Source organism: Laceyella putida, assembly GCF_042665195.1.
GTDB lineage: Bacteria > Bacillota > Bacilli > Thermoactinomycetales > Thermoactinomycetaceae > Laceyella > Laceyella putida.
The window spans coordinates 1-84,813 of record NZ_JBHTBW010000058.1 but is presented as its reverse complement, the minus strand read 5'-3'; the positions used below and the strand labels follow the sequence as shown (position 1 = coordinate 84,813).

104 protein-coding genes, 1 tRNA gene, 1 pseudogene and 2 other annotated features are annotated in these 84,813 nt (G+C 48.7%); of the genes and pseudogenes, 95 read left to right on the top strand and 11 right to left on the bottom strand.

What is annotated here, in order from left to right; all coding sequences use genetic code 11:
* Positions 1 to 189: 189 nt before the first annotated feature.
* The 5 genes from ACFQNG_RS16725 to ACFQNG_RS16705 all read left to right on the top strand — a co-directional run bounded on the left by ACFQNG_RS16725 (position 190) and on the right by ACFQNG_RS16705 (position 4,505).
* Entirely contained in the window at positions 190 to 2,337 is a 2,148-nt protein-coding gene (locus tag ACFQNG_RS16725; protein ID WP_379866780.1) for a hypothetical protein, read from the top strand.
* An 18-nt stretch (positions 2,338 to 2,355) separates the two neighbouring features.
* Positions 2,356 to 2,850 carry a hypothetical protein gene (locus ACFQNG_RS16720; RefSeq protein WP_379866778.1) on the top strand — a complete coding sequence of 165 codons (495 nt, stop codon included), beginning with the start codon at positions 2,356 to 2,358 and terminating at the stop codon, positions 2,848 to 2,850.
* Between the two features lie 162 nt (positions 2,851 to 3,012).
* Positions 3,013 to 3,492 carry a hypothetical protein gene (locus ACFQNG_RS16715; RefSeq protein ID WP_379866776.1) on the top strand — a complete coding sequence of 160 codons (480 nt, stop codon included), beginning with the start codon at positions 3,013 to 3,015 and terminating at the stop codon, positions 3,490 to 3,492.
* Positions 3,467 to 4,060 (top strand): hypothetical protein, encoded by a 594-nt coding sequence (locus ACFQNG_RS16710; RefSeq protein ID WP_379866774.1) that lies wholly within the window; start codon positions 3,467 to 3,469, stop codon positions 4,058 to 4,060. Before ACFQNG_RS16715 ends, ACFQNG_RS16710 begins: the two co-directional genes overlap by 26 nt.
* Before the next feature lie 43 nt (positions 4,061 to 4,103).
* On the top strand, positions 4,104 to 4,505 hold the full coding sequence (locus ACFQNG_RS16705; RefSeq protein WP_379866772.1) for a hypothetical protein: 402 nt from the start codon (positions 4,104 to 4,106) through the stop codon (positions 4,503 to 4,505).
* A 445-nt stretch (positions 4,506 to 4,950) separates the two neighbouring features.
* On the opposite strand, the gene ACFQNG_RS16700 is transcribed toward ACFQNG_RS16705, so the two are convergent.
* Entirely contained in the window at positions 4,951 to 5,166 is a 216-nt protein-coding gene (locus tag ACFQNG_RS16700) for a helix-turn-helix domain-containing protein (RefSeq protein ID WP_379866769.1), read from the bottom strand.
* Positions 5,167 to 5,654: 488 nt separating this feature from the next.
* Between ACFQNG_RS16700 and ACFQNG_RS16695 the strand changes: the two genes are divergently transcribed.
* The gene (locus ACFQNG_RS16695; RefSeq protein WP_379866767.1) at positions 5,655 to 6,491 is read left to right on the top strand and encodes a hypothetical protein; all 837 of its coding nucleotides are present in this window, start codon (positions 5,655 to 5,657) and stop codon (positions 6,489 to 6,491) included.
* Positions 6,492 to 6,531: 40 nt separating this feature from the next.
* Here ACFQNG_RS16695 and ACFQNG_RS16690 read toward each other — a convergent pair.
* Together ACFQNG_RS16690 and ACFQNG_RS16685 are read right to left on the bottom strand one after the other, a co-directional pair.
* Positions 6,532 to 7,424 (bottom strand): annotated as a pseudogene (locus tag ACFQNG_RS16690) (MFS transporter).
* Entirely contained in the window at positions 7,318 to 7,794 is a 477-nt protein-coding gene (locus ACFQNG_RS16685) for an MFS transporter (protein WP_379866765.1), read from the bottom strand. The pseudogene ACFQNG_RS16690 and the gene ACFQNG_RS16685 overlap by 107 nt, the downstream one beginning before the upstream one ends.
* Before the next feature lie 270 nt (positions 7,795 to 8,064).
* Here ACFQNG_RS16685 and ACFQNG_RS16680 point away from each other — a divergent pair, with 270 nt between their 5' ends.
* The 9 genes from ACFQNG_RS16680 (at position 8,065) to ACFQNG_RS16640 (ending at position 15,489) form a co-directional block, all read left to right on the top strand.
* On the top strand, positions 8,065 to 8,823 hold the full coding sequence (locus ACFQNG_RS16680) for a protein kinase family protein (protein WP_379866763.1): 759 nt from the start codon (positions 8,065 to 8,067) through the stop codon (positions 8,821 to 8,823).
* Positions 8,816 to 10,804, top strand: coding sequence for a tetratricopeptide repeat protein (locus ACFQNG_RS16675; protein ID WP_379866762.1), 1,989 nt, complete (start codon positions 8,816 to 8,818; stop codon positions 10,802 to 10,804). The genes ACFQNG_RS16680 and ACFQNG_RS16675 overlap by 8 nt, the downstream gene beginning before the upstream one ends.
* A complete protein-coding gene (locus ACFQNG_RS16670; RefSeq protein ID WP_379866760.1) occupies positions 10,776 to 10,994 on the top strand; it encodes a hypothetical protein in 219 nt (72 codons plus the stop codon). Before ACFQNG_RS16675 ends, ACFQNG_RS16670 begins: the two co-directional genes overlap by 29 nt.
* 211 nt (positions 10,995 to 11,205) lie before the next feature.
* Positions 11,206 to 11,281: transfer RNA gene (locus tag ACFQNG_RS16665), tRNA-Ala, on the top strand.
* A gap of 245 nt (positions 11,282 to 11,526) precedes the next feature.
* Entirely contained in the window at positions 11,527 to 12,147 is a 621-nt protein-coding gene (locus ACFQNG_RS16660) for an HlyD family secretion protein (RefSeq protein WP_379866757.1), read from the top strand.
* A 2-nt stretch (positions 12,148 to 12,149) separates the two neighbouring features.
* Positions 12,150 to 12,389, top strand: a complete 240-nt coding sequence (locus ACFQNG_RS16655) for a permuted SH3 domain-containing protein (protein ID WP_379866755.1) — start codon at positions 12,150 to 12,152, stop codon at positions 12,387 to 12,389.
* On the top strand, positions 12,386 to 13,081 hold the full coding sequence (locus ACFQNG_RS16650) for an ABC transporter ATP-binding protein (RefSeq protein ID WP_379866754.1): 696 nt from the start codon (positions 12,386 to 12,388) through the stop codon (positions 13,079 to 13,081). The genes ACFQNG_RS16655 and ACFQNG_RS16650 overlap by 4 nt, the downstream gene beginning before the upstream one ends.
* A complete protein-coding gene (locus ACFQNG_RS16645) occupies positions 13,078 to 14,277 on the top strand; it encodes an ABC transporter permease (RefSeq protein ID WP_379866753.1) in 1,200 nt (399 codons plus the stop codon). Before ACFQNG_RS16650 ends, ACFQNG_RS16645 begins: the two co-directional genes overlap by 4 nt.
* A 105-nt stretch (positions 14,278 to 14,382) precedes the next feature.
* A complete protein-coding gene (locus ACFQNG_RS16640) occupies positions 14,383 to 15,489 on the top strand; it encodes a site-2 protease family protein (protein WP_379866752.1) in 1,107 nt (368 codons plus the stop codon).
* 135 nt (positions 15,490 to 15,624) lie between these two features.
* On the opposite strand, the gene ACFQNG_RS16635 is transcribed toward ACFQNG_RS16640, so the two are convergent.
* The 5 genes from ACFQNG_RS16635 to ACFQNG_RS16615 form a co-directional block, all read right to left on the bottom strand.
* A complete protein-coding gene (locus tag ACFQNG_RS16635; protein ID WP_379866750.1) occupies positions 15,625 to 16,374 on the bottom strand; it encodes a FixH family protein in 750 nt (249 codons plus the stop codon).
* 69 nt (positions 16,375 to 16,443) lie between these two features.
* Positions 16,444 to 17,130 (bottom strand): response regulator, encoded by a 687-nt coding sequence (locus ACFQNG_RS16630; RefSeq protein WP_379866748.1) that lies wholly within the window; start codon positions 17,128 to 17,130, stop codon positions 16,444 to 16,446.
* Positions 17,131 to 17,952: a sensor histidine kinase gene (locus ACFQNG_RS16625; RefSeq protein WP_379866746.1), complete on the bottom strand. Its 822-nt coding sequence runs from the start codon at positions 17,950 to 17,952 to the stop codon at positions 17,131 to 17,133.
* Positions 17,953 to 18,082: 130 nt separating this feature from the next.
* Positions 18,083 to 18,886, bottom strand: a complete 804-nt coding sequence (locus ACFQNG_RS16620; protein WP_379866744.1) for an ABC transporter permease — start codon at positions 18,884 to 18,886, stop codon at positions 18,083 to 18,085.
* Positions 18,873 to 19,754, bottom strand: a complete 882-nt coding sequence (locus ACFQNG_RS16615) for an ABC transporter ATP-binding protein (protein WP_379866742.1) — start codon at positions 19,752 to 19,754, stop codon at positions 18,873 to 18,875. Before ACFQNG_RS16615 ends, ACFQNG_RS16620 begins: the two co-directional genes overlap by 14 nt.
* Positions 19,755 to 19,806: 52 nt before the next feature.
* Here ACFQNG_RS16615 and ACFQNG_RS16610 point away from each other — a divergent pair, with 52 nt between their 5' ends.
* From ACFQNG_RS16610 to pssA, 10 genes are all read left to right on the top strand, one after another.
* On the top strand, positions 19,807 to 19,956 hold the full coding sequence (locus ACFQNG_RS16610; protein WP_379866741.1) for a hypothetical protein: 150 nt from the start codon (positions 19,807 to 19,809) through the stop codon (positions 19,954 to 19,956).
* 483 nt (positions 19,957 to 20,439) lie between these two features.
* Positions 20,440 to 21,108 (top strand): HAD family hydrolase, encoded by a 669-nt coding sequence (locus ACFQNG_RS16605; protein WP_379866739.1) that lies wholly within the window; start codon positions 20,440 to 20,442, stop codon positions 21,106 to 21,108.
* A gap of 179 nt (positions 21,109 to 21,287) precedes the next feature.
* Positions 21,288 to 21,977: an MgtC/SapB family protein gene (locus tag ACFQNG_RS16600; protein WP_379866737.1), complete on the top strand. Its 690-nt coding sequence runs from the start codon at positions 21,288 to 21,290 to the stop codon at positions 21,975 to 21,977.
* A 206-nt stretch (positions 21,978 to 22,183) separates the two neighbouring features.
* On the top strand, positions 22,184 to 22,654 hold the full coding sequence (locus ACFQNG_RS16595; protein ID WP_379866736.1) for a CtsR family transcriptional regulator: 471 nt from the start codon (positions 22,184 to 22,186) through the stop codon (positions 22,652 to 22,654).
* 6 nt (positions 22,655 to 22,660) lie between these two features.
* Positions 22,661 to 23,170, top strand: coding sequence for a UvrB/UvrC motif-containing protein (locus ACFQNG_RS16590; RefSeq protein WP_379866735.1), 510 nt, complete (start codon positions 22,661 to 22,663; stop codon positions 23,168 to 23,170).
* An 11-nt stretch (positions 23,171 to 23,181) separates the two neighbouring features.
* Positions 23,182 to 24,267, top strand: a complete 1,086-nt coding sequence (locus ACFQNG_RS16585; protein WP_379866734.1) for a protein arginine kinase — start codon at positions 23,182 to 23,184, stop codon at positions 24,265 to 24,267.
* Positions 24,268 to 24,422: 155 nt separating this feature from the next.
* A complete protein-coding gene (locus ACFQNG_RS16580) occupies positions 24,423 to 26,870 on the top strand; it encodes an ATP-dependent Clp protease ATP-binding subunit (RefSeq protein ID WP_379866732.1) in 2,448 nt (815 codons plus the stop codon).
* Between the two features lie 312 nt (positions 26,871 to 27,182).
* Positions 27,183 to 28,556, top strand: coding sequence for a DNA repair protein RadA (gene radA, locus ACFQNG_RS16575; RefSeq protein WP_379866730.1), 1,374 nt, complete (start codon positions 27,183 to 27,185; stop codon positions 28,554 to 28,556).
* 3 nt (positions 28,557 to 28,559) lie between these two features.
* The gene (gene disA / locus ACFQNG_RS16570; RefSeq protein ID WP_379866729.1) at positions 28,560 to 29,633 is read left to right on the top strand and encodes a DNA integrity scanning diadenylate cyclase DisA; all 1,074 of its coding nucleotides are present in this window, start codon (positions 28,560 to 28,562) and stop codon (positions 29,631 to 29,633) included.
* A 96-nt stretch (positions 29,634 to 29,729) separates the two neighbouring features.
* On the top strand, positions 29,730 to 30,437 hold the full coding sequence (gene pssA / locus ACFQNG_RS16565) for a CDP-diacylglycerol--serine O-phosphatidyltransferase (protein WP_379866728.1): 708 nt from the start codon (positions 29,730 to 29,732) through the stop codon (positions 30,435 to 30,437).
* Positions 30,438 to 30,569: 132 nt separating this feature from the next.
* Here the strand turns inward: pssA and ACFQNG_RS16560 are convergent, their stop codons facing one another.
* Complete coding sequence (locus ACFQNG_RS16560) at positions 30,570 to 30,965, bottom strand: nucleoside triphosphate pyrophosphohydrolase family protein (protein ID WP_379866727.1); 396 nt, start codon at positions 30,963 to 30,965, stop codon at positions 30,570 to 30,572.
* Between the two features lie 227 nt (positions 30,966 to 31,192).
* On the opposite strand from ACFQNG_RS16560, the gene ACFQNG_RS16555 reads away from it, so the two are divergent.
* The 67 genes from ACFQNG_RS16555 (at position 31,193) to ACFQNG_RS16225 (ending at position 81,134) form a co-directional block, all read left to right on the top strand.
* Entirely contained in the window at positions 31,193 to 31,687 is a 495-nt protein-coding gene (locus ACFQNG_RS16555; RefSeq protein WP_379866726.1) for a CarD family transcriptional regulator, read from the top strand.
* A gap of 125 nt (positions 31,688 to 31,812) precedes the next feature.
* A complete protein-coding gene (locus ACFQNG_RS16550; RefSeq protein ID WP_379866725.1) occupies positions 31,813 to 32,907 on the top strand; it encodes a PIN/TRAM domain-containing protein in 1,095 nt (364 codons plus the stop codon).
* Positions 32,908 to 33,111: 204 nt separating this feature from the next.
* A complete protein-coding gene (gene ispD, locus ACFQNG_RS16545; RefSeq protein ID WP_379866724.1) occupies positions 33,112 to 33,801 on the top strand; it encodes a 2-C-methyl-D-erythritol 4-phosphate cytidylyltransferase in 690 nt (229 codons plus the stop codon).
* A complete protein-coding gene (gene ispF / locus ACFQNG_RS16540) occupies positions 33,798 to 34,277 on the top strand; it encodes a 2-C-methyl-D-erythritol 2,4-cyclodiphosphate synthase (RefSeq protein WP_379866723.1) in 480 nt (159 codons plus the stop codon). Before ispD ends, ispF begins: the two co-directional genes overlap by 4 nt.
* A 34-nt stretch (positions 34,278 to 34,311) precedes the next feature.
* On the top strand, positions 34,312 to 35,772 hold the full coding sequence (gene gltX, locus ACFQNG_RS16535; protein ID WP_379866722.1) for a glutamate--tRNA ligase: 1,461 nt from the start codon (positions 34,312 to 34,314) through the stop codon (positions 35,770 to 35,772).
* Positions 35,773 to 35,799: 27 nt separating this feature from the next.
* Positions 35,800 to 36,029, top strand: a binding site (T-box leader).
* A 54-nt stretch (positions 36,030 to 36,083) separates the two neighbouring features.
* Entirely contained in the window at positions 36,084 to 36,833 is a 750-nt protein-coding gene (gene cysE, locus ACFQNG_RS16530) for a serine O-acetyltransferase (RefSeq protein WP_379866789.1), read from the top strand.
* Positions 36,796 to 38,199, top strand: coding sequence for a cysteine--tRNA ligase (gene cysS, locus ACFQNG_RS16525; protein WP_379866721.1), 1,404 nt, complete (start codon positions 36,796 to 36,798; stop codon positions 38,197 to 38,199). Before cysE ends, cysS begins: the two co-directional genes overlap by 38 nt.
* On the top strand, positions 38,196 to 38,627 hold the full coding sequence (locus ACFQNG_RS16520; protein WP_379866720.1) for a Mini-ribonuclease 3: 432 nt from the start codon (positions 38,196 to 38,198) through the stop codon (positions 38,625 to 38,627). Before cysS ends, ACFQNG_RS16520 begins: the two co-directional genes overlap by 4 nt.
* On the top strand, positions 38,624 to 39,364 hold the full coding sequence (gene rlmB, locus ACFQNG_RS16515) for a 23S rRNA (guanosine(2251)-2'-O)-methyltransferase RlmB (protein WP_379866719.1): 741 nt from the start codon (positions 38,624 to 38,626) through the stop codon (positions 39,362 to 39,364). Before ACFQNG_RS16520 ends, rlmB begins: the two co-directional genes overlap by 4 nt.
* The gene (locus ACFQNG_RS16510; protein WP_379866718.1) at positions 39,357 to 39,878 is read left to right on the top strand and encodes an NYN domain-containing protein; all 522 of its coding nucleotides are present in this window, start codon (positions 39,357 to 39,359) and stop codon (positions 39,876 to 39,878) included. Before rlmB ends, ACFQNG_RS16510 begins: the two co-directional genes overlap by 8 nt.
* A gap of 83 nt (positions 39,879 to 39,961) precedes the next feature.
* Positions 39,962 to 40,627, top strand: coding sequence for an RNA polymerase sporulation sigma factor SigH (gene sigH / locus ACFQNG_RS16505; RefSeq protein WP_379866716.1), 666 nt, complete (start codon positions 39,962 to 39,964; stop codon positions 40,625 to 40,627).
* Positions 40,628 to 40,955: 328 nt separating this feature from the next.
* Entirely contained in the window at positions 40,956 to 41,105 is a 150-nt protein-coding gene (gene rpmG, locus ACFQNG_RS16500; protein WP_379866715.1) for a 50S ribosomal protein L33, read from the top strand.
* Between the two features lie 41 nt (positions 41,106 to 41,146).
* The gene (secE, locus tag ACFQNG_RS16495; RefSeq protein WP_379866714.1) at positions 41,147 to 41,374 is read left to right on the top strand and encodes a preprotein translocase subunit SecE; all 228 of its coding nucleotides are present in this window, start codon (positions 41,147 to 41,149) and stop codon (positions 41,372 to 41,374) included.
* Positions 41,375 to 41,420: 46 nt separating this feature from the next.
* Positions 41,421 to 41,954 (top strand): transcription termination/antitermination protein NusG, encoded by a 534-nt coding sequence (nusG, locus tag ACFQNG_RS16490; RefSeq protein ID WP_379866788.1) that lies wholly within the window; start codon positions 41,421 to 41,423, stop codon positions 41,952 to 41,954.
* Positions 41,955 to 42,117: 163 nt separating this feature from the next.
* A complete protein-coding gene (gene rplK / locus ACFQNG_RS16485; RefSeq protein ID WP_379866713.1) occupies positions 42,118 to 42,543 on the top strand; it encodes a 50S ribosomal protein L11 in 426 nt (141 codons plus the stop codon).
* An 83-nt stretch (positions 42,544 to 42,626) separates the two neighbouring features.
* Positions 42,627 to 43,325, top strand: a complete 699-nt coding sequence (rplA, locus tag ACFQNG_RS16480) for a 50S ribosomal protein L1 (RefSeq protein WP_379866711.1) — start codon at positions 42,627 to 42,629, stop codon at positions 43,323 to 43,325.
* Positions 43,326 to 43,375: 50 nt separating this feature from the next.
* Positions 43,376 to 43,508, top strand: a sequence feature (ribosomal protein L10 leader region).
* Between the two features lie 28 nt (positions 43,509 to 43,536).
* Positions 43,537 to 44,049, top strand: a complete 513-nt coding sequence (gene rplJ / locus ACFQNG_RS16475; protein ID WP_379866709.1) for a 50S ribosomal protein L10 — start codon at positions 43,537 to 43,539, stop codon at positions 44,047 to 44,049.
* A gap of 241 nt (positions 44,050 to 44,290) precedes the next feature.
* The gene (gene rplL / locus ACFQNG_RS16470; protein ID WP_379866707.1) at positions 44,291 to 44,653 is read left to right on the top strand and encodes a 50S ribosomal protein L7/L12; all 363 of its coding nucleotides are present in this window, start codon (positions 44,291 to 44,293) and stop codon (positions 44,651 to 44,653) included.
* A 268-nt stretch (positions 44,654 to 44,921) separates the two neighbouring features.
* Positions 44,922 to 45,524 carry a class I SAM-dependent methyltransferase gene (locus ACFQNG_RS16465; RefSeq protein ID WP_379866706.1) on the top strand — a complete coding sequence of 201 codons (603 nt, stop codon included), beginning with the start codon at positions 44,922 to 44,924 and terminating at the stop codon, positions 45,522 to 45,524.
* Between the two features lie 249 nt (positions 45,525 to 45,773).
* Complete coding sequence (gene rpoB, locus ACFQNG_RS16460; protein ID WP_379866784.1) at positions 45,774 to 49,310, top strand: DNA-directed RNA polymerase subunit beta; 3,537 nt, start codon at positions 45,774 to 45,776, stop codon at positions 49,308 to 49,310.
* A 73-nt stretch (positions 49,311 to 49,383) separates the two neighbouring features.
* Positions 49,384 to 52,998 carry a DNA-directed RNA polymerase subunit beta' gene (gene rpoC, locus ACFQNG_RS16455; protein WP_379866705.1) on the top strand — a complete coding sequence of 1,205 codons (3,615 nt, stop codon included), beginning with the start codon at positions 49,384 to 49,386 and terminating at the stop codon, positions 52,996 to 52,998.
* Positions 52,999 to 53,079: 81 nt separating this feature from the next.
* Positions 53,080 to 53,328: a 50S ribosomal protein L7ae-like protein gene (locus ACFQNG_RS16450; RefSeq protein ID WP_379866704.1), complete on the top strand. Its 249-nt coding sequence runs from the start codon at positions 53,080 to 53,082 to the stop codon at positions 53,326 to 53,328.
* Between the two features lie 160 nt (positions 53,329 to 53,488).
* On the top strand, positions 53,489 to 53,902 hold the full coding sequence (gene rpsL, locus ACFQNG_RS16445) for a 30S ribosomal protein S12 (protein ID WP_379866702.1): 414 nt from the start codon (positions 53,489 to 53,491) through the stop codon (positions 53,900 to 53,902).
* A gap of 45 nt (positions 53,903 to 53,947) precedes the next feature.
* Complete coding sequence (gene rpsG, locus ACFQNG_RS16440) at positions 53,948 to 54,418, top strand: 30S ribosomal protein S7 (protein ID WP_379866700.1); 471 nt, start codon at positions 53,948 to 53,950, stop codon at positions 54,416 to 54,418.
* Positions 54,419 to 54,454: 36 nt separating this feature from the next.
* The gene (gene fusA / locus ACFQNG_RS16435) at positions 54,455 to 56,530 is read left to right on the top strand and encodes an elongation factor G (protein WP_379866698.1); all 2,076 of its coding nucleotides are present in this window, start codon (positions 54,455 to 54,457) and stop codon (positions 56,528 to 56,530) included.
* Between the two features lie 115 nt (positions 56,531 to 56,645).
* Positions 56,646 to 57,833: an elongation factor Tu gene (gene tuf, locus ACFQNG_RS16430; RefSeq protein ID WP_379866697.1), complete on the top strand. Its 1,188-nt coding sequence runs from the start codon at positions 56,646 to 56,648 to the stop codon at positions 57,831 to 57,833.
* 372 nt (positions 57,834 to 58,205) lie between these two features.
* The gene (locus ACFQNG_RS16425; RefSeq protein WP_379866696.1) at positions 58,206 to 58,550 is read left to right on the top strand and encodes a PadR family transcriptional regulator; all 345 of its coding nucleotides are present in this window, start codon (positions 58,206 to 58,208) and stop codon (positions 58,548 to 58,550) included.
* 616 nt (positions 58,551 to 59,166) lie between these two features.
* Positions 59,167 to 59,475 carry a 30S ribosomal protein S10 gene (gene rpsJ / locus ACFQNG_RS16420; RefSeq protein ID WP_029072148.1) on the top strand — a complete coding sequence of 103 codons (309 nt, stop codon included), beginning with the start codon at positions 59,167 to 59,169 and terminating at the stop codon, positions 59,473 to 59,475.
* 33 nt (positions 59,476 to 59,508) lie between these two features.
* The gene (gene rplC, locus ACFQNG_RS16415) at positions 59,509 to 60,135 is read left to right on the top strand and encodes a 50S ribosomal protein L3 (RefSeq protein WP_379866693.1); all 627 of its coding nucleotides are present in this window, start codon (positions 59,509 to 59,511) and stop codon (positions 60,133 to 60,135) included.
* Between the two features lie 29 nt (positions 60,136 to 60,164).
* Entirely contained in the window at positions 60,165 to 60,791 is a 627-nt protein-coding gene (gene rplD, locus ACFQNG_RS16410; RefSeq protein WP_379866692.1) for a 50S ribosomal protein L4, read from the top strand.
* Positions 60,788 to 61,075, top strand: a complete 288-nt coding sequence (rplW, locus tag ACFQNG_RS16405; protein WP_379866690.1) for a 50S ribosomal protein L23 — start codon at positions 60,788 to 60,790, stop codon at positions 61,073 to 61,075. Before rplD ends, rplW begins: the two co-directional genes overlap by 4 nt.
* A 30-nt stretch (positions 61,076 to 61,105) precedes the next feature.
* On the top strand, positions 61,106 to 61,936 hold the full coding sequence (gene rplB / locus ACFQNG_RS16400) for a 50S ribosomal protein L2 (protein WP_379866687.1): 831 nt from the start codon (positions 61,106 to 61,108) through the stop codon (positions 61,934 to 61,936).
* Positions 61,937 to 61,978: 42 nt separating this feature from the next.
* Positions 61,979 to 62,260: a 30S ribosomal protein S19 gene (gene rpsS / locus ACFQNG_RS16395; protein ID WP_379866685.1), complete on the top strand. Its 282-nt coding sequence runs from the start codon at positions 61,979 to 61,981 to the stop codon at positions 62,258 to 62,260.
* A 30-nt stretch (positions 62,261 to 62,290) separates the two neighbouring features.
* A complete protein-coding gene (gene rplV / locus ACFQNG_RS16390) occupies positions 62,291 to 62,623 on the top strand; it encodes a 50S ribosomal protein L22 (RefSeq protein ID WP_379866684.1) in 333 nt (110 codons plus the stop codon).
* A 29-nt stretch (positions 62,624 to 62,652) separates the two neighbouring features.
* Positions 62,653 to 63,312 (top strand): 30S ribosomal protein S3, encoded by a 660-nt coding sequence (gene rpsC, locus ACFQNG_RS16385; RefSeq protein WP_379866682.1) that lies wholly within the window; start codon positions 62,653 to 62,655, stop codon positions 63,310 to 63,312.
* Between the two features lie 3 nt (positions 63,313 to 63,315).
* Positions 63,316 to 63,741, top strand: coding sequence for a 50S ribosomal protein L16 (gene rplP, locus ACFQNG_RS16380; RefSeq protein WP_379866681.1), 426 nt, complete (start codon positions 63,316 to 63,318; stop codon positions 63,739 to 63,741).
* Positions 63,738 to 63,950: a 50S ribosomal protein L29 gene (gene rpmC / locus ACFQNG_RS16375; protein WP_379866678.1), complete on the top strand. Its 213-nt coding sequence runs from the start codon at positions 63,738 to 63,740 to the stop codon at positions 63,948 to 63,950. Before rplP ends, rpmC begins: the two co-directional genes overlap by 4 nt.
* Positions 63,947 to 64,213, top strand: a complete 267-nt coding sequence (gene rpsQ / locus ACFQNG_RS16370) for a 30S ribosomal protein S17 (protein ID WP_379866676.1) — start codon at positions 63,947 to 63,949, stop codon at positions 64,211 to 64,213. The genes rpmC and rpsQ overlap by 4 nt, the downstream gene beginning before the upstream one ends.
* Before the next feature lie 40 nt (positions 64,214 to 64,253).
* The gene (rplN, locus tag ACFQNG_RS16365) at positions 64,254 to 64,622 is read left to right on the top strand and encodes a 50S ribosomal protein L14 (protein WP_379866674.1); all 369 of its coding nucleotides are present in this window, start codon (positions 64,254 to 64,256) and stop codon (positions 64,620 to 64,622) included.
* Between the two features lie 55 nt (positions 64,623 to 64,677).
* Entirely contained in the window at positions 64,678 to 65,031 is a 354-nt protein-coding gene (gene rplX, locus ACFQNG_RS16360; RefSeq protein ID WP_379866672.1) for a 50S ribosomal protein L24, read from the top strand.
* A gap of 25 nt (positions 65,032 to 65,056) precedes the next feature.
* Entirely contained in the window at positions 65,057 to 65,599 is a 543-nt protein-coding gene (gene rplE, locus ACFQNG_RS16355) for a 50S ribosomal protein L5 (RefSeq protein ID WP_379866670.1), read from the top strand.
* A 41-nt stretch (positions 65,600 to 65,640) separates the two neighbouring features.
* On the top strand, positions 65,641 to 65,826 hold the full coding sequence (locus ACFQNG_RS16350; RefSeq protein WP_379866668.1) for a type Z 30S ribosomal protein S14: 186 nt from the start codon (positions 65,641 to 65,643) through the stop codon (positions 65,824 to 65,826).
* Positions 65,827 to 65,850: 24 nt separating this feature from the next.
* Positions 65,851 to 66,249, top strand: coding sequence for a 30S ribosomal protein S8 (gene rpsH, locus ACFQNG_RS16345; RefSeq protein WP_379866666.1), 399 nt, complete (start codon positions 65,851 to 65,853; stop codon positions 66,247 to 66,249).
* Between the two features lie 28 nt (positions 66,250 to 66,277).
* Entirely contained in the window at positions 66,278 to 66,814 is a 537-nt protein-coding gene (gene rplF, locus ACFQNG_RS16340) for a 50S ribosomal protein L6 (RefSeq protein WP_379866665.1), read from the top strand.
* Between the two features lie 35 nt (positions 66,815 to 66,849).
* A complete protein-coding gene (gene rplR, locus ACFQNG_RS16335; RefSeq protein ID WP_379866664.1) occupies positions 66,850 to 67,218 on the top strand; it encodes a 50S ribosomal protein L18 in 369 nt (122 codons plus the stop codon).
* A gap of 47 nt (positions 67,219 to 67,265) precedes the next feature.
* Positions 67,266 to 67,733 (top strand): 30S ribosomal protein S5, encoded by a 468-nt coding sequence (rpsE, locus tag ACFQNG_RS16330; RefSeq protein ID WP_379866782.1) that lies wholly within the window; start codon positions 67,266 to 67,268, stop codon positions 67,731 to 67,733.
* Positions 67,734 to 67,740: 7 nt separating this feature from the next.
* Positions 67,741 to 67,935: a 50S ribosomal protein L30 gene (rpmD, locus tag ACFQNG_RS16325; RefSeq protein WP_379866662.1), complete on the top strand. Its 195-nt coding sequence runs from the start codon at positions 67,741 to 67,743 to the stop codon at positions 67,933 to 67,935.
* Positions 67,936 to 67,968: 33 nt separating this feature from the next.
* Positions 67,969 to 68,409, top strand: a complete 441-nt coding sequence (gene rplO / locus ACFQNG_RS16320) for a 50S ribosomal protein L15 (protein WP_379866660.1) — start codon at positions 67,969 to 67,971, stop codon at positions 68,407 to 68,409.
* Positions 68,409 to 69,707, top strand: coding sequence for a preprotein translocase subunit SecY (gene secY / locus ACFQNG_RS16315; protein ID WP_379866659.1), 1,299 nt, complete (start codon positions 68,409 to 68,411; stop codon positions 69,705 to 69,707). The genes rplO and secY overlap by 1 nt, the downstream gene beginning before the upstream one ends.
* Positions 69,708 to 69,823: 116 nt before the next feature.
* Entirely contained in the window at positions 69,824 to 70,477 is a 654-nt protein-coding gene (locus ACFQNG_RS16310; protein ID WP_379866658.1) for an adenylate kinase, read from the top strand.
* Complete coding sequence (map, locus tag ACFQNG_RS16305; protein ID WP_379866657.1) at positions 70,474 to 71,220, top strand: type I methionyl aminopeptidase; 747 nt, start codon at positions 70,474 to 70,476, stop codon at positions 71,218 to 71,220. The genes ACFQNG_RS16310 and map overlap by 4 nt, the downstream gene beginning before the upstream one ends.
* Positions 71,221 to 71,235: 15 nt before the next feature.
* Positions 71,236 to 71,541, top strand: coding sequence for an RNA-binding protein (locus tag ACFQNG_RS16300; RefSeq protein ID WP_379866655.1), 306 nt, complete (start codon positions 71,236 to 71,238; stop codon positions 71,539 to 71,541).
* A gap of 4 nt (positions 71,542 to 71,545) precedes the next feature.
* The gene (gene infA / locus ACFQNG_RS16295; protein WP_379866654.1) at positions 71,546 to 71,764 is read left to right on the top strand and encodes a translation initiation factor IF-1; all 219 of its coding nucleotides are present in this window, start codon (positions 71,546 to 71,548) and stop codon (positions 71,762 to 71,764) included.
* A 70-nt stretch (positions 71,765 to 71,834) separates the two neighbouring features.
* Positions 71,835 to 71,948, top strand: coding sequence for a 50S ribosomal protein L36 (gene rpmJ, locus ACFQNG_RS16290; RefSeq protein WP_022738894.1), 114 nt, complete (start codon positions 71,835 to 71,837; stop codon positions 71,946 to 71,948).
* A gap of 19 nt (positions 71,949 to 71,967) precedes the next feature.
* Positions 71,968 to 72,336 carry a 30S ribosomal protein S13 gene (gene rpsM, locus ACFQNG_RS16285; protein ID WP_379866653.1) on the top strand — a complete coding sequence of 123 codons (369 nt, stop codon included), beginning with the start codon at positions 71,968 to 71,970 and terminating at the stop codon, positions 72,334 to 72,336.
* 21 nt (positions 72,337 to 72,357) lie between these two features.
* The gene (gene rpsK, locus ACFQNG_RS16280) at positions 72,358 to 72,756 is read left to right on the top strand and encodes a 30S ribosomal protein S11 (RefSeq protein WP_379866651.1); all 399 of its coding nucleotides are present in this window, start codon (positions 72,358 to 72,360) and stop codon (positions 72,754 to 72,756) included.
* A 159-nt stretch (positions 72,757 to 72,915) separates the two neighbouring features.
* Positions 72,916 to 73,860: a DNA-directed RNA polymerase subunit alpha gene (locus ACFQNG_RS16275; RefSeq protein WP_379866649.1), complete on the top strand. Its 945-nt coding sequence runs from the start codon at positions 72,916 to 72,918 to the stop codon at positions 73,858 to 73,860.
* A 25-nt stretch (positions 73,861 to 73,885) separates the two neighbouring features.
* On the top strand, positions 73,886 to 74,278 hold the full coding sequence (gene rplQ / locus ACFQNG_RS16270; protein WP_379866647.1) for a 50S ribosomal protein L17: 393 nt from the start codon (positions 73,886 to 73,888) through the stop codon (positions 74,276 to 74,278).
* A gap of 88 nt (positions 74,279 to 74,366) precedes the next feature.
* A complete protein-coding gene (locus ACFQNG_RS16265; RefSeq protein WP_379866644.1) occupies positions 74,367 to 75,215 on the top strand; it encodes an energy-coupling factor transporter ATPase in 849 nt (282 codons plus the stop codon).
* Positions 75,191 to 76,054, top strand: a complete 864-nt coding sequence (locus ACFQNG_RS16260; protein WP_379866642.1) for an energy-coupling factor transporter ATPase — start codon at positions 75,191 to 75,193, stop codon at positions 76,052 to 76,054. Before ACFQNG_RS16265 ends, ACFQNG_RS16260 begins: the two co-directional genes overlap by 25 nt.
* Complete coding sequence (locus ACFQNG_RS16255; protein ID WP_379866641.1) at positions 76,051 to 76,845, top strand: energy-coupling factor transporter transmembrane component T family protein; 795 nt, start codon at positions 76,051 to 76,053, stop codon at positions 76,843 to 76,845. Before ACFQNG_RS16260 ends, ACFQNG_RS16255 begins: the two co-directional genes overlap by 4 nt.
* A gap of 16 nt (positions 76,846 to 76,861) precedes the next feature.
* On the top strand, positions 76,862 to 77,614 hold the full coding sequence (gene truA, locus ACFQNG_RS16250) for a tRNA pseudouridine(38-40) synthase TruA (protein WP_379866639.1): 753 nt from the start codon (positions 76,862 to 76,864) through the stop codon (positions 77,612 to 77,614).
* Between the two features lie 187 nt (positions 77,615 to 77,801).
* The gene (gene rplM, locus ACFQNG_RS16245; RefSeq protein WP_379866637.1) at positions 77,802 to 78,239 is read left to right on the top strand and encodes a 50S ribosomal protein L13; all 438 of its coding nucleotides are present in this window, start codon (positions 77,802 to 77,804) and stop codon (positions 78,237 to 78,239) included.
* An 18-nt stretch (positions 78,240 to 78,257) separates the two neighbouring features.
* Entirely contained in the window at positions 78,258 to 78,650 is a 393-nt protein-coding gene (gene rpsI, locus ACFQNG_RS16240) for a 30S ribosomal protein S9 (RefSeq protein WP_379866636.1), read from the top strand.
* Positions 78,651 to 78,755: 105 nt separating this feature from the next.
* The gene (locus ACFQNG_RS16235; protein ID WP_379866634.1) at positions 78,756 to 79,190 is read left to right on the top strand and encodes a hypothetical protein; all 435 of its coding nucleotides are present in this window, start codon (positions 78,756 to 78,758) and stop codon (positions 79,188 to 79,190) included.
* Between the two features lie 68 nt (positions 79,191 to 79,258).
* Positions 79,259 to 80,008 carry an N-acetylmuramoyl-L-alanine amidase CwlD gene (gene cwlD, locus ACFQNG_RS16230; protein WP_379866632.1) on the top strand — a complete coding sequence of 250 codons (750 nt, stop codon included), beginning with the start codon at positions 79,259 to 79,261 and terminating at the stop codon, positions 80,006 to 80,008.
* A gap of 49 nt (positions 80,009 to 80,057) precedes the next feature.
* Positions 80,058 to 81,134: a P-loop NTPase gene (locus ACFQNG_RS16225; RefSeq protein ID WP_379866631.1), complete on the top strand. Its 1,077-nt coding sequence runs from the start codon at positions 80,058 to 80,060 to the stop codon at positions 81,132 to 81,134.
* A 42-nt stretch (positions 81,135 to 81,176) separates the two neighbouring features.
* On the opposite strand, the gene gerD is transcribed toward ACFQNG_RS16225, so the two are convergent.
* Positions 81,177 to 81,809 (bottom strand): spore germination lipoprotein GerD, encoded by a 633-nt coding sequence (gene gerD, locus ACFQNG_RS16220; protein WP_379866629.1) that lies wholly within the window; start codon positions 81,807 to 81,809, stop codon positions 81,177 to 81,179.
* A gap of 147 nt (positions 81,810 to 81,956) precedes the next feature.
* Between gerD and ACFQNG_RS16215 the strand changes: the two genes are divergently transcribed.
* On the top strand, positions 81,957 to 82,562 hold the full coding sequence (locus ACFQNG_RS16215; RefSeq protein ID WP_379866628.1) for a KinB-signaling pathway activation protein: 606 nt from the start codon (positions 81,957 to 81,959) through the stop codon (positions 82,560 to 82,562).
* 79 nt (positions 82,563 to 82,641) lie between these two features.
* On the opposite strand, the gene pdaB is transcribed toward ACFQNG_RS16215, so the two are convergent.
* Positions 82,642 to 83,406, bottom strand: a complete 765-nt coding sequence (gene pdaB / locus ACFQNG_RS16210; protein WP_379866626.1) for a polysaccharide deacetylase family sporulation protein PdaB — start codon at positions 83,404 to 83,406, stop codon at positions 82,642 to 82,644.
* 92 nt (positions 83,407 to 83,498) lie between these two features.
* Here pdaB and ACFQNG_RS16205 point away from each other — a divergent pair, with 92 nt between their 5' ends.
* Together ACFQNG_RS16205 and ACFQNG_RS16200 are read left to right on the top strand one after the other, a co-directional pair.
* On the top strand, positions 83,499 to 84,113 hold the full coding sequence (locus tag ACFQNG_RS16205) for a stage II sporulation protein M (protein ID WP_379866624.1): 615 nt from the start codon (positions 83,499 to 83,501) through the stop codon (positions 84,111 to 84,113).
* A gap of 14 nt (positions 84,114 to 84,127) precedes the next feature.
* The gene (locus ACFQNG_RS16200; RefSeq protein WP_379866622.1) at positions 84,128 to 84,550 is read left to right on the top strand and encodes an OsmC family protein; all 423 of its coding nucleotides are present in this window, start codon (positions 84,128 to 84,130) and stop codon (positions 84,548 to 84,550) included.
* Positions 84,551 to 84,813 lie beyond the last annotated feature (263 nt).

Sequence of the window (84,813 nt, the reverse complement as noted above, 5' to 3'; positions counted from 1 at the left end):
ATCCCTTTTATATACAAAAACCCTGCGATCAACAAAGTTGATTCGCAGGGTTTGTCAACATTCTCAGCTCCTATTTTAAAGGAGCTTTTTTTGCATCTTTTAAGGGGAATGAAGGATTTCAAAGTGCTGTCACGTTCATACATTTCTCATCAAGTCGCCTTATATTAAAATAATAGTGAGGTGATTTGATTGAATAAAATGTTTTTTCGCTGCTTTTCAGCAATAGCGCTCATTTTCTTTCTGTTTTCCTTCATTTTACCAATAACGGTGTTGGCGGAGGGATATAACGCGCCCGATCCGTACAAACCACCGGATCCGTATAAAGCACCTGACATCTATAATGCCCCAGACCCATATAAGGCGCCGGACAATATATATAAAGCGCCTGATCCCTATCAAGCCCCAGACCTCGATTCGGCGGACCCCAACCATAAGGGCAAGGGACACACCGCACCGGATCAGGATAACCGTCCATGGTACAAGAAGCTTTTTGATAAGGGCAAAAGCCTGGTACATACTGTATCCGAAGGGCTGCACCAAGCATGGGAATGGACAAAAGAGAATAAAGAATACATCATTTCCGGGCTCGTTTTGGCGGCAGGCGTGGCTTGCTTGTTTATTCCCGGATTGCAAGGCGTCGGCGCCTCGATCTTGATTGGCTGGGCCACTTCGTTTGGCTTTAGTCTCGCGCTGAATGGCGGAAAGATCGATAAGCATACCTTCATGGAAGCCGCGATTGGCGGGCTGCTCGGTATCGTCAGTATGGGATTGGCCGGCGGGATCACCAAAGGATTGGCTTCGGCTTTTGGCCAAAAGGCCATCACCGCGCTTGCCGGTTCCCGCATTCTTGGACCGGTTCTGAATGGAGCGGGAAAATTGATCAGCAAGATGCCCGGACCGATTCAGAAAGTCTTCAGCAAGATGGGCTTTGTCACGGCGGTGGAAGGTGCCGGAACCAGCATGGTCGACGATCTGCTCCATGGCAAGAAGATCGATTGGAAGAAAGCCGCGCTGTCCGGTTTGGCCGGTGCCGCGGTGGTGGGTGGGGTCAATTTCGTCACCCCCTATGCCAAACCGCTGGTGGACAAAACCGTTTCCGCCTTTAAAGGCGCCACCAAACCGATCGTGGCGAAGATGAGTCCGGTGTTGAAAAATCTCGATGAATGCTTGGCGTATCAACAGGCGCCGGGACCTTTCGCATCGATTGCGATGTTGCAGAAAGATGGCTGTGATGTGTCGGGGATGTTTTCGGGCAAAAGCGATGATGCCAGTCAAGTGGCCGGCAGTGGCAAGGGGAATGCTTCAAAGCCTGTTGAAATAAGCAATGAGAAGATTAGACAGGTTTTTGCGGATCTACCGGAGGAACATGTTGATCAACTTAATCAACTTGTAAGATCGGCCGAAGCGGAAAAAGGGTTGCAGAGATTGATGGATATATCTGGAGATACAAGTGTTATAAATAAGATAAAGGAGTCTATAATAAAGGATTCGGCTTCAGCTAAGTATTTAGCGGATGATCTGGAGAAGTTAAGTAGTTTGGATAATCAAGCTATTGAGGAAATGCAAAATCGCATAGATATTGCAGCGAAAAAGATTAAAAGTGATTTAGATGGTTCTCTAGTTGATGATGCTTTAGATACGATGTATTCAAGCCCTGAAACTTATTTGTCTTTTGCAAGGGCTAGTTATTTTGAAAAAGTAGGACCCAAACCAAATCTGGTAACAGAACATCTGTTAAAACAGGGTTATACTGAAGCGGACCTTAAGAAGATAGCGAAATTGGTCCATACTCCTACATTGTCCTATTCTCCTGAAGAAATTGCTTTTATGGAGAAAGTGAGATTGAGTTTGCCAAAGCCCAAAGAAGGGTTTAAGGTTATTACAGAATATGATAAAGGAAAATATATAAAGGGAGAATATAAACAATTTAAAGGTTTTTGGGGAGATGCCAAATTTTATGGCGGTCAAGACCGCGAGACCTTTATTTACGATCATTTGCGATTAGATTATCCTGGAACATATCACCTTGCGAATGAGAGCAAACATACTTGGGCAATTAGATTTGAACCTCCTAAGGATTTGGCTAAGAAAGATGTGCCGTTTATGTTTGATGTGCCCAAAATCACCGATTTAAGGTGGTTTGACAATTTGCCATCCAATCCTTTTTCAGGAAGCGGATTTTTAACGGCAAGGGATGGCAGTTTGTTACCGGAATATAAGTTTGAGGATTGGCAGGACTTCAAAGTTGGAGAACAGATAGGATTTTTTGATGAAAAGGGCGTCTTTCAACCTAAGTATTCCTATGATGGTAAAGGGTGGGTTGAAATTAAGAAGTAAAAAGAGAGGAAGTAGAGAATGGCAGGTAAGATCAGTCCAGGAGATTACCGATCTGATGTAGAGGAATTTTTGGGCAGGGCTTCTTTACTAAAACAAGTTAAACCGGAGAAAAAGGTAGAAAATGGAATCAAGGTAACATATGGTTTTAACGATGGTCAAGGTGTATATGAAATTACGTATGATGAGCACAATCGGGTAATAGATGTTTTGTATCTAGAAGAAGAAGTGAAGAAATTTAGTTTTGAAAATCGAAAAAAGAGAGTAGCGAAATATGCTCCACCAGGTAAAGATAGAAAAAATGTAGAACGAATGTTTACTCGTTATGGCTACGATTTAATTATTAGCAGAAAGCTTGATGATGGTGAAATTTGTTTTTACGGTAATGAGTTACAAGGCGATATTAAAGGATATGTCATTTACGATAAAAATAACTGTGTTAAGAAATCGGATGCGTTGCCATTGACGAAAAAAGAGAATTTTGATGTAGATAAGTTTATTTCCACGCTTAAATAGAATTGAAAAATGTCTGTGTTGATATTGCAAAAAGATGTTGGTTCGATGAGCCATCATCTTTTCTTTTTTTAAGGTTAGAAGAGCTTCTGATAAGGAGAGGATGATTTTAGTAGTAAAATGGGTTGATCTACATTAGAGAAAGTAAATTATGGGAGAGAGTTCATGTTAAAATTCGTTAATACTGGAGATTGCAGGATTGATGTAGAAGAAATTCTAGGTAGAATTTATGGTCTGAAAAAAGTAAGAGAAAAGAAATCACATCAAGGTATTAAAGTAACTTATGGCTTAAGAGATGGTCATGGAATCTATCAATTTACCTATGATTCTAATGACCAATTGGTTCATATAGAGTATCTTGAAGATGAAGTAGTTAGAAATTCATTCAAAATCCGTGAAGAATATGTGAATGACTTTGCTTATTTAGGAAGTGATAGGAAAGAAGTAGAAAACAGTTTTGCAAAGTATGCTTATCGTTTAGTTAAGCAATCAAAAAAAGAGAATGGTGAAACTGTTGGTTTTTATGGCAATTTAAAAAGACAATCAGTAGGGATTGTAGTGATTTATGATAAAAATGACAAAGTAAAAGAAGCAATGGCCATACCAAGAGTGAGAATAGATGAGATTGATGTCAACCGATATTGATGAAAGATGTTTCTTTTTGAGAAGCACCCACAAAATAGTGGGTGTTTTTATTAAAGATGGCAAAGGAAATGAATACGGGAGACTTGAAATGTATATTCATTTAGGAGATCATCGACTAAATGTAGAAGAATATTTAGGGAGAATTTACAGTTTAAAACGAGTTAAACCGGACGAGAGAGTACCTGAAGGAACAAAGGTGATTTATGGTTTACGGGATGGGCATGGGATTTATGAAATGATTTATGATAAGCAGGATAGGTTGTTAAAAATTCATTTCCTGAAAGAAGAAGTAAAGAAAACTGGGTTCGAATTAAGGCAAAAACATGTGAATAGATTTGCAACTGTAGGAAGTTTAAAAGAAAATGTAGAAGAAGTATTTAAAAAATATGGTTTTGCTAATTTGAAGGAAATAATAAAAGCTGATGGTAGTGTGGTTTGTTTTTACGGTAATAAGTATAAACATGTCATTGGTATAGTTGTAAAATGTAATAAGGCCAAAAAAGTGACGGAGGCCACTGCTTTGCCAACTTATTTACACATAGATCAAATTAATTTTGGCCAGTACTAAGGTTTTGAGGTGTAGGGCGCTGTGTTGAAATAGATTACATGGTTTGCACCGTGTAAAGCCAGTGGTTGTTGTACCCAATGGAATAAAAGTGATTTATGGTAGAGCTGGCGGCAGAGGGATATATGAAGCGATTTATGATTCCAATAATCGGTTGTTGAGTTTTGCGTATCTGGAAAAGGAAGCTGAAAAGAATGCTCTGGAGATTAAAAAAGAATTAGCGGATCGATTTATCACTGTGGGCAGGCAGAAGAAAGAGGTGGAAAACTCTTTAAGAAGATATAAACTTTTGAAAGAAGAGCTTGTTCGCAAGGATGAACTTGTCTGCTATTATGGGTTTGAAAATGTGAAGTCGGTTGGATTTATCGTTATATACAATGAATGTGAGCAGGTGAAAAGGGTTCAAGTCATACCATGGACGAAACTAGAGGATTTGGAGCGTAAGTGATTTCCAATAATATCCACCTTTAAAGGGCTGTCAATAAATGAAAAGGCTTTGCAATCGGGTCGTGCAGAAGAAATCTGCGCGACCTTTTTATGTGAAGGGATTTATTACAAATAACCCATGTGAATAAAAGACTGTTTCCATTGCCAAAAACACAAAAACAGGCAACGGTTCTCGCTGCCTGACTCCACAACGCATATCAAACGGACCATCATGTCATGTCCGGGAATGACGGTGGGTAAAGCGAAATGATAAACGCCAATTTACAGATATCCAAAACCAAAAGCTTGCAAATCGTCCGCCTTCTTGAGACACGACGATCTTAAAGAAAATGAGGAGAAGCATATTGCTTGTGTGATCACGCTTTATGGTCAGCTTGGGTTGAACCATACGAGAAAGATGATGAAGAGAAGCCCTCCCTTGGAAAGAAAAAAGTCACGGGCTGGACCTAATCTTCATGCGGGTCATCTGGATGTCTGGAGGAGGGATATGTAGCTTTGACGGACATGCGTGAAAAAAAATCTTGTAGCTGGTCGTCGCTGATGCGAATCATGCGCACCCCCAACTTGGCATGAGCCAGTTTGCCCTCCTTGATCCACTGATAGACGGAGTTGATGTTGACACGGAGAATGTCAGCCACCTCTTCGGGCGTGTAGACCTTCACCGGTCAGCCCCCCTTTACTCATTGGTTTTTAGTTTAAATAAGTGCGTTTAGGTTGTCAATAGTCCATTTAAAACGGAATAAATTCAAAAAGAATGGGATAAAAGGTGCTAACACTTTCCAAGGGTGAGCTAATATTCATTATAGCTTTGTTCATACTTTATTCAAATAAAAATAATTTTCGATTATAGACTTTTTCTAATATTAATTAACCTGTCTTTCCGTTCCACGCGGATAGAAGGGGAAAAGGTTTGTCTATGGCGAAAAGGGATAGGGATCATTCCGTTTCAGTATAACGGGTGAGCGTGGGCTTTGGAAGGAGAGGGGGTTTCCCTCGAGTTGGACCAAGTTGTTTGGGATATGGCATCGTGTGTGGGGGATTCCCTCATGAAAAGGTAGCAAGCGGGCTTTAGACCACGCCCCGATGAGATAGATCAATGAGGATGACCAGAGCCTTGACTTCCAAAAGGGTAAGACAGGGGGTGGGATGGTTGCAGTTCATTCCCATGAAGAAAGGGAAGTTGGAGATTCCCGAAGCGGTGATGCGGGTGATCGACCGGCATCGCCAAGCAGAGGAAACGAGTGAAGTGTTGCCATGGCGCATTCAGTATCAAGGGTATTGTTATTATTACGTCTGTTATCAGCCTTTCCAATCGACGTTGGTGGTGCGGGATGATGGAATGGTGTTGTCGTTTAAAGAGGTGCGGGAAGTGATATACCAAGTGGTGCATTTGGTGGATGTCAGCCAGAACTTGTTTTTCGGAATGGGTCAGAAACACTTGAAACCGAAACTGATGGTGAAGTTATACCAGATGATTCAGGTGTTGCACCATCTGGCTGAACGGGGAATGGGGAGTGCGTTTTTGGAAGCGGTTCGCTCGGTTGAGGAAGCGTCCATGGTATTGATCCGATTGGAACAAGAGATGACCCAAGTGGTGTTGAATGGACGGAGAATGCTCTTAAAGTCCGTGCAAGAGCACATGGCTTCAGGAGACATGATAACCGAGCTAAGTAAGTTGCGCGATCAGTATGCCCTGTTGGTTCAAACCCAACAAGAGCTGTTCGCCAAAGATTTGCAAGCGTGGCATCGGTTGCATCGGCGGTTTTCCCGTCACGTTCCCTTGTACCGCCTCGATTTGTGGTTTGGCCTATGGCAATTATCCCTGTGTTATAGAGGAGTGCTGCGAGCGTTGAATCTGAATCATCGCCGGCATGCGGAAGAGTCCGGGGTATGTCAGGATACGATGCCGCAAACGGAGAAGGAACCGCTCTTGCTCACCTCGATTTATGTGAAGAACCGCAATCCGCGAAATTCGATTTCAAGTTAAGGGCAAAGAGAATGTGAGCTCTCCCGATGGGGAAGAGCTTTTATGTTTGGATCGCTTCTTGTTTTCCTTTGTCGATGTCCACGAACATCAACAGCAAGATGCCGATGAAGAAGAAGAGGGAAAGGGCGGCAATACCGGCACGACTCGTTCCGGCCCATTGGCCCACGAGTCCAAAGACGGCAGGGCCGAAGACAGAGGCGAACTTGCCGGAGAGTCCAAAGAAACCGAAGAACTCGGCGTTGTGGGCAGGTGGAACCATCAGGCTGAAAATCGAGCGGCTTAGGGCCTGGCTTCCTCCCTGCACGAAGCCAACCATAATGGCCAGCAGATAAAAATGAAGGCTAGTTGTCATAAAATAGCCCAAGGTGACGATGATGAGATAGATGATCAAGGTGAGGATGAGGGTGAGCTTGGTTCCGATTCGGTCTGCGATGTTGGCGAACAACAAGGTGCAGGGGATTCCGACAAATTGGGTAATGAGCAAGGCGGCGATGAGATCCCCTTGGGCGATGCCAATCTCGGTTCCATAGATGGTGGCCATCTTGATAATGGTATTGATGCCATCATTGAAAAACCAGAAGGCGAGCAGGAATTTGAGCAATTCGGGATTCCGGTGGATGCGCCGCAAGGTTTGGATGACCGTGGAGAAGCCTTGGCGCATGATCTGGGTGGTGGATCGGCTTCCTGATGTTTTCGGCGGTTCGGGTACATGTTTAAACAGAGGGGTGGCAAAGCCCCACACCAGATTCCCACAGTCAGGAAGGAAAGCTGGGTGGCCAAGAGTTTACTGATGCCGATCGTTTCATGAAACTGGATCATGACCAGATTAATGGTCAACAGGATGCCGCCGCCGATATATCCATAAGCATAACCGAGGGAAGAAACCTGATCTCTTTTCTCTTCTGGGGCGATCTCTGTCAGAAAAGCGTCCATAAAAGATGTTGGCACCAGAGAAAGCCAGCGTGCCCAGAAAGACGAGCAGGGAAGCCCAGAGCCAATCCCCTTCGCCAATCGTGACCATCAAGAGGGAAGAAGTGGTTCCCAAGAGAGTGAAAAACCGCAGAAAGCCTTTTTTCTTGTTGGTGACATCGGCAATGGCCCCGAGCAGGGGAGAGAGAAACACAATCATGATCAATGAGAGCGATTGGGTGTAACCCCAATAGGCGGTCGATGTGGTAGGATCGAGTCCTTTCCCCGCCACATCGGAGAAGAAAATGGGCATTACCGCTGCCATGATGGTCGTGGCAAAGGCGGAGTTGGCCCAATCATACATGGCCCAACTACGAATCACTTGTCGATTCATGAGAGGAATCCTCCAATTCATGGAAAGATGGTTCGCTTCAGTGAAGAGATGGCTCGTTGCAACTAAGTTTAGTAGGGGGCGAATAGTGGGTTCGAGTTAGATTTCCTTTAAAATTAAACACCCCTTTTCTTTTTCCTGCATATAAGTTCATTTAAAGATGTATGAACTAACTCCGATCTCTACTCTAATGAGGGGGGTTCGTGATAGAATGGAAGGTAGTAGGTTCGGATCTTAAAAAAGTAAAAATCAGATTTAAAGGGGAAGCGCTGTATGAGGCTGAAAGAACAAGGGGAGATGATCAACGGGACGTACCGTGTGCTCAAAACATTTCCATTTGTCATCGGCACCCTGTATTATACGGAAGTGAGCCTGGATTCGGGTATCGCATATACCCGTTTTATCCATGCGCTTGAGCTGGGGGCGATGCCACAGCAAGTGGAGCCGGAGGCGATTTCGGCGCGGGATGAGTCCGTTTTTTTTCCGGTGCGGGAAGTGTTTGTGGAAGACGGCGTCTTGTATCAAGTGTTTCGCCGCTTGGAAGGAATCCTCCTTGCTCATCATTTAATTCAGCATTCTCCTCTAAACTTGAAAGAAGCCGTCTGGATAGCGCGGGGAATCGTAAATCACCTGCTACGGTTATATGGAGAGAACCAATTGACGATCATCCATCCGCAAAATATTGTGTTGACTCCCGGCAAGGCGATCCGCTTCTTATATGGCGGGGCTTGGGGGACGATTCCCAAAGGGGTGGTTCCCCAAGTGGATCAGAAGACGAACCAACTTGTCGATTCATATACGCTGGGAGCATTGATTTATAGAATGTTAACGGGAAAAAACCCCATGGGCGTTGGCTTGACGATTCCGCCGATTTCCACCTATTGCGCGGAGTGCCCGCCCGAGTTGGATGAATGGGTTAGCCGCACATGTTCATTTGATCTCCATAAGCGACCGACGATTAGTGAAACAGCCGATTTTCTGGAATGGTTAATAGAACGAAGGGTGAAAGTTGGAGGAGAGCGTGATGAGTGAGTTTAAAAAGAAAGGCGACAAGATACAAGGTACATATGAGATTATCAATGTGTTTCCCTTTGTAGAAGGGGTTCTTTATTATACCACCATGAAGAAAGAAGGGCAGCTGGATTCCGGGCACACTCGCTTCATTCATGCGGTCGAGATGAAGAAAAAGCCGGCTGATTACGAACTGGATGAGTTGATGTCACGCAATCAGGAAATGTTCTTCCCGATTCAAGAAGTGTTTTTGGAAGATGGGAAGCTGTATCAGGTATTCAATAAGATGGAAGGGATTCTGTTAGGAATCTATCTGATGCGCACCGCTCCGCTCGCGATGGATGAAGTCGCCCGGATACTGAAAATGGTCACCAACCATTTGATGCAGTGTTACGATGAAGAGCAGTTTGCGCTGGTGGATCCGCAGAATATGATGATTACCTCGACGGGGGAAGTCCGCTTCTTGTTTGGCGGGCCCAAGCGACTGTTTGGGGTGACGCGCCGTGAAGCGGAAGATGTGAAGAAAGTGGCCCAATTGCTGTACCAGATGCTCACAGGAAAACGAGTCGATGACAAAGCCGACAAAGTGGAGCAAGTGAAAGCGACGCGGAAGGATATGTCGCTCGAGCTGGAAAGCCTGATTCAACGCGCGTTGTCATCAGATCCATTAAAACGGCCCCGCGTTCAGGATTTCTGGCGGTGGGCTGAGCAGTATGAAGAGAAAAAGCAGAAAAAGGCCAAACCGGCAACGGAAGCCCTGCCGGATAAAACGAGCACTCCTGAAACCAAGACCGCAGAAGCTTTGCCGACCTCAGTGAAAGGGAAGCAGCCGGTGAAAGGCCAAGCGGTCGGGGAACGCCCGCGGGCGCGTCGGCCGATTCTGGCGCTGATCGGTGTGGTCGCCGTGTTGGCCTTGGCTTTTATGGCGTTTTCATGGTTGAGTGGCGATTCGGCAGAAGATGTCTTGGCCGCCGGGGGCATTCTTGACCCGACGGTAGAGCAAGGAAGCGAGCAAGCTTTCGCCTATTATCAGCAATCCAACTTGGCGTATGACCGCAAACAGCTGGAACAGGCGATTGACTTGGGGCGGAAGGCGCTCAGTGCCGATTTGGGCAAAAAAGAATACTACATCAACCTGGCCAATATGTATGGCGTGGCGCAAGAATACGAAAAAGGGAAGCAAGTGCTGGAAGCGGCAATCATTGCATTTCCTGAAGAAGCGAGACTGTACGATGACTTGGGGGTCTTCGCTTACTACTTGAAAGATTATTCCCGCGCGATGGAAGCGGCGGACCGTGCCGTAAAGCTAAATCCCAGTGCAGGGTCTTATTATTATCATCAAGGAAAAATCTACGGGGCTTTAAAGCAGTATGACAAGGCGATCCAGTCCCTTCGCTACGCCACGATGGTCAGCAAAAAGACCTCCCGCTATTACCATGATTTAGCCGTATTTCTCAACACCAAAGGCGAGTTGGACGATGCGATTAACGAAGCCAAAAAAGCGGTGAAATACGCCGATCGCGATGAAGAGAAGTACTATCTCACCCTGGGGGTACTTTACCTGAAGAAATGGGAACAAATCTCCAAAAACAATTCCCTCAGTGAAGAGAAGAAAGAAGAGGAGATGGCGGATTACACCAAACGGGCGTATCGCGCGTTTGATGATGCGGTGGATAAAGAGAAACGATTCCCAGAGGGACAATACTACAAGGCGTTGGCACATTATTTGCATGGTAACTTCAAATCGGCGAACTATGCGGCGGAGAAAGCGGCGGAGTTGGAGCCGAACAATGCCACGTACCTATATCAGTTGGGACTGACGTACATCGCGTTGGGGGAAAAAGAGAAAGCCTTGGGTGCGCTTGAAAAAGCTTACCAGATTGACGCAAATAACGCCTTGGTGCAAGAAGCGATCAAAAAAGCCCAGATGATCAAGCCAAAACCGGCATCGCCTAAAAAGGAGGAGAAGAAGGATGAAGAAACCGATGCGAAAAAATCGTAAACGCTGGGTTGGCGGGCTATTTTTCACCATTTTTGGGGTGGGAGCGCTTCTCACCTTCGCCTCCGACAGCGAGGCGTTGCCTCCCATTGTGGTGCAGACGCCTTCATTGCAAATGGAACTGGAACAGATCGATTTCCCACCTGTTCAAGCGGGAACAGAAATAAAAGCGAAAGCGCAAGAGGAAGAATAGATCAGCTCAATGAGCTGGTCTTTTTTTATAAAGCGTTGTGTGGCCAAAGGGAAATCAGGCTCCCGCCCATACGGATGAAAAGCCACTTGCCGGATCGGAAAAAGTTCGTTACCGTCGGCGAATCGATTCGTCTTAACTTTCTTTCATTTCTGCCCTTGCTTGACTTCCGATATCCCAGATAGTAATATAATTCTTGTCTTTAATATCATATGGGGCTATAGCTCAGCTGGGAGAGCACCTGCCTTGCAAGCAGGGGGTCAGCGGTTCGAATCCGCTTAGCTCCACCAAAACCAAAGTTGCACCTCGGTTAGGGGGTGCAACTTTTTTGCGGTCTTTTACAGGATTAGGCAAACAACCTATAGAATTACAGTGAAAGTTCAAAACGACTCCGTTTATCGCAAAATTACCCCTTTTGCGAATATTGCATAATAATGTAGAATTGGATAATGAAACCAAAAGAGGATCGCCGGAGAAAATTCGCAGACCAGAAGAGGGTGTTCGTGACAATCATGATGAGAGAGGGAGGCGTCTTATGAAGAACAAGTGGATGAAAATCGGGGGCGCGGCATTGATGACTGTGGCAATCGTCGCGGCCGTGATCCAGCATGTGCGGGCAGATGAGTCGGTCAAGGTAAGTCGGTTGACATCCGTAAAGTTGAAAGAAACCTTTACCACATCGGGCAAGTTGGAGTCGGCAAAGAAGCAAGAGGTCTATGTGCAACCGGAACGCGGTGAGATAAAGCGAGTGTTGGTGGAAACGGGAGAGAAAGTGGCGAAAGGCGATCGGCTGGTTGAGTATGAAGGCGCGGCGGGAGGCAGCACTTTTGTGACAAGCAAGATGAACGGCACCGTCGTCAGAGCGGAAAACATCCTGGTTTCGGGTCAAGGGGGGAACGGACCGATTGTCGTCGTAGCGGACATGTCTCAGTTGAAAGTGGTGGCCAACATTTCCGAATTTGACATCATGAAAGTAAAAGTGGGGCAATCCGCCAGGGTGATGACCGAAGCCATGCCGGAAAAAGGATGGCAAGGCAAGGTGAAGGATGTGGGCATGCTGCCCAATGAGCATGGATTGGCTGAAGATGAGCAAGTCAATATCCGGTGGAGATTACGCTTGGTGGCAAACCTCCCTTTAAGATTGGAACCAAGTTAATTGTGGATATTGTTACGTCCAATGCCGAGGCGATGAGCCTTCCCGCCACTGCGGTCGTGGAACGGGAGGAGCAACAAGTGGTCTATGTGGTCCGTGAGGGGAAAGCGGTGGAAAAGGCTGTTCGGGTCGGCAAACGGAATGAACAGTGGGTGGAGATCTTGTCGGGTCTTCTGGCCAGCGATCAGGTCGTCGTCAATCCATCAAAGGGATTAGTGAACGGGATGGACGTGAATGTGCAATGATCGAGTTGCTGGGCATTCACAAAACATATATGCTGGGTAATCACGAGATGACCGTGCTGAACAACATTCATCTGGCGATCTGCCCCGGTGAATATGTGGCCATCATGGGACCCTCGGGATCGGGGAAGTCCACCTTGATGAATGTGATCGGATTGTTGGATCGACCAACGGAGGGGCGCTATTTGCTTGATGGAAATGATGTGTTTGCGGAGACGGATCGCCGATTGGCGCGAGTGAGGAACCGGACGATCGGTTTTGTGTTTCAACAATTTCAATTGTTGCCGCGGATGAATGCGCTACAAAATGTGGAGTTGCCGTTGACCTATGCGGGATTGCCAAAGGCGGTGAGGGAACATAGGGCCATGATGGCGCTGAAGAAAGTGGGATTGGCTGGACGAAGCGGGCATCGTCCAGCGGAATTGTCAGGGGGGCAACAGCAAAGGGTGGCGATCGCCCGGGCATTGGTGACCGATCCCAGAGTGTTGCTGGCGGATGAGCCGACAGGCGCCCTTGATTCGGTATCCAGCCAAGTGGTGTTGAACTTGTTTGATGAGCTACATAGCGAAGGACGGACGATCGTGATGATCACCCATGACGCGGAGGTGGCCGAGCGTGCCGAGCGGGTCATTCATATCCGTGATGGGCGGATCATTAAAGATGGGGTGCCGATCAAAGGAATGGTGTTGACATGAAGCTCACCGAATATATGCGCATGGCTATAAACTCGGTATTGGCCCATAAATTGCGTTCATTTCTAACGATGTTGGGGATTGTTATAGGAGTGGCCTCCGTCATCGTAATCGTGGGAATTGGCCAAGGCGGTAAAGACCAGCTGACCCAAACATTTGCCGGGAAGGAAAATGCCATTACCCTCACACCTAAAAAAGAGAAGAAAAAATTATCCCTCTTGCCTGCTGACAAACAGTCGGCATTCACCCGGAAAGACTTGGACGCATTGAAGCATATTCCAGAGGTGAAGCGGGTGATGGGTTTCAATTATATCGGCGGAACGATTCAGCATCGGGATAAAGAGATAGAAAGGGCTTTTATATACGGGATCGATACGAATGAGCATATCACGTCCAACGGCTCGGAATTGGCCGAGGGGAGAATGTTTCATAGTGGAGATTACAGCAGTACCAGCGGGGGAGTCATCATTTCCTCCGTCGTGGCACAAGAATTATTTCCCGGGCAACATCCGTTGGGCAAGATCGTATGGATTAAAGAACAACCGCTAAAAGTGGTAGGCGTGCTGGCAAAAAGCAAAGGGATCAAGGACCTTTTGCAAATTCCGGAAGTCTATTTACCAACGCTTACTTGGAGCAGTGTTTTTGGCAAGATGAAGTTGGACACCGTCACCATTCAAGTGAAAGACCCCGGCAAAATCGAGCAAGTCGGCCAACAAGCGGTGCAATTGCTACATCGAAACCATAATGAGCAAGATAAATATGAAGTGCAAAATTTAGAGCAAGTGACAGAGGGAATCAACCAGGTTGCCGATATTATGACAGTGGTGATCGGCAGCATTGGAGGGATTTCCTTATTGGTGGGCGGAATCGGGGTGATGAATATCATGCTCGTTTCCGTGACGGAACGGACGCGGGAAATTGGGATTCGCAAAGCCCTTGGGGCGACCAAACACCATATCTTGATCCAGTTCCTCGTTGAAGCGGTAACGATCTGTGTCCTGGGTGGGGGACTGGGAATAGCCATTGGCGTTGGCGTCGCATGGATGATTGATTACATGGGAATTTGGCCTGCAACCGTCTCCATGCCAGTCGCGTTCGGTGGGGTTGTTTTTTCCCTGATTTTCGGGGTCGCCTTTGGTTTGTTGCCTGCAAAGAAGGCGGCTCAACTTAACCCGATTGACTGCTTGCGTTACGAATGAACAAAAATGAAGGAGCGTTGGGGAATGACGCCCTTCATTTTTTGCATATTTTTACGAAAAGGGGGAAAAGGGTAATGATGAAAAGGATAAAGGAGGCAAGGGGTTGTGGATGAGGAGCAAAAGAAAAGCGGGAGAAACCGGCTGCTATCCTGGTTAGGCGGGTTGGGTGTGCTGATCCTCAGCTTGGGTGGGAAGCTAAAGGCGTTGTTACCGCTGTTGAAGTTTGGCAAATTTGGTGGCACATTGATCACCATGTTTATCTCGATTGGCGGCTATGCGTTGTTCTATCCACTAGAGTTTGCGGTCGGACTTGTCATTATGATTTTTATCCATGAAATGGGACATGTATGGGCTGCGCGCCTCAAAGGCATTCCGGTTTCGGCGCCATCGTTTATCCCATTTTTGGGCGCGCTCATCACGATGAAGCGCCAGCCCGCGGATGCGGAAACGGAAGCGTTCATCGCTTATGGAGGACCCCTGTTGGGCACGATCGGCGCGCTTTTGTGTTATGGTTTGGGCCTATGGCTGGATCAACCGGTTCTCTTGGCGATCGCCATGGTTGGTTTTATGCTTAATTTGTTTAATATGATCCCGGTGCATCCTTTGGATGGGGGAAGAATTGTTACGGCCGTGACGCGTTGGTTGTGGGTGGTGGGTCTCATTATCGGCGCGGTCCTGATCTTCTGGTTGCAAAGTTGGCTTTTAATCGTGATTTATCTGTTGTTTGTCATGGAACTATGGTTTACATACGGTCGTAAAAAACGGCAACCCAAGCCGCGGACGTTCCATGTGGAAGCCAAAATACCCGAACGGCGGTTTTATGAGGAAGGAATGTGGATTCCGGGAGAGGATCACCGCCGCTCATTGCCGTTTCGCCAATATTGTGCGTTGAAGGATCAAACCCATCTTGTCTCAGTCGAGTATCCCGGTTTAGGCACCATCGCCACATTTGAGTTGCAAGGGGAAGTCCACGAAATGAATTTGGTCAAGACCTTCCCTCCCGCCGAGGAGCATGGGGAAGTGCGCATGATTTTGGAAGGGCGATTCACCCCGGAACGGGTTGGAGCGATTGCCCAAGATGAGAAATATTACAGTGTGTCACCCAAGAAGCGGTGGGCTTATGGCGTGGCATATTTCGGATTGATCGCATTTCTCGGTTATATGGTTTATCTGATGGGCCAAACCCCGCTGGCGCAAATGGGTGGATCTTAATAAGAAAAAGAGGAATCCTATCAGGTTGGATAGATTCCTCTTTTTTAGTGGAATTAGCTCATAGGTTGGGTAACGAGAATGACTCTCGTTCACTTATTTTATCAAAAGTTTAGTCATCTGGGAAATGGATTGAAACTATTTTATCGTAATCGTTCTCTCTGTGTGGTCATGAACTTTGCCTTTTTCCACGTGCAACTTGATTTGGTATGTGCCTGGCTCAGGGAAAGACAGGCGGGTTTCATAGCGGCCGTCCTTGGTTTCTGCCGTATCGGAAAACGCGTGTTTGCTGTTGCCTTCTTTCCAATATTCAAACTGGACATCCGCATCGGCAAACGGCTTATTTTCTTTGGTGACATGGCCAATGATCGCTACTTGTGCTCCTGCTTTGGCTTCGTCGGGCGCTTCGATATGCAAGTGAAGCCCGCTGTCGTTGTGGTGGCCGTTGGAAGCGTGGCCATCGGAAGCATTCGGGTCGCCGACGACAAAGGTGGCATTGATCATCTGGTGGGTGGCCGGTGTGGTTACGTGCACAACCACCACATGCTGCCCATCTTCTTTAAATGCGCGGGCGGCTTGGTAGACGCCATCCTTTTCCTTTTTCGCCGGGATCATTTCATGTTTGTTGCCCTGCTTCCATACTTCAAATTCCACCTTGGCATCTCCAACAGGTAGCTTATTGGCGGTGATATTCGAAATAAGTTTAACAGACTCACCCTTGCTGGGATGGGTCGGATTCGTTTTAAAAGTAATGGTTAATTGGGTGGGTTGGGGATTTTGTCCGTGGTGCTGATGGTGCTGAGCTTGGTCTGTGTTGAGATTGCATGCTGTCAATAGCCCAAACACAGAGAGGAGACCCACTAAGAACATGGCTGTTTGTCGTTTCATTCCAACTTACTCCCTTCTGATCCTGTCGAAAGGCTCAACCCCTATTGTTATCCATTCTGCGCTGATTGACTATCCCTCTTTCGGGCTATCTTTCCCTGACCCGACCTGAAACTGTTGGGAGACCCAACCTTGTTCAACGGCGAAACGGGCCAGTTGCACACGGTTATGCAAGTGTAGCTTCTGCATGATATTTTTGAGATGGTTTTTGACGGTGTACTCCGAAATCATGCAGATGGCGGCGATTTCACGGTTGCTGAGCCCCTTTGCCACATGCGTGAGGATCTCTTGTTCACGCCCGGTTAGCTTGGTTGAGGTGGTCTTGTGGGGGGAAAGGGTGAATTCATGCAAAATCCGGCTGGCGATTTCTTTCGGCATCGGTGCCTCATCAGCTGCGATCGAGCGCAAATAGGTTAACCACATGGAGGGATTCAAGTTTTTCAACAGGTAGCCTTGCGCTCCCTTTTTCAGTGCCTCAAACAGATCGGACGCATCATCGGACACGGTGACCATCACAATTTTGATAGAAGGATATTGCTCTTTGATTAACCTTGTTGCTTCCAAGCCATTCAATCCCGGCATGTTGATATCCATCAAAACCATGTCGGGCATCAGTTTCTCCGCCAATTGAACCACTTCAAAGCCATCTTTGGCCTCCCCCACCAAATGGAATGAGGGATCTTGTTCGATAATCAGCCTCATGGCCTGACGGGCGTGTTCATGATCATCGCCGATGAGAATGCGACAAGGTTCTTGCATTTAGGTGTCCTCCCGTCGTTTGATTTGGAGTCGGGTGATGCCGTTTTCCCGCGTGAAGCTGAAGGAGGCCTTCATGTTGCGGGCCCGCTCCTGCATAATCTTCAGGCCGAAGCGATCATGGTGTTGAAAAGGATCGCCGGTAAACCCTTTGCCGTCATCGAGCACCGTCAGGGACCAGCCGGACTGAAGCGGTTCTAATCGCAGTGTGACATGCTCGGCGGAGGCATGTTTGCGAATGTTGGTTAAGGCTTCTTGTATGCAGGCGAACAACTCCACTTTTTCACGGGGATTTAAGCGTTCTTCCTTTAATGTGAGTTCGGCTTCCAACGGGATTCCCGTGTCGAGCCGGAATTGGTTCAACCAATGGCTCAGCCGCTCCTGCCAGACATGGGAAGCGGCGGTGGAAGAGTGCTTAAGATTGTAGATCGATTGGCGCACATCATCATGGATTTGGCGCAAATGTTTATGCACTTGGTTGAGTTCGCCATCATCGTATTTCTGCTTAAGGTGGTCCAATTGCACCGAGCACAAGAATAAGGTTTGCGCGATCCCGTCGTGCAATTCCCGGGCAATGCGTTCCCGTTCTTTTAAAACGGCTTTTTCCGCACGTTCTTTTTTTAGTTCTTCTTGCATTTTTTCATAGATGACAAACAAGCGAAGCAGTAACGTGATGGTAACGAGAAACACGATGACAGGCGTGAGGATATTGCCCGCATCCATGGAGAGATACGAAAGGAGAAACTCATGCCGCACATATTCCCACAGCCCCACCACGATCGTTGGGATGATCAGGATCAGCCATTTAATCTGTTGGTAACGCAACTTTATCACTCCGTCACAAAATCATGCTTCCTCCATATATCATGAAGCACACCGTTTAATCTGTAAACAAAAAGGAAAAGGCAGCCCGGTGGATGGGCTGCCGTGAGGAAGATCGGGGCGAAGGCGTGATTTACCCGTTCCGTTTGAGTTTACCCGTTTTCATCGCGTAATTCTCAGCCAAATGGAAAACAAACAAACCCAGGGGGATCAAAACAAGGCCGATGCCCAAGAGAGCGAACAAGCTGTGGCTTAGGTCGATGATCCCTGCCCCTTGGAGAATGGCCTTTCGTGCGGCATCAAGGGCATAAGTGGCTGGAGAGAGGGTAGACAAAGGTTGAAGCCATTCCGGCAAGACGCGAATATCATAGTAAACACCGGAGACGAGTAGAATCACACCTTGAATGATGTGGGTCGCTTGTGAACCGCGCTCAGGCGAGAGAAGGGGCAAGATGGCGGCAATCAGCCCCAGGCCGATGAATGCGGGACTGGCCACCAACAAGACGGTAAGCGCGCTGACGAGGTTGGCCTGATCCATCGATAAATCAAAGAAGAAAGCGACAGCAACCAAGACAACGATCGTGCGCACGGTACCATAGAGGATGGCAAAGAAACACATGCCAACCAGGTGGGTGATCCGTCGAATGGGTGCCATAAACGTATATTCAATGGTGCCTTCCCACCGCTCCCATGTAATGGAGTTGGAGACTTCCTCAAACTGAATCGACATGAACCCCCAGAAGAGGGCCCCGATGACCAAATAGAGGACGGTGGTTTCCCGTTCGGCGCCATTTACCGTTAGTCCGATTAAGCCGATGGTCAAGGTATTCACGATGTTGTAGAAGAGAAAGACCAGTTCCCAGGTGATATAACGCTTCACCAGGCTGAAACTTCGTTCGACAAAGGCATACATTGCATGAAACTCAATCCATTTCATCCGCTTGCACATCCTCCCATGATTTGCCTGTCAATTGAAAGAAGACTTCCTCCAGAGAATCGGCCCCAACTTGCCGTCTCAGCTCCGCGGCGGTATCGAGTGCCACGATTTTTCCGTTGTCGATAATGGCGATGCGGTCACACAATCGCTCCGCTTCATCCATGTCATGCGTCGTCAGGATGATGGTCGCGTCGTGGGATGACATCACTTCCTCCACATACTCTTGCACGTCGCGTTTAGACTTCGGGTCGAGACCGGTGGTCGGTTCATCCAGTAAGACGAGGGTAGGGGAAGTCATCAGGGCGCGGGCGATGGCCACTTTTTGTTGCATCCCGCGTGACAGATTTTCCAGGGATGTGAGTGCTTTGTCCGGTTTCATGCCCAACCGGTTGAGAATGGCGAGCGCTTTTTCTTGGCCTTCATGCGGAGACATCCCGTAAAGGCGGGCGGCGTAGCGCAAGTTTTCCAATGAGGACAGTTTTTTGAAGAAGGCGGCCTCCACAGACACCCGATTGATGAGGCGACGGACGGCTTGCTGTTCTTTGATGACATCATGGCCAAAGATGGTTAATGTCCCGCTATCAGGATAAAGCAAGGTGGAGAGCAAGCGGATCAGCGTCGATTTGCCTGAGCCATTGGGGCCGAGCAGACCAAACACTTCCCTCCGGTATACGTGGAAAGACACGTGGTCGACCGCTTTGATCTCCCTGTTTTTGCCGAGAAAGAAATTCTTCAGGGAGCGGCTTCCTTTGATCGGTTCATGGAAAATCTTGCAGACGTCTTCGCAACGAATGGCAATTTCCTGACGGTGTCGCGGTTGTTGTTCCCCGGCTTCCGCCCTGTGGGTTAATGTTGAGGTATCAGACAAGAGGTTCCCTCCTTTTTTAATTGGCCATCTTTCCAAAGTGCATGCTGCTTATGTGTTACAGCCAGTAACGTTGGATATCGTGAAGCAGTTCGGTGCGATCTATCTTGTCGCCGATAATGCTTTCGCGGAAGGAGCGAGGTCCCTCGATCATCCAGAAATCGGTGAGCAGTTGATTGCTTCGGTTGTGGGGGAATTCGTGTGAAACACGCTCGGTTTTACGCGCAAATAAACGAAATATTTACAAATCCTCCTTTATTTTCTGCCCCTGGCAAAAAACACCACAGGCCGTCAAACCTGTGGTGTGCAAGGAAAAATATAAACACCACAGGCGTAAACGACCTGCGGTGTGACTTTGCTAAGGCTAAATGTGGAAAGAAACACACCTTTGTTCATTGAGGTCGTCTGCGGGGGGAGTGGTATGCAATTGGATATAGGCAACAACGCCCAAAGGCATACCTGTGTTAGCAAGTAGAAGAAGCTTATTCATGGTGACGACCTCCTTTACAAAGGGTGTTTTAGTATTTTAAATTTTATATTTTAGTCACAGTTTTGTCAATTGTATTTGTGAAAAAATGTGGAAGTTTATTTCAATTGATCTTTTTCGTTTCTATATCTAATTGATTTCAGGTTTTTTCAACTTTAGCTATAAAATAAGAAGGAATCAATTTGGAAAGAAGGAGATCATATGAAAGCGATTATCTTTGATTTGGACGGAACGTTGTTTCAAACAGAAAAAGTGGGGGTGCCCGCTTTTCGGGAAACGTTTGCCCAATTACGACGGGACGGGTTATATCAAGGGGAGCTTCCCACGGATGAGAAGATCCGGTCGGTATTTGGGATGACGCATGAAGAGATTTGGGAAACGTTGCTGCCTCAGTCAAGTGATGAGGTTCGCCATCTTGCTGACAAACTTATGTTGGCGAAGGAATTGGAGTTGTTTGAGAAAGGCGTGGGCCAATGTTATCCAGGTGTGGAAGAGACATTAAACCAATTGGTTGCCCAAGGGTGGACCTTGTTTATCGCGAGTAACGGCGTTGGCCCTTATGTGCGCGGAGCTTTAAGTTCTAAAGGATTAATTTCTTTATTTAAGGGAATTTATACAGCAGGAGACTATGAAACGGAAACAAAAGTGGACCTAGTTCGAATTTGCAAAGAAACCCATGGAATTACACATGGATTTATGGTGGGTGACCGAAGCTCTGATGTTCGCGCCGGCAAAGAGAACGGCTTGACGGTCATCGGTTGCCGGTACGCGGATTTTCCCCAGTTTGGAAAGGAAGACGAGTTGCAAAGTGCCGACCATACCGTGTCAACATTTCCTGAACTCCTGACCATTGTCAACGGCAATCAATGAAGTCCAGGCTGACAAGCTCTTGCTTTCTGCCACAACCGATCACGGCAACGCGGTTTGCGAGCCGGCAATAAGGATGTAAATGATCGGACTCGGATAAATGTGGAACGATACTGACGATGGCATATGCCGACCGAAATCCGGCATTTGGACCATCACAGCGAAAGAGGGGAGGGCATGCCATGGATCAATTGTGGGCAATCCCATACTTGGATATCACCTGGCGCCTGTTTTTGGCTGCACTGTTAGGGGGCATTGTCGGATGGGAACGGGAGCGGCACAATCATCCGGCGGGGTTTCGAACCCATATCTTGGTTAGTTTGGGATCCGCGCTGATTATGCTGATTTCCATCTATGGGTTTACCGATTATATGGACGAAAGTCAAGTGCGATTTGACCCTGCGCGATTAAGCGCCCAAGTGGTAAGCGGGATCGGCTTTTTGGGTGCGGGGACCATTATGCGCCACCGCGCTTCCGTGACGGGGCTCACCACTGCGGCATCACTGTGGGTTGTCTCGGGAATCGGTTTGGCTGTGGGGGCGGGCTTCATGTTTGCGGCGATTTTGACCACCGTCTTCGCCTTGGTCAGTTTGGAGTTGCTGACACGAATGGAGAAGTTCCTCATTCGAAAAAGGGAATTCTGCTTGCTTCATATTCTGGTCACAGATGAGCCGGGCAAATTGGGACAACTCACGTCACTGATTGGCGAAAAAGGCGGAAGCGTGCGCAAGGTGAATATTGAGGAAGACGAGGAATCGTCAGACATGTTAGAGATCACCTTTACGGTTCGCTTGCCGCAAAAGTTGGCCCTGACCGAGTTAATTGATGAGATGCGCAAAGTCGAAGGCGTAAAGAGCGTGCGGACAGACTGATGGGGAACTGGTCGAAACGGAAGAGGTCTGAATCTCCGGGGCAGGCTCAGCGTCCTCCCACTTCTTTGAATATGGACGGAATCGCAGTAATGAATCGGTTGATTTTGGTTCAAAATAATAAGGAAGGGTCTTGGCAATGTGCAAAATTTTATCTATAATTTAATCGTAAGGTCAAAGTTAGTCAAAGTCAGCAGGAGGTTGTCCGAATGAGTAGTATTTCGGACATTATCGAACGTTATCTCAAGAAAATCTTAAATGAGAGCGAGACGGGAGTCATTGAAGTAAAGCGAAGTGAATTGGCCGATATTTTTCAATGCGTTCCGTCGCAAATCAATTATGTCATCAGTACCCGCTTTACGGTTGAAAAAGGTTATATCGTGGAAAGCAAGAGAGGCGGCGGCGGTTATATCCGCATCCAGAAGGTCCGTTTCAAAAACAGCCGTGAAGTGTTTGAAGAGATGCTTGAGCAGATCGGTGAAGCGGTCCCGCAACTGACGGCGGAACACGTGATCGTCCGCTTGGTTGAGGAGAAGCTGATGACCAAGCGTGAAGCGATTTTGATGCAACGCTTGATTTCGCGGGAAACATTGCAGCTGCCGATTCCGTTGCGCGATCAGATGCGGGCGCGGATGATGCGCATACTGATTACAACATTATTTACAAGCAAAGGAGAGTGACGGCCGATGCTCTGTCCTGAGTGCGGAAAACGGCCGGCCACACTTCATTACACTAAGATTGTGAATGGGGAAAAAACAGAATTCCATCTGTGCGAAGTGTGTGCCCAAGAAAAAGGCGATGTCATGTCTGGGTTTGAACATGGATTCTCTTTTCATCAACTGTTATCGGGGCTGCTCAATTTCAACTCCTCTCCCCAAGAAGCATATAAACCGCAAACGTTACGCTGTAATACCTGTGGTTTGACGTATAACCAATTCAGCAAAATCGGCCGGTTTGGCTGTGGCAACTGTTACAAAACCTTTCGCGAGCGCTTGGATCCTTTGCTGCGGAGGGTGCATGGGCACTCCTCCCACCGGGGGAAGATTCCGGAACGCGCTCAAGGGGAATTGAAGTTAAAAAGGGAATTGGAACAATTGAAAGCCGAGCTGGCATCCAAAATCCAAGCGGAAGAGTTTGAAGAAGCTGCCCGCCTGCGTGACCAAATCCGTTCATTACAAGAGAAATTGGAACAATAGGGGTGAATCGCATGTCGCTTGAACATTTTATGCAAAATGCGATCAGTGAATGGATGCGCGTCAAAGGTCCGCAGTCGGATATTGTTTTCTCTAGTCGTGTGCGCATTGCCCGCAACTTGGCGGGTCTTCCGTTTCCGATGTTGAGCACCCAATCGCAAGCGGAAGAAGTGGTGCGCAGAGTGGAGGAAGCGTGGAAGAAAGAGCGATTAGCTGTTTTAAAAGATGCGGAATTGATTCGTATGTCCGATCTCACTGATCTGGAAAAGCGGGTCTTGGTTGAGAAGCATTTGATCAGTCCGATGTTGGCTGAGGAATCCCGGAATGGCGCAGTGCTTTTAAGCCAGGATGAATCAGTCAGTATCATGATCAATGAAGAAGACCATGTTAGAATCCAGGTATTGTTTCCAGGCCTTCAATTGGAGAAAGCGTGGAAATTGGCAAGTCAGATTGATGATTGGTTAGAATCTCATCTCACTTATGCATTTGAAAGTGATTACGGATATTTGACCAGTTGCCCGACCAATGTTGGCACAGGGATACGGGCATCCGTCATGGTTCATTTGCCGGCGCTGGCGATGACACAACAGTTGAACCGCCTGATTCCCGCCATCACCCAAGTGGGATTGGCTGTAAGGGGAATTTACGGCGAAGGGAGTGAAGCACTGGGACAACTTTACCAAGTTTCCAACCAAGTCACCTTGGGGCAGTCGGAAGAGGAAATTTTGGATAACCTGCAAGGAGTTGTCCGCCAGATGATCGAACATGAGCAAATAGCAAGGCGGAGACTTCAGGAGATGTCCCTGACCCAATTGGAAGACCGAGTGCATCGATCCTATGGCACCTTGGCCCATGCGCGCATCATCGATTCCAATGAGGCGATGAAACGCTTGTCCGATGTCCGTTTAGGCATTGATATGGGATTGATTGTCGGGGTATCGGCCAATGTGATGAATGAGTTGATGGTGATGACGCAGCCCGGCTTTTTGCAACAATATGCCGGCAAACGGCTCAACGCTGAGCAACGGGACATCCGACGCGCAAGGCTTATTCGGGAACGGTTGGCAATGGAGCAAACGAATGACCAACAGACTGAATAAAATGCGACACTCCGCTAGCGAAGTACAGTCTGACTCAAGTTCACAAAAGACGTTCGCTAAGAACGGGAGTGGAAACTCCGCCAGCGGAGTACAGTCGTACTAAGCTCACAAAAGACGTTCGCTAAGAACGACTAGTAAAGGCGAGGTGGATTACTATGATGTTTGGGCGATTTACGGAGCGTGCGCAGAAAGTGTTGGCGCTCGCACAGGAAGAGGCAGTTCGTTTGGGACATAACAATATCGGTACCGAACATATTTTACTGGGCTTGGTGCGCGAGGGAGAAGGCATTGCCGCCAAAGCTTTGGTTGCCCTTGGATTGGGCCTGGAGAAAATCTCCAAAGAGGTTGAAAATCTCATCGGTCGTGGCCAAAATCAACCAAGCAACATCGCCTACACCCCTCGTGCCAAAAAAGTGATTGAACTCTCGATGGATGAAGCGCGCAAGCTGGGTCATACCTATGTGGGAACGGAGCATATTCTCCTCGGCTTGATTCGTGAAGGCGAAGGAGTGGCGGCTCGGGTTCTGAACAACTTGGGTGTGAGCCTGAATAAAGCTCGCCAGCAAGTGCTGCAACTGCTGGGTTCGAGCGAAGCTTTATCCAACCATCCCGGGGCCAATAACCATGTGAATACCCCGACTTTAGATAGCTTAGCCCGTGATTTGACTTCGGCGGCCCGGGATGGCAACCTTGATCCGGTGATCGGGCGCAGCAAAGAAATCGAGCGCGTGATTCAAGTCTTGTCCCGTCGGACCAAAAACAACCCTGTGCTGATCGGGGAGCCCGGGGTCGGGAAAACCGCTGTAGCTGAAGGCTTGGCTCAACGGATCATCGATGGTGAAATTCCGGAGACATTGCGCGGGAAACGCGTCATGACCTTAGATATGGGGACTGTGGTGGCAGGAACCAAATACCGCGGCGAATTTGAGGATCGGCTGAAAAAAATCATGGATGAGATTCGCCAAGCGGGTAATATCATTCTCTTTATCGATGAACTTCACACATTGATCGGCGCCGGTGGGGCGGAAGGGGCGATCGACGCATCCAACATCCTCAAACCTGCCCTGGCCCGCGGGGAATTGCAATGCATCGGGGCGACCACTTTGGATGAATACCGCAAATATATAGAGAAAGACGCGGCCCTTGAGCGCCGTTTCCAACCGATCTTGGTAGACGAACCAAGCATTGAAGAGGCGATCTTGATCCTGCAAGGGTTGCGTGACCGCTATGAAGCGCACCATCGCGTGAAAATTACGGATGAGGCGATTGAGCAAGCGGTAAAACTGTCCGACCGCTACATCACCGATCGTTACTTGCCGGACAAAGCGATTGACTTGATTGACGAAGCGGCATCCAAAGTGCGTCTAAAATCTTATATGGTGCCGCCTGAGTTGAAAAAACTGGAACAAAACCTGGAAGAAATCAAGAAAGAAAAAGATGCGGCCGTGCAAAGCCAAGAGTTTGAAAAGGCGGCTTCGCTGAGAGATACCGAACAGAAACTGCGGGAAGAGATTGAAGTGACCCGCAACCATTGGAAACAAGATCAAGGCAAGACTGATTCGGAAGTCAATGCTGAAGATATTGCCGATGTGGTGTCCAACTGGACCGGGATCCCCGTCAAAAAGTTGGCGCAAGAGGAATCGGAACGTCTCCTCAACATGGAAGAAATCTTGCATAATCGCGTCATCGGGCAAGAAGAAGCGGTGAAGTCAGTCTCCAGAGCCATCCGCCGCGCCCGGGCCGGTCTCAAAGATCCCAAACGCCCAATCGGTTCATTTATCTTCCTCGGTCCCACGGGTGTGGGGAAAACGGAGTTGGCGCGCGCTTTGGCGGAAGCGATGTTTGGTGACGAAGATGCGATGATCCGCATCGATATGTCCGAATACATGGAGAAACACTCCACCAGCCGCTTGGTGGGTTCCCCTCCGGGCTATGTGGGATATGAAGAAGGCGGTCAATTGACGGAAAAAGTCCGTCGCAAGCCTTATTCGGTTGTCCTCTTCGATGAGGTGGAAAAAGCGCATCCGGAAGTATTCAACATCCTCCTGCAAGTGCTGGAAGATGGGCGTCTCACCGATGGGAAAGGGCGGACGGTTGATTTCCGCAACACCATCATCATCATGACCTCCAATGCGGGGGCTTCCACCATCAAGAAGAGCGCACGCCTTGGCTTTACCGTGGGGGACACGGCCAAAGATGACTATGAGCAAATGAAGCAAAATGTGATGGAAGAGCTGAAAAAATCCTTCCGTCCCGAATTCCTGAACCGGATCGATGACGTAATCGTCTTCCACCCGCTCCGGGAAGAGCATCTGGAGCAAATCGTATCGCTCATGGCGGATGAACTGAGAAAACGCCTCAAAGAGCAGGACATCAACTTCCGGCTCACCGATGCGGCGAAGAAGCACTTGGCCAAAGAAGGGTTCGACCCGACTTATGGCGCCCGTCCGCTTCGCCGCGCGATCCAGAAGCATATCGAAGACCGGCTCTCCGAAGAGTTGTTGCGCGGCAACATTGCCCGTGGCGAGTCGGTGTTGATCGATTATAGGGACGATAAGCTTGTCGTTGAAAAGGAAGAAGTGACCAAAGGGGCGGCGCAATAAGCAAAACACCACTCATCTGTTGAAGTCAGGTGAGTGGTGTTTCTGTTTATACGCCTAAGTATTTCTTCTTGTCAATGTGGTTGGAAGAACGTCGGGGAAAAGTCGACTTGTGTTCCGTTCCTTGCTGTCAGCGATGATGGAAAAGAATATAAAAGATCATGAAAAATACAAACGCCGAGGTGGTTGTCTGAGGAAAATTGACTCTATTTTAAAATGACGGATGCTAAAAAACAAATTTGTAATATGATGTTTTTGTCAAGATATTTGTTATAATGGGGAGTAAATATAATAGAAGTAAGTAGGGGACGAGCTGTGGCGAAAAAGAAGACGAAGTTTGTGTGTCAGGATTGCGGATATGAATCGGCCAAATGGATGGGCCGTTGTCCTGGATGCGGAGCATGGAACTCCATGGTGGAGGAGATGGAAAGCAAAGGGGCGCATATTCCGGGCACAGGGATAAAAATCCGTGATAAACATGAAAAAGCGACTCCAATCACTCAAGTAGAGAAGCTGGATCAGCCACGTTCCGATACGGGAATCAAAGAATTGAATCGCGTTTTGGGTGGGGGCTTGGTGCCAGGTTCTTTTATTTTGGTTGGTGGAGACCCCGGAATCGGCAAGTCGACGCTCCTCCTGCAAGCGACGCATGAATTAGCCAAGCGCGGATTGTCCATCTTATATGTATCGGGAGAAGAATCGACAGAACAGATCCGTCTTCGCGCCGAACGTCTTGGGGCGCTGAGCGATCATTTGTTGGTGGCGTCCGAGACAAACTTAACAGCGATCGAACTACTTATGGAAGAAAACAAGCCCAAATTGATGGTGATCGATTCCATCCAAACCATGTTCCACCCGGAAGTGATGTCGGCGCCTGGAAGTGTCTCGCAAGTGCGGGAATGTACCGGCACGTTGATGCGTTGGGCCAAGGACCGGGGCATGGCGATCATTATCGTAGGGCACGTGACCAAAGCGGGGGCGATAGCGGGTCCGAGAATGTTGGAGCATATGGTGGATTGTGTATTGTATTTTGAAGGCGAACGCCATCATTCCTACCGGGTGCTCAGGGCGGTTAAGAACCGCTTTGGTTCGACGAATGAAATAGGGGTATTTGAAATGAAAGAAAACGGTCTGACCGAAGTGGAAAATCCTTCCGAAATGTTTTTGTCGGGCAGGCCTGTGGGTGCCCCCGGCACCGCGGTGGCAGCCAGCATGGAAGGAACCAGACCGGTTTTGATTGAGCTGCAAGCCCTTGTCGCTCCCACCAGTTTTGCCACTCCAAAACGAATGGCAACGGGAGTCGATCACAACCGCGTCACCATGATCATGGCCGTATTGGAGAAACGCCTTGGTTTCTTTATGCAAAATCAAGATGCCTATATCAACGTAGTTGGCGGTGTGCGGTTGGATGAACCGGCGGTCGATTTAGCCATGGCGATCAGCCTGGCCTCCAGCTTTCGTGATGTCTCCACTTCCGCGCATGATTTGTTCATTGGTGAAGTGGGATTGACGGGGGAAGTCAGGGGAGTGTCGCGCATTGAGCAACGAGTGGCGGAAGCGGCAAATATGGGTTTTCGGCGTGTGGTTATTCCGGAAAAGAATCGGCGTGGATGGACACCGCCGAAAGGGGTGGAGCTGATCGGGGTGGAAACGTTAGAAGAAGCATTGCGTGTGGCGTTGGGGGGGTAACGAGTGAAAGAAGAGCAAAGAGAAAAGGTATCCAGTGAGATATTGCGCTTAATCGCTCCGGGCACCACATTGCGAGAAGGATTGGACAATGTGTTGGGTGCCAAAACGGGCGCATTGATTGTGATCGGGTATGACGACAGCGTCCGTGAAATTGTGGATGGCGGATTTCATATTGATTGTCCATTTACTCCGGCGTATCTGTATGAGCTTGCCAAAATGGATGGGGCTATTATTCTCAGCAATGATGGCAAACGCATTTTATACGCCAACGCCCAATTGGTGCCCAGTTCCGATATTCCTTCAACCGAGACGGGAATCCGTCACCGGACGGCGCAAAGAACGGCGAAACAAACAGGGAAATTGGTTGTGTCCATTTCCCAGCGCAGGAATATTATTACATTGTATAAGGGGAGTTTTCGCTACGCATTGAAAGATATCGGCGTGATCTTGACGAAAGCGAATCAAGCGATTCAGACACTGGAAAAGTACAAGTCGGTTCTGGATCAAACAACAACCAATTTGACCGCGTTGGAATTTGAAGAATTGGTTACCCTAAGTGAAGTGGCACTTGTTTTGCAGAGGGTGGAAATGGTGTTGCGCATCAAGCGCGAGATTGAGACGTATATTCATGAGCTGGGGACGGAAGGGCGCCTCATAAGCATGCAATTGGAAGAACTCGTATCCGATGTGGAAGAAGAAGCGGAGCTTTTGATCAGGGATTATGGCCCGCATGCTGAAGTGAATCCACAGACGGTCTTTCATGAATTGAAAAAGCTGTCCGCCGATGAGTTATTGGAGCATACCCATTTGGTGAGAATGCTGGGGTATATGGGCAATGTCAATATCCAGGAAGAGTCTGTTTCACCAAGGGGATATCGCATCCTGAACAAAATTCCGCGACTGCCTTCCAACATCATTTACAAGTTGATCTCACGGTTTGAAAACTTGTCACGAATTATGATGGCGACGATTGACGAGCTGGATGAAGTGGAAGGAATCGGCGATGTCCGGGCACGCACGATTAAAGAAGGGTTAAAGCGGATTCAGGAGCAGGTGTTTATTGACAGACATATCTAAATAACCTAGAATGTAACCACTAAAGCAAATTGAACGAAAATAGGGAAGTGGGATGGGACCATAGCCACCCGTGTTCACTTGTTAGGAGGTTCCCTTATGTTTGCGAAAGCGTTGCCTAGTTGTTTTACCGTTGGCAACTTGTTTCTCGGTGTGATTTCGATCATCTTAGCCATTCAGCATTCATGGCAGTATGCAGCCATTATGGTGATTATCGGTATGTTGTTGGATGGATTGGACGGACGAGTTGCCCGGATGCTTAATACGCAGAGCGAGTTTGGTAAAGAATTGGACTCATTATCGGATGTTATTTCTTTTGGTGTGGCGCCTGCGATCATTATGTACGGGACGACCTTAAATGAAATGGGCCCGCTTGGCTGGTTGGTTACAGCGATTTTTCCGATTTGTGGCGCGCTCCGGCTGGCCCGTTTTAATGTCAATCCGGGTGAACCGGGATATTTCATCGGATTGCCGATTACGGCGGCTGGTGGGATTTTGGCGACGATGGCCTTATACAGTGACATGTTGCCAAATAATGTGGCACTGATGATTGCGATGCTTTTTCTATCTTATCTCATGATCAGTCAAGTGAAGTACCCGACATTTAAAAAGGTTGGAATACCGAAGTCCGCGTTTTGGTTGGCACCTTTGTTTTTGATTATGATTGCCGTGGCCGCTTTCCGTTTTCCGCATGAGTTACCTAAAGTGATGTTTATCCCATTGGCGTTATATGCGTTATACGGGGTGAAAAAGTCATTGGAGCTGAAGCGAAAGGAAAATGAGGAGCCGGCGGAAGAATATAAATGACACAACAAACAACCCTGTTGACCAAGCAGGGTTGTTTGTTTACCGCCAGACTGGAACGGAAAGGGATGATATGGAAAGCCCGTTGTTTGGAACAAGCGTTTCGCATGCTGGAATGTTGGATGGATGCGCGGGTTAACGGAGGTGGAAGACCCCGAGTGTGGACAGGTGATCCGATTCTTGTTTGAGCACATCGGGAATGGAGATTTGAAGGAGGTTGCATAGAGCGGCCACATAAAAGAGGTTTTTGCCCAGTTCGCTTTTAACAACATCAAGACAGTGATCACATAGTTTTCCGGACAAGTGGGTTTGCAGGCGATCTTGCCATTCCGATGCGGAGAGGTCATCGGGAAAAGCTTGGCGGCAAGCGTTCACTTCAATACAGCCACATTCTGTTACCGATTTCATCAAAGCGCGAACCACGCGCGCGTTGGATTCCTGCAATTTGGATGTGACATCTAAAAAACTGCGGTGCCTTAATAAAAGATCGGCTACCTGTTCTTGGAAAGAATGAAGATGGTCTTCACTCATCACTTTCACCTCATTCTGAAATTGGTGAAACTAAAATCACGGGCTATATCAGTTTTATTATATCGATCATTCTATAATCGTGTCAATTTTCGCGCTAGATAGCCAATAACTTTAGCTAAAAAGATCTATTGACGTATAATGTTCGCATATGCTAATATATAGTTTTTTATTTTATTGACTGAGCTGTAATTTTGTGATATCTTGGAAATAGATATTGCCCTCTGGAGGTGGGTATTTTGTTCAATATTGGCGATAAAGTGGTTTATCCGATGCATGGTGCGGGTATCATCGAGTCAATAGAAGAAAAGGAGATCCTGGGTGAACGGAAGAAGTACTATGTCATGCGGATGCCCATTGGGGATATGAAAGTGATGGTTCCCATGCATAATGTCCAAAGCATCGGACTACGAGAAGTGGTCGATGAAGATACGGTAAACGAAGTGCTGGATCGCATGAGAAGCCAAGAGATCAAAGACACATCCAATTGGAACCGTCGCTATCGAGCCAATTTGGACAAAATGAAAAGTGGTGATATCTATGAAGTGGCGGATGTTGTGCATTCACTTATGTTAAGGGATGCGGAAAAAGGGTTGTCCACAGGTGAACGCAAAATGTTGGATAACGCGAAGCAGATCTTGATTAGCGAGCTAGCGTTGGCACGGGATCTGAACGAAGATCAAGCATTTGAACTAATTGATGGAATTTTAGCGAAAGAGATCTAATTTTACTTTTTATTGTCGTGTTTACAAAAAGGTCATAAGAAATTGTGTTTGCCCAGGTTTTCATTTCCGCAGAATGTCTATAATGGATAGTAGGGGACCTTAGTTTTGGGAGGAGGTGAAGCCCCGTGTTAAAACGTTTTGTGCAACTCGCTTTGACTTTGATCGGAGCATCCGTAGGCTATTATTATGGGGAAAGATTTTTCGGGTTGCTTCAAAAATCTCCTCTGAATTTCGGTGAAGTTCCGGCCCCACATTATATTGGAGCTGTCCTTGGTGCAGTGGCGCTATTCATCTCTACGTTTTGGATTTCTGATAATGTGGTGAAGTGGATCCGCTGGAGCGAAGAGAGACTGATCAAGATCCCGGCGGTGGATGGGATCTTTGGATTGTTGGGATTGATATGCGGTTTGATTGTAGCTGTATTGATTCAAATGCCACTAACACAATTGCCGATTCCGGTAATCAATCGGATATTACCGTTTATCATCTCTGGGTTGTTCGGCTATCTCGGATTCAGAGTGGGATATAAAAAGCGTGATGAACTTATCTCTATTTTAACTTTGGGGCGTCAAAATAGGGAAGGACGCAACAAAAAGGAAGAGAAGCACTTTTTTGAACACAAAATCTTGGATACCAGCGTGATTATTGATGGACGGATCGCTGACATCTGTCGCACCGGGTTTTTGGAAGGGACGCTGGTCATCCCAAGCTTTGTCCTGGAAGAGCTGCAGCATATCGCCGACTCCTCTGATGTGCTGAAACGAAACCGCGGGCGCCGCGGGCTGGATATTCTCAACAAAATCCAGAAAGAATTAGATGTGAAAGTCTTGATCTACGAAGGGGACTTTGAAGAGGTGCAAGAGGTTGACAGCAAGTTGGTCAAATTGGCCAAAGTGCTTTCCGGTAAAGTGGTCACAAATGATTTCAACTTGAACAAAGTGTGTGAGCTGCAAGGGGTCAGCGTGCTCAACATCAATGACCTGGCCAATGCCGTGAAGCCGGTCGTCTTGCCTGGTGAGGAGATCAACGTTCAAGTGATCAAAGATGGCAAAGAGCATGGGCAGGGTGTGGCTTATCTCGATGATGGCACCATGATCGTGATCGAAGGTGGGCGTGAGTATATTGGTGAGCGCATTGATGTGTTGGTTACCAGTGTGTTGCAAACATCCGCCGGTCGCATGATCTTTGCCAAACCGAAACTATTGGAGCGTGCGTTATAAGTTTGGATGATGGCTATTTGATGCTTTCTCTCGTCGAAAGGCATGATAGCGAACTGAAGGCATCCAATGATGAAGAAGGGGACCACTCCGCGGTCACTTGGCGGATTGCCCCCTTTTCTTCGTGAAACAGGATTGCTAGCGGCCCGTGATTCGTTTATCCTAAACCGAAGACGGGCATTTGTGTGTCTGAAAGGAGATAGTCTCTTGAGTGTTGGTGTAGTGATTCCTGCAGCGGGCCAAGGCAAGCGGATGGGCACGAAGGAAAGCAAACAATTTTTGTCTTTTCAGGATCGGCCCATCCTTATCCATACGCTACATATTTTTGAGACCCACCCGGAAGTGGATGAGATCGTCATCGCCGTAAGAGAAGACGAGATCGGCCGTGTGCGTCAGATGGTAGCCGAAGCGGGGCTGAAGAAGGTGACCCATGTCGTCACGGGGGGACAGGAGCGCCAAGACAGCGTGTACTCCGGCCTGCAAGTTCTGTCGAGCGAGTGGGTATTGGTTCATGATGCGGTGCGTCCTTTCGTCAGCCATGAGGCGATCACCCGTTTGTTGACCGATGTGAAGATGCATGGAGCGGCCATTTTGGCGGTTCCGGTTAAGGATACAGTCAAAATGGTGGACGCCGCGGGGATCGTGGAGAGCACACCTGACCGAAAACGGTTATGGGCTGTACAAACACCGCAAGCTTTTCGCGCGGACATGCTGATGGAAGCGCATGAGCAGGGGCGAAAAATAGGCGCCATGGTGACGGATGATGCCATGTTGGTAGAGGAACTGGGGATCGATGTGCGGGTCGTTGAAGGGGAATATACCAATATTAAACTGACCACGCCCGATGACTTGGTATTGGCTGAAGCGATATATCAAATGAGGAGTAAGAGGTTATGATTCGCGTAGGACAAGGATTTGATGTGCATCAGTTGGGGGAAAACGTTCCGCTCATTATCGGCGGAGTGCAGATTCCGTATGAGAAAGGCTTGATCGGGCATTCCGACGCGGACGTGTTGTTGCATGCGATTACGGATGCGGTCTTAGGGGCGGTGGCGTTGGGGGATATCGGCAAACATTTTCCTGATACCGACCCCGCTTACAAAGGGGCGGACAGTGCCAAATTATTAGAGGCCGTTTGGCGTTTGGTGAAAGAAAAAGGATATGGTTTGGGAAATGTCGATGCGACCATTATTGCGCAAAAGCCGAAAATGGCTCCGCATATCCCGGCGATGCAGGAGCGGATTGCGTCTTTGCTGGAAGCTGATCCCGAGCGCGTCAACGTGAAAGCGACCACGACGGAACAGCTTGGTTTCACGGGGAGAGGCGAAGGGATTGCCGCCATGGCCGTGGTTTGTTTGGTCAAAAACGCATAAACCTGCATATCATGCTTAAGCAAAGGAGTAAGAGATGATGAAGATACGTACACGATACGCTCCAAGTCCAACGGGGCATTTGCATATCGGCGGTGCGCGGACGGCCTTGTTCAGTTATCTGCACGCCAAAAAACAGGGTGGCGATTTTATTGTCCGCATCGAGGATACGGATACGGAACGCAATGTGCCAGGAGCAGACATAAAGCAAATGAATATGCTGAAATGGCTCGGGATCGATTGGGATGAGTCGGTCGATGTGGGGGGGGCCTACGGACCTTACCGTTCAATGGAACGGACGGATATTTACAACCAATACATCGACCAATTGTTGGCTGAAGGGAAAGCGTACTTGAGCTATGCCACCCAAGAGGAAATCGATAAAGAGCGGGAAGAGCAACTGGCGCGTGGCCAAGCGCCCAAATATAGCGGATGGGACCGTGACTTGACCCCGGAACAACGTGCGCGGTTCGAAGCGGAAGGACGTGTGCCAAGCGTTCGATTCCGTGTGCCGGAAGGCCAAGTGATCGAAATCGACGATGCGATTCGCGGCAAAGTGAGGTTTGAAACGGATGGCATTGGTGATTTTGTCATTCGTCGTCCTGACGGTCGTCCCATGTATAACTTTGCAGTCGTCGTCGATGATGCCTTGATGAAAATCACCCATGTGATCCGTGGGGAGGAGCATCTCTCCAATACGCCGAAACAAGTCTTGATCTATCAGGCGCTCGGCTTCGAAACACCCCAATTTGCCCATATTCCGCTTATCTTGAATGCGGAAGGCAAAAAGATGAGCAAGCGGGATGAATCCATCATCCAATTTATTGATCAGTACAAAGAGCTGGGTTACTTGCCAGAGGCGATTGTCAACTTCATCTCTTTGCTTGGTTGGTCGCCTGAAGGGGAAGAGGAAATCTTCTCCAAAGAAGAACTGATCGATCGATTCTCACTGGAGCGGGTATCCAAAGCGCCGGCGATTTTCGATACGGGTAAATTGAAATGGATGAATGGGCAATATATTAAAAAGGCTCCACTGGAGCGAATCGTTGAATTGGCCCTTCCATACTTGGAGCAAGCCGGGCGCATTGCGCTTCCCCTCTCCGAACAGCAGCGAGCTTGGGTAACCCGGGTGGTGGCCCTTTACCAAGAGCAACTGGAGTATGTGGCTCAAATCGTGGAACTGACCGATCTGTTCTTCCAAGAAGAATATAAGGTAACGGATGAAGCGAAAGAAGTGCTTGCGGAAGCGCATGTGCCGCAAGTGTTGGAAGCTTTCCTGAATCAGTTGGCCTCTTTGGAAACATTGGAAGCGGATGAGTTGAAAGGCATTTTCAAGCAGGTGCAAAAAGAGACGGGCTATAAAGGCAAACAACTGTTTATGCCTGTGCGTGCCGCCGTCACCGGTGTCGTGCATGGTCCGGACTTGCGTGAATCGTTGGCGCTCATTGGACTGGAAAAAGTTAAAAGCCGTGTCCAACAACAGATTGACAACGCCTGATGTCGTCGGGGAAAATAAGGTTAAATGTCAAAGGTGATGAGTGGGAAAAGTAGGAAACGGACTGGATGCCAGAGAGGGGCTGGTTGGTGTGAAGCTCTATCCGGGCGATTTCTGAAATGCACCCACGAGCTGACCTCCGAAAGGGCGGTTCCGCCCCCATGTAGGAGTGTTCCGGTACCCGCCGTTATAGGGTGAAGGGGAATTCAGATTGGATTGAATTCAAGCAGAGTGGAACCGCGGGCACAACCGTCTCTGCAGCATTGTTGCTGCGGAGACGTTTTTATTTTTAGCACTTGGGAGGGGAACAGGTGATGTCGTTGTTTAGCCGTATAGCGGAAATGCGTAGAGTGTTGCAAGCGGATATCCAGGCGGTATTTGATCGTGACCCGGCAGCGAGAAGTACGTGGGAAGTGATAATCACATATTCAGGACTTCATGCCATTTGGGCGCATCGACTGGCACATTGGTTTTTCAAACGAAGGCTCTTTTTTTTCGCTCGTGTCATTTCTCAGGTTAGCCGGTTCTTTACGGGGATCGAAATCCATCCTGGCGCCAAGATAGGGCGTGGTGTTTTTATCGACCATGGGATGGGTGTTGTGATCGGAGAAACTTGTGAGATTGGTGATTATGTGACCATCTATCAGGGAGTGACCTTGGGCGGGACGGGAAAGGAAAAAGGAAAACGGCATCCAACGATCGAGGATCATGTGCTGATTGCTTCGGGTGCGAAAGTGTTGGGATCGATTCGGGTCGGCCGGTTTGCCAAAGTGGGTGCCGGTTCTGTGGTGTTGCGCGATGTTCCGCCCAATTCAACCGTGGTTGGAGTGCCCGGGCGAGTTGTGATACAAGATGGGATTCGGGTGCAAAATGATCTTGACCAGGTCAATCTGCCCGACCCGATCGCCGAGCTCTGCCGTTCCATGCAAGCGGAGATCCAGGCCCTGAAAGAAGAGGTAGCGAAGTTGAAACAAGGACAACGAGATGAATCATCTGCTCGTGACGAGCAAGGAGGAAATAAAGAAAATGACCATCCGGCTTTACAATACACTGACCAAGAGTAAAGAGGAATTAAAGACGGTTCATGAGGGCGAAGTGAGGATGTATGTTTGTGGCCCGACGGTATACAATTACATTCACATCGGGAATGCGCGCGTGTTTGTCTTCTTTGATGTGGTGCGCCGCTATTTGCGGCAGGTGGGTTATAAAGTGACTTATGTGCAAAACTTCACCGATGTGGATGACCGTCTTATCAACGCATCCAAAGAGACGGGACTGCCTGTGCCGGAGATCGCTGAACGGTATATCGCAGCTTATTTTGCGGACATGGATGCGCTCGGTGTGGAAAGGGCCGATGTTCATCCGAGGGCGACTGAACACATTCAAGAGATGATTGATGCGATCCAAGCATTGATCGACAAAGGCTACGCGTATGTGAAAGATGGGGATGTCTATTTCCGCTCCCTGAAAAAGGAAAACTATGGGAAGCTGTCTCATCAATCCTTGGACGAATTGAAGGCTGGGGCACGGATCGACGTGAATGAGCAAAAGGAGCATCCAATGGATTTCGCGTTGTGGAAAGCGGCCAAAGAACCCGGGGAAATCAGATGGAAAACCCCATGGGGTGAAGGGCGTCCCGGCTGGCATATCGAATGCTCGGCTATGGCGCGCAAATACTTGGGGGATACTTTGGATATCCATGCGGGTGGAGCCGATTTATGCTTCCCGCACCATGAAAACGAGATTGCACAAAGCGAAGCGTGGACGGGAAAGACCTTTGTCCGGTATTGGTTGCATAATGGCTACATGAAAATGGGTAATGAAAAGATGTCGAAGTCGCTCGGAAACGTTCGCCGGGTGGTGGAGCTGCGCCAAGAATACGATCCAAAGACGTTGCGCTATTTCCTTTTGTCGACGCATTACCGCAATCCGATCGTGTTTAGCGAGGAAGTCATGCAGCAAGCGCAAGGAAGTGTGGAGCGGATCCAAACCGCGGTCACCAACTTGAAGCACCGTGCCGGAACAGCGCAAGCCGGTGAGGCTGACGAAGCGGTCTTGGCCCATTTGAAGCAGCTGACGGATGCGTTTCATGAAGCGATGAGCGATGACTTCAACACAGCCAATGCGATCAGTGTGGTCTTTGAGGCGGTGAAACTGGCTAATGAAACGGTGGCTGAGCCGGTGGTGTCACAGGGGTCCATCTCGGCGTTGCTTGATTGGTTTGAAACGTATGGGGAACATATTTTGGGCTTGGTCCAGTTGGAAGAGGAAGAAAACTTAAACGCGGAGATCGAAGCGTTGATTGCCGAACGCCAGCAAGCGAGAAAAGAACGCAACTTTGCCCGGGCGGATGAGATTCGCGACCAATTGCTTGCGCAAGGGATCGTGTTGGAAGATACTCCGCAAGGCGTAAGGTGGAAACGGAAATGAGCGCGCTGTTGTTGGGCATGACGTCTAACCTTCTCAAAGCACCGAGGGAAATCAACCCGCTATTATTGGCTTATATGGGTGATGCGATATACGAAATCTATGTACGGCATCATTTGCTGGCCAAAGGAATTGTGCGTCCGCATGAGTTGCAAAGGGAAGCGACGCGATTTGTGTCGGCTGTCGCCCAAGCGAAAGTGTACCGGGCGATTGAAGATCAACTGACGGAAGATGAAATGGATATTCTCCGGCGCGGACGCAACGCCAAGTCGGGGAATGTCCCCAAGCATGCGAGTGTGGCCGACTATCGCCATAGTACGGGATTAGAGGCGTTGGTGGGTTACCTGTACTGTTCAAAGCAAGAGACGCGCCTCCAAGAATTGATGAGACAAATACTAGAGATCGTCGAAAAGGAGTACAGCGAAAGATGAGCGATTGGATTTTAGGAAGGCATGCTGTTCTTGAGGCTCTTCGTTCAGGACGGGAAGTAGAAAAGATCCTCCTGGCAGAAGGAATCCAAAAGGGAAGCATCCAAGAAATCTTGAAAAAATGCAAAGATGAGCAGATACCCACGCAATATGTTCCCCGCGCCCGTTTGGATCAACTTTCGGAAGGGAACAATCATCAGGGTGTCATGGCCCAAGTGGCCGCTTATCGCTATGCCAGCCTGGATGACCTGTTCCGCCGGGCGGAAGAGAAAAATGAAATGCCGTTTTTTATTCTGCTGGATGGCCTGGAAGACCCGCATAACTTAGGGTCGGTTTTGCGTACGGCTGACGCGGTGGGGGCCCATGGGGTCATCATTCCCAAACGCCGCGCCGTTGGGCTTACATCCGTGGTGGCCAAAACATCGGCAGGGGCGATTGAATATGTGCCCGTTGCCAAAGTGACCAATCTCAATCGGGTGGCAGATGAGCTCAAGGACCGTGGATTATGGCTGGTCGGCAGCGATGGGGCGGCCAAAACCCTGTATACCCAAATCGATTACCAAATGCCACTGGCCCTCATCATTGGAAGTGAAGGCCAAGGAATCAGCTCTCTCCTCAAGAAGAAGTGTGATTTTCTGATCAAGTTGCCTATGCGCGGCGCTGTCACATCCCTCAATGCGTCAGTGGCGGCGGGTATCCTCATGTACGAGGTGCTGCGCGGACGAAATGCCCATGGTTAAGCGCGAAGAATGGTTGGTTGTGGATGGATACAATGTCATAGGAGCCGATCCCGAAGTGAAATGGAACCCGGCAACGCTTGAAGAGGAGAGAATCAAGCTGATTCGGGATCTGTCCGAATATCAAGCGATCACCGGACGGCAGGTCTATTTGGTGTTTGATGCGCACCAGACGCCGGGAGCCAGAGTGAAAACCAACCAGGAACAGGTGATTGTGTATTACACCCGCCGTGATGAGACGGCCGATGAGTTTATTGAGAGCTTTGTCAAAAAAAATAAAAGTCCGCACCGGGCAATCTATGTGGCGACATCGGACTACTTGGAGCAACGGATGGTGTTTGGCCAAGGGGCCTATCGCATTTCGTCACGCGAATTGTTGGAGGAAATTCGCGTGGCGAAAAAGAAATTGAACGAAAAACTGAGAAAAGAGGAGGAAGAACAAATAAGAAATACCTTAGAAGAGAGATTAAGCCATGAGTTACAGCAGATTCTTGAAAAATGGAGAAGGAAAAAATAGGTGAAAATTTGACGTTTTTGTTTCCGTTCATTTATAATAACGTTACTATGGGTTTATAGGCTACTTGGTCGGGAGGGAAAGCGGTGAGCGTAGAACTTCAATCCAGTAATTCTGTCGCTTACGACAAAGAGGTTGACTACAAGACATTGGCCGACGAAGAGCTGGTTTATGGCGTACGTGTAGGTGATCATCAAGCACTTGAATACTTGATCAATAAGTACAAAAATTTTGTCAGAGCTAAAGCAAGATCCTACTTCTTAATTGGAGCCGATCATGAGGATATCGTCCAAGAGGGGATGATTGGCTTATTCAAAGCGATTCGAGATTTTAAAGGGGACAAGCTGGCATCGTTCAAAGCATTTGCCGAATTGTGTATCACGCGCCAAATCATCACAGCAATCAAAACAGCTACTCGTCAGAAGCACATTCCGCTCAACTCATATGTATCACTGGACAAGCCCGCTTATGATGATGATACAGATCGGACATTGTTAGACAAGATTCCAGGCAGTCTATCAAACCCAGAGGAAATATACATTAGCCAGGAAGAGTATAACGATATTGAAGATAAAATATCGAAAATTCTAAGTGATTTGGAACGGAAAGTTCTGATGCTGTACCTCGATGGACGATCTTACCAGGAGATCGCTGTCGACTTGAATCGACATGTTAAGTCAATTGACAATGCGTTACAACGGGTGAAAAGAAAATTGGAGAGATACTTGGAAGTCCGCGAAATCTCTCTGTAAAACACAATTTTTATAGAGAAAAAACAGGTCCGCGAAAAACAGGTGGTTCCACCTGTTTTTTTTCTAATTCGACAAAAATCATCATTCTCCTTTTTTAAGGATATAAAAAGTTGTGAGATAAATAGTGAATGTTGTTTGTCGACATGTGCGCACCCCGTTTTGCAGATGATGGGGACGGCTTGGTTATGGAAGAGGGTAAAACTTGTCAATAATGATTTCGCAGGGGCTTTTACATTGACAGGAAGTCAGCCGTATGTTAATGTAATTTGGGTATTTTCTATAATAAAATTCACTCGAACGGTGATTAACAAATAGAGGAGGTGTCGGCATGCGGGTGAACATCACGTTAGCTTGCACGGTATGTCGTGAACGCAACTACGCGCTGACCAAAAACAAACGGAAGCATCCAGATCGCATGGAGCTGAAGAAATACTGCCCACGTTGCAACGCGCATACAGCTCATCGCGAAACGAAGTAATCTGGGTTTGAACGCTTGATATCAAGATGGGGGTGACAGCCATGGCAGCTTTTCTCGCTAACATCGGACGCGGAATCCGCAAGAGCGTTTCGGGTACGTCCGGGTTTTTCCGTGGCAGTGTTCAAGAGTTGAAAAAAGTGCGCTGGCCAAGTCGGCAAGAGATGGTTAACTACACAATGGTTGTCGTCTTAACCGTATTAGTCTTAGCACTCTTTTTCTTCGTTATCGATCAAGGGATCTTACAATTGGTTCGCATGATCACGAAATAGGTGGAATGAATCATAAGGGGGGTACAGGGTAAGAACCCTGGTGAGCATGGAAAAGAATTGGTATGTGGTTCACACGTATTCTGGCTACGAGAACAAGGTAAAAACCAACCTGGAAAAACGCGTGCACTCTATGGATATGCAAGATAAGATCTTTCGTGTCCTCGTTCCGATGGAAGAGGAGATCGAGCATAAGGACGGAAAGAAAAAAGCCGTTATGCGCAAAGTTTTTCCAGGTTATGTGTTAGTGGAGATGATCATGACCGATGACTCGTGGTATGTCGTGCGGAACACGCCTGGGGTAACCGGTTTCGTCGGTTCGTCAGGGGCGGGTTCAAAACCAACCCCCCTTATGCCGGATGAGGTTAGTGCGATCCTGCGCCAAATGGGCATGGATGAGTCCAAGGCTACCGTCGACTTTGAAGTTGCGGAGACAGTGAAGGTGAAAGAAGGGCCTTTCGCCAACTTTGTCGGCCGAATTGAAGAGATCGATATAGACCGTTCGAAACTCAAAGTCATGGTCAATATGTTTGGTCGTGAAACACCTGTAGAATTGGACTTTTTCCAAGTGGAAAAAATTTAATCTAGCAAAAAACTTTTGTTTTGTGCGATGTTGTGGTAAAGTATTTGTGTTTGTTACCCCCGTCTTTGGGGCGAGCGCAAGCCCGTTAAGTGAAGAGGGAGCTTGCCTTTCCGTGGGAGGGTAATACCCGAGAAAACCACATGTTTGAAGGAGGTTGGTTAGCGTGGCCAAAAAAGTGATTAAAGTGGTCAAGCTGCAAATTCCCGCTGGTAAAGCCAATCCGGCACCACCAGTAGGTCCAGCGCTCGGTCAAGCTGGTGTAAACATCATGGGATTCTGTAAAGAATTTAATGCTCGCACCGCTGATCAAGCTGGATTGATTATTCCGGTAGAAATCACGGTTTTTGAAGACCGTTCTTTTACCTTCATCACCAAAACCCCGCCAGCTGCTGTACTTCTGAAAAAAGCAGCAGGAATCGAGTCCGGTTCCGGCGAGCCAAACAAAAAGAAAGTAGCGACCGTAAAGCGCGACAAAGTGCGTGAGATCGCTGAAACGAAGATGCCTGACTTGAACGCGGCAAGCGTTGAAGCGGCTATGCGTATGATTGAAGGCACGGCGCGTAGCATGGGTATCGTAATCGAAGACTAATGGAAAGCCTGCCTACTCTGCCACGAGTAGAGTGAGGCTTGTGGGAGGATCTTCCGCTACGACCACGAAAGGAGGAACTGTCGGTGGCAAAGCATGGTAAAAAATACATCGAAGCGGTCAAAAAAGTGGATCGCGAGAAGGTTTATGAGCCACAAGAAGCATTGGAGCTCGTAAAAAGCATTTCTGTCGCTAAGTTCGACGAAACCGTTGAAGCTGCTTTCCGCTTGGGCATTGATACCAAGAAAGCAGATCAACAAGTGAGAGGTGCCGTTGTACTTCCACACGGTACGGGTAAAACCAAACGCGTTCTCGTTTTCGCGAAAGGTGAAAAGGCGAAAGAGGCAGAAGCTGCTGGTGCAGATTTCGTAGGAGATGAGGAGCTCATCAACAAAGTGGCCCAAGGTTGGCTCGATTTTGATGTTGTTGTGGCTACCCCGGACATGATGGGTCAAGTAGGCCGTCTGGGTCGCACCCTTGGTCCTAAAGGCCTCATGCCAAACCCAAAAACGGGTACGGTAACCTTTGAAGTGGGCAAAGCAGTGAACGAGATCAAAGCGGGTAAAATCGAGTACCGTGCAGACAAGGCCGGTAACGTGCACGCCGCGATTGGTAAAGTTTCCTTCCCAGTTGAAAAACTGGAAGAAAACTTGCAAGCTCTTGCTGAAGCGTTGGTAAAAGCTAAGCCAGCCGCTGCGAAAGGTACCTATATGAAGAGCGTAACCGTTTCTTCCACCATGGGTCCTGGTGTGCCCGTTAACGCACAACGTCTCTCAAGCCGCTAAAAAGCTTGACTTTTGATCCGACGTTGGTTAATATAGAATCGCTGTTTTAAAAACGAATAAAGTTGCTACCGTAGACAGTAGGTGCCATCAAACGCTTAATATCCTACCGAGGTGCTTAAGGAACCGTCTTCCTTGACAAACCTTAGCCTTCGACTGTCTGCGGAGGCTTTTTCTTATTTCTTCAAAAACTCCTGATGAGGAGGTGTACCGCATGTCCAAAGCAATCGAACAGAAAAAAGTAGTCGTACAAGAGATCGCGGACAAACTTTCCCGCAGTAAAACGACCATCGTGGCTGACTATCGCGGTTTGAACGTTAAACAAATGAACGAGCTGCGTAAACAGTTGCGTGAAGCTGGCGTAGAGATGCAAGTTTTGAAAAACACCTTAACCCGCCGTGCCGCTGAGCAAGTGGGTATGGAAGAGTTGAACGAGCACCTGACCGGTCCATCGGCCGTTGCGTTCAGCTATGAAGATGTTGTAGCACCAGCAAAGGTTCTCCACAAATTCGCGAAGGAGAACAAGGAGCTGGAAATCAAAGGTGGTTTGGTGGAAGGGAAAGCCGTAAGCCTTGATGAAATCAAAGCCCTGGCTGAACTTCCGAACCGCGAAGGCCTCTTGTCCATGCTTCTCAGCGTGCTGCAAGCTCCAATGCGCAACTTCGCGCTTGCGGTTAAAGCAGTTGCTGACAAAGACGGGGAAGCAGGCGAAGCTCAAGAAGCGTAATGTTGCTTGAGAACATCCAAATGAACGGTTTTTAACCAAATGAGCGTAGAATTCGCTTCGGTCAGCGGGTGGATGAATCCGCCTGGCTAGTCCGATATAAAACCGTAGGGACTACGGAGTTAACTCGGTCCATCATCCATCATTAGATGGGATTAACCGAGAGGTTCCCGCCTCTTAGCGCTAGCGTAGGCGGTGAGCAGTTCACAATATCAAAGCTTTGTATATAGGGAGGTTTCCTTTCATGACTAAAGAACAAATCATTGAAGCGATTAAAGGTATGAGCGTTCTTGAACTGAACGACTTGGTAAAAGCAATCGAAGAAGAATTCGGCGTAACTGCAGCAGCTCCGGTTGTAGTGGGTGGCGCGGTAGCTGGCCCAGTAGAAGAAGAAAAAACCGAATTCGATGTTATCCTCGCAAACGCTGGTGCATCCAAAATCAACGTTATCAAAGTGGTTCGCGGTATCACTGGTCTCGGCTTGAAAGAAGCAAAAGCGCTGGTTGATGGAACTCCAGCTCCAATCAAAGAAGGCGTATCCAAAGAAGAAGCAGAGAAAATCAAAGCAGAACTCGAAGAAGCCGGTGCATCTGTGGAAATCAAGTAATAGGCTTGATCCGGCCGGACCCGCCGTCGTCGGTCGGCGGGTCTCTTTTATTGTAAAGGGTTGACAGTGCAATGGTTTGACTGGGGATAGATCTGTTCTGTGTAAGGTTGGGATTTGTTGGTAACACTGTAATGAGAGCTCTCCGTCAGGGATTTGGCCATGGTGTTGCATCCATCCCTATTTGTGGTAAAAGCGGTTTCGTGGTTTTCAATAACATGATCACATGATCACATGACCAGGGCAATGGCTGTGGAAGGGGTTAATAGGCATGAGTGAACATTACTTTTCAGCTAATCCACAAGCGAAAAGCGATGAAAGGGAAGTTTTGGCCCAATTGCTTGGTCATTCGTTGCGTTTTCGCACTGATGCCGGCGTGTTTTCCAAAAAAGGCGTTGATTTTGGAAGTCGGTTGCTTGTTGAGACGGCAGAGATTGACCCGGCTGCCCATGTGCTCGATCTGGGATGTGGTTATGGAGCGGTGGGGATTGCGATTGCCAAAGCGGTGCCCCGGGCCAATGTGGTCATGGTAGATGTGAATGAGCGAGCGGTTAAGCTGGCTGCGCAAAACGCACAGATGAATCGCGTGGCGGGCTCTGTACAAGTGTTGCAGAGCGACGGCTTTCATGCGATCCGGAACCAACAATTTGATCACATTCTGTTCAATCCGCCCATTCGTACGGGCAAAGCGGTCATTTACCGTTTATTTCATGAAGCGGCTGATGCATTGAAGCCCACCGGTTCGCTCTGGATTGTGATTCGCAAGCAGCAGGGAGCGGCTTCGGCAAAAAAAGAGTTGGAATCCATTTTTCATGAAGTGGATGTGGTTGAGCAGAAGAAAGGGTACTGGATTATTTGTGCGAGAAAACATTGACATCATTTTCCGCTTGTGATAGTGTTATAAATTGCAGAAAGTCTCATGGTTTGAGGCTGGTTTTTTTTGGAATGTGTGACCAACCAGCTGGTTTAATCATATATTCGGCTGGATAAAATAGGTAAATAGACTGCTTCTAGGTAAAATGAGGTTGCGTATTCACTCATTTTCTTTTTTTACCGTGATTAGTCGCTTGTGATTGAGCGGCTTTTGACTGGATGCGAGGGGGGAGTTTGTTTGGCTGGTAAAATGATCCCATGTGGTCGTCGGCAACGTCGTAGCTATGCTCGCATTAATGAGGTTCTCGAGCTGCCGAATCTGATTGAGATTCAGCAAAAGTCTTATGACTGGTTCCTAGATGTAGGATTGCGGGAAATGTTCCGCGATATCTCGCCGATTGAAGACTTTACCGGTAACCTGGTGCTCGAGTTTATCGACTATAGCCTGGGTGAACCCAAATATTCTGTTGAAGAAGCGAAAGATCATCAGGTAACCTTCGCCGCGCCGCTTCGTGTCAAAGTGCGTCTCATCAACAAAGAGACGGGTGAAGTGAAAGAGCAAGAAGTCTTTATGGGTGACTTCCCGCTCATGACCGAAACGGGTACCTTTATCATTAACGGTGCTGAACGCGTCATCGTCAGCCAGTTGGTACGTTCGCCTAGTGTGTATTATAACACGAAAGCGGATAAGAACGGGAAAACAACTTACACTGCTACAGTGATCCCGAACCGTGGTGCATGGTTAGAGTTTGAAACTGACGCCAAAGATATTATATATGTTCGTATCGATCGTACGCGCAAAATTCCTGTGACGGTTCTGTTACGCGCGCTTGGCTTCAGCAGTGATGCGGAAATCATTGACCTGTTGGGGGATGATGAGTATGTGCGCAACACCCTTGACAAGGACAACACAGGAAATACCGAAAAAGCGCTGATTGAGATCTATGAGCGCTTGCGTCCAGGCGAGCCGCCAACAGCGGAAAACGCCCGCAGCCTGCTATATGCTCGTTTCTTTGATCCAAAGCGGTATGATCTCGCCGCTGTGGGGCGCTACAAAATCAACAAAAAATTGCACATCAAAAATCGCTTGCTCAACCAAAAGCTGGCTGAACCTGTGGTAAATCCGGAAACCGGTGAGATTTTGGCGGAAGCGGGCACCGTGCTGGAGCGCCGTGTCCTAGACAAGCTCATCCCCTATTTGACAGGGGAAGCGGCGTTTGGTCGCAAAGAACATAAAGTGCGTGGAGGTGTGCCAGACGAAGGCCCCATCACCTTGCAAGCTGTGCATATCTATGCGCCAAATGATGAGAGCAAAGTCACCAAAGTGATTTCCAACGCAGAAGTGTCCGATGAGATTAAACATATTACCCCATCTGATATCATCGCTTCGATCAGCTACTTCATCAATTTGTTGTACGGAGTCGGAAGCACGGATGATATCGACCACTTGGGCAACCGTCGCCTGCGTTCCGTAGGGGAACTCCTGCAGAACCAGTTCCGCATCGGTTTATCCCGGATGGAGCGTGTGGTGCGGGAGCGGATGTCGATTCAAGACGCCAATGCCATCACGCCACAAGCGCTGATCAATATTCGCCCAGTGATTGCGGCGATCAAAGAGTTTTTCGGTAGCAGCCAATTGTCTCAGTTTATGGACCAAACCAATCCATTGGCTGAGCTTACCCACAAACGCCGCCTGTCGGCACTTGGTCCTGGTGGTTTGACCCGGGAGCGTGCAGGGTTTGAAGTGCGTGACGTTCACCACTCACACTATGGTCGGATGTGTCCGATCGAAACTCCTGAGGGTCCAAACATTGGTTTGATCAACTCGTTGTCGACATTTGCGCGTGTCAATGAATACGGCTTTATCGAAACCCCATATCGCCGAGTGGACCCGGATACGGGCCAAGTGACTGATCACATCGACTATCTCACGGCGGATGAAGAGGATAACTACTATGTTGCGCAGGCAAACGCGGAACTCAATGAAGATGGCACCTTTGCCAACGAATTGGTTACCGTTCGTCACCGTTCGGAGATTCTCAATGTTCCCCGTGACCGGGTTGACTACATGGATGTCTCCCCAAAACAGGTTGTGTCCGTTGCAACGGCGTGCATTCCGTTCTTGGAAAACGACGACTCCAACCGTGCGTTGATGGGTTCCAACATGCAACGGCAAGCGGTTCCGCTGTTAAAACCGGAAGCTCCGTTTATCGGAACCGGTATGGAGCATGTGGCTGCGCGCGACTCGGGCGTAATGATCCGGGCGAAACGCCCAGGCACGGTTGTCCGCGTGTCGGCGGACGAAATCTGGGTGCGCCATGAGCAAGAAGTGGACGGCCGCTTGATTGAGGGAGATATCGACAAGTACAAACTCATCAAGTTCTCCCGTTCCAACCAAGGCACTTGCATTAACCAACGCCCTGTTGTGCGTGCGGGTGAGAAAGTGAAAGTGGGCGATGTCTTGGCGGATGGTCCGTCCACCGAACAAGGTGAAATGGCTTTGGGCCGCAACGTCGTGGTTGCCTTTATGACTTGGGAGGGTTACAACTACGAGGATGCGATTCTGCTGAGCGAAAAATTGGTAAAGGAAGACGTATACACTTCGATCCATATCGAGAAGTTGGAAAGTGAAGCGAGAGATACCAAACTGGGGCCGGAAGAGATTACCCGTGACATTCCAAACGTGGGTGAGGATGCCCTTAAGAACCTTGATGAGCGTGGAATCATTCGCGTGGGTGCGGAGATTAAACCGGGTGATATCCTTGTCGGCAAAGTGACGCCGAAAGGGGTTACCGAACTGACGGCAGAAGAGCGCCTCTTGCATGCGATCTTCGGTGAGAAGGCTCGGGAAGTGCGCGATACTTCGCTCCGCGTACCACACGGTCAAGATGGGATCGTCGTTGATGTGAAAGTCTTTACCCGTGAAAACGGCGATGAGTTGCCACCTGGTGTAAACCAGTTGGTGCGTGTCTACATCGCCCAGAAGCGGAAGATCTCCGAAGGGGATAAAATGGCTGGACGCCATGGTAACAAAGGGGTTATCGCCCGTATTATGCCTGAAGAAGATATGCCGTTCTTGCCTGATGGCACACCAGTGCAAGTTGTCTTGAACCCGCTTGGTGTTCCATCGCGGATGAATATCGGTCAGGTGCTTGAAGTTCACTTGGGTATGGCGGCCAAAGCATTGGGCTTGCACATGGCTACTCCCGTATTTGATGGTGCGACAGAAAACGATGTGTTTGAAACGTTGAGGGAAGCCGGTTTGGATGATGACGGCAAAACCCTTCTCTTCGACGGTCGCACAGGTGAACCGTTTGAAAACCGTGTCACCGTCGGCGTCATGTACATGATTAAGCTGGCGCACATGGTTGATGATAAGATTCACGCTCGTTCCACTGGTCCATACTCTCTGGTTACCCAACAACCGCTCGGGGGTAAAGCGCAATTTGGTGGACAACGTTTCGGTGAGATGGAGGTATGGGCGCTCGAAGCATACGGGGCCGCACATACGCTGCAAGAGATCCTTACCGTCAAATCGGATGACGTTGTTGGCCGCGTAAAAACCTACGAGTCGATTGTCAAAGGGGAAAACGTGCCGGAACCGGGTGTTCCTGAATCGTTCAAGGTACTGATCAAAGAGCTGCAAAGCTTGGGTATGGATGTGAAGATCCTTTCCGAAGACGAGCAAGAAATTGAGATGCGTGAATTGGATGAGGATGAGGAAGCGGCAAGTGATAAGCTTGGTTTTGATTTGCTTGAGGAGGATGCAGCCCACTCAAACTCTTGATCGTCGTATGTGGGGCGTGGTTACACGCCCTCCCCACATGCAACGGGATGAATCCTGAGGGAGGAATCGCCCAATGTTGGATGTAAACAACTTTGAGTATATGAAAATCGGCCTCGCCTCTCCTGAAAAAATCCGTTCTTGGTCTCGTGGTGAGGTAAAAAAGCCGGAAACAATCAATTATCGTACACTCAAACCGGAAAAAGAAGGTTTGTTCTGCGAGAAGATCTTTGGGCCGACCAAAGATTGGGAGTGTCACTGCGGTAAATATAAACGCGTTCGTTATAAAGGGGTCGTCTGTGATCGATGCGGAGTGGAAGTTACCCGCGCCAAAGTTCGTCGTGAACGGATGGGCCATATTGAGTTAGCCGCTCCAGTTTCCCATATCTGGTATTTCAAAGGGATTCCCAGCCGGATGGGTCTGGTGTTGGATATGTCTCCACGTTCGTTGGAAGAAGTGATTTATTTTGCCTCTTACGTCGTGGTTGATCCAGGTCCAACCCCGTTGGAGAAAAAGCAACTCCTGTCGGAAAAAGAGTATCGCGCTTACCGTGAAAAGTATGGAAACGCCTTTACGGCGATGATGGGTGCGGAAGCGATTAAGCGTTTGCTGCAAGAAATTGATCTCGACAAAGAGGTAGAGAGCCTCAAAGAAGAGTTACAAACGGCTCAAGGTCAACGCCGCAACCGCGCGATCAAACGTTTGGAAGTGTTGGAAGCCTTCCGCGCTTCCGGCAATAAACCAGATTGGATGATCCTTGACGTTCTGCCTGTCATCCCACCGGAGTTGCGCCCGATGGTGCAATTGGACGGGGGCCGTTTCGCCACATCTGACTTGAATGACCTCTACCGTCGTGTGATTAACCGCAACAACCGCTTAAAACGTCTGTTGGATCTGGGGGCACCCGATATCATCGTGCAAAACGAAAAACGGATGTTGCAAGAAGCGGTCGACGCGTTGATTGATAACGGTCGTCGGGGTCGTCCCGTAACCGGACCAGGAAACCGTCCATTGAAATCCCTCTCCCACATGCTGAAAGGGAAACAAGGGCGTTTCCGCCAAAACTTGCTGGGTAAGCGTGTTGACTACTCAGGTCGTTCCGTTATCGTTGTCGGTCCCTACCTGAAGATGTATCAGTGCGGTTTGCCTAAAGAGATGGCCTTGGAACTGTTTAAGCCATTTGTGATGAAAGAGTTGGTCGCCAAAGGGCTTGCCCATAACATCAAGAGTGCGAAACGCAAAGTGGAGCGCGTTCATCCTGAAGTGTGGGATGTACTCGAAGAAGTGATTAAGGAGCATCCCGTTCTCCTTAACCGCGCACCCACGCTTCACCGCTTGGGAATTCAAGCATTTGAGCCGATTCTGGTGGAAGGGCGAGCGATCCGCCTGCATCCGCTCGTATGTACGGCATATAACGCCGACTTTGACGGTGACCAAATGGCTGTGCACGTGCCGCTGTCTGCGGAAGCGCAAGCGGAAGCCCGCCTGCTGATGTTGGCGGCGCAAAACATTTTGAACCCGAAAGATGGCAAGCCGGTTGTAACCCCATCTCAGGACATGGTATTGGGCTGTTACTATCTGACCATAGAAAAAGAAGGGGAAAAAGGCGAAGGCTCCATCTTCTATTCGGTCTCTGAAGCGATCAACGCTTATCACCATGGCTACGTGAGCCTGCATACCCGTATTGCCATTCCGGCGCGCAATGTGAAGAAAACTTCGTTCACAGAGGCGCAGCGGAATAGCCTCTTGGTGACAACCGTGGGCAAATTGATTTTCAACGAGATTTTCCCTGTAGAGTTCCCTTACATCAGCGAGCCGGGCAAAAAGAACTTTGCGGGCACACCCGATAAGTATTTCATCTTTGAAAAAGGCGTCGACGTGCGTGAGTTTATCGCTAAGATGGATGACCCGGGCGCGCTGACCAAAAAAGATTTGGGTGCGGTGATCGCCGAATGTTTCCGTCGGTTTGGCACGACGATCACCTCGGAAATCCTCGACCGCGTAAAAGAGCTTGGTTACAAGTTCTCCACCAAAGCGGGGATTACCATGTCCGTCTCCGACGTAAATGTGCCGGAGGAGAAGAAAGCGATCCTCGCTCAGGCGGAAGAAGATGTAGCCAAAGTGATGAAGCAGTACCGTCGTGGCTTGATTACGGAAGACGAGCGGTATGAGCGTGTCATCTCCATCTGGAGCCGATCGAAAGATCAAATTACCCAAGTTCTCATGAAAAACATGGGTAAATACAACCCCATTTACATGATGGCCCACTCCGGAGCGCGGGGTAACGTTTCCCAGATCACTCAGCTCGCGGGCATGCGCGGTCTGATGGCCAACCCATCCGGACGGATTATCGAGCAACCGATTCGCACCAACTTCCGTGAAGGTTTGACCGTATTGGAGTACTTCATTTCCACCCACGGTGCGCGGAAAGGGCTGGCGGATACGGCGCTGAGAACGGCTGACTCCGGTTACCTGACACGTCGTCTCGTGGACGTTGCGCAAGACGTGATCGTTCGTGAAGATGATTGCGGTACCGACCGTGGCATGGCCGTCAGCGCGATTGCCGATGGGAATGAGGTTATTGAAAATCTTTATGATCGGCTTGTGGGTCGGTTGGCGTTCCAAACCGTTCGCCATCCGGAGACGGGTGAAATCATCGTCGGTCGCAATGAGATGATCGATGAAGAGATCGCTAGTGAAATCATTGATGCGGGCATCACCGAAGTCGTGATTCGTTCCGTTCTCACTTGCCGCACCAAACATGGGGTATGCAAAAAATGCTATGGCCGTAACTTGGCACTGGGAACCCCAGTGGAAATTGGTGAGGCGGTGGGAATCATCGCCGCGCAATCGATCGGTGAGCCAGGTACCCAGCTGACGATGCGTACCTTCCACACCGGTGGGGTTGCGGGAGACGACATCACCCAAGGTTTGCCGCGTATTCAAGAGCTGTTTGAAGCGCGCAATCCGAAGGGGCAAGCGGTCATCAGTGAAATCTCCGGTGAAGTGATTGATATTCGTGAAACGAAAGACCGCCGCGAAATTGAGATCAAGGGAGAAGTGGAATCCAAAGTCCATCACGTTCCTTACGGCTCCCGCCTGCGCGTGTCCGTTGGTGACCAGGTCAGAGCCGGTGATGAATTGACCGAGGGTTCTGTGGATCCGAAAGAGCTTCTGCGCGTCAAAGGCGTGGCAGGGGTACAACTCTACATCTTGCAAGAGGTGCAAAAGGTATACCGCCTGCAAGGGGTAGAAATCAACGACAAGCACGTTGAAGTGATGATTCGTCAGATGATGCGTAAAGTGCGTATTACGGACGCGGGAACGACTGAACTGTTGCCTGGTTCCGTGGTGGATATCCACGAGTATGAGGCGGCCAACCGGAAAGTGTTGATTAACGGTGGCGATGCGGCTGTCGCCCGTCCGGTTCTTTTGGGTATCACTAAAGCGTCCCTGGAAACGGAATCTTACCTATCCGCGGCATCTTTCCAAGAAACGACACGCGTCTTGACTGATGCGGCGATCAAAGGGAAGGTGGACGGTCTCCTCGGCCTGAAGGAGAACGTCATCATCGGTAAACTGATTCCTGCGGGTACAGGTATTTCCCGTTATCGCAACCAAACGTATCAGATGGCAAATGAAACCACCGAAACGGATAAATCTGACAAAGAAACAGTGCTCATTAAATAGAGTTATTTGTTGACTTTGCCTAGATGAGGTGGTAAGATAACTTCGTGTGCTTGGGAATTATTCACTTTGGAGGGCGAATCAATGTCTTATGAAAAAGTGAAACAAGCAGAATCGTTGACGATCGGCACCAAGCAAACGAAGAAGGCCATTGAGCAAGGCCGAGCGCTCGAAGTAGTAGTTGCAGATGATGCGGATCCGCAAGTGATACACCCGATCCTCACACTTTGTAAGGATCGTGGCATTTATGTAATCCACGTCGATTCGATGAAGCAACTTGGTAAAGCCTGTGGAATTGACGTGGGTGCTGCGACGGCAGCAATCTTGAAATGATCGAGAGCGACTGAATCCATCGTTGATCGCGCCCTATCTTGGGTGGGCGTGATCAACTTTCATAAATCCTTTAGTCGTTCCACTTTTTACGACCATGGAAGAAACACCTGGATCTGTGGTCTTGAGAGGATATAACCAACATCAGAAGGGGGTGCCAGTTATGCCAACAATGAACCAGCTCGTGCGCAAAGGTCGCCAAGCTAAAATCAAAAAGTCCAAATCTCCAGCGTTGCAATACACGTACAACAGCATGAAAAAAGAGGTTGTGCCACAAAGCGCGCCACAAAAACGCGGTGTATGTACGCGTGTGGGTACGATGACTCCGAAGAAACCGAACTCCGCTTTGCGTAAATATGCCCGTGTTCGCTTGACCAACGGCACGGAGGTTACCGCGTACATCCCAGGTATCGGTCACAACCTGCAAGAACACAGTGTTGTGTTGATCCGTGGTGGACGTGTTAAGGACTTGCCAGGGGTACGTTACCACATCGTTCGCGGTGCGCTTGATACCGCAGGTGTAGCTAACCGTAACCAAGCGCGTTCCAAATACGGCGCGAAACGTCCTAAGAAATAATAAAGCTGACGCAGCATAGAACCACAATGAAAAGGAGGGAGAAGCATGCCACGTAAAGGCCCAGTAGCTCGTCGGGATGCACTGCCAGATCCAATTTACAATAGCAAACTGGTAACCCGTCTCATCAACCGCCTGATGTATGACGGAAAAAAAGGGATTGCACAACGCATTTTGTACAATGCATTTGATCTCATTCGTGAACGTACTGGAAACGATCCGATGGAAGTGTTTGAACAAGCGCTGAAAAACGTGATGCCAGTGCTGGAAGTAAAAGCTCGCCGTGTAGGTGGTGCTAACTACCAAGTTCCAGTTGAGGTAAAACCAGAACGTCGCACCAGCCTTGGTCTCCGTTGGTTGGTTAGCTACGCTCGTCTGCGCGGTGAAAAAACCATGGAAGAGCGTTTGGCTAACGAAATCATGGATGCCGCTAACAATACAGGTGCAGCCGTGAAGAAGAAAGAAGATACGCACCGTATGGCAGAAGCCAACCGTGCATTTGCTCACTATCGCTGGTAATCAACATTCTTTCCAATATGAAGGGAGAAATTTCCGATGGCACGCGAATTCTCCTTGCAAAATACACGTAACATTGGGATCATGGCTCACATCGACGCTGGTAAAACGACCACCACTGAGCGTATCCTGTTCTACACCGGTCGCGTACACAAAATTGGTGAGGTGCACGAAGGTGCGGCCACTATGGACTGGATGGAGCAAGAGCAAGAGCGCGGAATCACCATTACTTCCGCTGCGACTACCGCTCAGTGGAAAGGTCATCGTGTCAACATCATTGACACTCCAGGACACGTTGATTTCACCGTTGAGGTAGAGCGTTCCCTCCGTGTATTAGACGGGGCAGTAGGTGTATTCTGTGCAAAAGGTGGCGTAGAGCCACAATCTGAGACGGTATGGCGTCAGGCTGACCGTTATGGCGTACCGCGCATTGCGTATGTTAATAAAATGGATATCCTCGGTGCTGATTTCTACGGCGCCGTACAGCAAATGCGCGAGCGCCTTGGCGCAAATGCTGTGCCAATCCAAATTCCAATCGGTTCCGAAGACAACTTCCAAGGTGTGATCGACCTCGTAACCATGAAGGCGATCATCTACACCGACGATCTGGGTACCACTTCCGAAGCCCGCGAGATTCCAGAAGAATACGCGGACAAAGCAGAAGAGTACCGCAACATCCTCGTGGAAGCTGTGGCCGAGTTGGATGAAGAGCTGATGATGAAATACCTCGAAGGTGAAGAGCTCACTGAAGAGGAAATCGTCTCCACTCTCCGCAAAGGTACCTGTGAAGTGAAAATCACCCCAGTCCTCTGCGGTTCTTCCTACAAAAACAAAGGGGTGCAACCACTCCTTGACGCAGTCGTAGCTTATTTGCCATCGCCACTGGATGTGCCTGCGATCCAAGGCACGTTGCCGGACGGTACGGAAACGGTGCGTCACTCCAGTGACGAAGAGCCATTTGCAGCGCTGGCGTTCAAAGTCATGACCGACCCATATGTAGGGAAGTTAACCTTCTTCCGCGTTTACTCCGGTACGTTGGATTCCGGTTCTTACGTAATGAACACCACCAAAGGCAAGCGTGAGCGGATCGGGCGGATCCTGCAAATGCACGCGAACCACCGTGAGGAAATCTCCACGGTATACGCTGGGGATATCGCGGCGGCGGTTGGTTTAAAAGACACCACTACAGGTGAAACTCTCAGTGACGAGAAGAATCCGATCATTCTTGAGTCCATGGAGTTCCCAGAGCCGGTGATCAAGATCGCGATCGAGCCAAAATCCAAAGCGGACCAAGACAAAATGGGTATGGCCCTTACCAAACTGGCGGAAGAGGACCCAACCTTCAAAACTTGGACCGACGAAGAGACCGGCCAAACGATTATTGCGGGCATGGGTGAGCTTCACCTGGAAATCATCGTTGACCGTCTGAAGCGCGAATTCAAAGTGGAAGCCAACGTGGGTGCTCCACAGGTTGCCTACAAAGAAACGTTCCGCTCCCCTGCCAAAGTGGAAGGGAAGTTCGTTCGCCAATCCGGTGGTCGTGGTCAATACGGTCACGTTTGGATCGAGTTCGAACCATTGGAAGAAGGCGCCGGCTTCGAATTCGTCAACAAAATCGTTGGTGGTGTGGTTCCAAAAGAATACATCCCAGCCGTTCAAGCCGGTATCGAAGAGGCCATGCAAAATGGTGTCTTAGCGGGCTTCCCAATGGTTGACATCCGTGCGACCATCGTTGATGGTTCTTACCACGATGTGGACTCCTCCGAAATGGCGTTCAAAATCGCTGGTTCGATGGCACTCAAAGCGGCCAAATCCAAATGTAACCCAGTCCTCTTGGAGCCAATGATGAAAGTGGAAGTTACGGTTCCGGAAGACTACATGGGTGACGTGATGGGCGACATCAACTCCCGTCGCGGCCGCGTTGAGGGTATGGAAGCGCGCGCTGGCGCCCAAGTGATCCGCGCAATGGTACCGCTGGCGGAAATGTTCGGTTATGTAAGTAACCTGCGTTCCCGCACCCAAGGACGCGGCGTCTTCTCCATGGTGTTTGACCACTATGAAGAAGTTCCACGCAACATCGCCGACGAGATCATTAAAAAGCGTTCTGGCGAGTAATTCCAATCATTTCCTGAGTTAAGAAACTGGCGAAGCGGAAGTTTCCGCTTCCCGGATTTCCATATATCAATTACAATAATACTTAGTTTCATGAGTAAAGGGAGGATACCTAGTCATGGCAAAAGCCAAGTTCGAGCGTACAAAACCTCACGTTAACATTGGTACCATCGGTCACGTAGACCATGGTAAAACGACTTTGACCGCTGCAATCACCACCGTTTTGGCTCAAAAAGGTGGCGCACAAGCGACCGCTTATGACCAAATCGATAAAGCACCAGAAGAAAGAGAGCGCGGTATCACCATCTCCACTGCTCACGTAGAGTACGAAACCGACAACCGTCACTATGCTCACGTTGACTGCCCAGGTCACGCTGACTACGTGAAAAACATGATCACCGGTGCTGCGCAAATGGACGGTGCGATCCTGGTAGTATCCGCTGCTGACGGCCCAATGCCACAAACCCGTGAGCACATCCTGCTCTCCCGTCAGGTAGGTGTTCCGTACATCGTAGTCTTCCTGAACAAATGTGACATGGTTGACGACGAAGAGTTGTTGGAACTCGTAGAAATGGAAGTTCGTGAACTTCTGTCCGAGTACGACTTCCCAGGTGACGACATCCCAGTAATCGCTGGTTCCGCTCTGAAAGCACTTGAAGATCCAACCGGTGAGTGGGCTCAAAAAATCCATGACCTGATGGCTGCGGTTGACGAGTATGTACCAACTCCAGAACGCGACACCGACAAATCCTTCTTGATGCCAGTAGAGGACGTATTCACCATTACCGGTCGTGGTACCGTAGCTACCGGTCGTGTAGAGCGCGGTGTAGTTAAAGTGGGTGACGAAGTTGAGATCGTAGGTCTTGGCGAAACCCGCAAAACCGTATGTACCGGTGTTGAGATGTTCCGCAAGTTGCTTGACTCCGCACAAGCCGGGGACAACATCGGTGCTCTGCTCCGTGGTGTTGAGCGTAAAGACATCCAACGTGGTCAAGTACTGGCTAAACCTGGCAGCGTAAACCCACACACCAAATTCAGAGCACAAGTTTACGTTCTGTCCAAAGAAGAGGGTGGACGTCATACCCCATTCTTCTCCAACTATCGTCCACAATTCTACTTCCGCACCACCGACGTAACCGGCGTTATCAAATTGCCAGAAGGCGTTGAAATGTGCATGCCTGGCGATAACGTAGAAATGGAAGTGGAACTGATCGCTCCGATCGCGATCGAAGACGGTACCCGTTTCGCTATCCGTGAAGGTGGTCGTACCGTAGGCGCTGGCGCAGTTACCGCGATCATCGAGTAATTGTTGCCTTCGCTAACAAAGCTGTTAACCCATATTGGGTTGACAGCTTTTTCTTTTTTCGAAGATGACGGATTGACAATGAATAAAGGTTGGAAGAATCAAGTTGGGTGGCCTTAACACATTCGGGTTTGGCGCGAGTATGAAAAGGGGGAGGCTATAGCCCGAGGAGACCTTTGCTGTGGTTAAACAGTGGATCATTACGAGTGGAGAGATGCACATATTTCACAGGTTGTGAATGGTAGGGACCATTTGCCCCTACTGTCGTTGGTCTTTTGCCCGGAATGACTTGCCGATGGAGTGATGACTTGATAGAATAAAACCAAATTTAGTACCTTATAATGTTTTGTACCTGGTTTAAGGTTGGTGAGGAAGTTGAATGCACAGTTTAAAAAAGGCGTGCTTACTTTATGCGTCCTGGTTTTGGCCAAAAACAAAGACCGCTATGGTTATGAGTTGGTACAAAGCATTTCGGAGAAGTTCCTGATAGCGGAAGGAACCATTTATCCGCTGTTGCGGAGGTTAACCAAAGAAGGGTACTTTTCCACATATTTGCTGGAGTCTACGGAAGGCCCTCCACGCAAGTATTACCGGTTGACGGATAAAGGAGCGGCTTATCTTGATGAACTGATCAAAGATTGGCGCATCTTTGCCGGTGGGGTGAACTGGATCATTGCGGAGGGGTTAGGACGTGAAGATGAAGGAAGTGGTCATCAATGAGCTTTACAAACTGGTGAAAGGGACTCCGGAATCAGGGTATCTTGAAACGAACCCGTTCCGCTCCAAACAAAGGATAGTTTCCCTTCTTTGGTGCGCTCGATAGAGGCTTGTGCAGGCACTCAGCAGAAGACAGGACCCCAAAATGACAAACAGGATGGGAGCAAGACGAAGTTTCATTTTATCCCTTCTTTCCTACTGAAGTAGATGAAAGACTTGGTAAGAGAATAACCAAACTCTATGTATATTCGGTTAGTGCCTTGTAAATATTCCAAAAGAATTGGGCAAAAAGGAGAGGCCAGCAAACTCCGTGAGAGGTGGACAAATGATATACCCGGCGAATCACTTGCAACCGCGGGCGAGTTCTAGTAAAATATTGTAAGTTCAGCGCGTTCATGGGAGAAATTTAAGACTATTAAGCTCTCTCTTATTTGTCGCTTCCGCAAAATAAAAGGAAAAAAGCTTGCATCTGCCTCTGTTTTTCATTATAATCTTGAATGTTGTCATGAACGCGATGATGCGAAAGGTTGCCGACACACCCGGCCCCTTTGCCATGGCTGGGCGGGAAATTTTCGCGGAGAAGTTCATTTAGCAAAATGAGCGAGAAGGAGGGTTAACAATGGCAAAACAAAAGATTCGCATTCGTTTAAAGGCTTACGATCACCGTGTTTTGGATCAATCCGCGGTGAAAATCGTAGATACCGCTAAGCGGACGGGTGCTAGCGTGTCCGGTCCAATTCCGCTGCCAACCGAAAAAACGGTTTACACGATCTTGCGTGCGGTTCACAAATATAAAGATTCTCGTGAGCAATTCGAAATGCGCACTCATAAACGTCTCATCGACATCGTAAATCCTACGCAACAAACCGTTGATGCGTTGATGCGCCTGGATTTGCCATCTGGTGTTGATATTGAAATCAAATTGTAATTGATGAATTTAGAGTGGTAGGAGGTGTACACAGTGAAAGGGATTCTCGGTAAAAAGATCGGGATGACTCAAGTCTTCAACGAAGATGGTGTGGTTGTTCCAGTTACCGTGGTTGAAGCGGGTCCATGCGTAGTATTGCAAAAGAAAGACGTTGCCAATGACGGTTACGAAGCGATCCAGCTCGGTTTCGCTGAGAAGAAAGAACATCGTGCAAACAAGCCTGAATTGGGTCATGCGAAAAAAGCGAACGCTGCAGCGCAAAAGTTCATTAAAGAAATCCGTGGCGTAAACTTAGCTGACTATGAGTTGGGCGGAGTTGTGAAAGCGGACATTTTCTCCGCAGGAGAACTGGTTGACGTAACTGGTACCTCCAAAGGGAAAGGGTTTGCTGGTGCAATCAAACGCCACAACCAAGCTCGCGGGCCAATGAGCCACGGTTCCCGTTACCATCGTGGGCCAGGTTCCTTGGGTGCGATTGCGCCAAACCGCGTATTCAAAGGCCAAACCTTGCCAGGGCGCATGGGCAGCGATCGCGTGACGACGCAAAACTTGCAAATCGTTGGCGTTGACGCTGAGAAAAACTTGCTCCTGATCAAAGGTGCGGTGCCAGGACCTAAAAATAGTTATCTCGTAATCAAATCCGCTGTAAAAGGCAAATAATTGACAGATTGAAGAAAGGAGGAGCATCCATGCCAAAGGTAGCAGTCTTAGACATGAGCGGTCAGCAAGTGGGAGAAATCGAATTGGCTGAAACGATTTTCGGTATTACCCCTAACCAAGCTGTACTGCATGATGCCGTTGTGATGCAACAAGCGTCCCTGCGTCGCGGTACCCACGCTGTAAAAAACCGTTCCGCTGTACGCGGTGGTGGTAGAAAGCCATGGAGACAAAAAGGCACCGGACGTGCTCGTCAAGGTAGCATTCGTTCTCCACAATGGGTAGGCGGTGGTGTGGTATTTGGACCAACCCCACGTACCTATGCTTATAAATTACCTAAGAAGGTTCGTCGTCTGGCGATCAAATCGGCTCTCGCTTCCAAAGTGATCGATAGCCAATTGGTTGTACTGGATGAGCTGAAACTGGAACAACCAAAAACCCGTGACATGGTTCAAGTGCTCAAAAATCTGGGAGTGGAGAGAAAAGCGTTGGTTGTGACTGACAACCTGGAAGAAAACGCAGTACTCGCAGCACGTAACATCCCAGGAGTAAAACTCATCTCTGCTGATGGAGTTAACGTACTGGACGTCCTCTATCACGACAAATTGATTCTCACTCGTGGAGCTGTGAATCGCGTTGAGGAGGTGCTTGGCCAGTGAAAGACCCACGCGATATCATCCGTCGTCCGGTCATCACCGAAGCTTCCACCGAATTGATGGAGCAAGGGAAATACGTATTTGAAGTAGATCCACGCGCCAACAAAGTGGAAGTGAAAAAAGCGATTGAGAAAATCTTCGGCGTGAAGGTTGCGCAAGTGAACACCATGCGTGTTCCTGGCAAAATCAAACGTTACGGCCGTTACAGCGGACGTACTTCCGAAAGAAAGAAAGCGATCGTCAAGTTGGCTACCGACAGCAAACCGATCGAAATCTTTGAAGTGTAATCATCCCAAACAAAAAGGAGGGAAAAAGGAATGGCTGTTAAACACTTTAAACCGACGACTCCATCCCGTCGTCACATGACCGTTTCTTCTTTTGAAGAAATCACCACCGACAAACCGGAGAAATCCTTGGTTGTTACCCTGGTGCGCAAAGCGGGTCGCAACAACCAAGGCCGTTTGACTGTACGTCATCAAGGCGGTGGTCATAAACGCAAATACCGTATTATCGACTTCAAACGCAACAAAGATGGAATTGCAGGTAAAGTGGCTACGATCGAATACGATCCAAACCGTTCTGCAAACATCGCCCTGATTCACTATGCTGATGGTGAGAAACGCTACATTCTCGCTCCACATGGCTTGAAAGTTGGAACCACCATCATGTCTGGTCCTGAAGCAGACATCCGCGTAGGTAACGCATTGCCACTCAAAAACATCCCTGTGGGTACCGTTATTCACAACATCGAGCTGAAACCAGGTCGCGGTGGACAATTGGTACGTGCAGCTGGTGCTTCCGCACAGCTTCTCGGTAAAGAGGGCAAATACGCGATCATCCGTTTGACTTCCGGTGAAACCCGCATGATCAACGTGGAGTGCCGCGCGACCATCGGTCAAGTGGGCAACCTCGATCATGAGCTCATCACCATTGGTAAAGCTGGACGTTCCCGTTGGTTGGGTAAACGACCAACCGTTCGTGGTTCCGTGATGAACCCGGTTGATCACCCACACGGTGGTGGTGAAGGTCGTGCACCAATCGGACGCAAGTCTCCGATGACTCCATGGGGCAAACCAACCCTTGGTTACAAAACCCGCAAGAAAAACAAAGCATCTGACAAATATATTATCCGTCGTCGCAAGAAGTAATCTAGGCTGGGATAAAGCCTCACTCGAAGGGAGGTTAACTATATGGGCCGCAGCTTGAAAAAAGGACCATTTGTAGATGCTCACCTGATCAAGAAAGTTGAAGAACTGAATGAAAAAGGTGAAAAACGAGTAATCAAAACCTGGTCTCGTCGCTCTACCATTTTCCCTGAATTCATTGGTCATACGTTTGCAGTGCATGATGGTCGCAAACATGTTCCTGTATTTGTGAGCGAAGACATGGTAGGCCACAAATTGGGCGAGTTTGTTCCAACGCGCACCTACAAAGGTCACGCCGCTGATGACAAGAAAACGAAAAGACGGTAGAGGTCTGGTTAAAGAGAGGGGGGTTACAACATGGAAGCAAAAGCTGTTGCACGCTATGTGCGCATCGCTCCACGCAAAGCGCGCCTGGTTATGGACTTGATTCGCGGTAAATCCGTAGAAGAGGCACTGGCGATCTTAAAATTTACTCCTCGCGCAGCATCTCCGATTATCGAGAAAGTACTCGCTTCTGCAGTTGCAAATGCTGAGCACAACTTTAACATGGACTCCAGCCGTCTGGTTGTAGCAAAAGCGTTTGTTGACGAAGGTCCAACCATGAAGCGTTACATGCCTCGTGCTATGGGTCGTGCGAGCCGTATTAACAAGCGTACCAGCCACATCACTGTGGTTGTAAGCGAAAAGTAATCAATTATTGAATAAGGAGGGATGAAGCTGTGGGTCAAAAGGTAAATCCAGTTGGTCTGCGTGTCGGAGTGATTCGCGATTGGGAATCCAAATGGTACGCTGACAAAGACTATGCTGATTTATTGCACGAAGACATTAAGATCCGTGAATTCGTGAAAAAACGCCTGAAAGACGCAGCGGTTTCCACTGTTGAGATCGAGCGCGCAGCTAACCGCGTTAACATCACCATTCACACCGCGAAGCCAGGCATGGTAATCGGTAAAGGTGGTACGGAAGTTGAAGCATTGCGCCAAGCGCTTGCGAAATTGACCAATAAGAAAGTTCACATCAACATTAACGAAATCAAAAACCCAGAGCTTGATGCATATCTCGTGGCTGAAAGCATCGCACAACAATTGGAGCGTCGTGTTTCTTTCCGTCGTGCGATGAAGCAAGCGATCCAACGTTCTCTGCGTGCTGGTGCGAAAGGGATTCGTACCATGGTTAGCGGACGTTTGGGTGGCGCGGATATTGCTCGTAGCGAAGGTTACAGTGAAGGTACTGTACCTCTTCACACCTTGCGTGCGGATATTGACTACGGTTTTGCAGAAGCGCACACCACATATGGCCGTATCGGTGTAAAAGTTTGGGTATATCGTGGCGAAGTATTGCCAACCAAAAACAAAGGAGCAGCGGAAGGAGGCGAGTAATCTATGTTGATGCCAAAACGTGTGAAATTCCGTCGTCCGCATCGTCCGAGCCTGAAAGGGAAGGCGAAAGGCGGCACTGAAGTCGCATTCGGCGAATACGGTTTACAAGCGCTTGAGCCAGCTTGGATTACGAACCGTCAAATCGAAGCTGCCCGTATTGCCATGACCCGTTACATCAAACGTGGTGGTAAAGTGTGGATCAAGATCTTCCCGGATCAACCGATCACCCAAAAACCACTTGAGGTACGGATGGGTAGCGGTAAAGGTTCCCCTGAAAAGTGGGTCGCGGTTGTAAAACCAGGACGCATCATGTTTGAGTTGGCTGGTGTACCGGAAGAAACAGCTCGTGAAGCGATGCGTCTGGCAGCTATGAAATTACCAGTAAAAACGAAATTCGTAAAACGTGAAGAAGCGGGTGGTAACGAATGAAAGCAAAAGAGCTAGTAGAGTTGACCACCGCCGAGATCGAGCAAAAGCTCGCACAGTACAAGGAAGAACTGTTTAACCTCCGCTTCCAATCGGCTACTGGACAATTGGAAAATCCAGCCCGGTTACGCCAAGTTCGCAAAGATATTGCCCGTGCTAAAACGGTCTTACGGGAGCGCGAACTGGGAATCGAAAGGAGGAAACAGGGATGAACGAGCGTACAACTCGCCGTAAAGTACGTGTCGGCAAAGTGGTCAGCGATAAAATGGATAAAACGATCGTTGTCGCTGTTGAGACCTATAAGAAACATCCACTGTACGGTAAGCGCGTGAAATACACCAAAAAATTCAAAGCTCATGACGAACTCAACCAAGCAAAAGTGGGCGATATCGTAAGAATCATGGAAACCCGTCCGCTTTCCAAAGACAAACGCTTCCGTTTAGTAGAAGTCGTAGAAGAAGCTGTTATCATCTAACATGAGACACGCGTGAATGACGCGGGAAGGAGGGAATACCATGATCCAACCTCAAACACGTCTTCGTGTGGCTGACAACTCTGGTGCGAAGGAAGTTATGTGCATCCGTGTATTGGGTGGTTCCAAAAAGTCCACTGCCGGTATCGGTGACATTATCGTAGCTTCTGTGAAACAAGCTACACCCGGTGGCGTTGTCAAGAAGGGGGATGTAGTGAAGTGCGTAGTGGTGCGCACGGTTCGCCCATCTCGTCGTCCAGATGGTTCCTACATCCGTTTTGATGAAAACGCAGCGGTTGTAATTAAAGAAGATAAAAGCCCACGTGGAACTCGTATCTTCGGACCAGTTGCCCGTGAGCTGCGTGATCGTGATTTCATGAAGATCATTTCTTTGGCACCGGAAGTACTGTAATCTGTTGTTCTTTATGACAAAGTAACATGTCGGTAAGTAAGGAGGTGCTAGAGACATGCACATCAAAAAAGGCGATATGGTTATCGTAATGCGCGGTAAAGAAGCTCCATACTTCGAAAACGGCAAAAAAGTTTACACCCGCGGTCGCGTGATCAAAGTTCTCCCAAAAGAGAATCGCGTGGTAGTTGAAGGCGTAAACATGGTGAAAAAGCATTCTCGCCCAACCCAAGCAAACCCTCAAGGTGGCATCATTGAAAAAGAAGCGCCAATCCACGTTTCCAACTTGATGATCGAGGATCCAAAAACGAAAGAACCAACCCGTGTTGGCTACCAATTCGTTGAGGGTAAAAACGGTGAGATGAAAAAAGTTCGCGTTGCGAAAAAATCTGGCGAAATTCTTGACAAGTAATGTTTAAGGAAGGGAGGTACACAAAGTGGCAGCACGTCTGAAAGAGCTGTACCTGAATGAGGTTGCTCCAGCCCTCATGAAGAAGTTCAACTACAAGTCTTCGATGCAATTACCTAAAGTTGAGAAAGTGATCATCAACATGGGTGTGGGTGAAGCGGTAGCCAATGCCAAATCGTTGGATGGAGCAGTGGAAGATCTCACCCTGATTGCTGGTCAAAAACCAGTCATCACCCGTGCTAAAAAATCGATCGCTGGCTTCAAGCTTCGTGAAGGAATGCCGATCGGTGTGAAAGTAACCCTTCGTGGGGAGCGTATGTATCACTTCTTGGACAAATTGATGAACATCGCTCTGCCACGCGTACGTGACTTCCGTGGGGTTTCTCCTAAAGCGTTCGATGGCCGGGGTAACTACACCTTGGGTCTGAAGGAACAGCTGATCTTCCCGGAAATTGCTTACGATAAAGTGGATAAAGTTCGTGGTATGGACGTTGTTATCGTAACGACGGCCAACACCGACGAAGAAGCCCGTGAGCTTCTCACCCTGATGGGTATGCCATTCCGCAAATAATCCTGAACGGATTTAAAAATACGATTAAAGGAGGGAATCACTTGGCCAAGAAGTCGATGATCGTAAAATCTAAGCGTGAACCGAAATTCGCCGTGCGCGCTTACACCCGTTGCGAACGTTGTGGTCGTCCACATTCTGTATTGCGCAAGTTTAAGCTGTGTCGTATCTGCTTCCGTGAGTTGGCCTACAAAGGGCAGATTCCCGGCGTTAAAAAAGCTAGCTGGTAATGATGATAGGAAGGAGGGTTTCTCATGGTGATGACTGACCCGATTGCAGATATGCTGACTAGAATTCGTAACGCCAACATGGTGCGTCATGAGAGCGTTGAGTTCCCTGCGTCTCGTATGAAACGGGAGATCGCTGAAATCTTGAAACGTGAAGGTTTCATTCGCGATGCTGAGTATATTGAAGACAACAAACAAGGCATCATTCGCATCTTCCTGAAATACGGTCAGAACAACGAAAAGGTAATAACCGGACTGAAACGCATCAGCAAACCCGGTTTGCGCGTATATGTAAAATCAACCGAAATTCCACGTGTATTGCGTGGTTTGGGTATTGCGATTCTGTCTACGAACAAAGGAATCATGACTGATAAAGAAGCTCGTCAAAACAAAGTGGGCGGAGAAGTACTCGCTTATATTTGGTAATTTTGGCTAACGGATGGAGGTGAATGGAATGTCCCGTATCGGTAAAAAACCAGTTGTTATCCCAGCTGGAGTAGAAGTGAAAGTTGAAGGCGGCAAGGTAACGGTAAAAGGGCCAAAAGGCACGTTATCCCGCAACTTCCATTCCGATATCGCCATTAAGGTGGAGAACAACGAGTTGATCGTTGAGCGTCCAAGCGATCAACGCACACACCGTGCACTCCATGGTACCACTCGCAGCTTGGTCGCAAACATGGTTGAGGGTGTATCCAATGGATTCTCCAAAACGCTTGAGTTGGTCGGTGTCGGATACCGTGCTTCGAAAAAAGGAAGCAACGTGGTATTGAACGTAGGTTACTCCCACCCTGTGGAAGTAAAGCCGCTGGAAGGGATTGAGTTGGATGTGCCTTCTCAAACCCAAATCGTAGTAAAAGGGATCGATAAACAAAAAGTTGGCGAAATGGCTGCCAACATCCGCAAGATCCGTGAGCCTGAGCCTTACAAAGGCAAAGGGATTAAATACAGCGACGAAGTGATTCGCCGCAAAGAAGGTAAAACAGGTAAGTAATCGAATCGCCTAACTAGAAGGGAGTGAGCTAGACCGTGATTCGCAAGGAAGATCGCAATAAGAAACGGAAAAAACGTCACCTGCGTGTTCGCAAGCGTCTGTTCGGAACGGCTGAACGTCCACGGCTGAACGTCTTCCGTTCTTCTAAAAACATTTATGCACAATTGATCGACGATACCGTGGGTCATACCATTGCAGCCGCGTCTACCCTGGATCCTGAATTCCAAGCCAAAGGAGTAAACGCTGGTACGGTTGAGGCTGCACGCATCGTTGGTGAATTGGTCGCACAACGTGCGCTTGAAAAAGGACACAAATCAGTAGTATTCGATCGTGGCGGATATCTCTATCATGGTCGGGTTAAAGCTTTGGCTGAAGGAGCACGGGAAGGGGGTCTAGACTTTTGAGCAAGCAAGAAAAGCCACGCAAAAGAGAAGCTGCGCAGTCCGAGTATATCGAAAAGCTGGTTAACATTAACCGCGTAGCGAAGGTCGTTAAAGGTGGTCGTCGGTTCAGCTTCAGCGCACTGGTTGTGGTGGGCGACGGCAAAGGTAAAGTTGGCGCTGGTATCGGTAAAGCGGCTGAGGTGCCAGAAGCGATTCGCAAGGGAGTCGAAGATGCGAAAAAGAACATGATTACCGTTCCTCTGAAGGGTAGCACCATCCCGCACGATGTTTTGGGTCGTTTCGGTGCTGGTCAAGTAATCATGAAACCCGCTTCCAAAGGTACCGGGGTTATCGCTGGTGGTCCGGTGCGTGACGTATTGAACGCGGCTGGTGTTGGTGACATCCTCACCAAATCTACTGGTTCTAACAACCCAATCAACATGGTTCGCGCGACACTCGCCGGATTGGAAAGCTTGAAGCGTCCTGAGGACGTAGCAAAATTACGCGGTAAAAGCGTAGAGGAATTGTTGGGATAAGGGAGGGATGACCGTGGCTAAGAAACTGGCAATCACGCTGAAGCGTAGTATGATCGGCCGTCCGGAAGTGCAACGTGTCACCCTGCGCACACTCGGTCTTACGAAACGTGAGCAAACCGTTGTCCATTCAGATAATCCGGCTATTCGTGGTATGATTAACAAAGTGAACCATTTGGTAGAAGTGAAAGAAATCGCTGAGTAAGCGATATGATCTGTTGAAGAGGAGGTGCGAAGGATGAAATTGCACGAGCTGAAACCGGCTCCAGGTTCTCGTCATAAGAAAAAACGCTTAGGTCGCGGGATTTCTGCTGGCCAAGGCAAGACCGCTGGTAAGGGTCACAAAGGGCAAAACGCTCGTTCCGGTGGTGGTGTGCGCCCTGGTTTTGAAGGCGGACAAAACCCGATCTATCGCCGTTTGCCAAAACGTGGCTTTACCAACCCAAATCGTGTAGAGTATGCGATTGTTAACCTTGATACCTTGAACCGTTTTGAAGAGGGCACGGTCGTAACTCCAGAACTCCTGGTTCAAGAAGGCGTTGTGAAAAACTTGAAAGATGGTTTGAAAATCCTGGGCAATGGTGAACTGAGCAAAAAGCTGACTGTGAAAGCTCATAAATTCTCTGCCTCTGCGATTGAAAAAATCAACGCCGTTGGTGGAGCGACGGAGGTAATCTAATGATTCGGAACCTGGGGAACATCTTTAAGGTTGAAGATCTTCGTCGTCGTATCTTTTTTACCCTGATGATGTTAGTGGTCTTTCGGATCGGAAGTTTCATTCCGGTTCCGAACACTAACGCCGCTATGCTTCAGCAATTGATGAATGAGACCCAAGGGGTTTTTAACCTGATCAACGCATTTTCGGGGAATGCCTTTCAAAACTTCTCGATTTTCGCGATGGGAATTATGCCCTACATCACCGCTTCGATCGTCGTGCAATTGCTTTCGATGGATGTGATTCCGGCGTTTGCGCGCTGGGCCAAAGAAGGGGAAGTGGGTCGTCGTAAATTGGCGCAATTCACCCGTTACTTCACCGTTGTGTTGGCCTTGATCCAATCGATCGGGGTGTCCATTGGTTTCAACAGAGCCACCAATGGTTTCATCGTAGATCAGAGTGTATGGTCCTACGCCCTGATCGGCTTGTCCCTGACAGCGGGTACCTGTTTCTTGATGTGGATGGGTGAACAGATCACCGACAAAGGAATCGGGAATGGGATTTCCATTCTGATCTTTGCGGGGATTGTGGCTGGACTCCCTGGTCAGGTGGGATATCTCGCGGAATCGTTTTTTAAGGACAAAGATCAACTCTTCCTCGGCATTCTGAAGATGGTAGGCGTGTTGCTTGTCGCCATCATTCTGATTGTGGCGGTCATCTATATTCAGCAAGGTGTAAGAAAGATCCCAGTGCAATACACCAAACGTGTGGTGGGGCGCAAAATGTACGGTGGCCAATCCACCCACATCCCGATGAAAATCAACGCAGCTGGTGTGATTCCTGTGATCTTCGCCCTGTCACTCTTGATGTTTCCGCAGACAATCGCGAACTTTTGGCGAGGCAATCCGGTTGCTGATTGGATTATCGTCAACTTCGATTACACCAAGTTTAGCCTCGGGATGGCACTGTACGTGATCTTGATCATCGGATTTACTTACTTCTATACGTTTGTACAGCTGAATCCAATTCAATTGGCTGATCAGATGAAGAAAAACGGCGGATTTATTCCAGGTGTTCGCCCTGGTAAGGCCACTACCACTTATTTGACGAAGGTGATGAACCGTTTAACCTTAACGGGTGCTCTCTTCTTGGCGGCTGTGTCCATTCTGCCGATCATCCTGATCAATCTCGCAAACCTACCGCAGCAAGTTCAGATTGGTGGCACATCCCTTCTGATCGTTGTCGGGGTAGCGCTTGAAACGATGAAAACGATCGAAAGTCAGTTGATTAAACGCCATTATAAAGGCTTTATGCATAAATAAGATGATCGAACACCCCCGGAGCCTTCTTCCGGGGACTATGCATGAGCAGACCATTGTTGTGGTTTAACCTGTACATGCGGACCGCCCGTAGGCAACCGTACCGGGAGGGATGAGGCTTGAATATCGTATTGATGGGTTTGCCCGGAGCAGGAAAAGGCACGCAAGCGAGCCGAATACTTGAGGAGCTGAAAATCCCTCACATCTCAACAGGAGACATGTTTCGGGCAGCGGTAAAAGAAGAAACGCCATTAGGCTTGGAAGCAAAGTCCTACATGGATCGTGGTCAACTAGTTCCAGATCGTGTGACGATTGGTATTGTCCGTGAGCGGTTGGGCAAAGATGATTGTGCGAACGGCTTTTTGTTGGATGGTTTTCCAAGAACGGTTCCGCAGGCTGAAGCACTTGATGAGTTGACAAAAGAGCTTCATCGCGCTATCGATTTCGTACTATATATTGAAGTAAGTGAAGATGAACTCCTAAAACGTCTAACGGGCAGACGCATCTGTCGTGATTGCGGTGCTTCATACCATGTGGTGTTTGCACCGTCAAAAAAAGAGGGGGTTTGCGACCGTTGTGGTGGCGAGCTTTACCAACGTGCTGACGACAGTGCTGAAACCGTACATGAACGCCTCAAAGTGAATCTGGAACAAACCCGGCACTTGCTTCAGTACTACGAATCGACTGGCAAACTTCATCGCGTGAATGGGGAACAGCCGATCGAAAGAGTGACCGAACAAATTTTGTCACTGATTCGAGGTTCCGTAAAATGATTATTTTAAAATCGGCAAAAGAGTTAGACCGTATGAGAGAAGCGGGCAAAATCGTTTATTTGACCCATCAAGAGTTGAAAAAAGCGATACAGCCCGGCGTAACGACGAAAGAGTTGGACCGGATTGCGGAGAAAGTGATTACCCGTTTGGGAGCGACTCCTTCTTTTAAGGGGTATAATGGATTTCCGGGAAGCATTTGCACTTCGGTCAACGAAGAGCTGGTTCATGGAATTCCCGGTGACCGTGTGCTAAAAGAAGGAGATATCATCTCCATCGATATCGGCGCCTGTTATCAAGGGTACCACGGGGACTCAGCGTGGACATACGCTGTAGGGAAAATTTCTCCAGAAGCGGAAAAATTGCTTTCCGTTACCGAAGCGAGCCTATACAAAGGCTTGGAACAAGCGAAACCAGGTGCGCGCATCGGTGATATCTCTCATGCAGTTCAGCAAGTAGCTGAAGAAGCGGGCTTTTCGATTGTACGTGAGTATGTAGGTCATGGAATCGGCCAGAACTTACATGAAGCACCAAGCGTGCCCAATTATGGTTTGGCGGGAAAAGGGCCTCGCCTTAAACCAGGAATGACCTTGGCGGTGGAGCCGATGGTCAATTTCGGCAAACGCTTTGTGCGGACACTTGCGGATAATTGGACGGTTGTTACAACTGACGGTTCAATCTGTGCCCATTTTGAGCATACGATTGCGATCACGGATGAAGGCCATGAGATTCTGACGAAAGCGTAATCCAGGTGAAGGGTGATGAATGTGGCTGCTGTTGACTGCAGACCCCGTCCAGGACAGATCGTGCGTATACTGCGCGGGAGAGATGCAGGTCAATTCGCTGTAGTAATCAGTTTTGAGGAACCACATTTCGTTTTTCTGGCTGATGGGGATCAGCGTAAATTTGACCATCCCAAAAAGAAAAACGTGAAACACATCCAGCTGACCAAACATGTGAGCGAGGATGTGGCGGAAGCATTGAGTCATCATGGTCGTGTTACCAATGCCAAGTTGCGATACGCCCTGAACCAATACCTGCTCCAGAGTGAGCAAAAAGGAGAGTGAATCGATGGCCAAGGAAGATGTGATCGAAGTTGAAGGGATCGTCAAAGAGCCCCTGCCAAATGCAATGTTTCGTGTAGAGTTGGATAATGGTCACGAAGTGTTGGCGCACGTTTCTGGCAAAATCCGCATGCACTTTATTCGCATTTTGCCAGGAGACAAAGTGACCGTGCAACTTTCCCCTTATGACTTAACCCGTGGGCGGATCACTTACCGTTATAAGTAATTTCGCGAAGTGATTGCGTTAACCTTAGGGTGCCAAACTGAAAGTGGGACACAGACAGGAGGTTAACAAGATGAAAGTAAGACCATCTGTGAAGCCCATTTGCGAAAAGTGCAAAGTGATTCGTCGCAAAGGGGCTGTAATGGTAATCTGTGAAAATCCAAAACACAAGCAAAAACAAGGCTAATAGACGGGAGGTGTAGCGTATGGCACGTATTGCAGGTATCGACTTGCCACGTGAGAAACGTGTTGAGATCGCCCTCACTTACATTTACGGTATCGGTCGTTCTCAATCTCAAAAAATCTTGGAAGCTACTGGTATCAATCCGGATACTCGCGTTCGTGATTTAACGGAAGAAGAAGTAACCAAGCTGCGTAGCTTTATCGACAAAAACCTGGTGGTGGAAGGTGACCTTCGTCGCGAAGTCGCCCTGAACATCAAACGCTTGATCGAGATCGGTTGCTACCGCGGCATTCGTCATCGTCGTGGTTTGCCAGTTCGCGGTCAACGTACCAAAACCAATGCTCGTACCCGTAAAGGTCCACGCCGCACGGTTGCGAACAAGAAAAAATAATCGTAGCGAGGAGGGAAAACAGTGGCTAAACGTAAAACGACTACTCAGCGCGTAAAACGCCGTGTGAGAAAGAACATTGAAACGGGTGTAGCTCATATCCGTTCTACTTTCAACAATACGATCATTACGATCACGGACCCACGTGGTAACACCGTTGCTTGGGCAAGCTCCGGTACGATGGGATTCAAAGGTTCCCGTAAAAGCACTCCATTCGCAGCGCAAATGGCAGCGGAAGCAGCTGCTAAAACCGCAATGGAAAACGGGATGAAGTCGGTTGATGTTCTTGTTAAAGGTCCTGGCGCAGGTCGTGAAGCGGCAATCCGCTCTCTGCAAGCGGCAGGCCTGGAAGTCAGCTTAATTAAAGACGTAACACCAATCCCTCACAATGGTTGCCGTCCGCCAAAACGTCGTCGTGTGTAATCTGCTTCATTTAAGCTGATCCGTGGTTTATTTTTGTAAAGAATCGTGTATACTGGATAGGACTGGATTTCCTTGTCTTTCCTATATACACTACACATTTCAGCTGCTAGGGAGATAACGCCCAGAACGCGACGTTCTGAAGGAGGGTTTGTGAGCCGTATGATTGAAATTGAAAAGCCGAAGATCGAAACTGTAAAAATCAGTGATGATCATCGTTACGGAAGATTTGTGGTGGAACCCTTGGAACGCGGATACGGCACTACCCTGGGCAATTCTCTGCGCCGTGTCCTGCTCTCTTCTTTGCCAGGTGCGGCCGTTACAACCATCCAGATTGATGGGGTATTGCATGAGTTCTCCACGATTCCTGGAGTTGTAGAAGATACCACGGAGATCATTCTCAACATTAAACAACTTGCTCTCAAAATTCATTCTGATGAAGAGAAAATCCTGGAGATCGATCTCGAAGGCCCGGGAGAAGTTAAAGCGGGGGATATTCGCGCTGACAGTGATGTAGAGGTGTTGAATCCCGATTTGCACATCGCTACATTGTCTGAAGATGCTCATCTTCGCATTCGGATGACCGCGAATCGTGGCCGCGGATATGTGTCCGCCGATAAGAATAAAAGTGAAGATCAACCGATCGGTGTCATTCCGATTGATTCGATTTACACTCCAATTGAACGGGTTAACTACCAAGTTACCAATACTCGTGTTGGACAAGTAACCAACTACGATAAATTGACCCTAGAAGTATGGTCAAACGGCAGCTTGAAGCCGGATGAAGCAGTGAGCCTTGGGGCTAAGATCTTAAATGAACACTTAATGTTATTTGTAGGTCTGACTGAACAAGCAAAAGATGCTGAAATCATGGTAGAAAAAGAAGAGGACAAAAAAGAGAAAGTGATGGAGATGACCATCGAAGAATTGGATCTCTCCGTACGTTCTTACAACTGTCTCAAACGTGCTGGCATCAACACCGTCCAAGAGCTCACACAGAAATCAGAAGAAGATATGATGAAAGTGCGCAACTTGGGACGCAAGTCTCTGGAAGAAGTTCAAGAGAAGTTGCAAGAACTCGGGTTGTCACTTCGCAAAGATGACTAACAACTGGTAGGGGGAGGGAAATAAGATGGCATATTCCAAACTCGGCAGAAACACGGGAGCCCGCAAAGCGTTGCTCCGTGATCTGGTAACGGACCTGATTATCAACGAGCGTATCGAAACCACCGAATCCAAAGCAAAAGAAGTGCGCTCCATCGTGGAGAAAATGATCACCCTCGGCAAACGCGGTGATCTGCACGCACGTCGCCAAGCGGCTGCTTTTGTTCGTACGACTCGTTCCAACACCGTAAAAGACGGGGAAGAAGTTACCCATAACAAAAACGTCGATGCAGTGAAAAAGCTGTTTGACGAGATCGCACCACGCTACCAAGAGCGCAATGGTGGTTACACTCGCATCCTGAAGCTCGGACCTCGCCGTGGTGACGGTGCACCTATGGTTTTCATCGAATTAGTGAAGTAAACCATGCGTTGATAGGTTGAATTAGAAAGGGTGAGGGCAGGATCCGGCCGGTCCTGACGTTTACCCTTTTTTCTTTTAAGGAGCCAAAATGGAGCCGATCTTACACGTTTCCAATCTCTGGTTTCACTATCAGCCTGATGAAGTGCCCAAGGAAAAATGGGCACTCAAAGATATTCAGCTCACTATCGGGGCAGGTGAGTATGTAAGCATCGTTGGCCCCAATGGTTCTGGAAAATCAACATTGGCACGCATACTAGCTGGGTTGTATCTCCCTACTGAAGGAGATGTGCACGTTTGTGGACGAGCGACATCAAATGAACAAGAGCTGTGGCAAATTCGACGTCGGGTTGGAATCGTTTTTCAAAATCCAGATAATCAAATTGTCGCACCTACTGTTCAGGACGATGTCGCTTTTGGTTTAGAAAACATGGGTCTGCCGCGTGACGAGATGAGAGCAAGAGTGGCTCATGCGCTTCAGTTGGTTGGATTGGTCGGGCTGGAAGAACGAGAGCCGCACCATCTCTCAGGCGGTCAGAAACAGCGTTTGGCGATTGCCGGGATTGTAGCGATGCAACCGGATGTCATCTTGTTTGACGAGGCCACATCGATGCTGGATCCACAGGGACGATCGGAAGTGTCCCAACTGATTCAATCGCTTAATCAACTGGGTACCACTGTTATTCATATTACCCATTCTGCCATCGAAGCATTTATGGCCGAGAGGATGATTGTGATGGCGGATGGGCAAATCAAACTGGATGCCCCTGTGGCCGAGCTTTATCCTGAAGCGATGAAGCTGAAAGAGTGGGATTTGGATGTCCCCCTTGAAGTGGAGTTGCATCATCGCCTGATTGGAGCAGGATGGCCGATGCGCGCTTCCATCACCAGTAAAGAGGATCTGGTGAGTGAAATATGGAGATTGTTATCGAGAAATTGAACGTCATCTATCATCCCGGGACGCCGTTTGCCAAACAGGCGCTAACGGATATCAACCTGCGCATTTCTAGCGGTTCGTTTGTTGCGTTGATGGGGGCAACGGGTTCCGGCAAATCGACATTGATTCAGACCATGGCTGGTTTGATCAAACCGACATCGGGGCGCATATGGATCGGGGATCAAGAAATGACGGGCGGAAGCAAACAGACCGCTCCAATCAGGCGTGCGGTCGGGATAGCTTTTCAATACCCCGAGCACCAGCTGTTTGAAGAGACCGTCGCCAAAGATATTGCATTTGGCCCCCGATTGCAGGGATTAACCGAAGAACAGGTCGTCATGAGGGTAGAAGAAGCCATGCGGTGGGTTGGGCTCTCACCCTCGTTAAAAGATCGCTCCCCTTTTGCCTTAAGTGGAGGACAGATGCGGCGAGTCGCCATCGCCGGTATCTTGGCGATGGCACCGCAAGTCTTGATCTTGGACGAACCGACGGCCGGTCTCGATCCACGTGGTCAAAGAGAGATGCTGGAGATGATTGAACTCTTGCATCGGGAGCGGGGTTTAACGGTGATTTTGGTTACCCACCAGATGGAAGAAGCGGCACGGTATGGGGAGCAGTTAGTCATCCTATCCGAAGGGCGGATCGCGCTTTCCGGCACACCGAAAGAAGTGTTTCGGGAAGCCGAGCGTCTCTCCCAACTCAGGTTGGATTTGCCGCCGATCACCAAATTGATCGCTCGACTGAACCAACAGCTCGAGCCGCCGCTTCCGTTAACGATTTTTACGGTTGAAGAGTTGGAACGTGAGCTTCAGTCAAGATGGAAGCGAGGGGAAAAGGGTTGACTCCGATCGTGATTGGACAGTATGTCCCGACCGATTCGTTTTTGCATCGTTTGGACCCTCGCGGCAAGCTTGTGTTTGTTTTTGTCTTTATGTTTCTCGTATTTTATGCGAACACGTGGCCGTCTTACCTGTTGCTTACCTTGTTTGTTCTGGCCGCCGTCAAAATGGCGCGCATCTCATATTCACTTTTCTTTCATGCCGTCAAACCGATTCTTTTTTTGGTTCTTCTCACTTCACTCTTGCATTTGTTGACGACCAAGGGCGGAGAGGTTTTGCTCGCCACGCCGGTCTTCTCCATTCATGAAGCCGGTGTAATGCAAGCGGGACTCATGTCGTTGCGCTTATTTATCTTGATGGCGATCGCGACCCTTCTTACCTTCACCACCTCCCCGATCGAGATCACGGACGCGCTGGAACAGTTGCTGAAGCCGCTAACAAAGGTCCGGGTGCCCGTGCACGAGTTAGCGATGATGATGTCCATTGCGCTTCGGTTTATCCCCACTTTATGGGGGGAAACGGAAAAGATCAAAAAGGCGCAAATGGCTCGTGGTGTCGATTTCGAAAGCGGTCATCTGCTAAAGCGACTCATGAGTTACATTCCCATCTTGATCCCTCTCTTAATCTCGTCGTTTCGACGTGCTGAAGAACTGGCCATGGCGATGGAAGCCCGCGGTTACCGTGGGGGAGAGGGGCGAAGCCGCTGGCGGGAATTGATGTTTGCCCCTCGTGACTTGTGGCTGATTCCCGCATCAATGATGCTATGGTTGGCGCTGTGGCTTTTGGAGAAGTAGGAGGCCGAAAGAACGGATGAAAAAGATCAAATTACACATTGCCTATGACGGAACAGACTTTTCTGGGTTTCAGCGTCAACCGGGGCAACGCACCATTCAAGGTGAATTGGAAAACGCGTTGGCCATATTGACCCGCGAAGAGGTGGAAATCCACGGTTCGGGTCGAACGGATGCGGGGGTGCATGCGCAGGGGCAAATCTGCCATTTTGTGACGAAGAGCCCGATCCCGGCCGAGAAGGTGGCGTATATCTTGCGCAACATGTTGCCCCGCGATATCGTCGCCGTGTCGAGTGAAGAAGTGCCGCACGACTTTCATGCTCGCAAAAGCGCCTATTGGAAGACCTATCGTTATCAAATAGACACAAGACGCGCACCAGATGTGTTTTCGCGTCGTTACCGCACTCATCTTCCTTATCCAGTAGATTTCCAAGCGATGCGGGAAGCAGCCGGCCATCTGGTGGGAACCCATGATTTCACCTCCTTTTGCTCGGCCAAAACGGTGGTGGAAGACCGGGTGCGCACGATATATCGGTGTGAAATCGTGGAAGAAGAGCACGGATATGCGATTCAAGTGACAGGAAGCGGTTTTTTATACAATATGGTTCGAATTCTGGCCGGCACGTTAGTCGAAGTGGGGCGAAAACAACTTGATCCTGCTGCGATTCCAGCCATACTGGCTGCTTGTGACCGGACGCAAGCGGGCCCTACTTTCCCACCTGAGGGGCTTATCTTGATGGAAGTGGGATATCATCCCTGGAACAATTTGTGAAAAGGGCTTTTCCCTGGTGATTTCTTGACATTTCGCCATTTTTGAGGTAAGATAACGCTTGGTATTTTCCACTCCATGCCCCGATGGAGTTTGTTCGGCGCAAAGCTTGTCAGTGCTTCAAAATACAAATGCTTCTAAATCTGTTAAGAGTAAACGGTCAACCCGTTGTGATAGAGGAGGGAATACGATGCGTACCACATTTATGGCTAAGCCAAATCAAGTGGAACGGAAATGGTATGTGGTAGATGCTGCGGGCAAAACCTTGGGTCGCCTCGCAACTGAAGTAGCTACCTTGCTTCGCGGAAAGCATAAACCTGAATTTACTCCCCATGTGGATACTGGTGATTTTGTTATTGTGATCAATGCTGATCAAGTTGAATTGACCGGTAAAAAATGGGCCCAAAAAACTTACTATCGTCACTCTGGTCATCCAGGCGGTCTCAAAGCGACTGTAGCAAGTGACATGCGCGCGAAACATCCGGAGCGTTTGATTGAATTCGCAGTAAAAGGCATGTTGCCAAAAAACACTCTGGGTCGTAAGCAATTCAAAAAACTAAAAGTATACGCTGGTTCCGAACATCCTCATCAGGCTCAACAGCCAGTTGAGTGGGAACTGCGCGGTTAATAAAAGGAGGTTACCGATTTGGCACAAGTTCAATTCTATGGAACCGGTCGCCGTAAGGAATCGGTCGCTCGTGTTCGCCTCGTTGCCGGGGATGGCCGCATTGTGATCAATGGTCGTAACATTGATGACTATTTTGGCCTGGAAACCTTAAAAGCGATCGTACGTCAACCATTAGTACTGACCAACACCACGGATCGTTATGATGTATTGGTAAACGTTGCAGGTGGTGGCTTCACGGGACAAGCGGGCGCAATCCGTCATGGGATCGCACGCGCACTGTTGAAAGTAGATCCAGAACTTCGTCCTTCCTTGAAGAAAGCTGGCTTCTTGACTCGTGACCCACGGATGAAAGAGCGTAAAAAATACGGTCTCAAAGCCGCTCGCCGCGCGCCGCAGTTCTCCAAGCGCTAAATCGAGCCAACTGTTTTGCACAACCCTCGGACTGGTTCCGAGGGTTTTTTCTTTGCTTCTTTCGTCAACACTAAAAAAAATGTTGCAGACGAAGGAGCGAGAACGTTGGTGGGAGAGATTATCCATATTGACTCATTACGAATCAAACGGGAAGAAAAGTTGCGGGAATATGCCTTGGACACGTTTCCATGGACAGAGATGGAGCGGGTAAAAGTAAAGTTGATCGAGCCGATGACAAAATATTGGCCCCCGTCGAGAAAGTGGCTTCTCATGGAGTTATGCTACCGATTGGTATACGAGGCTTTTGTCTGTGGGTTAAAGGAAGCCAAGGCGCAGGGGAAAGCCCCAATGATGTGCAAAGCTGAGTCCCATCATTTCACTTCACGTCATCATGCCGCTTGCCAAACGTTGGTGGAACAATTAACGAAGGAGTTCCATGTGTTTCAGTGGTTGGATGAATGGAGTGCGGAATCTGTATTTATCTTGTTGGGAGAGTTGAGCAAAAACTGGTTTATGAAAGGGTATGCCGGAAAGCGTTAGCAATCATATAACAGAGTCTTGTCCCATACATTAGCTAGTAGGTAGGAAGTGGAAGTGAGGCGAGACTCATGAGGCAAGCGGTTGATTGGTGGAAACAAAACCAGAAGCAGTGGTGGATGATTCTGTTCATCACGGGGGGATTGGCTGGTCTCATTGGCACGATTTCCGTCATGAGCGTAAATACGTCCAACACGATGGCAATCCCCCTGAGCGGTAAAGTGATCATGATCGATCCGGGTCATGGGGGGCCGGATGGCGGGGCCGTCGGAAATGGATTGGTTGAGAAAGAGATCGCCTTGCCCATTGCGCTGTTTTTGCGCGAGTATTTGCAAGAAGCGGGGGCTTATGTGATGATGACGCGCGAAGTCGATCAGGACTTGGCCGATCCTGGGACTGAACGGATCAACCGGCGGAAAGTAGAGGACTTGTTGCGCCGGATTCATCTGCTGAAGGAGAAGAGGGCGGACGCGTTGATCAGTATTCATCTCAATGCCATTCCCTCCCCGAAGTGGTCTGGCGCCCAAACTTTTTATAATCCCGTCCGTGAAGAAAACAAACGGTTGGCCACCCTGATTCAAGCTGAGTTGATCAAACAATTGGGAAATACGAATCGGCTGGCCAAACAAAAAAGTGATGTGTATATCTTAAAGGAAGCCCATGTACCCACGGCATTGGTCGAAGTCGGCTTCATATCCAATCCGGAAGAGGCGAGACTACTTGCCGGTGAAAGCTACCAGAAGAAAATAGCCGCAGCGATTTACCTCGGTTTATTGCAGTTTTATGCCGGCAAAGGGGCACCCCCATTATCTGACCACTAATGTGATATAATAGGGAAGAAATCGCTTTCGATCGAGGTGTTCTTTTGCCATGTTAACGACAGCACAAATCTTAGATGCATTAAAAGAAGTGAAAGATCCTGAGATAAATAGAAGTCTGGTTGAGTTAAATATGGTTCGCAATATTGAGATCAAGGGGACCCGTGTTTCACTCGATCTGATTCTGACTGTTCAAGGTTGTCCACTCAAGTTTAAGATCCAAGAGGATGTAGAAGAAGCATTGAAAAGGTTGGGAGCCACCGAAGTGGACGTTCGGTTTGGTGCGATGACTGATGAAGAACGCAGAAAGCTTTCGGAATCATTGCGTCAGCCCAGCGAAGCGCAGGTGCCGCCACTGTTGTCCAAAGAGTCGAAAACCGCTTTTATCGCGATTGCCAGCGGCAAAGGCGGTGTGGGTAAATCGACGGTTACAGTTAACTTGGCTGTCGCCCTGGCTCGGGAAGGCAAAAAGGTGGGGATCGTCGACGCCGATATCTATGGCTTCAGTGTGCCAGATATGATGGGGATTGAGCAACGCCCTGTGGTGATTGATCAAACCATCTTGCCAGTTGAACGGTTTGGTGTGAAAGTCATGTCCATGGGCTTCTTCGTTGAGGATAACGCACCCGTCGTATGGCGTGGACCCATGCTTGGAAAGATGTTGCGCAATTTTTTCAGTGAAGTGCATTGGGGAGAACTGGATTATCTGCTCTTAGACTTGCCTCCTGGGACGGGGGATGTGGCTTTGGATGTTCATCAGTTGATTCCGCAAAGCAAGGAAATCCTGGTGACGACCCCACACGCCACCGCCGCCTTTGTCGCGGCCCGGGCAGGGGCGATGGCGCTTCATGCCACCAAACATGAATTGCTTGGCGTTATAGAAAATATGGCTTGGTACCAAAACAAATACGGTGAGCACGAATATGTGTTCGGGCGCGGCGGTGGCGAAAAGCTGGCGAAGGAATTGAATATTGAATTGTTGGCGCAAATTCCTTTAGGCGCCCCGGACAATGACAATGTGGATGATCCCAACTTCGCTCCCTCCATTTATGATGCTGATCACTTCATTGGCAAAATCTATTCAGAGTTAGCGCGCAAATTGATTCAAAAAGTGCCTGTGCAAGGTTAAAGCAAAAAGGCTACTGAGCCATCGATTCAGTAGCCTTTGTTATTATGATCCGCCGCCGCCTACACCGCCACCGCCGCCTCCGCCGCTACCTCCGCCGCCACTTTCTCCTCCGCCTTCACCGCCGTCACTGCCTTGCTTCTGTTTACCTCCCTGTTGCACTTTCTTGGCGAGTTTTTCCTGAATGCTTGGGACGGAGATCAGCTCTTCCATGAGCTTTTGCACTTCCTTGCGGGCTTGCTGGCTTTTCAACAATTGGATCAGGTGTTGGGAAAACTGCGGATCCTTTAAGAGATCCAATATCATTTTCTGGTACTCTGGGTCTTTCATCATCGTTTTGAGCAGTTTTTTCTGTTGCTCTTCGGTGGCTTTATATAATCCGGCGGTCACTTCTTCTTTTTGAAAGATCTTCTCCCAGTCCTTCTTGGTTTTTTCATCCGTTAAGGACTTGGTCAAGACCTTTTCCATCTCTTGCGAGTCAATCGTGACCTTTTGTTTGAACGAAGGGTCTGTCATCACATCTTCCAGCATTTTCTTGCCTTCTGTTGTGTGCAGAACGTCTAAAGTGATCTCTTTGATTTTTTGGTAATCCGGTTCTTGTGGTTGAGATTGGTTGTTGCTGCATGAAATGAGAAAAAGACCGATGATGATCGGGGTTATCCATTTTAAGCGCTGCATAAGGTGTTCTGCCTCCGTTTCCAAGGGTACCTACTTTTAATATGGAATGGCGGGAATTGTTTTATGCAGAGAAAAGAGCCGTCCACTTTCACAGGCAAAATGATTTTGATACAATCGAGAAGAGGAAATCGAACAGGAGAGACGGCAATGACACTTAAAAAACTTTTTTATTGGTTTTGGTCTACCCTTGTGCTGGGTGGAGTCACAGCGGTGGTCCTCGCTTTTGTCCTGGAAGCGATGGCGGGGCAGAAGATGTTTGGCGACATAACAAAACAACTGCTATTGAGTTTGACCCTGGCGGCGGTGGCCGAATTAGGGTTCTTTGCATATTTGGTCTTTAACTTCTTGGCGAAGGGGCTGATTCGCCATAAACTGGGTTACGATGTGACGATGTTGGTCCTCACGGTGATCATCCTGGGGAACTTAGTCTATCTCAATACCGTCAAATTCAGCGGGGAAAGTTTTTGGTTGCACTTATTGATTCCGTTCATCATTCTCTTAACGGCTTTAATCGTGGCCAAACTGAAAGAAAAATGGACCAATGCCTCAGCTTATATTCCCACGTTGTTCTTTATGGTCGTGGCCACCATTCTTGAGGCGATTCCGTCGATCAACTCCAAAGCGGGGGAAATCCCGTTGTTGATCATTTTTCATAGCGTGGTTGTGCTGTTGGTATGCAATGCTTGGCAGATTCTTCAGTTGCACCGTTGGCTCAAGCCGACGGCAAAACCTCAACAAACCACATCCGCATAAGAAACCGACAAACCAGTTTCCCAAAAGTCAGGAAACTGGTTTGTCCGCTTTCATGTCCGATTGGAAGTGGGTTACAATATTAATCAACAGCCTTCATCTTCACCTCTGAGCCGGCAATCAACTCAGAGACGGTAACGAACTCATATCCTTGTTTGCGCAAAGAGTCAATGATCACAGGCAAAGCTTCATGGGTTTGCCGGCAGGAATCGCTGGCATGCATGAGAATGATATCGCCAGGGTGAGTCCGTTTGAGAACGCGGTTCACGATTTTTTCCTTGCCGGGGTTCATCCAGTCAAGCGAATCGGTATCCCATTGGATCGTTTTATATCCCATCTCATTCGCGATGCGCAACACGCGCTTGTCAAAATCGCCATTCGGGAAGCGAATGAGCTTCGGTTTTTTGCCTGTGACTTCCGTCAAGATGTGGTCAGCTTTGCCGATTTGCGTGCGGATCTGCTCTTCATTGTATTGGCTGTAATTGTCGTGCCGATGGCCGTGGCTTCCAATTTCAAAACCCATGTCGACAATCCGTTTGACTAAATCGGGATGGCTTTCAGCCCACGGGGAAGAAAGGAAGAACGTGGCTTTTTTTAACCCCTTTTGCTCCAATACATCCAATATCGGACCGGTTCGTTCCTCTCCCCAACTAATGTCAAACGTGAGGGCCACCTGTTTTTTCTCCGTATCTACACTGTAGATGGCTGAGGGACCCGGATCGATGGGGAAGAACACTTGAATGTTTTTATTTTCCGCATAGAAGACTCCGATGGCGAAAAACATGGCTAAGATGATGAAAAAACTGCTTTTTAGGCGTTTCGCAGATAAGACAAGGAACAAATTCATCTATGACCCTCCCAGTCAGAACCTCTTACTAACAATCTATGCCGATGGACGAGGGTTATGATTGAATCTCATAAAGCTAAGGAGTGGATGCCATGAGGACATGGTTGGTGGCGATCAAGGAAGAAGGCAGGTATATCGGCATCGCGACGATCGTATTCCTTACCAGTGCCATTGCCGGTTTTGTCAATGGGGAAGCCATATTGCAAAGCCTCAAACAGATGGGGATCATGAAACAACTGGAGCAAGTGGTGAGCTCGATCAGCAAGAACCCCACTTTTTTTAACGCCTTTTCCACCATATTTGTTAATAACTTGTTTGCCTCGTTAAAAATGATCGCGTATGGCTTGTTATTGGGGATTATCCCGTTTATGGCCATGTTGACTAACGGAATGCTCCTTGGTGTACTATTAGATTCGGCGGCTGAGACCAGCGGGAGGCATCCGTTAACCATATTGGTTACGCAAATTTTGCCGCACGGGTTGCTTGAGTTGCCAGCCACGATATTGGCGGCAGCCGTCGGGATTCGTTTGGGGATGGCCGGTTGGCGCTGCTTGTTTTCCGGGAAGTTACCAGAGCGGCGTGAAGCGTCTGTCCAAGAGTGGAAAGGCATTCGGATGCGCTTGCCGAAATTGATCATCATCATCGCGATTTTCTTGGCGATTGCCGCAATGATTGAATCGGTTCTTATCCTATCTGGCACGCAATAAAGGAGGTTTCATTGATGAAAGTCGATATTCAATGGAAAGGCGATATGCATTTTAAAACAGAGACCCCTTCCGGCCATACCATTTCCCTTGATGCCGCGCAAGAAGTGGGAGGGCACAATATCGGACCGCGCCCAACCGAGGTGCTTCTGTCCGCGGTAGGGACATGTTCCGGGATTGATATTGTTGAGATTTTGCGCAAAATGCGTTTGGATGTGGAGTCTTTTGCGATGGAAGTGAACGGTGAACGCGCAGATGAATACCCACGCCGTTTCACACATGTTCATATGCATTATCGGTTAACCGGGGATTTGCCGGAAGACAAAGTGCGCCGCGCGGTGGAGCTGTCCGTGGAGAAATATTGCTCCGTGTCCAACTCCCTCAACGCCAAAGTGACGGCAAGTTTTGAGATCAATGGGCAACGGTTTGACATGGAGTAAGTGTTGCAAGGGCGATCCATTTAGGGGAATCGCTCTTCCTTTATTTTATTTTGAATCTGCTGTTGACATTAATTTGGGCCTGTGGTAACATAACAAATGTCGCCGCGAGAGAGCGGTGAATTGAAAAATGAAGTGTTCCTTGAAAACTAAAGAGTGAACGTGACCTGTCAATTCGATGTGACACTTTGTGTGTTACCAATGAGCATAGACTCAAACCTCAAGTCTGGCGCCAAAGCGCCAAGACCTTTAACGGAGAGTTTGAT

Excerpts from the sequence above, each read along its gene's own strand:
- ACFQNG_RS16720 (WP_379866778.1), top strand. The coding sequence starts at position 2,356 with ATGGCAGGTAAGATCAGTCCAGGAGATTACCGATCTGATGTAGAGGAA.
- ACFQNG_RS16715 (WP_379866776.1), top strand. The coding sequence starts at position 3,013 with ATGTTAAAATTCGTTAATACTGGAGATTGCAGGATTGATGTAGAAGAA.
- ACFQNG_RS16710 (WP_379866774.1), top strand. The coding sequence starts at position 3,467 with ATGAGATTGATGTCAACCGATATTGATGAAAGATGTTTCTTTTTGAGA.
- ACFQNG_RS16685 (WP_379866765.1), bottom strand. The coding sequence starts at position 7,794 with ATGAATCGACAAGTGATTCGTAGTTGGGCCATGTATGATTGGGCCAAC.
- ACFQNG_RS16680 (WP_379866763.1), top strand. The coding sequence starts at position 8,065 with ATGAGGCTGAAAGAACAAGGGGAGATGATCAACGGGACGTACCGTGTG.
- ACFQNG_RS16675 (WP_379866762.1), top strand. The coding sequence starts at position 8,816 with ATGAGTGAGTTTAAAAAGAAAGGCGACAAGATACAAGGTACATATGAG.
- ACFQNG_RS16670 (WP_379866760.1), top strand. The coding sequence starts at position 10,776 with ATGAAGAAACCGATGCGAAAAAATCGTAAACGCTGGGTTGGCGGGCTA.
- ACFQNG_RS16660 (WP_379866757.1), top strand. The coding sequence starts at position 11,527 with ATGAAGAACAAGTGGATGAAAATCGGGGGCGCGGCATTGATGACTGTG.
- ACFQNG_RS16650 (WP_379866754.1), top strand. The coding sequence starts at position 12,386 with ATGATCGAGTTGCTGGGCATTCACAAAACATATATGCTGGGTAATCAC.
- ACFQNG_RS16645 (WP_379866753.1), top strand. The coding sequence starts at position 13,078 with ATGAAGCTCACCGAATATATGCGCATGGCTATAAACTCGGTATTGGCC.
- ACFQNG_RS16635 (WP_379866750.1), bottom strand. The coding sequence starts at position 16,374 with ATGAAACGACAAACAGCCATGTTCTTAGTGGGTCTCCTCTCTGTGTTT.
- ACFQNG_RS16630 (WP_379866748.1), bottom strand. The coding sequence starts at position 17,130 with ATGCAAGAACCTTGTCGCATTCTCATCGGCGATGATCATGAACACGCC.
- ACFQNG_RS16620 (WP_379866744.1), bottom strand. The coding sequence starts at position 18,886 with ATGAAATGGATTGAGTTTCATGCAATGTATGCCTTTGTCGAACGAAGT.
- ACFQNG_RS16605 (WP_379866739.1), top strand. The coding sequence starts at position 20,440 with ATGAAAGCGATTATCTTTGATTTGGACGGAACGTTGTTTCAAACAGAA.
- ACFQNG_RS16600 (WP_379866737.1), top strand. The coding sequence starts at position 21,288 with ATGGATCAATTGTGGGCAATCCCATACTTGGATATCACCTGGCGCCTG.
- ACFQNG_RS16595 (WP_379866736.1), top strand. The coding sequence starts at position 22,184 with ATGAGTAGTATTTCGGACATTATCGAACGTTATCTCAAGAAAATCTTA.
- ACFQNG_RS16590 (WP_379866735.1), top strand. The coding sequence starts at position 22,661 with ATGCTCTGTCCTGAGTGCGGAAAACGGCCGGCCACACTTCATTACACT.
- ACFQNG_RS16585 (WP_379866734.1), top strand. The coding sequence starts at position 23,182 with ATGTCGCTTGAACATTTTATGCAAAATGCGATCAGTGAATGGATGCGC.
- ACFQNG_RS16580 (WP_379866732.1), top strand. The coding sequence starts at position 24,423 with ATGATGTTTGGGCGATTTACGGAGCGTGCGCAGAAAGTGTTGGCGCTC.
- pssA (WP_379866728.1), top strand. The coding sequence starts at position 29,730 with ATGTTTGCGAAAGCGTTGCCTAGTTGTTTTACCGTTGGCAACTTGTTT.
- ACFQNG_RS16560 (WP_379866727.1), bottom strand. The coding sequence starts at position 30,965 with ATGAGTGAAGACCATCTTCATTCTTTCCAAGAACAGGTAGCCGATCTT.
- ispF (WP_379866723.1), top strand. The coding sequence starts at position 33,798 with ATGATTCGCGTAGGACAAGGATTTGATGTGCATCAGTTGGGGGAAAAC.
- gltX (WP_379866722.1), top strand. The coding sequence starts at position 34,312 with ATGATGAAGATACGTACACGATACGCTCCAAGTCCAACGGGGCATTTG.
- cysE (WP_379866789.1), top strand. The coding sequence starts at position 36,084 with ATGTCGTTGTTTAGCCGTATAGCGGAAATGCGTAGAGTGTTGCAAGCG.
- cysS (WP_379866721.1), top strand. The coding sequence starts at position 36,796 with ATGACCATCCGGCTTTACAATACACTGACCAAGAGTAAAGAGGAATTA.
- ACFQNG_RS16520 (WP_379866720.1), top strand. The coding sequence starts at position 38,196 with ATGAGCGCGCTGTTGTTGGGCATGACGTCTAACCTTCTCAAAGCACCG.
- rlmB (WP_379866719.1), top strand. The coding sequence starts at position 38,624 with ATGAGCGATTGGATTTTAGGAAGGCATGCTGTTCTTGAGGCTCTTCGT.
- ACFQNG_RS16510 (WP_379866718.1), top strand. The coding sequence starts at position 39,357 with ATGGTTAAGCGCGAAGAATGGTTGGTTGTGGATGGATACAATGTCATA.
- rpmG (WP_379866715.1), top strand. The coding sequence starts at position 40,956 with ATGCGGGTGAACATCACGTTAGCTTGCACGGTATGTCGTGAACGCAAC.
- secE (WP_379866714.1), top strand. The coding sequence starts at position 41,147 with ATGGCAGCTTTTCTCGCTAACATCGGACGCGGAATCCGCAAGAGCGTT.
- nusG (WP_379866788.1), top strand. The coding sequence starts at position 41,421 with ATGGAAAAGAATTGGTATGTGGTTCACACGTATTCTGGCTACGAGAAC.
- rplJ (WP_379866709.1), top strand. The coding sequence starts at position 43,537 with ATGTCCAAAGCAATCGAACAGAAAAAAGTAGTCGTACAAGAGATCGCG.
- rplL (WP_379866707.1), top strand. The coding sequence starts at position 44,291 with ATGACTAAAGAACAAATCATTGAAGCGATTAAAGGTATGAGCGTTCTT.
- ACFQNG_RS16465 (WP_379866706.1), top strand. The coding sequence starts at position 44,922 with ATGAGTGAACATTACTTTTCAGCTAATCCACAAGCGAAAAGCGATGAA.
- rpoB (WP_379866784.1), top strand. The coding sequence starts at position 45,774 with ATGATCCCATGTGGTCGTCGGCAACGTCGTAGCTATGCTCGCATTAAT.
- rpoC (WP_379866705.1), top strand. The coding sequence starts at position 49,384 with ATGTTGGATGTAAACAACTTTGAGTATATGAAAATCGGCCTCGCCTCT.
- ACFQNG_RS16450 (WP_379866704.1), top strand. The coding sequence starts at position 53,080 with ATGTCTTATGAAAAAGTGAAACAAGCAGAATCGTTGACGATCGGCACC.
- rpsL (WP_379866702.1), top strand. The coding sequence starts at position 53,489 with ATGCCAACAATGAACCAGCTCGTGCGCAAAGGTCGCCAAGCTAAAATC.
- rpsG (WP_379866700.1), top strand. The coding sequence starts at position 53,948 with ATGCCACGTAAAGGCCCAGTAGCTCGTCGGGATGCACTGCCAGATCCA.
- fusA (WP_379866698.1), top strand. The coding sequence starts at position 54,455 with ATGGCACGCGAATTCTCCTTGCAAAATACACGTAACATTGGGATCATG.
- tuf (WP_379866697.1), top strand. The coding sequence starts at position 56,646 with ATGGCAAAAGCCAAGTTCGAGCGTACAAAACCTCACGTTAACATTGGT.
- rpsJ (WP_029072148.1), top strand. The coding sequence starts at position 59,167 with ATGGCAAAACAAAAGATTCGCATTCGTTTAAAGGCTTACGATCACCGT.
- rplD (WP_379866692.1), top strand. The coding sequence starts at position 60,165 with ATGCCAAAGGTAGCAGTCTTAGACATGAGCGGTCAGCAAGTGGGAGAA.
- rplB (WP_379866687.1), top strand. The coding sequence starts at position 61,106 with ATGGCTGTTAAACACTTTAAACCGACGACTCCATCCCGTCGTCACATG.
- rpsS (WP_379866685.1), top strand. The coding sequence starts at position 61,979 with ATGGGCCGCAGCTTGAAAAAAGGACCATTTGTAGATGCTCACCTGATC.
- rplV (WP_379866684.1), top strand. The coding sequence starts at position 62,291 with ATGGAAGCAAAAGCTGTTGCACGCTATGTGCGCATCGCTCCACGCAAA.
- rplP (WP_379866681.1), top strand. The coding sequence starts at position 63,316 with ATGTTGATGCCAAAACGTGTGAAATTCCGTCGTCCGCATCGTCCGAGC.
- rpmC (WP_379866678.1), top strand. The coding sequence starts at position 63,738 with ATGAAAGCAAAAGAGCTAGTAGAGTTGACCACCGCCGAGATCGAGCAA.
- rpsQ (WP_379866676.1), top strand. The coding sequence starts at position 63,947 with ATGAACGAGCGTACAACTCGCCGTAAAGTACGTGTCGGCAAAGTGGTC.
- rplN (WP_379866674.1), top strand. The coding sequence starts at position 64,254 with ATGATCCAACCTCAAACACGTCTTCGTGTGGCTGACAACTCTGGTGCG.
- rplX (WP_379866672.1), top strand. The coding sequence starts at position 64,678 with ATGCACATCAAAAAAGGCGATATGGTTATCGTAATGCGCGGTAAAGAA.
- rpsH (WP_379866666.1), top strand. The coding sequence starts at position 65,851 with ATGGTGATGACTGACCCGATTGCAGATATGCTGACTAGAATTCGTAAC.
- rplF (WP_379866665.1), top strand. The coding sequence starts at position 66,278 with ATGTCCCGTATCGGTAAAAAACCAGTTGTTATCCCAGCTGGAGTAGAA.
- rpmD (WP_379866662.1), top strand. The coding sequence starts at position 67,741 with ATGACCGTGGCTAAGAAACTGGCAATCACGCTGAAGCGTAGTATGATC.
- rplO (WP_379866660.1), top strand. The coding sequence starts at position 67,969 with ATGAAATTGCACGAGCTGAAACCGGCTCCAGGTTCTCGTCATAAGAAA.
- secY (WP_379866659.1), top strand. The coding sequence starts at position 68,409 with ATGATTCGGAACCTGGGGAACATCTTTAAGGTTGAAGATCTTCGTCGT.
- map (WP_379866657.1), top strand. The coding sequence starts at position 70,474 with ATGATTATTTTAAAATCGGCAAAAGAGTTAGACCGTATGAGAGAAGCG.
- ACFQNG_RS16300 (WP_379866655.1), top strand. The coding sequence starts at position 71,236 with ATGAATGTGGCTGCTGTTGACTGCAGACCCCGTCCAGGACAGATCGTG.
- infA (WP_379866654.1), top strand. The coding sequence starts at position 71,546 with ATGGCCAAGGAAGATGTGATCGAAGTTGAAGGGATCGTCAAAGAGCCC.
- rpmJ (WP_022738894.1), top strand. The coding sequence starts at position 71,835 with ATGAAAGTAAGACCATCTGTGAAGCCCATTTGCGAAAAGTGCAAAGTG.
- rpsM (WP_379866653.1), top strand. The coding sequence starts at position 71,968 with ATGGCACGTATTGCAGGTATCGACTTGCCACGTGAGAAACGTGTTGAG.
- ACFQNG_RS16275 (WP_379866649.1), top strand. The coding sequence starts at position 72,916 with ATGATTGAAATTGAAAAGCCGAAGATCGAAACTGTAAAAATCAGTGAT.
- rplQ (WP_379866647.1), top strand. The coding sequence starts at position 73,886 with ATGGCATATTCCAAACTCGGCAGAAACACGGGAGCCCGCAAAGCGTTG.
- ACFQNG_RS16265 (WP_379866644.1), top strand. The coding sequence starts at position 74,367 with ATGGAGCCGATCTTACACGTTTCCAATCTCTGGTTTCACTATCAGCCT.
- ACFQNG_RS16260 (WP_379866642.1), top strand. The coding sequence starts at position 75,191 with ATGGAGATTGTTATCGAGAAATTGAACGTCATCTATCATCCCGGGACG.
- truA (WP_379866639.1), top strand. The coding sequence starts at position 76,862 with ATGAAAAAGATCAAATTACACATTGCCTATGACGGAACAGACTTTTCT.
- rplM (WP_379866637.1), top strand. The coding sequence starts at position 77,802 with ATGCGTACCACATTTATGGCTAAGCCAAATCAAGTGGAACGGAAATGG.
- cwlD (WP_379866632.1), top strand. The coding sequence starts at position 79,259 with ATGAGGCAAGCGGTTGATTGGTGGAAACAAAACCAGAAGCAGTGGTGG.
- ACFQNG_RS16225 (WP_379866631.1), top strand. The coding sequence starts at position 80,058 with ATGTTAACGACAGCACAAATCTTAGATGCATTAAAAGAAGTGAAAGAT.
- gerD (WP_379866629.1), bottom strand. The coding sequence starts at position 81,809 with ATGCAGCGCTTAAAATGGATAACCCCGATCATCATCGGTCTTTTTCTC.
- ACFQNG_RS16215 (WP_379866628.1), top strand. The coding sequence starts at position 81,957 with ATGACACTTAAAAAACTTTTTTATTGGTTTTGGTCTACCCTTGTGCTG.
- pdaB (WP_379866626.1), bottom strand. The coding sequence starts at position 83,406 with ATGAATTTGTTCCTTGTCTTATCTGCGAAACGCCTAAAAAGCAGTTTT.
- ACFQNG_RS16205 (WP_379866624.1), top strand. The coding sequence starts at position 83,499 with ATGAGGACATGGTTGGTGGCGATCAAGGAAGAAGGCAGGTATATCGGC.
- ACFQNG_RS16200 (WP_379866622.1), top strand. The coding sequence starts at position 84,128 with ATGAAAGTCGATATTCAATGGAAAGGCGATATGCATTTTAAAACAGAG.